Genomic DNA, 115,343 nt, shown 5'->3' with positions numbered 1-115,343 from the left:
ACGCCGCCCACCCGCTGGCCCGCGGGCCACACCAGCTCCCCCGACCAGGTCTGCGTCGACGTCCCCTCCCCACGCTGGGAAACGGAGACCGCCTTCTGGCACGACGTCACAGGCTGGCCCCTGCTCCCCTCCCCCACCCACAGGGAGTTCCACCGCCTGGACCGCCCCCGGGGCCTCCCCCTGGCCTTCCTCCTCCAACGCCTGGACTCCCCCGAAGGCAAGGTCCGCGCCCACCTCGACTTCGCCACCACCGACCGCCCCGCCGAGACCACCCGCCACCAATCCGAGGGCTCCCGCCTCCTCCGCACCACCCCCAACTGGACCGTCCTGGAAGCCGCCGGCCTCACCTACTGCATCACCGACCGCCAACCCACCCCCTAAACCCCAGACCACCCGCGCCCTTCGAGTTATCCACAGCCCCCCGAGCGGATTCCCGCAGAACATGCGACGGTACCGCCATGGACGTCGACCTGATGCTCCTCGTCATCTACACCGCCCGTCTGGAGGAGTGCCGTGCCTTCTATTCCGAGCTCGGGTTCACCCTGGCCCCCGAGCAGCACGGTTCCGGTCCCCTCCACTACTCCACCCGGTTCTCCCGCACCACCCTGTGCGAGTTCTATCCCGCCTCCGACCGCTCCCCCGCGACCGGCCCCGGCCTCCGTCTGTCCCTCACCCTCCGCCCGCACCCCGCGTCCCCGAGCCCCCTGCCCCCGGGCGACCACACGCTCACCGATCCCGACGGCCGAAGGCTTCTCCTCTCTCTACCGGCTTCCGGCTGACCGCTCCGAGGCGGCGCCCGGAACGGAAGAGGCCGCCCGCTGGGGACGGCCTCTCCGGCTCCTTCGGCACGAACGTTCTCCCGGGTTAGCCGGGAGAACGTCGCGCCGCCGCTAACGCGGCATGTACTTGTCGTACCAGGCGGCGGCGTCGAGGACGGCCTGCTCGACGTCACCGGGATGGTAGGCGAGCTCCTGCTGGGCCTTGCTCCAGTCGGACGCCTGCGGTACCGAGACGTACCTGGCCATACCGGGATCCATCTCGGGCGGGCGGCCGGTGAACCGCGCGGCGAACTCGGCGAGCGCGCCGTAGCCGCGGAGCACGGCGGGCGGCACGCGGACGGGGCGTCTCCGGGCGCCGACGAGCTCACCCATACGGGTGAACATCTCGTAGTAGCTCCGGTTGTAGCCGGTGAGGTTGTAGCCCTCCCCGGTGCGTCCCTTCACGGCCGCCGCGACCATGCCGTCCGCGACCGCGCGGACGTCACAGAAGGAGGCGGTGCCCGGCGGGGCGAAGGTCGGCTTGCCCATCTGCAGGTCACGGATGATCCTGCCGAGCTGGAGGGTGTGGTCGTACGGGCCGACCATGAACCCCGGGTAGACCACAACGACGTCGAGGCCCTGGTCCATCCGGCGCAGTACCGCCTTCTCGCCCTCGGCCTTCGTGTCGGCGTAGTCGTAGCCGATGTCGAACAGGCTCCGCTCGCCGAGGCGTTCGGGCAGCGGGGATCCGTCCCGGTTGTAGCCGTGCACGTCCACGGTGCTGGTGTGGACGAACCGCCGCACCCCCGCCGCGAGCGCGGCGTCGGCGAGCAGTTCCGCGGCCTCGACGTTGACCTTGCGGCGCCGCTCGGCCAGCCTGTTCCAGGTCGAGGTGTCACCCGCGACGTGGAACACCCAGTCGCACCCGTCCACCAGGGCGGGGAGCCGCCTGGCGTCCAGGAGGTCGGCGAGCCTCGTCTCCAGCGGCAGTTCGTCGAGGTACCGCGTGGTGGAGCCGGGCGCGCCGGTGGCGACGACCTCGTGGCCCGCGGCGAGCAGGCTCCGCACGAGGTTGCTCCCGACGAAGCCGGTGGCTCCGGTGACCAGGCAGCGCATCAACGCACTCCTTCGGGTTCCGCCGGACGGGACGGGATGCCCGTGGTCGCGTGCCTGGCCGCTCGCGCGGGCGGGCGGACGTCGTCGTAGTAGGTGTGGTCGGGGTCGGGCCAGCCGAACCTGTCCCGCAGTTCGGCCAGGTACCTCTGGTAGGTGTGGGCCTCGACGTAGTTGGCGTGCCGGGGGCTGTCGATGTAGGCGATGCCACCGCGCAGGTCGGGGAAGTCCTCCGCCTTGCGCTCACGCAACTCGGCCCGGTGCTCACCGGTCTCGCGCGCCCGGATGTCCATCACGATCAACTGCGCCATCTCGTCGAACCGCTTGTAGGCGGCGTCCGCGAACTCGATGAACCCCAGCACGTACAGGCTGTCGTGGGAGCGGTTGAAGACGTTCAGGTACAGCTGCGGGTGCCCCGCCTTCCAGGAGAACAACCCGGGGTCAAGGAACGGGACCTTGTACTCGTAACCCGTGCACAACAGCACCAGGTCCAGCTCCTCATACGAGCCGTCCGTGAACACCACACCATCGGTCGTGAAGTGATCGATGTCGGACTTCGCGACCAGATCACCATGCGCCAGGTGGTGCAGCACCTGCGTGTTCATGATCGGATGGCTGGCCAGCGCGTCGTGGTCGGGCGCGGGCAGACCCAACCGGGTCAGGTCGCCGACGAGAGCGTCGATGAGCTCGTTGACGTCCGAGGAGAGCGCGAGTCCCTTGGGCGGCTCAAGGATCCCGTTGATGACGGCGTCGGTGGGGACGCCGCCGAGGTGCTTGGGCAGGTAGCGGTATCCGCGACGGACGGAGAAGAACGCCTGGTCCGCGTGGCGCGCCGCGTCACACGCGATGTCCACGCCCGAGTTCCCGGCGCCCACGATGAGAACCCGCTTGTCCAGGAACTCCCGGCCGCTGCGGAACGTCACCGAATGCCGGATCTCCCCACGGAAGGACTCCATACCGGCGAACCGTGGGGCGTTCGGGTGCCACGTGACGCCGGGGACGGCGATGAGCCCGTCGTACTCCAGCACCCTGCCGTCCGACAGCCGCACCCGCCACCGGTCGCCCGGCAGCGGCTCCGCGTGCTCGACCTCGGTGTTGAACGTGACCCTGTCGTACAGGCCCCAGTCGCGGCCGAACTTGCGGATGTAGTCCCGGATCTGCTTCCACGACGGATAGTCGGGGAAGTCCGCGGGCATCGGGTGTCCGTAGAAGCCGCTGGTGTACTTCGAGCTGATGAAGTGGGCGGACTCGTACATCGGGCTGCCCGGGTTGTCCATGTCCCAGATACCGCCGAAGTCGCTGTGCCGCTCGAACCAGTCGAAGGGCACACCCTCCTTCATCAGCGCCCGCGCCGTAATCATCCCGGAGGGGCCGCCACCCACGATCACGTACTTGCGGGTGTACTCCACCTTCGGCCGCACCACCACGTCGGCGCCGCGCTTACGCAGCTCGCTCACCGCGAACGCCGCGTACACCGCTGGCCGGTTCTTGCGCGTGTGGAGGGCCACCGCGACGCCGATGCCCGCCACCACGAGGAGCAGCACGGGGACGAGGTTGACGATCGTGTTGTCGCTGCCGGTGAGCAGCGAGTAGTTGGCCGTCGCCAGGCCGACGCCGACGCTGAGGCCGACGAGGCCGAGCACGGGCGCGACAAGCCCGGAGAACCAGTGCCGGTCGTTCCTGCGCCAGAAGAACACGAGGACGGCGAGCGCGGTCACCGCCTGGACGGAGACGACGCCGAGCGTGCCGAGGCCGATGAGCGCGGCACCGATCACCAGGTAGGGGTCGGCGCCCGCGAACCCGAAGGCGCAGAGCACCAGGACGGTGAGGACGCTGACGGCGAGGCTGGCGACGTGCGGGGACAGGTGGCGCGGGTGGTACTGGCCGAGCACGCGCGGCAGGAACGCCTCACGGCCGATCGCGAAGATGTAGCGCGACGCCGCGTTGTGCAGCGCCAGGTAGGAGGCGAGGAGGCTGGTGCACAGCAGCACGGCGAGCGCGTCGTACATGGTCTGGCCGCCGTACTGGACGGCCAGGCTGAACACGAGTTCGCCGACCGCCTCACGCGCCGTGTCGGGGGCCTGCTCGCCGCCCGCGCCGCCGATGAGGATGAGGGAGGAGACCACGTAGAAGACGGCGATGAGGATGACCGCGCTGAACGCCGCCCGGGGGATGCTGCGTTCCGGGTTCTCGGTCTCCTCGCCGTAGAGCGCGGCGGACTCGAACCCGACGAAGCTCGTGAAGGCGAACATGAGCCCGATGCCGATCGACCCTGCGAAGACCTCGGTGGGCGAGAAGGACTGCATCGGGAAGGCCGCGGCGCCCCGGTCCCCGACGATGAGGACGTCGAGGACGATGATGATGGCGAACTCGAGGATCATGAGCAGGCCGAGGATGCGCGCGGAGAGTTCCACGTTCCGGTACCCGAGCACCGCTACCACGACGACCGCGAAGGCGGTGCACGCCCACCAGGGCGCGTCGATCGCCATCGCCTGGAGCACCAGGGAGGTGAAGTAGCCGAAGGACGCGGGAAGGCCGATGGACAGGCCGAGATAGCCGATGGTCGCGACATAGGCCGTCGCCGCGCCGAGTGGTTTGCCGAGGGCCCGTGCCGCGAGGAGGTAGAAGGCCCCCTCGTTGCTGACCCGTCGCGTCATCGCCGCGTAGGCGCTGCAGAAGCACAGCAGCGCGAGTCCGGCGAGGGCGTAGGCGGCCGGGAGGGAGATGCCGTCGCCGCGGATCAGCGCGAGCGGGACGATGCCGATGAGCGCCGCCATCGGCGCGGCGGCGGCGATGACCAGGAACGCCACGCGGCTCGTGGTCAGGCGTCTGCGGGTGGGGCCCGCCTCGGCTGAGGCCGCGGGCGCGGCGTCGGATTGCCGGGTTGACATGGGGGAACCTCCTTAGGAGTGTCGCGGGGAGAGGGGGCGAGCCCCGGCGGCGTCGGCGGGGCTCGCCGGTCGGGTCAGCTGACGGTGAAGGTGCGGCTGGTGCCGGTGAAGGGGGTCTTCACTCCGGCGCTGGACTTGGACACACCGTGGTAGGTGATGCGGTACTCACCGGTGGTGAAGGTGGCGGGGATGTCCCAGGTGACGGTGAAGCTGGACGTCCACAGGCCGGTGTCGGCCCAGGCGAACTTGGTGGACCAGTCGCCGTCGTCCTGGACGCGGACCCAGTTCTGGCCGTCGCGCCGCTCGACGGTCAGGTAGGTCGCGTTGCGCTTCACGTCGTTGTTGGGGTTGGCGCCGACGAAGCGGACCTTGGCCTGCTGGCCGCGGGTGTAGGTGAGGTTCGGTTGCAGGAGCACGTCGCCGAAGTTCCGGCCGAGCGGCTTGTTGTCGAACCACGACGGCTGGTTGGCGTACGTCAGTGACGCCGTCAGGTCCGGCGGGGTGACGGTGATCGGGGTGGGCTCGTTGTCGGCCATGTTCTGGGCGAGGGCGGCCGTGTGCTGCTGGAAGGCGCCGAGCGTCCACCGGCCGAACAGGGTGTGTCCCGCCTCGTAGTCGCCCTGGTCGTACTCCTCGGGCGTGGTCACGTAGCCGGCGTATCCGTTGGAGTAGCCCGCGACGAGCACGTGGTCCAGGGGGGCGTCGACGATCTCGGCGATGGTGCGGCGGAGGCGGAGGCCGGCGACGATCGTGAACTCCGTCGGGACCCCGACGAGGTAGAGCTGGCCGATCCGGACGAGCTGCACGGGGAGGATGTTGGAGGTGAGCCCGAGGTCGCCGCTGCGCAGAAGAATGTCCTTGGGCGCCTGGCATGCTTTCAGCGCGGGGGACGCGGCGTAGAGCAGGTTGCTGAACAGGTTGAAGACCGGGTTGTTGCCTTCGCCCTCGTTCAGGAACGGGATGCCCGGGCCGTCCTCCTTGGAGCCCGCGGCGAACCCGACGCCGAAGGCGCCGCCGCAGGTGGAGTGGTTGGTGCCGTCGCCGGTGTAGGCGGCGTCGACGTTGGTGGCGCCCATGTCCACGTAGGTGAAGCGGTAGTCGATCGGGCCGTCGATCGGCGCGGGCGCGTTGTTCGCGAGCTGGTCCGCGACCTCGTACTGGCGGGTTCCGATGATGCGGGTGTTCTCGAACTGGTCCTCGGTGGGTCCGCTGCCGGGCTGCAGGTTGAGGTTGGGCGTCATGTCGCCCGCGTTGGTCTGCGCGAACGCCGCGACGAACGACGGGTTCTCCGCCGCGAGGTAGTCGACGTGCTCGACGTCGCGTTCCCAGTGGTAGGACGCGTAGCCCTTGTGGTCGCCGCTGACGTGGGTGCTGTGGCGGGTCATCGACGTGCCGTGGCTGGCGAACCAGTTGACGGCGCCGACCGGTGCGCCGTTCTTGCGGAACTGGAGCAGGGTGGTCTGCGGGTCGATGGCGTCGGGGAAGGCCGCCTTGTCCGCCGCCGGGTTGCGGTTGAACGCGCCGATCGCCCGGTTCTTGCTCGCGTTGTTGAGCTGGCCGATGCCGAGGTCGAGGTCGGCCGCGGAGAGGTCGTTGTGCGCCTTGACGATCGACTCGTGGACGCCCGCGACGAGGGCCTCGTAGTTCTCGGGGTCGAAGCCCCCGTTGCCGCTGTTGTAGAAGTTGTCGTGCATGTAGCCGCCGGGGCCGGAGTGCGTGTGGGTGGCGGTGATCATGACGTTCTCGCCGTGGTAGAGACCGCCGAGCTGCGCCTGGACCCGGGTCAGGACCTCCTTGCGGAGGGAGTCGTCCACGTGGTTGACGTCGACGACGACGAGGGCGATCCGCTTCTGCGTCTGCTGGTCGACGATGATGAACGCCCGGGACCTGAGGCGCTGGTGGATGCCGTGGGTCTTGACGATCGGGGAGAAGTACCCGGTCTTGTCGGCTCCCTCGGATTTGCCGGTGACGTCGGCGATCGACCGTCCGACCAGGTAGCGGGACCCCGGCTCCGCGCTGACGTCGGCCGCCGGCAGCGACAGTGACGTCAGCGCGAGCGCCAGAAGCACGAGTGCGGTGAACGGGCGACGGGCTCTGCCGCGTCTGGGGATGTGTGACCCTGATCTCATGTGATCCACCTCGCAGTTTGCTGTGCGGTGGGACGCTAGCACGTGTCTGTTCGTTCGAACGAACGGAAATCAGGATTTAACAACGGACGAACGTGACGCGCGGGACGGCCGGGGCGACCCGGCGGCACGGCCCGGCCCAGCCGGGTACGGTTCGGAGCGGAGCTCCACGCACCCGCCGAGGCCCGGCGCCCCTCCCCCGCAGCGGCGCGAGACCCGGGCCCTAGCACACACGACGATCAGGCGCAAGCCGGAGGCACGATGGGAACCGACGTCCGCAGACGGATACTGGCCGCCACCCTTGATCTCATCGGCGAGCACGGCATAAGCGGACTCAGCAACCGGCTCGTGGCGAAGAACGCGCGCGTCTCCCTGGGCGCGGTCACCTACCACTTCAGTTCGCAGGACGAGCTTCTCAGCGAGGCGCTCAGCATTTTTGTGAACGACGAGATCGAGCGGCTCTCGGGCATCATTTCCGCGCTCGAAGGCACCACGCTGACCCTTGACGAGGCGCTGGCACTCACCCGTTCCGCCATTGAGGAACGTCCAGGCCGCCGCGCCCAGATCGCCCAACTCGACCTGTACGTCCACGCCACCCGGAACAGCGATCTCCGCGAAGCCGCCGCCCGCTGTTACGCCGCCTACGACGAGGCGGGCACCGCGATGCTGAAGTCCCTGGGCGTACCCGAACCCGAACGCATGGCCCCCGTCCTAGGCGCCCTCATCGACGGCCTGGAACTCCGCCGCCTCTCCGTGGACGGCCTCTCCGTAAACCTCCCCGAAGCCCTCGCCGCCCTCATCGCCGGCCTAAGAGCAAACTCCCCCACCTAACCCCGTGACCAACCCGAGATAAGCCACGAAAAACAATCCCCAACCCAAAAACTCCACACACAAGTAAATGCCCGACCCAGCCAATTCCAGCCGAACCAGAGGGCACACCAGCCAAGGAAATCCCTGCCCCAGCCGGCTCCAACCCGACACGAAGGTTCACACCGACAAGGAATTACCCGACTCAGGCGGCCCACTCCAGAGCGGAAGGCGAAACACCATCAGGGAAATACCTGACTCAGGCGGCCGACCCGTCAAATGGGCCGGGGGCGTGGGGGGCGGCGATAGCCCCCCACATCGGGGGCCTGGGGGTCGCCCCCCAGACAAGCCATAGCGCAACCAAACGGGAAAAGGCCGCCAAGCGAAGCGCCGGCGGCCTTGAACACACTCACCCGGTGGAGCTATGGGGATTCGAACCCCAGACCTCCTCCATGCCATGGAGGCGCGCTACCAACTGCGCTATAGCCCCGCCGCCGGGAGTTTTCCCCCGGCAACGAGGTGAAAGGTTACACGGGTGGCGGGTGGTACGCGAATCGTGGGGGTGGGGTGGGTGGTCAGCGGGTGAGTTCGGTGAGGATCTCGTCGAGCTTCTCGTAGCCTTCGACGACGCCGCTTTCCATGCCACTGGCGATCATGGCGTCGCGGTCTTCGAAGGTGTCGGTGACGCTGACGGTGGTGGTGCGGGTGCGGCCGTCGCCGAGGTCCTCGAGGGTGAGGGTTTCGAGGCAGACGCCGTCGGGGGCGCCTTCCCAGGTGAAGGTCTGGACGAGGCGCTCGTTCTCGCGGACGTCGTGGAACGAGCCGTAGAAGGAGGCGATCTCTTCGCCGTCGCGGTAGGAGGCGTAGCTCCAGCTGCCGCCGCGCCGCAGGTCCCAGGTCCGGATGCGGTTCTCGATGGTGCGGGGGCCGAGCCAGCGGGCGACGAGTTCGGGGTCGGTCCAGGCCCGGTAGACGAGGGCGGGTGGTGCGTCGAAGTCGCGGGTGACGCGGATGGTGGGGACTTTCGGGTCCGCTTCGATGGTGGTCTTGTGGGTGCTGGTCGCGGTCATGATGCCGCCCCTTCCCTGGTGTCGTCCTGCCCTTGCTGGAGTTCGGCGAGCAGCGTGTCGAGGCGTTGGAAGCGTTCTTCGGCCTGTCTGCGGTAGCGCTCGATCCAGCCGGTCATGAGGTCGAGGACGTCGGCTTCGAGGTGGCAGGGCCGCCGTTGGGCGTCTCTGCTGCGGCTGACGAGGCCCGCTTCTTCGAGCACTTTGACGTGCTTGGAGATGGCCTGGACCGACACGTCGTAGGGCGCGGCGAGTTCGCCCACCGTCGCGTCCCCGGTGGCGAGCCGGGCGACGATGCCGCGCCTCGTCGGGTCGGCCAGCGCCGCGAAGACCGCGGACAGCCGTTCCTCATTCATACTTTCACCTGCGTCTTCAACCCCTCGGTTGATAACGAATCTAGCGCACGGCGGCACCTTATTCAACCAAGAGGTTGAGAAAGATGGGCGACGGCCCCGCCCGCACCGGACGGGGCCCCGGACTCACCCGCGCCGCGCGCGGCTCAGGATCTCCCCCTCGTTCAGCGGGCTGGGCGGGTGGTGGCTGAGGCACAGCGGTATCAGCGCCAGCGACTCGGGCACGCCCTCGCTCGTCACGTAGAACTGGCCGCGCTCCAGCCGCCCGATCCGGGAGCCGGTGCCGCCGCGCGCCCGCGCCAGCTCCTTGGCGGCCGCCAGCTGCGCGGGCGCGTTGAGCCTGCCGAAGAACTGGGTGGTGGCGTTGCCCGACACCTGGTTGTGCAGCGCCCTGGGCGCCTGCGTGGCGAAGACCAGGCCGAGCCCGTACTTGCGCGCCTGCGACGCCAGCGTGACGGTGCTGGCGAGCGACGGCGTCCTGGGGCTTGCCGGGGCGACGGTCTGCGCCTCGTCCATGACCAGCAGCGCGCCGAGCGGACGGTCCCGCGCGGGGTTGCGCTTGATCCAGGAGAAGAGCGCCATCTGGAGTCCCCGGACGAAGTCGGGCCGCCGGTCCTCGGCCAGGCCGACGAAGCTGATCACCGAGATCCTGGCCCGCCGCCCCGTCGACGGGGTCAGCAGGAGCCGGGGATCGACGGGTTCGCCCGCGCCGCCGAACAGCGGATCGTTGATCATGTCGGCGGCGAGCGTCTGGGCGAGCCTCGCGGCGATCTCGTCGGCGCCGTTGATGGTGCTGGCTTCGACGGGCAGATCGGACAGCAGGGCGAGCAAGGACGTGAGGTCGCCTCCGTCGCGCCGTCGTGCGAAGTAGGTGAGGGCCTCGCGCAGCACCGCCTTGCCGACGGCTGCCTTACCGGTGGTTCCTTCCGTCTTCGCCCTGGGGGCGAGTTCCGCGACGGCCATGTCCAGGGCGGACGAGAACTCGTCGGGGTCGTCGCGGACGGCGGCGAAGTCGGGCAGCGGCTGGAAGGACAGGGGCCTGCCTCCGGAGCGTCCCGGCGTCCATACGACGACCTCGGTGGCCTCGTGGTAGGCGCGTGCCCTTTCGACGTCTCCGGGAGCCCAGCCCTCGGGCGGCGAAGGCCAGGGGTCGCCCAGCCGGGCGAGGTCGTTGTTGGGGTCGAGCACGATGGACGAGACCCCGCGCAGCGCGCACTCCTCGATGAGCCGCCTGATCAGCACGGTCTTGCCCGACCCGGCGCCCGCGAACACGGCGGTGTGCCGGGTCAGCAGGGCGGGGTCCAGGGTCACGGCCTGGTCGCCGCCCGCGCGTGTCCCGATCCTGATCGGCTCGTGCGGGGCGGGTGGCGCGAACGGCGTCGGTACGGACGTCGCCTTGTCCGCGCGTACGGGAGCGGGTTCCGTGCGCGACGCCTCGGACGGTGTCGCTTCGGGGCGCGGGATCGGGGTGGGGAAGGTGAAGGGGGCCGTGGGGGCGGGGGTGTCGGCCAGCCGGGGTTCCGGGCCGGACGCCGGGTCGCGGTCCGGGCGCAGGGGGATCGGGGGTGTGGACGGCGGGGTCGAAGCCTGTCCCGGAGGCGGGAAGGGGACGACGAGGGGCGCGCCGTAGGGCGGGGTCGTCTCCGTGCCCGACGGGCTTCCGGTGAGGCGGGGGCCTGGGGAGGCGGAGTCCACAGGGGTCGGCCGCCAGGGTGCCGGGTTCGGGGGCGGCGCGGGCGGGAGACCGGTGCTCGGAGCGGGCGGCCTTACGGGCGGGGTGGGGAAGGGGACCACAACGCCGTCCAGGGCGTCCGGAGGCGGAGCGCCGGGGGACGGCGAGGGGGTGGCCGACGTAGGGCGGGTGGGCCGGACGTCGGGGAGGACGATGCGTAGGAGGTCGGTGCTGGAGGCGGGACGGCGGGAGGTGAGCCAGTCGTCGAGGTCGGGGTGGCGTTCATCCAGGAGGGTGTCGAGGGCGGCGAACGTACGGAGGTCGTCAGCGGTGACGGCGAGGGAGCGGCCTCCGGAGTCGGCGAGGAGTTCGAGTTGCTCGCGGGTCGCGACGCCGTCCGACCAGCGCACGTTGCGGAGCACGACAAGGGTGCGGTCGGTGGTGGCCGGGCCCCGGCCAGCCGCCGCCCGCGCGTCCCTGAGCCGTTTGAGCGCGGCCCGCGCGTCGGGCGCGCCGATCATGCGGAACGTCCAGTGCCGCTGCCGCTCGGTGTCCTGGTCGAGGATGTGGCGGAGCCTGGCGTGCAGCTCGGGGCGGCGTCCCGGCAACGGATCGACGGAGAAGGCGCGGCCCTCGGGCCCGGCTTCCCGGATCCAGGCGGTGAGCCCCGCCGCGAGCAGGCCCGGCACCGTCTCGTCCTCGGTCTGCGGATCGAACGCCCCGTCCACCGAGGCGGCCCCGCGCAACTCGGCGAACCGCCGGTCCAGCGCGTCGAGGGCTTTCGCGGGCGCGGGCTCGATGCCCCCGCCTTGATGAACGGGTTCGGCCTCTTCGTCGAACGAGGTCAGCGCCTGTACGCGGCCGTCTCGCAGGCACGTTTGAAGATGCGCGTCGATGCGCTGCATCAGCGCGCGAGGGGTCAGATCAGCTGCCGACCCGTACGCCTCGTTGGAGACGGGCCACCCGAGCCACGGCGGGATGAACCCGGTGCCTTGCAGTGCCGCCGCGAACCGCCGCTCGACGAGTCGCCTGGCGATCCGGTCGTCGGGGATGGTCCCCAGGACGAGGGAGCTGCGGAAACGGTCCTGCACCGTCGCGATGACCCGCTGTTCCAGGAGACGCCATGAGGAGGGCAGGCATGCGACGACGCACAGGGTCCGCTGGGTGACATGCCGCAAGGCCATCAGCCCGGCAGCGACCTCCTCCAGGAGGCCGACTTGCTGCTCGGCCTCTCCTTCCGCCGTCTTCCCTGACTGTTCCAGCAGCGCGTCGATCTGGTCCACGGCGATGACGGTGGGCCCGGTGAGCGCGAGGATCAGGGAGAGCTGCACCACGACGTCCTGGTGGCCGGGGACCCGGCGGCTCAGCCCCCATGCCTGGCGCGTGCCCTCCTCGGCCTCCTCCGTGGACGTGAGGTGGTCGTGGCCGGTCTCGATGGCGGCCAGGTCCGGCGAGCAGTAGAGGGCGATGGCCCGGATCGTGTCGGCACAGCGCAGGATGCGCGCCTTGTCCAGACCGAGCAGCCCCTTGATCAGGGCGTCGAGGTCGTCGCGGGCGCAGGGACGGTCCCCGGCGACCGCGCCGGACACGCTCTCGTCGACGTTCGCCAGCCGCGCGAGACGGCGCATGAGCACGGCCGCCTGGGTGGCGCCGCCGTCGGTCGCCGCTCTGCCGAGGTCCTCGACCATGGCCCGCGCGGTCAACGACCAGAAGTCGCCGCCCGCGCCGAAGCTGAAGTCGATGAGGAAGAAGTAGCCGGCGCGCTCCTCCGTCGACCGGCGCACCCAGCCCAGGAGGTGTGTCTTGCCGACGCCTCCCTCGCCCCGGATCGCGACCCCCAACGGGCTCGCGTCCTGCGACCGGGCGGCCTCGGCTATGCCGTCGAGGATGAGTTCCTCGGCCTTGGGGTGCAGCCCGTCCACGTGGAACGGGGCGGCCCGCCACGCGTGCGCTGCCGTCGCGGCCCAGTCGAGACCCGCTTTGAGATCCTTCAGCGCGCGGTGCTCGACCTCGTTCATCGCGCCTCGATCGCCAGGAGGTGCTTGCTCTTTCCACCGATGCGGACGGCGGCGTCCCAGTCCGCCCGCGTCAGGGTCTTCTGGTCCGCCTCGGGCACGATGTGCACGTCGTCCCCACGGGCCATGAGCCGCAGCGTCTCGTCCACCAGGTCGCGGGGGGCGTCGGCAAGCAGGGGGCGGACCTCGGTGAGCAGCACCCACGAGCCGGGGCGCTCGGCCACCTTCCGGTAGGCGGCGCGGACCAGCTCCTCGACCCGTTCCGGCGCGGCTGAGTCGGCCGCTCCGGCCTCCGCCGTTCCGGCCTGGCCGTCCGGGCTCCCGGACGCGGCGGTGCCCGCGTCGTCCGGTTCAGGTGCGGGGGCGGGGGTGGTGCGGCCGGTGGCGACGTCGGAGAACTCGCCGAGGCTGAGGTCGGTGCGGTCGAGGTAGGCGCGCAGCAGGGGCAGCACGAGGTAGAGGGCGCGGCCCAGGGAGCCGGTGCGGGGCGGGGCGGTGGCGGCGAGCTCCTCCGTGCACCAGGCCCAGCCCTCGTCGGTGAGGGTGTTGTGGAAGGAACGGCCCTGTTTGACGCTTTTGACGAGCTTGTGGGCTTCGAGCCGTCTGCGGTGTTCACCGGTGACGGCGACGCCGAGGGCGGCGGTCAGCTCGGGGTTGGCGGCGGAGCCGCCGAGGGCCAGCAGGCCCAGCAGCAGCGCCCGCTCCGGGGCGCCGAGGTCGAGGTGTGCCACTTGTCCGGTCTCCTCAGTGGGTGCGGGGCGGGGGCGCCCCGGGCAGGGGTTGGAAGTCACCGGGGCCGGTGACGAGTTCGGGACGGCCGCCCGCCGTCACCAGGAGGCCGCGCGCGACGACGGGGACGGCGTCGCGGTGCGCGGCGATCGCCAGCCCGTAGGCGGCGGCGTCGTGCAGCCGCACCCACAGGGCGCGGCGGGAGGTTCCGCCTTCCGGCTCTGTCATCTCGCCGTGCACGTGGACGCGGAAGCGGTCCTGGCCGCCGTTGTCCACGAGGGAGATGACGCGGCCCGTCACGGAAGCCTGACCGGTGAAGCGGAGGCGGCGCAGCCGGAAGGCCCCGTGGCGGAGCAGCCTGCCTGCGCCCGGCCCGAAGACGGCGGCTTCCGTGGACGGAGGGGGCGTGAGCGTACGGGCCCACCGGAAGCCCGTCGTGAACGCGGCGCCGGGGTCGGGTCCGGCGAAGCGGGCGAGGGCCCGGCACAGGTCGGCCGAGACGCCCGCGCCGACGAGCCCGTCGAAAGCGGCGGCCTCGCCCCCGGCGACGGCGTCGGCGAGCCGGGGCAGGGCGTCGCGCAGCAGCAGCGCGACGCGCCGCCCGAGGGGGTCGTCACCCGGGTCGAGCGGGATGCGGAGGGTGAGCCGCCCCGCGTCCTGGGCGACCCGGACGCGGCCGAGCAGCTCCCGGACGGCCCTGGGCGCGGGCCCCTCGAACGCGGTGCGCGGCCCGCCGAGGACGGCCCGTGCCGCCGCCGCGAGGACGCCCTGTGCCCCTTCGAGGGTGGCGAGCGCTGAGCCGAGCCCGAGCTGCCCGTCGGCGCCCGGGTCGAAGCCGGTCCGGTACCACTGGACGTCCGCCGCAGGCGTCCCCACGTCGGCCGCCACGGACCCGCTGGGACGTCCTTCGAGCGTCCCGAGGACGGCGAGCGCCTCACGGACGCGCCGCGCCCCGTCCTTGGCGTCGGCCACGGGCACAAGGATCTCGTGTCCCCCCTCCCGCCCCCAGGCCACGCCGCCCCTGAACTCCCGCAGGGGACGCCACCCGGCCGCGGCGAGATACCCGGCCAGGTCAACAGCGGAAGGCGGCTCACCCATGACCGTCGTAAGCCCCCTCAGCACCCCCGACGAGCCCCAGCAACGTCCGAGGCGTCAGCAGGTTCCCCACCGGTATCCGCACCCGCCGCTGCCGCCGCCGATCGGGCCGCGCCACCGCCCGCTCCCCCCGCAGATCGGTGAAGTAGGCAAGCTGCCGAAGTTTCATTCCATCAGTCTCAAACCGCGTGTACTCCTCCCTTTCGGAAGGCACCACCACCAGAAACAGATAACGCGGCACCGAGAACGGCCCGTCCACAAGCTTGTTGTACTGCACCTCATCCAACCCGTCATAAACAAACGCCCCACCCTCCACCCGAGGCCGAGACCACGACTTCACCTGCACCTCGATCGCGGGCGAAGCCACCATCCCCACCCGCCCCGAATACCGAAACCCAAGATCAATCCCATCCACATCAAGGTCATACTTGTAAACCAACAACCCAGCCGCCGAAGCCACCACCCGAACATAATCCTCCGCAAACTTCCCCTGCACACTCCCCGCCCCCACCACAAGCCCACCCCCTCCCCCCCAAGTAAACCGCCCCACACCCCCCAACCCCCGACCTTTCCCCCACCCACCCAGGACACAATCCGAAAACACCCCACCCCACCCCCACCAAACCCCCCACCCCCCAACAAACCACCCAAACCCCCACCCCAACCGGTTCAGCCAGCCCAACCGGTTCAGCCAGTGCAGCCAGTCCAACCGGTTCAGCCGGTGCAGCCGGTTCAGCCAGTGCAGCCGGTTCAGCCCAGCGCAGGAAATGCCTGACTCAGGGGAACCCACTCCAGAGCGGACGGCGAAACACCGTCAGGGAAGAACCTGACTCAGATGGTTCCCCAGCCAAATGGGCCGGGGGCGTGGGGGGCGGCGATAGCCCCCCACATCGGGGGCCTGGGGGTCGCCCCCCAGACAAGCCATAGCGCAACCAAACGGGAAAAAGCCGCCCCGCGAAGCGTGGGCGGCTTTGAACACACTCTGCCGGTGGAGCTATGGGGATTCGAACCCCAGACCTCCTCCATGCCATGGAGGCGCGCTACCAACTGCGCTATAGCCCCGCAACCGGTGGGCTTTCACCCCTCGGCGCCCGTTCAGTGTATCGGACGCCGGGGGGCGGTTCGAACGGTTTGCGCGGGGGCTGGTCAGGGCTGGTCGGTGACGGCCGCCTTGTCGTCGCTGAGGACGGGTTCGGGGAGGGTGCCGGCGTTGTGGTCGACGAGGCGCCAGCCGGAGCGGCCTTCGGCGAGGACGGACCAGCAGCAGTTGGAGAGGCCGCCGAAGCGGTCCCAGGTGGCTTCGGGCATGCCCATGAGTTGGAGCATGCCGAGGCGGAGGGCGGCGCCGTGGGAGGCGACGACGAGGAGGCCGTCGTCGGGCACGGTGGCGACCGCGCGTTCGAGGGCGGCGGAGACGCGTTTGGCGACCTGGGCGCCGGTTTCGCCGCCGGGTGGTTCCCAGACGGCGTGTTCGGCGGGGTAGCGGGCGCGGATCTCGACGCCGGTGAGTCCTTCCCAGTCGCCGCCGTCGCGTTCGACGAGGTCGGCGTCGTGGGTGACGGGCAGCCCGACGAGGTCGGCGAGGGCCTGGCCGGTGTGGGCGGCGCGTTGGAGGGGGGAGGAGACGATGGCGGTGGGGCCGAGTGCGGCGAGGAGCCGGGCGGCCCGGTGGGCTTGGGCGATGCCGACCTCGTCCAGCGGGATGTCGGTTTTGCCCTGGAAGCGGTTTTCCACGTTCCACGTGGTGCGGCCGTGCCGCCACAGCACGATCTTGCGTTTCACGCGGTGCCCCGGGCGCGCTGGGCCATGTGCGCGTTGATGTCCTCGGGCAGGTCGATGGGAGGGCAGTCCTTCCAGAGCCGTTCGAGGGCGTAGAAGGCGCGTTCTTCCTCGTGTTGGACGTGGACGATCACGTCGATGTAGTCGAGGAGGATCCAGCGGCCCTCGCGCTGGCCTTCGCGCCGGACGGGTTTGGCTCCGGCTTCTTCGCGCAGCCTGTCCTCGACCTCCTCGACGATGGCCTGGACCTTGCGGTCGTTGCTTCCGGAGCAGAGCAGGAACGCGTCGGTGATGACGAGCTGCTCGCTCACGTCGTAGGCGATGATGTCGTCGGCCAGCTTGTCCGCGGCCGCCTGAGCGGCGAGCGTGATCAACTGGACGGCCCTTTCGGATGCGGTCACGAAGCCGTGATCCCTCTCGTAGCCGGTGCTGCCGCTTCCAGCGTATCTGTCCCCTCGCGGATCACAGAACGACTTAACGGGCGCGGGCCGGGGTAGGTGCCCTCACATGCTTGCACTCCCCGCGGAGATCAGGGGCTTTCTGTTCGACCTGGACGGCGTTGTGACGGACACGGCGGCGGTTCACGCGGCCGCCTGGAAGCACATGTTCGACGGGTTCCTCGCGGCCCGTGCCCTGCCGCCCTTCGACCTTCCGGAGGATTACACGCGTTATGTCGACGGCAAGAAGCGGGAGGACGGCACACGGTCTTTCCTGGCCTCCAGGGGGATCACCCTTGAGGAGGGTGATCCCGATGATCCACCTGAGGCCGAGACGGTCTATGGCCTGGGGGCCCGTAAGAACGCCCTCGTCCTTCAGTTGATCGCGAGCGGCGGCGTCAGGGTGTTCCCGGACGCCGTGGAGCTGCTGCGCCAGGTCAGGGCCACAGGCGCGCGGACGGCTCTCGTGTCGTCGAGCGCCAACGCGGAGGCCGTCCTGGCGGCAGCGGGTCTCGAAGACATGTTCGATGTCAGGATCGACGGCGTCGTCGCCCGCGAGCGTCACCTCCCGGGCAAGCCCGCCCCCGACATGTTCCTGGCGGGCGCCGCCGCGCTGGGCCTGCCCGCGCGGGACTGCGCCGCCTTCGAGGACGCCCTCGCGGGGGTGGCGGCGGGCCGCGCCGGGGATTTCGCCCTGGTCGTCGGGGTGGACCGTATCCGGGACGGCGCGCACGGCCCCGCCCTGCTCGGCAACGGCGCGGACGTCGTGGTCGAGGACCTCACCGAGTTGTTGGAGCGCCGATGAACCCGCCTTATGAGGTCGATCCCTGGCATATCAGGGAGACGGAGCTGGATCTGGGCCGGCTGGCGCAGACGGAGTCGGTGTTCGCCCTGTCCAACGGGCACATCGGGGTGCGCGGCAACCTGGACGAGGGTGAGCCCAGTGGGCTGCCGGGTTCCTATCTGAACTCGCTGTACGAGCAGCGGCCGCTGCCTTACGCCGAGGCCGGGTACGGGTATCCGGAGTCGGGCGAGACGGTGATCAACGTCACCAACGGCAAGATCATCCGCCTGTTGGTGGACGACGAGCCGCTGGACGTCAGGTTCGGCGACCTGGAGTCGCACGAGCGGGTGCTGGACATGCGGGCGGGCACGCTGGAGCGGACGATGCGGTGGCGGTCGCCCGCAGGGGCGCGGATCCGCCTGTGTTCGACCCGGATCGTCTCGCTCACCCAGCGCGCGATCATGGCGATCAAGTACGAGGTCGAGCCTCTGGACGAGGAGGTGCAGTTCGTCGTCCAGTCGGAGCTGGTCGCCAATGAGCCGCTGCCGGGGCCGCGCAGGCCGGATCCGCGGGTGGCGGCGGTGCTGGACGCGCCGCTGGCGAGCGAGGAGCACTTCGCGAACGACGACAGGGTGTTGCTCGTCCACCAGACGCGGGTGAGCGGGCTGCGGATGGCGGCGGCGATGAGCCACGAGATCGAGTCGCCGAACAAGCGGCTGGTGGACAGTGAGGCGCAGGAGGACGTGGGCCGCGTCACCGTGGCGACGCGACTGAAGCCGGGCGAGAAGCTCAGCATCGTCAAGTACGTGGCTTATGGCTGGTCGAGCCACCGGTCGCGGTCGGCGCTGCACGACCAGGTGGCGGCGGCGCTCGCGGGCGCGGAGCTGACGGGCTGGGACGGCTTCGTCGAGGAGCAGGCCGCCTATCTGAGGGACTTCTGGGAGGGCGTGGACGTTGAGGTGGACGGTGATCCGGAGGTCCAGCAGGCCGTCCGGTTCGCCCTGTTCCACATCCTCCAGGCAGGCGCCCGCGCGGAGCGCAGGATGATCCCGGCGAAGGGCCTTACGGGCCCCGGCTATGACGGCCACACCTTCTGGGACACCGAGACGTTCGTCCTTCCGGTGCTCACCTATTCGGTGCCGGACGCGGCGGCGGACGCGCTCCGCTGGCGGCATTCGACGATCCCGCAGGCCCTGGACCGCGCCGCGCAGCTCAACCTTCCGGGCACCTGCTTCCCGTGGCGCACGATCAGCGGTAGGGAGTGCTCGGGCTACTGGCCTGCCGGAACGGCGGCGTTCCACATCAACGCCGACATCGCCGAGGCGGTCGGCAGGTACATCGACGCGACGCAGGACGAGGAGTTCGCGCGGGAGATAGGCGTCGAGCTCCTCGTGCACACCGCGCGGCTGTGGCGGGGCATCGGCCACCACGACCTGAACGGAGCGTTCCGGATCCACGGGGTGACGGGCCCGGACGAGTACAGCGCCGTCGCGGACAACAACGTGTACACGAACCTCATGGCCCAGGCGAACCTCCGGGAGGCGGCCGACGTGGCGCTGGCGATGCCCGAGGAGGCGTCCAGGCTGGGCGTGACGGCCGAGGAGGCGGCCTCGTGGCGGGACGCGGCCGACAAGATGCTCGTCCCCTACGACGAGCGCCTGGGGGTGCATCCGCAGAGCGCGGGGTTCACCGACCACGCCCCGTGGGACTTCCTGAACACCCCGCCCCGGAACTATCCGCTTCTGCTGCACTACCCGTACTTCGACCTGTACCGCAAGCAGGTGATCAAGCAGGCGGATCTTGTCCTGGCGATGCAGCTGTGCGGGAACGCGTTCACCGCCGAGCAGAAGGAGCGGAACTTCTCCTACTACGAGGCGTTGACGGTCCGGGATTCGTCGCTGTCGGCGCAGACGCAGGCGGTGATGGCGGCGGAGGTCGGTTATCTGGAGTTGGCGCACGACTACCTGGCCGAGACGGCTCTGATGGACTTGCGTGACCTCGCCCACGACACCGCGAACGGGCTGCACCTGGCGTCGCTCGCGGGGGCGTGGAACGCGCTGGTGTCGGGCTTCGGGGGGCTGCGCCGCGACCACGGGGCGCTGTGCTTCGCGCCGCGTCTGCCCGAGACGCTCGGCCGGCTCAGCTTCCGGCTGCGCTACCGGGGTTCGCTGCTGTGCGTCACCGTCCATCCGAGGCAGGCGACGTACTCGCTGCGCGGCGGCCCGCCCCTGAGGATCATCCACCACGGCGAGGAGCACCTGCTGGAGAAAGCCGACATCACATTGCCGATCCCCCGCGCCCAGCCGACGCTGCCGCCCCCGCACCAGCCTCCAGGCCGCGCCCCGCGCCGCCACCACGAGCCCGAGCAGGATCAAGCGAGGTAGAGCCCTGTCTTGTTGATGTACTGGACGATCCCGTCGGGCACGAGGTACCAGACGGGTTCGCCCGCGCGCACACGGTCGCGCACCTCGGTCGAGGAGATCGCCAGCGCGGGCACCTCGACGAGGTCGACGCTGCCCTCGGGCAGTCCCGGGTCGGCGAGCACGTGCCCGGGACGGGTGCAGCCGACGAACCGGGCGAGCTGGAACATCCGGTCGGCGTTGCGCCAGGTGAGCATCTGGGCGAGGGCGTCCGCGCCGGTGATGAAGTACAGCTCGCTGTCGGCGCCGAGTTCGGCGCGCATGTCCAGGAGCGTGTCGTAGGTGTAGGTGGGGCCGCCCCGGTCGATGTCGGCGCGGCTCACCCGGAACCTCGGGTTGGACGCCGTCGCGATCACCGCCATGAGGTAGCGGTCCTCGGCGGCGGTGACCTTCTTGTCGGCCTTCTGCCAGGGCTGCCCTGTCGGCACGAACACGACCTCGTCCAGGCCGAACAGGTGCGCGACCTCGCTGGCGGCGACGAGGTGCCCGTGGTGGATCGGGTCGAAGGTCCCGCCCATGATCCCCACCCGCCGCTGTTTCATGCTGACCAACACTAGACTCCCCCGGTCAGCCGCCCTGTCACCGGGTTAGGGTGCGGATATGACGCAGACTCCGGATCGTTCCCGCCGCAGGTTCCCCGGCATCTCCTCCCGCGCCTACGAGCACCCGCTCGACCGGTCGGCGCTGGTGGCGCTGCGGTCGCTCACCGGGTTCGACCTCGTGCTGCGCAAGCTCGCCGGGCTGATCAACGAGCGGCAGCTCAGGCTGATGTTCCTGGGCGGTTCGGTCCGCGCGAGCGAGGAGCAGTTCCGGCACCTGCACGACATCCTGCGCGACGCCTGCTACATCCTCGACCTGCCGAAGGTGCCCGAGCTGTACGTCACCCAGCATCCGGTGCCGAACGCGATGGCGATCGGCACGGACAACCCGTTCATCGTGGTGCACACCGCGCTGCTGGACCTCATGGACGAGGAGGAGCTGAGGTTCGTCGTCGCGCACGAGGCGGGGCACGTCCTGTCCGGGCACGCGGTGTACCGGCAGATGGCGCTGATCCTCACCAGCCTGGGTTCGCGGCTGGCGTGGCTGCCGCTGGGCAACGTGGCGATCGGCGCGATCCTCATGGGCCTTGAGGAGTGGCAGCGCAAGTCGGAGCTGTCGGCGGACAGGGCGGGGCTGCTGGCCGGGCAGGATCCGGAGGCGGCGAAGCGGGCGCTGATGAAGATGGCGGGCGGCTCGCGGCTGCACGAGATGTCCACCGAGGCGTTCCTCGCGCAGGCCCGTGAGTACGAGGAGTCCGGCGATCTGCGCGACGGCGTCCTCAAGTTCCTGAACCTGCTGAAGCAGAGCCACCCGTTCGCCGTCATCAGGTTCGCCGAGCTGGAGCGGTGGCGGCACGGCCCGGAGTACGCGGCGGTGATGGCCGGGGAGTACCCGCGCCGGGCCGACGACGGCGCGGCGTCCTTCACCGACGAGGTGAAGAACGCGGCGCGCGCCTACCGGGAGTCGTGGGAGCAGTCGGCCGACCCGCTGTTCGGCAAGGTCAAGGACGTCGCGGGCGGCGCCGCCGACCTGGCCGGGGCGGTGTTCGACCGCCTCGGCCGACGCGGCTAGAACGGGGCCGGGACGAGCAGTTCGACGTTCCGGTCCGCGGGCGTGCCGGGCCCTTCCAGCTTCTCCTGCCAGTCGTTGCCCGACAGTTCCCGGGAGAGCGAGGCGAGGCCCCGGACGCCGAGGTCGCCGCCGTGCCCGGCGGGCGCCTGCGCGTCCAGGATCGTGCCGAACACCGAGAGGGTGCCGTCGCGGTTGTCGGCGATCTCGATGATCCGGCTCTGCTGCGGCCAGTCGATGTGCGCGGCGGTGCTCACCTCCCAGAAGCCGCCCTTGACGCCCTTCTCCCGGCGGTGCGGGGTCACCTCGTTGACGTGCGTGTGCCCGTTCACCCAGAGCACCACGTTCGGGAACCGCAGAAGCAGCTTCGCCACCTCCGGTCCGAGAACGCGGATGAGGCCGATCGGGTTGGTGAGGGTGTCGATGGTGTGGTGGCTGAACAGGACAAAGAGGCGGTCGGTCGCCTTCTGGGTGACGACGTTGCCCTTGTCGTCCAGGTAGCGGCTCGACCCCTTCAGAAGTTCGGACTTCAGCCACGCGAACTGCACGAGGTCCAGCGACCCCTCGGAGTACCCGTAGGGGTTGACGGTGTCCAGCACGAGGCCGCGCACGACTCCGGCGTCGAACCCGTAGTAGGCGGTGCCGTTCCTGCGGTTGGCGTCGGTGAAGCCGTGGCCCTCGCCGTGCTCGGCGACGATCTCGGCGCGGGTGAGCAGCCGCCGCGCCGGGTCGGGGGCGACCTTGCGGAACAGGCCGGACCTGCTGTGGTCGGCCATCACCTTGAGCGCGGCGGCGCTGCCGTGGTTCAGCGCGTCGGCGAGTTCGCGGCGCTCCTTCTCGGACGCGGGTGCGGTGATCTTCACGTCGCCGACGGCGATGCCCTTGAGCAGGGACGTCGGAAGGTTGCCCTGCACGAGGCCGTCGTGGTTGCCGAAGACGGCGAGCCACGGGGTGTCCAGGCCGGTCGCGGTGAACGGGCGGCGGGCGGCGTCGAGCAGGCCCGGCACCTTGGGGAAGCCGTACTTCTGGGTCGGCCGGTCGGTGCCGCCCTCGGGGTGCCAGTAGCGCTCGTCGGGCCAGGCCGCGACGCCCTCGAACTTGCCGGTGTCGCCGGAGTCGGGCCGGACGCGGCCGCCGTCCAGGAGGTCGATCATCCAGCGGACCTCGTTGAACTGGGCGTTGTCGGCGGCGTCGCCGGTGTTGATGGTGAACGCCAGTTTTGCGCCGAGCGCGGGCCCGCGGCCGAGCCGGTTGACGGCCCTGACCATCGCCTCGGCGACCTGTGTGGTCAGGAGTTCCTGCGGCCGGTAGCCGCCCGCGATGGGGTTGGCGCCGAGGAGGTCGCCGGGGTCGCTCAGCCGGTCGAGGTACTCGATCCGGGCGGGCGACTGGGCGTCGATGACGTGCACGTCGGTGAAGTGCGCGAAGGTGAGGAGGTCGCGGCGGCGGGCGATCCGGGCGGCGCTGGTGCTGCCGCCGAGGTCGTCGCGGAACACGTGCGGCTCGCCGGGCCCGGACACCACACGGCGGTAGCCGCCCGCGCCCGCCGGGCCGAGCCGGAGCGTCGCGTCGAGCGTGGTGCCCGCGACGGGCCCGGCCAGCGCGGGCGCGGCCAGCGCCGCGCGCGAGGGGTAGGCGACGAGCCCGGACGTGACCGCGCCGAGCGCGACGCCCTTGAGCAGGGACCGGCGCGACGGCGCCGCGGGGTGGGGGGTGCGCGAAGGGCGCATGGCATGCGTCACAACGCCCTATGAGAGCACACCCCCCGGTGTGACATCAAGGGTCTGGATGTCACTCACGTCCCCGTCGGACACACCCGGATCAGGCGCCGCGTAGGTGTCCGTCGCCGGTGAAGACGTACTTCGTCGAGGTCAGCTCGGCCAGGCCCATCGGACCGCGCGCGTGCAGCTTCTGGGTGGAGATGCCGATCTCGGCGCCGAACCCGAACTCCTCGCCGTCGGTGAACCGGGTCGAGGCGTTCACCGCGACGGCGGCGGAGTCCACCAGCGCGGTGAACCTGCGCGCGGCGGCCTGCGACGTCGTCACGATCGCCTCGGTGTGGCCCGAGCCGTACGCGCGGATGTGCGCGACCGCCTCGTCCAGGGAGTCCACCACAGCGGCGGCGATGTCCAGGGACAGGTACTCGGTCTTGTAGTCCTCGACCGTCGCGGGCACGACGTCCGGCGAGTAGGCGGCGATCCGCTCGTCGCCGTGCACAGTCACACCCTTGTCCTTGAGCGCCTCAAGCGCGCGCGGCACGAACACGTCAGCGACGTCGGCGTGCACGAGGAACGTCTCGGCCGCGTTGCACACCGACGGGCGCTGCGTCTTGGCGTTGACGAGGATGCGCAGCGCCGTCTCGACGTCGGCGGACGCGTCCACGTAGACGGCGCAGTTGCCGACCCCCGTCTCGATGACGGGCACCGTGGACTCCTCGACGACGGAGTTGATGAGCGACGCGCCGCCGCGCGGGATGAGCACGTCCACGAGGCCGCGCGCCCGCATCAGGTGCTTGACGGACTCGCGGTCGCGGCCCGGCACGAGCTGGATCGCGTCGGCGGGCACACCGGTGCCCTCCAGCGCGTCCCGCATGACGTTCACGAGCGCCGTGTTGGAGTCGTAGGCGGAAGCCGAGCCGCGCAGCAGCACCGCGTTCCCGCTCTTCAGGGTGAGCGCGGCGGCGTCCACCGTGACGTTCGGGCGGCCTTCGTAGATGATGCCGACGACGCCCAGCGGCACCCGTAGCTGCCGCAGTTCGAGCCCGTTGGGCAGGGTGTAGCCGCGCACGACCTCGCCGACCGGGTCGGGCAGCCCCGCGATGTTGCGCACCGCCTCGGCGATCGCCTCCAGCCGTCCGGTGTTGAGGCTGAGCCGGTCCAGCATGTACTCGGCGGTGCCGCCCTCGCGGGCCCGCTCGACGTCGATCTTGTTCGCGGCGAGGATCTCCGCCGCGCGGGCGGTCAGCGCGTCGGCGACGGCGAGCAGCGCCGCGTCCTTGACGCCGCGCGGCAGCGGCGCGAGGTCCGCCGCCGCGGCGCGACCGCGCGCCGCCACCTCCAGAACCCGATCGCGCGTGCCTTCGCTCATCGCCCTTCTCCTGTTCTTCCCGGCTCCTGTGCCGTCTGGGTGTGCTCGTCCCGCCGCACCGGCGGGTCGAGGATCACGAGGTCGTCCCGGTGGATGATCTCGCGTTCGTACTCGGGGCCGAGCTCGCGGGCGAGCCAGCGGGTGGACCTGCCCATCAGCTCGGGGATCTCGGCCGCGTCGTAGTGGACGAGGCCGCGCGCGACGGTCCTGCCGTCGGCGTCGCAGAGGTCCACCGGGTCGCCAGCGGCGAAGTCGCCCCGGACGCCGGTGACGCCCGCCGGGAGCAGCGACTTGCGCCGGTGCACGACGGCCTGCACCGCGCCGTCGTCGAGGATGATCTTGCCGTGTCCGGTGGTGGCATGCGCGAGCCACAGCATCCGGGTGGAGGGCCGCTGCCCGTTCGGGTGGAAGTACGTGCCGACCGGGTCGCCCGCGAGCGCCCGTTCCGCCGACGCCGCGCTGGTCAGCACGGTGTGGACGCCCGCGCCTGTCGCGATCCGGGCCGCCTCCACCTTGGTGACCATGCCGCCGGTGCCGACCTTCGACCCGGCCGAGCCCGTCTCGACGCCCTCCAGGTCGGCCGGGGAGCGGACGTCGGTGATGCGCAGCGAGCCGGGCAGCTTCGGGTCACCCGTGTAGAGCGCGTCCACGTCCGACAGCAGCACCAGCGCGTCCGCCTGCACGAGGTGCGCGACGAGCGCGGCGAGCCTGTCGTTGTCGCCGAAGCGGATCTCGTCGGTGGCCACCGTGTCGTTCTCGTTGACGATCGGCACCATGCCGAGCCGCAGCAGCGCCCGCAGCGTGCGCTGCGCGTTGCCGTGGTGCGCGCGCCGCATCATGTCGTCGGCGGTGAGCAGCACCTGGCCGACGCCCAGGCCGTGCCGGTGGAACGAGGCGGCGTAGCGGGCGATCAGCTGGCCCTGCCCGACGCTCGCCGCCGCCTGCTGGGTGGCCAGGTCGCGCGGCCGTCGGCTGAGCCCGAGCGGCCCGAGGCCCGCCGCGATCGCGCCGGACGAGACGAACACGACCTCGCTCCCCGCCTTGCGGCGGGCGGCGAGCACGTCGACGAGCGCGTCGATGCGCCCGGCGTCGATGGTGCCCTCGGGGGTGGTGAGCGACGACGAGCCGGCCTTCACCACGATCCGGCGCGCGTCCGCCACGGCCGGCCTGAGCGTCTCCATACCGCTGCCCTGCTCCCGCTTCGTTGCCGCTTGAGGGTGGGGGTCGCCCCCCGGGGTCACCAGTCCGCGAGCCGCTGGTCGGTGCCGCGCGGGCCCATGTGGATCTCGCCGGACGAGGAGATCTCAGGATGCCAGTCGAACACCACGGAGTCGTCGGGGGTCCCGATCATGACGGTCGCGCCCTCGCGGGCGCCCGCCGCGCGCAGCCCCTCCTCGATGCCGAGGCGGTTCAGCCGGTCGGCGAGGTAGCCGACGGCCTCCTCGTTCTGGAAGTCGGTCTGCCGCACCCAGCGGACCGGCTTCACGCCCGTCACCAGGTACTCGTTGTCGCCGAGCCGCTTCACCTCGAACTCCGGGCCCGCGACCGGCGCCGGGTGCAGCACGATCCGCGTCGGCTCCTGGACGGGCTGGGCGGCGCGGTGCGCGGCGACCATCTCGGCCATCGCGAACGACAGCTCGCGCAGCCCGATGTGCGCGGCCGCCGACACCTCGAACACGCGCAGGCCGCGCGCCTCGAACTCGGGCCTGACGATCTCCGCGAGGTCCTTGCCGTCCGGCACGTCCACCTTGTTCAGGACGACGATCCGGGGCCGGTCGCCCAGCGCCACCGTGTCGTCCCCGGCGAACAGCTCGTCGTAGGCGGCGAGTTCGCGCTCGATGATGTCGAAGTCGGTGATCGGGTCGCGGCCCGGCTCCAACGTCGCGCAGTCCAGCACGTGCGCGAGGGTCGAGGAGCGCTCGATGTGCCGCAGGAACTCCAGGCCGAGGCCCCTGCCCTGGCTGGCGCCCTCGATGAGGCCCGGCACGTCCGCGACGGTGAAGACCGTCTCGCCCGCGCTGACCACGCCCAGGTTCGGCACCAGCGTGGTGAACGGGTAGTCCGCGATCTTCGGCTTGGCCGCGGAGAGCGCCGCGATGAGCGAGGACTTGCCCGCGCTGGGGAACCCGACGAGCGCGACGTCCGCGACGGTCTTCAGCTCCAGCACCACGTCCAGCGCGTCGCCGGGCTCGCCGAGCAGCGCGAAGCCGGGCGCCTTGCGCTTGGCCGAGGCCAGCGCCGCGTTCCCCAGGCCGCCGTGGCCGCCCTGCGCCGCGACGTACCGGGTGCCCTCGCCGACGAGGTCCGCGAGCACCCCGCCGTCCGGGGACTTCACCACCGTGCCGTTCGGCACCGTGAGCACGATGTCCTCGCCGTTCGCGCCGTTGCGCAGCCCGCCAGCGCCGGGCTTGCCGTTGCCCGCCTTGCGGTGCGGCCGCCGGTGGTACTCCAGCAGGCTGGAGGTGTTCGCGTCCACCTCCAGGATCACGTCGCCGCCCCTGCCGCCGTTGGCGCCGTCGGGGCCGCCCAGTGGCCTGAACTTCTCCCGGTGCACCGAGGCGCACCCGTGCCCGCCGTTGCCCGCCGCGATGTGCAGGACGACCCGGTCCACGAAGTCGGCCATGAGGGTCCCTTTCGATTGGGGCGCCGGGGCTTCCCCGGCAAAAGACAAGGGCGGACCCACTCAGGTCCGCCCTTGGTACAACGCTGTGCCCGTGCGGATCTACTCCGCGGCCGGGACGATGCTCACGGCACGGCGGCCGCGGTAGCGACCGAACTCGACGGTGCCCGCGACGAGCGCGAACAGCGTGTCGTCACGGCCGATGCCGACGTTCAGGCCCGGGTGGTGGTGGGTGCCGCGCTGACGGATGATGATCTCGCCCGCGCTCACCTTCTGGCCGCCGTAGCGCTTGACGCCAAGGCGCTTGGCGTTGGAGTCGCGGCCGTTACGGCTGGACGACGCGCCCTTCTTGTGTGCCATTTCTCCGGACTCCTTACTTGGCCGAGATGCCGGTGATCTTGACCTGGGTGTACGGCTGGCGGTGACCCTGACGCCGCTTGTACCCGGTCTTGTTCCGGTAGTGCATGATGTTGATCTTGGGGCCCTTGACCGCGCCGAGAACCTCGGCGGTGACCTCGTACCTGGCCAGCTCGGCGGCGGTGGAGACGACGTTGTCGCCGTCCACGACCAGCACGACGGGGAACGTCACGGTGGCGCCGACCTCGGCGGTCAGCTTGTCCACGTCCAGGATGTCGCCGTTGACGACCTTCTCCTGACGCGCGCCCGTGCGGACGATCGCGTACACAGCGGTACCTTTCGCTTGTTTCTTCCAGAGCCCCTGCGTGAGGGCCTGTCACCACTGACGCGATGACGGCACACCGGATCCGGGATCCCACCCGCTCCGGCGCTCTCTGCTCGCCTCGGGATGAGGCACCGCGCCGCAACAGATGCGGGCGCGTGGGGACGCGCTGGAACACGTCCGTCGACAAGACTAACCGAACCCCGCACCGCAACGCGAATCGTGCGGTGCGGGGACGGCGCTCGCCTACTCGGTGTCCGACGTCTTCGCGGCTTCGATCTTCTCCGCGCGGGTCGGCCTGCGGGTCCTGCGCCGCTTGGGCGCGGACTCCTCACCCGTCCCGTCCTGCTCCGCGTCCGGATCGGCGCCGCGCACCACCGCCTCGACCTTGACGGTCTCGCCGCTGTCCAGCGTCACCGCGACGGTGCCGATGTCGTCGTCCTCCGGCGGCGGGCCCGCCGGACGCGTCTTGCGCGTCCTGGTGCGCGCCTTGGCCTTCGGCTCCGGCTCGGCCGCGGGCGGCTCCGGCGCGGGCTCGGGCTCCGCCTGCCTGCCGGAGTCGGTGTCCTGCCTGGCGATCTTCGCCTCGACGACCCGCTCGATCTCGCCCTTGCGCTTGCGCTTGCGGCCGCCGCCGTTCTCGCCGCCGCCCCTGCTGTCGTCCACCGGGGTCAGCTGGACGTGGATGCCGCGCCCGTTGCAGCACTCACAGACCTCGGAGAACGCCTCCAGCAGGCCGCTGCCGACCCGCTTGCGCGTCATCTGGACCAGGCCCAGGCTGGTCACCTCCGCGACCTGGTGCTTCGTCCTGTCCCTGGCCAGGCACTCCAGCAGCCGGCGCAGCACCAGATCCCGGTTGGACTCCAGGACCATGTCGATGAAGTCGATGACGATGATGCCACCGAGGTCACGCAGCCGGAGCTGACGGACGATCTCCTCGGCCGCCTCCAGGTTGTTCCGGGTGACGGTCTCCTCCAGGTTGCCGCCCTGGCCGGTGAACTTCCCGGTGTTGACGTCGACGACCGTCATCGCCTCGGTCCGGTCGATCACCAGGGAGCCGCCCGAGGGCAGCCACACCTTGCGCTCCAGCGCCTTGGCGAGCTGCTCGTCGATCCGGTAGTGCGCGAACGCGTCGCCGGAACCCTCCCACCGCTCGGTGCGGTCGGCCAGGTGCGGGGCGACGCCGTCCACGTAGTCCTGGACCTGGTCCCACACACCGTCGCCCGCAACGACGAGCTTCACGAAGTCCTCGTTGAAGATGTCGCGGATGACACGGATCGTCAGGTCCGGCTCGCCGTGCAGCAGCGACGGCGCCGAAGCGGTCTTCACCTGCTTCTGGATCCGCTCCCACTGCTGCGACAGGCGTGTGATGTCGTTGGTGAGCTCCTCCTCCGAGGCGCCCTCGGCCGCCGTCCTGACGATCACCCCGGCGTTCTCCGGCATGATCTTGCGCAGGATCGACTTGAGCCGGGTCCGCTCCTTGTCCGGGAGCTTGCGGCTGATGCCCGTCATGGAGCCGTCCGGGACGTACACGAGGTACCGGCCCGGCAGCGAGATCTGGCTGGTGAGGCGCGCGCCCTTGTGGCCCAGCGGGTCCTTGGTGACCTGCACCAGCACCGCCTGGCCGGACTTCAGCGCCGACTCGATCCGGCGCGGCTGCCCGACGAGGCCCGCGACGTCCCAGTTGACCTCGCCCGCGTACAGGACGGCGTTGCGGCCCTTGCCGATGTCCACGAACGCCGCCTCCATCGACGGAAGCACGTTCTGGACCTTGCCCAGGTACACGTTGCCGACGTAGGACTGGTGGCTCGCCCGGTCCACGTAGTGCTCGACGAGGACACCGTCCTCCAGCACGCCGATCTGGGTGCGCTCGCCCTGCTGGCGCACCACCATGACCCGCTCCACCGACTCGCGGCGGGCCAGGAACTCCGACTCGGTGATGATCGGCGGACGGCGGCGGCCGTGCTCGCGGCCCTCCCGGCGGCGCTGCTTCTTGGCCTCCAGACGGGTCGAGCCGCGCACGGCCTGGACCTCGTCCTCGATCTTGGCGACGCGCGGGGCGCGCACCCGGACCACGGTGTTCGGCGGGTCGTCGGGCTGCGGCTCGTCCTCGTCACCGCCGGAGCGGCGGCGGCGACGGCGGCGCCTGCGGCTGGAGGAGACAGTCTGCTCCTCGTCGCCGTCGGCGTGCTCGCCGTCGTCCTCGTCCTCGTGGTCCTGCTCTTCGGCCTCGGCCCGCGCCTCCTCGGGCGCGTGGTCGGCCTCGTCGCCCTCGGCGCCCTCGTCCTCGGCGGACTCGTCGCGGGCGCGGCCCCGGCCCCTGCCTCCCCGTCGGCGCCGACGCCGGGTGGGGCGCTCGGTGTCCTCGGACTCCTCCGCCTCGTGCTCGGCCTCGACGGCCTCCTCCTCGGCGTGCTCCTCCTCCTGCTCCAGCTCCAGCTCCGCCTCCGGCTCGGGCTCCGGCGCGCCCTGCGCCTCGGCGCGGCGCTCGACGACGCTCGGCGGCTGGAACACCACCATGGGCGGCTGGAACACAACGTCCGGCGGCGTCGCGGCCTCCGGCTCGGCGGGCCGCACGGGCGGCGTGAACGGCGTGGCGAACGGCCGCGTCACCGAGAACGGGTCGGCCACCAGCGGCACCGCCGGCTCCTCCGCCCCCCGCTGCCGCCGCCGAGTCCGCTTCCGCGGCTCCTCCCCCTCATCCCCGGCCCCACCAGCCACACCGGCCGCAGTAGACACACCGACACCACGGGCTCCTGTGGACGCCCCGGTCTCGTCGATCCCAGCGGCCCCATCAGCCGCGCCCGCTCCGGCGGACGCACCCGCCTCGCCGGACTCGGCGGCAGCACCGGCGGGAGCTCCGGCCTTGCCGCGCTCGGCGGCAGCCCCGGTGGGCGCACCGGTCCTGCCGGACTCAGCGGGCGCACCGGCCTCGCCAGCGGCACGGGTCCCGGCGGGCACACCGGCCCTGCCGGGCTCGGCGGGCGCTCCGGCGGCAAGGGTCTCGGCGGGCGCACCGGCCTCGGCCTCTTCCGGTTCGGCGGAGGCGGCGGGTTCGGCGGTGCGGCGCCTCGTGCGGGTGCGCTTGGCCGGGGTCTTGGGTTCCGGCGTGGTCACGGCGGACTCCAGGACGGCGGCGGCCTCGCCCGAGACCTCGGGCAGGTCCTCGGTGGGTTCGGCGAGCTCGGTGTCGGGGCCGATCTCGGCGGCCTCCTCGGCGTCGATGTCGGCGGGCTCCGGCGGCGGCCCGGCGGGCCGGGCGGCCCGGCGCGTCCCCCGCGCCGTCGACACCCGCGGCGCCCGGGGCGCCTCCTCCTCGGCCTCCGCCACCGGCGCCTCGGCGACGGGCGCCTGTACGACGGGCTCCGGCACCGTGATCACCGCGGGCTCCTCCGCTGCCTCCGGCGGCGGCCCCGCAGGCCGAGCGGCACGGCGCTCACGCACCGCCCGCCGAGCCTTGGGCGCCTCCTCCTCGGCGGGAGCCTCCACCGGCCGCTCAGCGGCCACGTCCTTGGCCGCCACGGTCACCACCGTGGGCGCGGGCTCCTCCTCGACCTCCGGCGGCGGCCCGGCGGGCCGAGCGGCCCGAGCCACCCGCCCCTTCCCCTTCACAGCCCCGCCAGCACTCTCCGTAGTATCCACAACCCCCACCCCAGAAGTCTCCTCACCCGGGACAACCTCACCAGACCCACCGGCCCCGGCCGTCCCCCCCTCATCCGCCGCCCCCCCGGCACCCTCAGCCGACACGGCGACCTCAGCCACCGCCCCAACCTCAGAATCTCCGACACCCTCAGCCGCAGCAGCCAGCGCGCCAGCGTCAGCAGCCGCTTCGACCTCAGACTCCTCAGCAGCCTCAGACACTCCGACGAGCTCGGACGGCGCGCCGTCCTCAGCGAACGGCACAGCCTCAGGCACCCCGGCAGACTCGGGCAGCACAGCAGCGTCAGCCGCCGCCTCGACCTCAGACTCCTCGGCGACCTCAGCCGACGCGACAACGCCAGCGGACGGCGCAGCCTCAGACGCCCCGGCAGACTCGGACGGTGCGGCAGCCTCAGCGGACGGCGCAGCCTCAGGCACTCCGGCAGACTCGGGCGTCACAGCAGCGTCAGCGGACCGCACAGCCTCAGGCGCTCCGGCAGGTTCGGACGGCGCGGCGGCGTCAGCAGCCGCTTCGACCTCGGGCTCCTCGGCGGACTCAGCCGACGCGACAACGTCAGCGGACGGCGCGGCCTCAGGCGCCCCGGCAGACTCGGGCGTCACAGCCGTGTCAGCCGCCGCCTCGACCTCGGACTCCTCGGCGGGCTCGGGCGGCGCAGCGGCGTCAGCCGCCGTCCCGACCTCGGGCTCTTCGGCGGACTCAGCCGTAGTGGCGGCCGCAGCGGACGGCGCGGCGTCGGGCGCTTCGGCGGCCTCGGCCAGCGCGGCGGCGTCATCGGCCGTCACAGCCTCAGGCGCTTCGGCGGGCACAGGCGCCACCTCAGCGTCACCGGCCGGTTCGACCTCCGGTTCTTCGGCGGCCTCGGCCGACGCGTCGGCGGCCGTGGGCGCGGCCTTGGGTGCTCCGGCGGGCCGGGGCGTCACGGCGGCGTCAGCGGGCGTTTCAGCCTCGGCGGCTTCGGCGGGTTCGGGCTTGGTGGTGGTGGTGTCCTCGGGTTGTGGGGTGGGGGTGGTGGGGGCGGGTGCGGTGAGGGCGGCCTGGGCCGGGGCTGCGGTGACCGCGGGCCGGGTGGCGGCGGTGATCGCGGCGGGGCCCTCGTCCTCGGGCGGCGGGCCCGCGGGGCGCGCCGCCCTCCGGCGGACCGCCGCGGCGTTCTCCGCTTCCGTCACATCGGCGATCGGTTCGTTGTCGTTGTCGAGCATTCGGGCAGTCTCCCGTCAGGCTCCCGGGCAGCACCGAGGGCGCCGGCGGCGGGGCCGCAGGCGAGGCTCAGGGTGCGCCGCACAGGAGCTCTCCGTTCTGTCGGCGTCGCGGCGCGGCCGCGACGAAGTCTGTTCAGCGAGCCTGGTCGACTCGCGGGGTGCGCCCGACCCTGCCCTGGAGGCCGCCGCCCGGGGGCGGGGCCGCGAGGTCAGGCGCGGACGGCGTCCGGCTCGGCCGCCGCAGCCACCACCGCGTCGCGGTCGGCGGCGAGCGGGTCGCCGATGCCTCCGTCCTCCGTGAGGGGCCCCTGCGCCAGCCTGGTCACCAGGGGCGGTGACGGCGGCGCCAGGTCGGCCACCTCGCGGAGCGCGGTGAGGACGTCGTCGGGGCGTACGGCGGGTGTCTGGTGCCGTACGACCATGCGGAGCACCGCGGGGCCGGCATCCGACGGCTCGACCGCCAGCGCGGCTACCGCGCCGCGCGCGTCGAACCGGCGCCGTCCCTTCTTGGTGAGACGTTCCACCTCGATCACTTCGGCGCCGAGGAACGCCGAGACGGCCGATGCCGCGGCCCCGACGGAGATCCCGTCGAGCCGCACCAGCCACTCGGAGCCCTCCAGGCGGTCGGCCAGGGCCGTTCCCGCCCGCGCCGGCACGACGTCCACGACGTCGAGTCCGCCGGGCAGCGCAGCGTCGAGGTCGGCTCTGATCCGCGCAGGGTCGCGGTTCTCGGTGAGCCCGATCTCAAGATACTCCGCCTCGCTGGCCGTTCCCGTCGCCGCCGCTCCCGCGTAAGAGATCTTCGGGTGCGGAGTGAATCCGGCACTGAACGCGACAGGGATCCCGGCGCGCCTCACTGCGCGTTCCACGGCCCGGGAGATGTCGCGGTGGCTGGTGAACCTGAGGCGGCCACGCTTGGCATAGCGGACCCGCAGCTTCTGGATCACCGGGGCCGGTGCTGGACCGTCCGGCATGGGGGCCAGTGCTCTGTCCTTCCTACTAGCACGGTCTTCGGCGGCCGGGTGCCTCGACGTTCTCCGCTGCTGGGAGCCCTCGATGCGACCACCGTCATACACGAGTGTCTGAACCCTAGGGTACGGTGCGCGCGGCACGCCTTCGGCCAGTGCTTGCCCCGAACGGGGTTCACCCGTGCTGTTCCCCCGTGACGGGGATCTCAACCGTTTCCCACAGGGATCTCAGGTCTTCCCCGCCGCCCCGGCGACCCCGGGATCACCGGAGGCCCCACGGGACAAGGGTTCTGCGCCGGTCAGCCCTTGACGACGCTGAGCGGCAGCAGGGTCCGGCCGGTCGGGCCGATCTGGATCTCGGTGCCCATGGACGGGCAGACGCCGCAGTCGTAGCACGGCGTCCAGCGGCAGTCCTCGACCTCGGCGCCGTCGTCGAGGGCGTCGCGCCAGTCCTGCCAGAGCCATTCGCGGTCGAGTCCGGCGTCCAGGTGGTCCCAGGGCAGGACCTCGACCTCTTCGCGTTCGCGGGTGGTGTACCAGTCGAGGTCGACGGGCTGGCCGTCGAAGACCTCGGCGGCCTTGCTGATCCACCGGTCGTAGGAGAAGTGCTCGGACCAGCCGTCGAACCGGCCGCCGTCCTCCCAGACCGCGCGGATCACCGCGCCGACGCGCCTGTCGCCGCGCGACAGCAGCCCTTCGACGATCGAGGGCTTGCCGTCGTGGTAGCGCAGGCCGATGGCGCGGCCGTACTGCTTGTCCTGGCGGAGCGTGTCGCGCAGGGCGCGCAGCCGCCGGTCGACGGTCTCGTGGTCGGCCTGGGCGGCCCACTGGAACGGGGTGTGCGGTTTGGGCACGAACCCGCCGATGGAGACGGTGCAGCGGATGTCGCGGCTGCCCGCGGCGTCCCGCCCGGCCTGGATGACGCGGCGCGCCATGTCGGCGATCGCGAGGACGTCCTCGTCCTCCTCGGTGGGCAGGCCGCACATGAAGTAGAGCTTGACCTGGCGCCAGCCGTTCTCGTACGCGGTGGTGACGGTGCGGATGAGGTCTTCCTCCGACACCATCTTGTTGATGACCTTGCGCATCCGCTCGGAGCCGCCCTCGGGCGCGAAGGTGAGGCCGGAGCGGCGTCCGTTGCGGGAGAACTCGTTGGCGAGGGTGATGTTGAAGGCGTCGACGCGGGTGGACGGCAGGGACAGTGACGTCTGGCTGCCCTCGTACCTGTCGGCGAGTCCCTTGGCGACCTCGCCGATCTCGCTGTGGTCGGCCGACGAGAGGGACAGCAGGCCGACCTCGTTGAAGCCGGACGCCTTGAGGCCCTGCTGGACCATGTCGCCGATGGTGGTGATCGAGCGCTCCCGCACCGGACGGGTGATCATCCCGGCCTGGCAGAAGCGGCAGCCGCGGGTGCAGCCGCGGAAGATCTCGACGGAGAACCGCTCGTGTACGGTCTCGGCGAGCGGCACAAGGGGGTTCTTCGGGTAGGGCCAGGCGTCGAGGTCCATCACCGTGTGCTTGACGATCTGCCACGGCACCCCGTGCCGGTTGGGCGCGACCCGCTGGATCTTCCCGTCGGGCAGGTAGCTGACGTCGTAGAACTTGGGCACGTAGACGCCGCCGGAGACCGCGAGCCGGTGCAGTAGCCCGTCACGTCCCTCGGGACGGCCTTCGCGCTTCCACTCCCGGATCACCTCGGTGATCTTCAGGGCGATCTCCTCGCCGTCGCCGAGGACGGCGGCGTCGAGGAAGTCGGCGATGGGTTCGGGGTTGAAGGCCGCGTGTCCGCCTGCGAGCACGATGGGGTCGTGCTCGCGGCGGTCGACCGCCAGCAGGGGCATCCCGGCGAGGTCGAGCGCCGTCAGGAGGTTGGTGTAGCCGAGTTCGGTGGAGAAGGAGACGCCCAGGATGTCGAAGGCGCCGACGGGCCGGTGGCCGTCCACGGTGAACTGCGGGATCTTGTGCTCCCGCATCACCTCCTCCATGTCGGACCACACCGAGTAGGTGCGCTCGGCGAGGACGCCCTCGCGCTCGTTCAGCACCTCGTAGAGGATCTGGACGCCCTGGTTGGGCAGGCCGACCTCGTAGGCGTCGGGGTACATCAGCGCCCAGCGGACCTCGGCGGAGTCCCAGTCCTTGACCGTGGAGTTCAGTTCGCCGCCGACGTACTGGATCGGCTTCTGCACCGACGGCAGCAGCGGTTCGAGCCGCTCGAACACCGACTCAACAGGCATGGCGGACCTTCCAGTCGTCTCAGGTTCAGGCATCGGCGCCGGAATCAGCGGACGCCCCGGCGCCGCGCGGGCGCCCCGGTCAAACCCCCAGGCTACCGGGGTTCAGGCGCCCCTGCCGCGCATGTGGACGCCCTGAAGCAGGCCGAGCGCGATCATCGTGGCGAACGTCGCCGATCCCCCATAGGACACAAAGGGCAGCGGAAGCCCGGTGATCGGCATGATCCCGATGCACATGCCGATGTTCTCGAAGGTCTGGAAGCCGAGCCAGCACACGACGCCGGAGGCGACGAGGGTGCCGAACGGGTCGTGCGCGTGCACGGCGATCCGCAGGCCGCGGAACAGGATGATCCCGATGAGGCCGAGGATCACCAGCGCCCCGACGTAGCCGAGTTCCTCCCCCGCGACGGTGAAGATGAAGTCGGTCTGCTGCTCGGGCACGAACTGCCCGGTGGTCTGCTCGCCGTTGAAGAGCCCCTTGCCGAACATCCCGCCGGACCCGACGGCGATCTTGGCCTGGGCCGCGTTGTACCCGGCGCCGCGCGGGTCGGCGGTCGGGTCGACGAAGGCGGTGAACCGGGCGATCTGGTACTCCTTCAGCACCCCGGCGACGACCGCTCCGACGGCGAGCGCCACGCCCGCCGCGACGAGGCCGACCGTCCAGATCTTGGACGCGCCGGACAGCGCGAGCATCCCGATCACCACGACGCACAGCACCATCGTGGTGCCGAGGTCGGGTTGGAGCATGATCAGCGCGGCGGGCGCCCCGGCCAGGGCGAGGCTGATGAGGATGTCCCGGGTGCCGGGCCCTACCTCGCCGTCGCGCGGTTCCCCGAGGATCATCGCGAGCAGCACGACGAGGCCGACCTTGGCGAACTCCGAGGGCTGCACCTGGAAGCCGCCGCCGATGACGATCCACGAGTGCGAGCCGTTGACGGTGTCGCCCAGCGGTGTCAGGACGGCGACGAGGCCGATGATCGACAGCCCGTACAGGACGGGCGCGTAGGCGCGCAACAGCCGGTAGTCGAAGGAGGCGACGAGCGCGTAAAGCCCCGCGCCGATGACGAGGTTGAGGACGTGCTTCTTGAGGAACGCCTCGGGGTCGGCCCTGTGCCCGGCCCGGGTGGCCGAATAGACGAGCAGCGCGCTGATCACGCCGAGGGCCAGCACCGGGAGGATGAGGCCCCAGTCGAGGCGGCGCGCGAACGTGCCGGGTTCGGCCCAGCGCTGCGGCCGCGGCGGACGGGCCTCGATCATGGCGTCACCTTCGGCAGGGTCGTGGGCAGTTTGCCGTCCGGCAGCGCCGCCTTGGCGGTGTCGCCGAACCCGTAGATGGCCTCGTAGATCTGCCGGACGGCCGGGGCGGAGTAGGTGCCGCCGGTGCCCGCGTCGGTGATCATCACGACGACCGCGTAGTCGGCCTTCTTGGCGGGCGCGAACGACGCGAACCACGCGGTGTCCTTGTACCCGTAGACCTCGGCGGTGCCGGTCTTGCCCGCGACGTGCACCTTGTCCAGCGGGAACCCGCCGAACGCCCCGGCGGCGGTGCCGCTCTTGGTGACGTCGGCGAGCGCGTCGCGGATGTAGGTGATGGTCTTCGGCGCGACGGGGATCTTGCCCGCGGGCTTCGGTTCGATCCGCCGCACCACGGTGCCGTCGGGCCGGACGACGGCCGCCCCGACGTGCGGGGTCACCAGGGTGCCGCCGTTGGCGATGGCCGCGTAGGCGCGGGCGAGTTGCAGCGGGGTGACGAGCACGTCGCCCTGCCCGACGGAGAAGTTCGCCGCGTCGCCCGCCCGCCAGACGAACCCCTCGACGCAGTTCTCCTTGGCGATCGCGGTCAGGTAGGACGCGCGGGTGGGGCTGGTGACCTCGGGGTATCCGGTCTTGGCCCGCTTGCAGTTCTCGGTCTTGGTCGCCTCCCAGAAGTTCTTCTTCCAGGTGCGGTCCGGGATGCGTCCGGGAGCCTCGCCGGGCAGGTCGATGCCGGTCTTGGCGCCGAACCCGAAGTCGCGGGCCATGCCGATCATCGGGTCCCTGGGGTTCTTGACGGGTTTGGTGGAGCCGTCCCGGAGCCAGGCGTCGTAAGCGAACTTGTAGAAGATGGTGTCGCAGGAGACGACGAGGGCTGTGTGCAGGCTCATCGGCCCGTGTCCCTGGCCCTCGAAGTTGCGGAAGGCGCGGTCGCCGACCATGAACGAGCCGGGGCAGTTGTAGGTGCCCTTGAGCGGCGAGCCGTTGCGGACGGCGGCGGCCACCGAGGAGATCTTGAAGGTCGAGGCGGGCGGGAACTGGCCGGCGATGGCGCGGGAGATGAGCGGTTCGCCGCGTTTTTTGCCGAGCAGCGCGTCGTACTCGTCCTGGGAGATCCCGCCCGTCCAGATCGCCGGGTCGTAGGTGGGGTAGCTGGCGAGCGCGACGATCCGCCCGGTCCTGACGTCCATGACGACGCCCGCCGCCGAGGGCTTGCCGCCCGCCTTGCGCACGTTGGCGACCTGGACGCCGATCGCCTTCTCCACCGCGGCCTGCACCCCGGCGTCGATGCTGGTGACCAGGTGCGATCCGGGCACCGGCGCCTGCTCGCCCGCGATCCCGGTGACGCGGCCGCGCGCGTCCACGTTCACCTTGCGGATGCCGGGCTCGCCGCGCAGGTCGGTGTCGTAGGACGCCTCAAGGCCGTCGCGGCCGATGAGGTCGACGCCGCTGAACCCGGTGACGCGCAGTCCCTGCCGCCGGTCCATCTCCTCCTGGGTGATGGGCTGGAGGTAGCCGAGCGCCTGCGCGGCGCTGGCGCCCTCCGGCTCGGGGTGCTCGCGGACGGCCTGGACCTGGGCGATGACGCCGGGGAACTCCTCCTGCCGCTCCAGGATCTGCAGTCCCTGCTTGGCGCTCACCCTGTCGTCCACGGGGATGGGCTGGTAGGGCGAGCCGGGCCAGCAGGGCCGCGGGACGGTCGGCGAGCACAGCCGGGTGCGCAGCGCGAGGTCCTCGGGTGTGGTGCCGAGCACCTTGGCGAGTTCGGCGATGACCTGCTTGCCCTTGTCGGGCAGGCGGCCGAGCACGGTGAGGTCCACCGAGACGACGAGCGCGGTGCGGTTGCGGACGAGGGGGCGGCCGTCCACGTCGAGGATGGAGCCGCGCACCGCGGGCACCACGATGTCGCGGGTGCGGTTCTCGGCGGCGACGACGCTGTAGTGCTCGCCGTTGACGACCATGAGCACCCACATGCGTCCGGCGAGCACGAGCAGCAGCGCCGCGACGAGCACGTGCAGCACGACCAGCCGGGATCGGGTCCGTCCGTTCACCGCTGCTGCCTGCCGAGCTTGGCGTATCCGGGCACGGACAGGCCGCCGCGCGGCTCCAGCCGTTCGCTGCGCCGCGACAGCCGCAGCACCGCCCAGACGACGAACGGGCTGGCCAGCACGTCGTACAGGACGGCGAGCGGCACCATCCGGGACACCGCGGCCCAGGAGGTGCGCGGGTCGCCGAGCATCATGCCGACGAGCGCGTAGGCGAGGTTGCCGAGCAGCGCGCCGACGCCGACCATGACGAACGGCAGCAGGGGCGAGCGCTGCACGTCCGCGCGCAGGAGCCCGCAGCCGTAGCCGATGAGGCAGTAGACGAGGGCGTAGCGGCCGATGGTGTGGTCGGCGGGCGGCGCGATGTCCACCGCGAGCCCGGCGCAGAAACCGGCGACCATGCCGACGCGCTCGCCGCTGAACAGGGCGAGCGCGACGACGGTGAGCAGCACCAGGTCGGGGGTGACGCCGCCGGGCAGCGGCAGCCGGTTGGCCGCGGTGACCTGGACGACGATCGCCACGACGATGATGACGAAGGCCCGGAGTTTGACCCCCTGGGCCTCCTCTGCTGGTGTGCGCAAGGAACTAGCTCCCGGACGGGTTCGCGGGCGGCTGTGGCGGCCGGGGCGGCAGCACCGCGTCGTGCGGGTCCCGCTGCGGCGGGGCGACCACCACGCCGACCACGTCAAGCCCGGAGAAGTGGACGAAGGGACGGATGAGTGCCGTCCTGGTGAGGGCGCCGGGGGTCTTTTCCACCTTCTCCACGACTCCGATGGGGACGCCGGGCACGTACGGCCTGTCGTCCTGGGAGCCGAGGGTGACCACCCGCTGCCCGGGTGAGAGTTGGACGTCGGGCGCGAGCAGTTCCAGCCGGAGTGTGGCCGCGCCGACGCCGAAGCCGCGTCGGCCGGTGCCGGTGACGACGCCGATCTCCTTGGACGTCTCCATGCGCGCGCCGACGGTGGAGGCGGAGTCGGTGGCGAGCAGGACGGTCGCGGAGGCGGGTCCGGCGCGGACGACCCGGCCGACGAGGCCGTCGCCCGTCATGACGGTCATGTCGGGCTTGACGCCGCTGAGGGTGCCGGCGTCGATGGTGACGGTGTCCTCAAAACCCTGGCCCGCCGAGATGACGTTGGCCGCGACGATCTTGTAACCACCCAGGCCCGCGCTGCCCAGCAGCTTCTCCAACTGCGCGGCGCGGCCCTTGTCGATGGTGTTGGAGCGGAGCTGCTCGCGCAGCTCCTGGTTCTCCTTCAGCAGGTTCTCGGCGCGGTTGCGCTGGCCGGGCGCGTCGCGGATCGCGTCGAAGGTGTTGCCGATCGGCCGCACCACGCTCGCCGCGACCCGCTCCATCGGGCCGAACACCGTCGCGCCGAGCCCCCGCAGTCCGTTGAGCGGCGAGTTCGCCCCGCCCCGGTAGTCAACGGTGATCAGGACCAGCGACGTGGCGAGCAGAACGCCCAGCACGAGGCGGGTCTTGCCGGTGTCGTGCATCAGCGGCGCGGCTCGGGCACCAGGACCTGGCGCAGCGACTCGAAGTCCTCGATGCACTTGCCGGTGCCGAGGACGACGGAGTCGAGCGGGTTGTCAACAAGATGGATGGGCATGCCCGTTTCCTCCCGGACGCGTTCGTCCAGGTGCTTGAGCAGCGCGCCGCCGCCGGTGAGGGCGATCCCGCGGTCCATGATGTCGCCGGACAGCTCCGGCGGGCACTTGTCGAGCGTGGTCTTGACCGCGTCCACTATGGCGTTGACGGGCTCCTCGATCGCGCGCCTGACCTCTTCCGCCGAGATGACGACGGTCTTGGGCAGGCCGGACACGAGGTCGCGGCCGCGGATCTCGTAGTTGGGCTCGTCGGCCCCGCCGGTCGGGAAGGCGCTGCCGATGGCGATCTTGATCTCCTCGGCGCTGCGCTCCCCGAGCATCAGCGAGTACTCCTTCTTGGCGAAGGTGATGACGGCCTGGTCGAGCTCGTCGCCGCCGACGCGCACGGACTGGCTGGTGACGATGCCGCCGAGGGAGATGATGGCCACCTCCGTCGTGCCGCCGCCGATGTCCACGACCATGTTGCCGGTCGGCTCGTAGACGGGCAGCCCCGCGCCGATCGCCGCGGCCATCGGCTCCTCGATGATGTACACGCGGCGCGCCCCGGCCTGGTACCCGGCCTCCTTCACCGCGCGCTGCTCGACGCCGGTGATGCCGGACGGCACCGCGACGACGATGCGCGGCTTGGCGAAGTGCCGCCGCTTGTGCACCTTCTGGATGAAGTAGCGGAGCATCCGTTCGGTGACGTCGAAGTCGGCGATGACGCCGTCCTTCAGCGGCCGGACCGCGACGATGTTCCCCGGGGTGCGGCCGATCATCCGTTTGGCCTCGATCCCGACGGCGACGATCTTGCCCGTGTGGGTGTTGATCGCGACGACGGACGGCTCGTTGAGGACGATCCCGCGCCCACGCAGGTAGACGAGCGTGTTGGCGGTGCCGAGATCGACCGCCATATCACGGCCAAGGAACGACAACTTGTTACCCATGGAGAAAAGGGGGCCCTTCCTACTGGCAGTGTCCTACTCGCAGAGGCACCAGAGATGACGGCGGAGCGGCGAGTTCATCGTAACGCGAGTCTCACCCTCCCGGCAGTCACCGGGCCGCGGACGTCATCCGAAATTCCGTGCGCGATTCGGCTATTGCGCGACGAATCGGCAGCCGGTCCGCGAAACACGACCGCACCGCGCGCCGATCATACGGCGGACGGTGCGGTCGTGGGGGCACTGCGGCCCGATCCGTGCGGCCGCGCCGCCCGGGAAGGGCGCGGCGGGGTCAGCCCAGCTCGGGGAAGAACAGCTTGACCTCGCGCGCGGCGGACTCGGGCGAGTCGGAGCCGTGCACGATGTTCTCGCCGATCTCCAGCGCGAAGTCGCCGCGCAGCGTGCCGGGGGCCGCCTTCACCGGGTCGGTGGCGCCGGCCAGCGCGCGGAACGCCTCGATGGCGCGGGGGCCCTCGGCGACGAGCGCGACGAGCGGGCCGCCGGTGATGAACTCGACGAGCTCGCCGAAGAAGGGGCGCTCGCTGTGCTCGGCGTAGTGGTCCTCGGCCACGTCGCGGGTGAGGGTGCGCAGTTCGAGCGCGACCAGCTTCAGGCCCTTGCGCTCGATGCGCGAGACGACCTCGCCGACCAGGCCCTTGCGGACGCCGTCGGGCTTGACCAGGATCAGGGTGCGCTCGGACACGGCTGTTACTCCCGTGGTTCTTCGTTGAGTGACTTCAGGTGACTGCGCGGGAAAGCCTATCGCCGCCGCGCGTGTCCCGGCGCCGCGCGCCCAGGGCGGCCAGCACGAGGGCGGTGGCGGCGACGCCGAGCGCGCAGGCGGTGGCCGTCCAGACGCGTTGGGCGGCGGCGAGCGCGTCGAGCGGGCCCTCGCCCTGCGCGGTCGCGCCGACCCGCGCGAGTTGCAGCGACCCGGCGATGAGGCTGCCGCTGAGCAGCGCGGGGAAGCACAGCGCGAGCGCGAAGCCGCCCGCGCCCTGCGGCGCGTCACGCAGCGAGGCGGCGAGCGCGAGCCCGGCGCCGCCGCCGAGCGCGACGAGCGCGGGGCCGAGCAGCGGGCCGCCGCCGAGCGGGTCGTAGCCGAGGAGCAGCGCGCAGCCCGCGACCATCAGCGCGCAGCCGGCGCCGACGGCGGTGCGCGCGGCGCGCGTGTCGAACGCGACGGTGGCCAGCGCGGCGGCGAGCGCGGCGCCCGCGCCCGCGGCGAACGGCCACAGTTCGGCGGCGCCGACGCCGCGCGCGGTGGCGGTGAGTCCCGCGAGCGGCGCCGTCACCGGCAGCACCAGGAGTCCCGTGAGCAGCAGGACGGGTCCGGGCGCGAGCGGCCCGGCGGTGTCGGCGTCACCGGCGGCGGCGAGCGCCATGCCGGTGAGCGCGGCGACGCCGAGGCCCGCGACGATGAGGTTGACGCCGGGCGCCCAGGCGCGTTCGACGGCGAGCACGGCGAGGAAGGCGAGCCCGGCGGCGGGCACGAGCGGCAGCAGCAGTTGCGCGCGTTCGGTCGGGCGGGGCGCGCCGCCCGCGCGGCGCGGCCGGAGGAACAGCGCGGGCAGCACGGCGACGAGCGCGGCGACGGCCGCCCACGGGTGCGCGGTGAGCGGTTCGCGCCAGTCCTGCGGACGGTCGGGGACGGCGCGCAGCACGAGCGGCATCGCGGCGAGGAGCCCGGCGGTGAGCGTCCCGGCGTACAGGGCGCGCGGGAGCGGGGCGCGGTGCCGCAGCGCGAGGGTCGCGGCGGCGGCGAGGACGAGCCCGGCGCCCGCCCCGGCGAGGGCGCGGGCGGCGCCGAGCGCCCACGTGGACGCGGCCTGTCCGACGAGCAGGCCGCCGAGGAGGACGGCGAGCAGCCCGGCGGCGAGGACGAGCGCGGGCGGCCGGATCCGGGCGAGCACCACGGCGGCCGGGACGGTGAGGACGAGCGCGGGCAGCGCCGCGCCGGTCGCCTGGACGAGCCCGACGGGTCCGCCGCCGAGTTCGGCGAGGGCCGGGTCGGCGACGAACGCGGCGGCGTTGGGCACGGTGAGCGCCGCCGCCGGGACCGCGAAGGCGATCGCGGCGGCGCTGGCGTACCCGGCAGCGGGACGGGCGTGGGCGGAACGGGCCGGGACGGAAGAGGGCACGGTGGCTCCTGTCGAGATCGCGGCCGGCGGCGTCTCCAGGAGGAATCAGACTGATCTGTGATATCCGTCAGGACGGTTATTACGGAATGATCCGATTTTGCGGGTTCCACGGCGCGGGCGCCGCCGGAAAACGCAATTTAGCCGACCGGCCGTCCCTCGAACCTGTTTCCCAGCCAAATCGCATAACCCCACAGCGCGGAGAACAGCACACCGAGAATGAACATCGTCGGCACCACAAATCCGAGCGCGAGGACCACCGCCTGGAAGACCGTCGCGGCGGGCACGCCCCAGCGCCGTCGAAGCGTCCCGGCGAGCACCAGGGACAGCACGACGAGCACGCCGCCGACGATCCCCGCCGTCGCGCCGTCCACGTCCGCGACCGAGATCGCCACCGGGATCGACAGGCCCAGAATGATCGCCTCACAGGCGAGGACCGTGGCCAGCAACCGTCGCATCTACTTCACCCTCAACAGCACTCGTGCGTCGCCGGCCGTCACGACCGACCCCGTGATGATCACTCCCGCGCCGCCGAACTCGCCCTCTTCGTCGGCGAGAGCGACGGCGGTGTCTATCGCGTCGTCCAAGCGCGCGGCGGGGCGCACCCGCTCCGCGCCGAACACCCCTGCGGCCAGCTCGGCCAGCTCGGCCACCGGCATCGACCTGGCCGAGGAGTTGGCCGTGACGACGACCTCGGAGACGACGGGCTCCAGCTCCTCCAGGATGCCCGCGACGTCCTTGTCGGCGGCCACCGCGACCACCGCGACCAGCCGGTTGAACCCGAACGAGTCGGCCAGCGCCGCCACCGTCGCGGCCATGCCGGACGGGTTGTGCGCGGCGTCCAGCAGCACCGTGGGGCTGGTGCGCACCACTTCCAGCCGGCCCGGCGAGCTGACGGCGGCGAACCCGGCCCGGACCAGCTCGGGGTCGAGCGCGCCCTCCCCGGAGCCCCCGGCGTACTCGGTGAGGCGACCTCGGGTGATCTCGTCGGGGTCGAGTACGGCGTTGGTCGGCGCGCCGCTCGCGAAGACCTCCACGGCGGCGAGCGCGACGGCCGCGTTGGCGGCCTGGTGCTCGCCGAACAGCGGCAGGAAGACCTCGTCGTAGCCCGCGTAGATGCCGCGCAGGTCCAGGAGCTGGCCGCCGAAGGCCAGCTCGCGGCGCAGCACGCCGAACTCGATGCCCTCGCGCACCACCCGCGCGCCCGTCTCGGCGACCTGGCGCAGCAGCACCTCGGCCGCCTCCACCGGCTGCTGCGCGAGCACCGCGACCGCGCCCGGCTTGATGATCCCGGCCTTCTCCAGGGCGATGTCCTGGAGGTTGTCGCCCAGGTAGTCGGTGTGGTCCAGGCCGATCGGCGTGACGACGGCGACGGCGGGATCCACCACGTTGGTGGCGTCCCAGGTGCCGCCCATGCCCACCTCGACCACGGCGACGTCCACGGGCGCGTCGGCGAACGCGGAGTAGGCCATCGCCGTCAGCGTCTCGAAGAACGACAGCCGGACGGGGTGCTTGCCGTCCACGATCTGGAGGTAGGGCTCGATGTCGGCGTAGACCTCGGCGAAACGCTCGGGGCTCAGCGGCGCCCCGTCGATGGCGACGCGCTCGCGCAGCTCGCTCAGGTGCGGGCTGGTGAACCTGCCGACGCGCAGGCCGCGCTCGGTGAGCAGCGCGTCGACCATGCGGGCGACGCTCGACTTGCCGTTGGTGCCCGCCACCAGGATCACCGGGCAGGACCGCTGCGGCTCGCCCAGCAGGTCCAGCAGATCGGTGATCCGGTCGAGGGTGGGGTCGAACTCCCACTCGACCCCGCGCGCCATGACCGCCGCGACGGCGGCCTGATAATCCATCACCCTCGAAGGCTATCCCGCCCCCACGACCACGCCGTTCAGGGTCAGCCACGCCGAACGCGGGCACGCCGAAGGCCCAGCCCCCCAGAGGAGGCCGGGCCCTTAAATGCGTGGGCTCAGCCGTTCGGCAGGGCCGCGAGCTGGGCCTCCAGGCGGGTGATGTCGGCGGTGGCCGCCTCCAGCCGTGCCCGGTTCTTGTTGATCACGGCCTCGGGGGCCTTGGCGACGAAGTCGGCGTTCGCGAGCTTCCCGGACGTCTGCGCGACCTCCTTGCGGGCGGCCGCGAGGTCCTTCGTCAGCCGGGCCCGCTCGGCCGCGACGTCGATCGCGCCGACGGTGTCCAGCTTCACCACAACGCCCTCGACGGGCAGGGACGCCGTCGCGGTGAACGCGCCCTCCGGCACGGTGAGGCGCAGCAGCGAGCGGATCTGCTCCTCGTAGGCGGCCAGCGGGCTGCCGTCCAGCTCCAGCGCGGCCGAGACCCGCTGCCCGGACTTCAGGCCCTGGTCGGAGCGGAACCGGCGCACCTCGGTGACGAGCCGCTGGAGCGACGCCACAACGCCCTCGGCGGCCGGGTCGGCCAGCGCCGGGTCGGCCACCGGCCAGGGGGCGCGCACGACCGTCTCGCCGCCGGTCAGCGCCGTCCACAGCTCCTCGGTGACGAACGGGGCGATCGGGTGCAGCAGGCGCAGCAGGCGGTCGAAGACCTCGCCGAGCACCCGGCGGGTGCCCTCGGCGGCGGCCCCGCCCTCGGCCAGCGGCACCTTGGACAGCTCCAGGTACCAGTCGCAGACCTCGTCCCAGGCGAAGTGGTACACGGCCTCGCACGCCTTGGCGAAGTCGAAGCCCTCGATGTACCTGTCGACGTCGGTGACGACCGTCTGGAGGCGGGACAGGATCCACGCGTCCGTCGTGGACAGCTCCTCCGGCAGCGGCCCGGTGGCGTGCGCGCCGTTCATCAGCGCGAACCGGGTGGCGTTCCACAGCTTGGTCACGAAGTTGCGGGAGCCCTGCGCCCACTCCTCCGCGACGGGCACGTCACCGCCGGGGTTGGCGCCGCGCAGCAGGGTGAACCGGGTGGCGTCGGCGCCGTAGCGGTCGATCCAGTCCAGCGGGTCCACCACGTTGCCGAACGACTTCGACATCTTCTTGCCGTGCTGGTCGCGGACCATGCCGTGCAGCGCGATGACCTTGAACGGCTCCACGCCGTCCATGGCGTACAGGCCGAACATCATCATCCGGGCGACCCAGAAGAAGAGGATGTCGTAGCCCGTCACCAGGACCGACGTCGGGTAGAAACGGCGCAGGTCGGGCGTGTCGTCGGGCCAGCCGAGCGTGGAGAACGGCCACAGCGCGGAGGAGAACCAGGTGTCCAGGACGTCGCCGTCCTGGGTCCAGCCCTCGGGGATCTCCTCGTCCGGGCCGAAGCAGCGCTCCTCGCCCTCGGGGCCGTACCAGACCGGGATGCGGTGGCCCCACCACAGCTGGCGGGAGATGCACCAGTCGTGCATGTTGTCCACCCACGCGAAGTACCGGGCGGACAGCTCCGGCGGCTGGATCTGCACCCGGCCGTCGCGGACGGCGTCGCCGGCGGCCTTGGCCAGCGGCGCGACCTTCACGAACCACTGGAGCGAGACGCGCGGCTCGACCACCGTCTGGCAGCGCTGGCAGTGGCCGACGGAGTGCTCGTAGGGGCGGACCTCCTTGACGATCCGGCCCTGCGCGCGCAGCGCCTCCACCACGGCGGCGCGCGCCTCGTAGCGGTCGAGGCCGTGGAAGTCGCCGGGGGCGCAGACCTTCGCGTGCTCGTCCAGCACGACGAGGGACGGCAGGCCGTGCCGCTGCCCGATCTCGAAGTCGTTCGGGTCGTGCGCGGGGGTGACCTTCACCGCGCCGGTGCCGAACTCGGGGTCGACGTGCTCGTCGGCGACGACCGGGATCGTCCGGCCGGTCAGCGGCAGCTCGATCTCGGTGCCGACCAGGTGCTTGTACCGCTCGTCCTCGGGGTGGACGGCCACGGCGGTGTCGCCGAGCATCGTCTCGGCCCGGGTGGTGGCCACCACCAGCGTGTCGTCGCCGGAGCCGTAGCGGATGGAGACGAGCTCGCCCTCGCGGTCGGCGTGCTCGACCTCGATGTCGGACAGCGCGGTGAGGCAGCGCGGACACCAGTTGATGATCCGCTCGGCCCGGTAGATGAGGCCGTCGTCGTACAGCCGCTTGAAGATCGTGAGGACGGCGCGGGACAGGCCCTCGTCCATGGTGAAGCGCTCACGCGACCAGTCGACGCTGTCGCCGAGGCGCTTCATCTGGCCCAGGATGCGCCCGCCGGACTCGGCCTTCCACTTCCAGACCTGCTCCTGGAACGCCTCGCGGCCCAGGTCGTGCCTGGTCAGGCCGTCCTTCTTCAGCTCGCGCTCGACCACGTTCTGGGTGGCGATGCCCGCGTGGTCCATGCCCGGCAGCCACAGCGCCTCGTACCCCTGCATGCGCCGCCGCCGTACGAGGGTGTCCTGGATGGAGTGGTCCAGGGCGTGGCCCATGTGCAGCGATCCCGTCACGTTGGGCGGCGGGATGACGATGGTGTACGCCGGGGCGTCGGGGTCGCGGGCGGGATCGGCCGCGAACAGGCCCGCGGAGGTCCAGCGCTCGTAGAGCCTGCCCTCGACGTCGGCGGGGGTGTATTGGGTGGGCAACTGGGACTCGGTCACGAACCCCGATTCTACGGGTTGTCAAGCCTTGCCCAGGGCCGAAGCTCCAGCACGGGGACATCCGAACCTCGATGCGACAGAATGCGTCTACGGAATCATCCGCAGATATCCCCTGGAGATCCCCATGAGTGGTTGGAACCCCCCGCCTCCGGGCCCGGGCTACGGCGGGCCCCAGCCGCAGCAGCCTTATGGCCAACCCCAGCCCTACGGCCAGCCCACGCCGCCGCCCGGCCCGTACGGGCAGCCGGGCCAGCCGGGCCAGCCGTACGGCACCCCGCCGCCCTTCGGCGCCCCCGGCGCCCCCTACGGCGGGCCCGGCACCCCGCCGCCGTTCGGCGGGCCCCCGCACCGGCCGAAGAAGATCAGCAAGGTCGTGTTCGTGGCCGTCGGCGGCGTCGTCGCCCTGGTGCTCGTGCTCGGCATCGCCGCCCTCGCCCTGCGCGGCGGCGGTGGAGGTGGCGGAGGAGGAGGCGGCCTCGGCGGGGGCGGCTACGCGCTGAGCGCCCCGGACTCGGCGGGCGGCTACCCGAAGGTCGACAGCACCGTGGACCTCCCGATCCCGAACCAGTTCGGCCAGGGCGGCTCGGTGGTCACCGCGACGTACGACGCCAACGGCACGCAGGTGATCTTCACCGGGGTCACCGGCCAGGGCCTCAGCAAGGACAACTTCGTCACCGGTCTCACCGCCGGGGGCGGCGGCGCGTCCATCAGGATCCACGACACCGACCCGGGCGGCGACGGCGAGGCGGGCTGCGCGGAGATCACCTCGGGCACGTTCACCATGCCGTACTGCTTCTGGTCGACCGGCACCACCATGGGCACCCTCACCGCGATGCCGAACCTCACGTCGCTGTCGGGCGGCGGCGGGATGACCTGGAAGGAGCTCGCCGACGTCATGCGGCAGATGCGGCCCGACCTGGAGAAGCCCGCCTGATCCGGGACACCCGTCCCTGTCCCCGCCGCCCACCGTTCCGGCAGAGTTCCCTCATGCTCGGCCTCATCGCGCTCGGCGCGTTCCTCCTGGGGCTCGTGGCCGGAGTCCTCGCGACCCGGCTGCGCGCCCGCGCCGGTGACGACCGCGCCGGGGCGCTGCAGCGCTCCCGCGCGCGGATCCTCGCCGACGCGCAGGAGGAGCGGCGGCGCCTGCGCAAGAGCCTGCACGACGATCTCGGCCCCACCCTCGCCAGCCTCGCCATGGCCCTGGACACCGCCCGCCTCACCCTGAACCACCGGCCCGAACAGGTCGGCCCGCAGCTGGCCGACCTGCGCGGACGGCTGGCCGGGGCGGTCGGGACGATCCGGGAACTGGTCGCCGACCTGCGCCCGCCCGCGCTCGACGACCTGGGCCTGGCGGGCGCCGTGCACGGCCTCGCCGACGGCGCCGAGGGCATCCTGGTCAGGGTCAGGATCACCGACGACCTCGCCGACCTTCCCGCCGCCGTCGAGGTCGCCGCCTATCTGATCGTCCAGGAGGCCCTGGCCAACGTGCGCCGCCACGCACAGGCGCCCTCCGCCACCGTCAGGCTGCGGCGCGGCCCGGACGCCGTCCATCTCGTCGTCTCCGACCACGGCAGGGGCCTGCGGCCCGGCCGGGCCGAGGGCGCCGGGATCGCGGCGATGCGGGAGCGCGCCGCCGAGGTCGGGGGCGTGTGTACCGTCGGGCCACGGCCCGGCGGCGGCACCGCCGTGATCGCCCGACTCCCCCTCACCCAGCTCCCGGAGGAACACCCCCGTGTCCGATGACATCCGCGTGATCATCGCCGACGACCATCCGATGTTCCGGCAGGGCCTGCGCGCCCTGCTGGAGGCCCTGGAGATCGGCGTCGTCGGCGAGGCCGAGAGCGGCCCCGCCGCCGTCCAGCTCGCCCACGACGTGCAGCCCGACGTCGTCGTCATGGACCTGCACATGCCGGGCGGCAACGGCATCGAGGCGACGAGGACGATCACCCGCACCAGCCCGCACATCGGCGTCCTCGTGCTCACCATGTTCCGCGACGACGACTCGGTGTTCGCCGCGATGCGGGCGGGCGCGCGCGGCTACCTGCTGAAGGAGTCGGGCGCGGAGGAGATCGCGCGGGCCGTCCGCGCGGTCGCGGCGGGCGAGGCGATCTACGGTCCGGAGATCGCCAGGCGCGTCCTCACCTATTTCACCGACATGCCCGACCCGCGCAAGTCGGCGTTCCCGGAGCTGACCGACCGCGAGCGCGAGGTCCTCGAGCTGATCGCGCAGGGCCGCAACAACGGGGAGATCGCGGGCATCCTGTTCCTTTCGCCCAAGACCATCCGCAACCACGTCTCCAACATCTTCATGAAGCTGCACGTCGCCGACCGCGCCCAGGCGATCGTGCTGGCGCGCGAGGCCGGCCTTGGCACGTAGGACGCTCCTGTGGGCCGGGGCGGTCGCCGGACCGCTGTGCGTGCTCGCGGCCTACAGGTTCAGGTACGGGACGCCCGAGGCGCTGCGGACCAGCCAGGCGTGGCGGCCCGAGGTCATCATGGGCGTGCTGTACCCGGCGGTCGGCGCGTTCCTGCTGAGCCGTAGGCAAGGGCTTGTCATCGGACGGCTGCTGTGGGCGATCGGGCTGCTGGCCGCCGCCTTCTGGCTGCTCGTGCCGCTGTCCAGGTTCGCGCTCATCGAGGGCTGGCCGGGCGCGGTGCTCCTGCGGTGGGCGGCGAGCTGGATCTGGCTCGTGGAGTTCCTGCCGCTGCTCATGTTCGTCTCCCTGCTGTTCCCCGACGGCAGGCCGCCTTCCCGGCGCTGGTACCCGGTGCTCTGGGTGGCCGCCGGGCTCATCGCCTACAACGTCGTCTACACGTGGCTGCGCCCGGTGGACTACGCGGTCGGGCCGCACTCGGCGGTGAACCCGTTCGGCCTGGAGGTCGTCGGCGGGCTCGAAGGGTTCCACGCGCGGGTGATGGAACCGATCACCGTCGCCGTGGCGTTCCTGTGCATCGGGTCGCTGGCGGTCAGGTTCAAGGCGGGCGACGCCGTCGCGCGGCGGCAGATCGGGCTGATGGCCTACCCGCTGCTGGGCACCGCCGTGTCCGGGTTCGCCGACATGCTGTGGCCCGGCCTCCCGTTCTGGGCGTTCGCGACGCTCACCTGCACCGCCGTCACGCTGGTGCCGATCGCGCTGTCCATCGGCATCCTGCGGTACCGGCTGTACGACCTCGACGTGATCGTCAACCGGACGCTGGTGTACGCGGCGCTCACGGTGATCCTCGGCGCCGTGTACTTCGGGCTCATCTTTGTGGTGAGCACGCTCGTCGCCACCCCGGCGGCGGGCCTGGTCGGCGCGCTCATCGTCGGCGCGCTGTTCCAGCCGGTGCGCAGCAGGGTCCAGCTGTCGGTGGACCTCATGCTCGGCATCGAACGCGACCCGTACCGGCTCGCGGACCGGCTGAGCAGGTCCGTCCAACGGGCGGAGGACCCGTCGGCGGCGCTCGCCGCGGCGGTCCGCTCGGTGCGGCGCGGCCTCGGCGTCTCCGGCGTCGCCGTCGAGATCGACGGGAGCGTCGCGCACACCGACGGCCTCCTCACCGACCGGCCGCGCACGGTGCCGCTCGTGTGGCACGGCGAACCCATCGGACGGCTCCTGCTGTACGGGCGGGCCAAGGCCGACCAGCGGCTCGCCGGGGTGCTCACCAGGCACGTCGCCGACCTCGCGCACACCGTCCGGCTGCTGCGCGTCTCCCGCGAGACGGTCATCAACACGCGGGAGGACGAGCGGCGAAGGCTGAGCCGCGACCTACACGACGGCCTCGGCCCGACGCTCGCCGCGCTCGCCCTCTCGGTGGACACCGCGCGGATCCGGCTCACGACCGACCCGGAGGCCGTCGAACCGGCGCTCACCGCGCTGCGCGACCGGATGTCGGCGGCGATCGCCGACATCCGCGAGCTGGTGCACGGGCTGCGCCCGCCCGCGCTGGACCGGCTCGGCCTGCTCGGCGCGGTCCGGGCGCTGGCCGCCGACCTGCCCGAACCCCGCGTGGACGTCGTCGCCGATGAGCTGGGCGAGCTCACGCCCGTCCACGAGATGGCCGTCTACCGGATCGTGCAGGAGGCCCTGACGAACGTGCGCAAGCACGCGCACGCCACGTCGGCGGAGATCCGGCTGACCAGGACCGACGAGCACCTGGAGCTGGTCGTCACCGACGACGGCAGGGGCCTGCCCCGGCAGGCGGGGCAGGGCCTCGGGCTGACGTCGATGCGGGAGCGGGCGACGGAGCTGGGCGGCACGTTCACGATCGCGTCGCGCCCCACGACGGGCACGACGCTCACGACGCGCCTTCCGCTCAGGGGTCGGTGAGCATCGAGCCGAGCTGGTCGCGGGTGCCCTCGATGAGGCCGTCGAGCGACGTCCGCACCTCGGGATCGACGGTGCCCGCGGCCCGCTCTTCCAGCTCGGCCAGGATCGCCTTCATCTGTGCCGGGCCGGTGGCGTCGGGAGCGCCCGGGTCGTCGGACTCGTCAAGGCAGTACTCGACCCAGGCGGCGGCCCGGCGGCAGGCCGTCTCGGGTTCGATCGCGCCCACCCGCGTCCACAGGGCGGCGGCCCTGCGGTAGGCGGCGAGCGCCTCGGTGGCCCGCCCGCAGTGCTCCAGCTCCTCGCCCGCGAGCCAGGCCAGTTCGGCCTCCATCGGTACCGCGTCGTCCAGCCCTGCGGCGCGCGCGGCGGCGGCGAGGTACTGCTCGGCGGCGCCGCGGTGGTCGCCGGTGCCGCGCAGCGCGTCGCCGTACTGGCGGTGCGTCATCGCCACGGCGGGCGGGTCGTAGGGCGTCTCGACCCTGTCGATGACCTGCTCGAACAGCGCGGCGGCCTCGCCGTGCGCGTGCCGTCCCAGGTAGGCGCGGGCGGCGGTGAACACCATGTGCAGGTGGTCGGGTTCGTGCACGTCCGCCCACAGCCGCGCCGCCTCCAGCGCGGTGTCCACAACGTCGAGTTCCCGGCCCCGCTGGTCGGCGAGGATCTCGACGAGGAACGAGGCGAGCGGGGCGAGGTCGGCGCGGCCGAGCACGGGCGGGCCGAGCCGCAGCGCCTCGCGCACCAGCCGTTCGGCCTCGGCGTGGTCGCCCGCCTCAAGCGCGCGCACGGCGAGCAGGTGCGCGGGCCCCGGAAGCAGCCAGTGCTGGCCCGTCTCCAGGAACCGCGCGTGCGCGTCGGCGATCAGGCGGGTGCCCTCCTCGGCGTCGCCCAGCGTCATCCGGAACCGTCCGGCGAGTTCGGCGTACTGCCCGATCCTTGCCGGTACGTCGAGTGAGGCGGCGAGCGCGGCTTCCGCCTCGAACAGGGCGATCGCGTCCTGGATCGCCGCTTCGTCCTCTTCGCCCTGCAGGACGACGAACCGCAGGAAGGGCACGGCGCGGCGGGCCGACAGGTAGGCGACGGCGTCCAGGCCGTCCGCCTCCCACAGCTCGTCCGAGGTCTCGGCGGCCTCGACGGCGAGGGCCGCGCCCTCGTCCGTCGCGCCTGTCCGCAGCCGCAGGATGGCCAGGGACGCGAGCGCCTCCACCCGCAGCGCCGGATGCCCGACGAGGTCCGGGAACAGCTGAGTCAGCGCCTCAGCGGCCTTCTCCGGGTCCTCCCCGTCCGCGCCGCGCGCGGCGTACAGCCGGGCCTCCAGGGCGGCCTCAGGCGTCGGCGCGGGCAGCTCGACGGCCCTGGCCCACAACACGTCGGCACGCGGGTCGCGCAGCGCCGACGCGTGCCGGGCCCGCGCCCACAGCGCCGCCGCGCCGTCCGCGCCGGGCTCGCCGACCGGCTCCGGGACGGCCCCGGCGACGGGCTCGGGCAGCGCGCCGCCCGCGCCCAGCGGCAGCGCCGCCAGCAGCGGCCGCCGCGCCAGCCGCACCGCGAGCGACGCCGACCACCGGTCCGTCCCGTTGCGCGCGTCGTACCGGGCGGCCAGCGCCGCGAGCTGCGGCTCGATCGCGGCGCGCAGCGACGCGACGGTGCCCGTCCCGGCCGCGCCCACCGCCACCTCGTCCATGCCCAGCTCCGACAGGCGGCGCAGCAGCACCGCGACCCCGACGAGGAAGCCGTACCGCTCGTGCGCGTCCTCTCCGGTGTCGGTCAGCCAGGCGACGTGCTCGGCGACGATCTCAAGCCCGCGCGCCTCGTTGCCGGTGAGCGCGCAGAACTCGACGTGCTGGCCGACCTCGGCGCGCAGCGGCTCGTTGCCCCGGACCAGCGGATAGCCCTTGAGGTGCGCCGACCGCGCCTCGGCGGCCGCGCCGGTGCGCAGCAGCGGCAGCAGCGCGTCCGCGAGCGTCACGTGCGGCTCGTGCGCGCAGGTCTCCCGCCCGTCCAGGACCGGCTCCCACAGCAGCAGCGCGCCCACGTCGTCGCCCGCCAGCACCCGCCGGTGGCCGTTGGAGTTGGCCTCGCAGGCGGCGCAGTCGGCGAGCTCGTCGCGCTCGGCCGCGAGCGTCGCCTCGGTGTGCGCGGCGCCCGCCACCAGGTCGCCGATCTCGAACGCCAGCGACGCGCGCAGCGAGTGCACCGGCCGTGGGCTGTTGCCGCGCTCCCGGTAGCGCCGCTCCATCTCGTCCATCCACCGCTCGATCGTGGTAAGCGGCACCGCCGGGTTCTTGATCATCGACGAGGTCATCCACTTCAGCGACCAGTGGATCTGGTGCGACCAGCCGCCGACCTCGGCCGGGTGCTCGTCGAGCAGCCGGAGCAGCCTCCCGATGACGACGGGCAGCCGCGCCCGCTCCGCCGAGTACTCGTGCGCCGTCACCAGCGCCGACAGGACCTCGACCTCCAGCACCCGGTCCGGGCAGGCGCGCGCGTGCTCGGCGAGCCGTTCCATCCGCTCCAGCCGCTGCCTGCCGTCGAGCCCGCGCGCCTCGTACAGCGCCCGCCTGATCTCCTCGACCGTCATGCGCCCTCTCCGTCCGATCCGCCGGTGCGCGCGGCCCAGCCGAGCAGCGCGTCGAACGCCCGGTTCACCAGCGCCAGGTCCGCCGGGCGCAGCGGGCGGCCCGCCATCAGCAGCGCCTGCGCGTACAGCGCCTCGACGGCCGCCGTCAGCAGCGCCCGGTCGGTGAGCGCGGCGAGCCGCCGCACGGCGGGGCTGCGGTGGTTGAGCACGAGCGTGGTGCGCGGCTCACTGGACTTCAGCGCGCCCAGGATCTCCGCCCACAGGTCGTCGGACTCGGCCTCCAGGTCGGCCCGCGCCCGCTCGCCGCGCGCGTCCCGCGAGTCCAGGTGCAGCGCCGAGACGGACGCGGGCTCGAACGCGCGCAACACGACGTCGCAGGCCAGCGGGTCGAGCGCGGCGCGGGCGGCGGCCAGGAACGGCGCGAGCGCCAGCTCCTCCGCCGCCGGGACCGCGTCCAGCGCGGCGGTGACGACGTCGGCGGCCAGCTCCGCCACCTGGACGCCCGGCAGCACGTCGGGCAGCCGCGCGACGAGCTCCTGGTCGTAGGTGTAGCCGCCGTTCACCACGCCGATGCCCTGCGCGGCGGCGATCGCGGCGACCTGCCGGAACTCCTCGACCGAGGGCGCGACGTGCACGACGGGGTGGCGGCGGGCGAACTCGGCGAGCGTCACCGGCCCGTCGGTCGTCTCAAAACGCAGGAACGGCAGCATGATCGCCAACAGCTCGGTGTCGTGCCTGGCGAGCGCCTTCACACCGAGGCTGTGCACGGCGAGGAACCTGCCGAGCCGCGCCGGGTCCTGGGCGGCCAGGCCGGTCAGCCAGTCGCGCAGGCGGGCGCCCAGCGCCTCCCGGACGGCCGCCAGGGTCTCGTCCTCGTACAGGCCCTCGCGGGACGCGGTGGGCCGCAGCGTGTCCGTGTCGATGACGCAGCGGACGAAGAACGCCCACTCCGGCAGCAGGCCCCGCACGGCGTCACCGAGCAGCATGCCCTTCAGGTAGATCCGGTGCCGTCCGGTGTCGGAGGGGTTCGCGGCGGTCGGCAGCACGAACGCGGCGCCGCGCACGCCCGCCAGCGGCACGTCCAGTTCGACGACGTCGAGCGGGGTGAACCCGAGGGTGCGGGCGCCGTAGGCGAGCAGGGCCGCCCGGCGCTCGGCCGGGGACGCGTACGCGCGGTCCCACACCGCGCCGCCGTCGGTGATCGGCACCGTGCGGCCGTCGGCCTCGACCGTCACCGGGAAGGGCAGCAGCGAGCCGAAGTCCCGGGCCAGCTCCACCACGCGGCGGGTGGTGAACCACTCCTCCGCGCCCGGACGCGGCGTCAGATGGACGGTTGTGCCCGGTTCGTCCCGGTGCGCGGGCCGTACCGCGTAGGTGCCGTCGGACGCCGCGCGCCACTCGACCGCGGGCGCCGCCGGATCGAGCGCCGACCGGGTGACGACCCTGATCTCCTCCGCCACCGTAAAACACGCGAGCAGGCCGATGCCGAACTGGCCGAGGAACTCGCGCCGCGCGCCCTCGATCTCGTCCCGCTTGGACGACCTGCCGATCGTCGCGAGGAACCGGTGCACGTCGGCCTCGGTCAACCCGACGCCCGGATCGTCAACGCGCAGGCCGGAACCGTCCAGCGTCAGGGTGATCGCGGCGGGCGCGTCCGGCTCCGTCGCGCGGCGTGCCGTGACGGCGTCCACCGCGTTCTGCAGCAGCTCCCGCAGGTACACCCTGGGACTTGAGTACAGATGGTGCGACAGCAGGTCCACCAGACCCCGCAGGTCGACCTGGAAGGTGTGCCCACCCGGCTGATCAACGGACATAGCGGGAAACTTTAGCGGTGATCGCCGCACCGAGACTCTCGTTTTCCGGCCGAATCGCAGACCCCGGACAGCGGAGAAGCCCGGCCGAACCGGCCGGGCTTCCGCACACCGATGCGCCTCGCGGCGTCAGGCGCTCTTCTCGCGCGGCTCGCGCTTGCCGCGATCGCGCGGGATCAGCGTCGGGTTGACGTGCTCCAACACCGACTCGCGGGTGATGACGACCTGGGCGACGTCCTGCCGGGACGGCACCTCGTACATCACCGACAGGAGGACCTCCTCCAGGATCGCGCGCAGGCCCCGGGCCCCGGTGCCGCGCAGGATCGCCTGGTCGGCGACGGCCTCAAGCGCGTCGTCGGTGAACTCCAGCTCCACCCCGTCCAGCTCGAACAGCCGCCGGTACTGCTTGATCAGCGCGTTCTTCGGCTCGGTCAGGATGTTGATGAGCGCGTCCCGGTCGAGGTTGTGCGCGCTGGTGATGATCGGCAGCCGGCCCACGAACTCGGGGATCATCCCGAACTTCAGCAGGTCCTCCGGCATGACCTCGGCGAACACGTCGGTGTTCTTGGTGAAGTCCACCTTCGAGCGGATGACCGCGCCGAAGCCCATGCCCTGCTTGCCCACCCGGGCCTCGATGATCTTCTCGAGGCCGGAGAACGCGCCGCCGCAGATGAACAGCACGTTCGTCGTGTCGATCTGGATGAACTCCTGATGCGGGTGCTTGCGCCCGCCCTGCGGCGGCACCGAGGCGGTGGTGCCCTCCAGGATCTTCAGCAGGGCCTGCTGCACGCCCTCACCCGACACGTCGCGGGTGATCGACGGGTTCTCGCTCTTGCGGGCGATCTTGTCGACCTCGTCGATGTAGATAATGCCGGTCTCGGCCTTCTTGACGTCGTAATCCGCGGCCTGGATGAGCTTCAGCAGGATGTTCTCGACGTCTTCGCCGACATAGCCGGCCTCGGTCAGGGCCGTGGCGTCCGCGATCGCGAACGGCACGTTCAGCAGCTTCGCGAGCGTCTGCGCGAGGAGGGTCTTGCCGGATCCGGTCGGGCCGAGCAACAGGATGTTCGACTTGGCCAGCTCGACCCCGTCGTCCCGGGACTCCCCGGACTGGATCCGCTTGTAGTGGTTGTAGACCGCGACGCTCAGCGCCTTCTTGGCCTTCTCCTGCCCGATGACGTAGCCGTCGAGGAACTCGTAGATCTCGCGCGGCTTGGGCAGGGAGTCCCACTTGAGGTCCGAGCTCTCCGAGAGCTCCTCCTCGATGATCTCGTTGCAGAGATCGATGCACTCGTCGCAGATGTATACACCCGGGCCCGCGATGAGCTTCTTGACCTGCTTCTGGGACTTACCGCAGAAGGAACACTTCAGCAGGTCACCACCGTCACCGATGCGTGCCACCCGGTTGTCTCCTTTTCATGGGGCCGCCTGGGACCCGGTGGACCGCGGGAGTCTCCCTCGCGGGCCATCGAGCAGAGGCTGCTTCGACGGTACCGTCTCCGGGGCGCCGGGTCACATCCCCCGCCTCCGGGGCCGTGGCCACGAAGCCGGGGGGTGCCCGAACTTAGCGCCGTCTTACGAAGACACTACCTCCACTCGGCGCTTCTTGCTGACGAAGACGTCGTCGATCAGACCGTAGACCTTGGCCTCGTCCGCGGTGAGGATCTTGTCGCGCTCGATGTCCTGACGGACGTCTTCGACGGCCTTACCGCTGTGCCGGGCGAGGATCGTCTCCAACTGCTCGCGGATCCGCATGATCTCGCGCGCCTGGATCTCGATGTCCGAACCCTGGCCGTAGGTGCCCTCGGTGGCGGGCTGGTGGATCAGGATGCGGGCGTGCGGCAGCGCGGCGCGCTTGCCCGGCGTCCCGGCCGACAGCAGCACGGCGGCCGCGGAGGCGGCCTGGCCGATGCAGACGGTCTGGATGTCCGGCTTGACGAACTGCATCGTGTCGTAGATGGCCGTCATGGCCGTGAACGAGCCACCGGGAGAGTTGATGTAGATGCTGATGTCCCGGTCCGGGTCGATGGACTCCAGGGTCAGCAGCTGCGCCATGACGTCGTTGGCGGACGCGTCGTCGATCTGCACCCCGAGGAAGATGATGCGCTCCTCGAAGAGCTTGTTGTACGGGTTCATCTCCTTGACGCCGTACGCCGTGCGCTCGACGAAGGACGGGATGATGTAGCGGCTGTCGACCGGCTGCACGCCGCCCGCGCGGATGTCCATGTGGCGGTTCCTCTCCCTCATCAAGAGACCGGGCCCTCGGAGGGGACCTCGGTGGCGCTGGTGATCACGTGGTCCACCAGGCCGTAGGCCCGCGCCTCGTCAGCGGTGAACCAGCGGTCGCGGTCGGAGTCGGTGGTGATCTGCTCGACGGTCTGACCGGTGTGGAAGGCGATGCGCTCGGCCAGCGTGCTCTTGACGTAGAGCATCTGCTCGGCCTGGATCTTGATGTCCGAGGCGGTGCCGCCGATGCCGCCGGACGGCTGGTGCATCATGATCCGCGCGTGCGGGAGGGCGTAGCGCTTGCCCGGCGTGCCCGCGCACAGCAGGAACTGACCCATCGACGCCGCCAGGCCCATGCCCACGGTCACGATGTCGTTGGGCACGTACTCCATGATGTCGTAGATCGCCATGCCGGCCGTGACGGAGCCGCCCGGGGAGTTGATGTAGAACGTGATGTCGCGCTTGCCGTCCTCGGCCGAAAGCAGCAGCAGCTCGGCGCACAGGCGGTTGGCGATGTCGTCGTCCACCTGCTGGCCGAGCACCACGATCCGCTTGCGCAGGAGCTGCTGGTGCAGTGCCTCCTGGGCCATGATCGCGGGCATGCTCCCCTCGCGGGCGACGACCGGCTCGTGGAAGGTCGGAGGCTTGCTCACCCTGTTCCTCCGTAGGTGTCTGGCGTTCAGGACCTGAACATTCGGATGCTTGGACACTAACGCGCCGCGCCGCGGGGTCACGCCATACGGGGGTCCTTTTCGCTGGGGGCGTACCCTCCGGACTTTTGCCATCCTTGGGTTTGGCCGGGAGCGAACAGGGCGGGAATAGACACGCCCCGCGCGCCATTACCTGACTCGCGGGGCGTATCGGACTTTTCGGACTTATTACTACTCGGCGGCGGACTCTTCCTTCTTCTCCGCGGCCTCGTCGTCAGCGCCCTCGGCGTCCTCGGCCTGCTCGCTCTCGCCGTCGATCTGGCGGCGGAGCCGCTCGACGTCGAGCTCGTTGCCCGCCGAGTCCGTGATCTTGACATGCTCGACCACGAGGTTCAGCGCCTTGGACCGCAGCACCTCGGCGACCAGCGCCGGGATCTGGTTGTTCTCGGTCAGGAACTGCGCGAGCTGCTGCGGCGGCAGACCCATCTGCATGGCCTGGCTCACCACGTACTCGCTGAGCTCCTCGTTCTCGACGCCCAGCTCCTCGTCGAGGGCCAACTGGTCGAGGATGAAGCCACCCTTGACGGCCTTGCCGGCGGCGTCGGCGAGCTCGGCCTCGAACTCCTCGGCCGTCTTGCCCTCCTCCGCCAGGTAGGACTCGCGGGTCAGGCCCGAGTAGGTGAGCTGCTGGTCGAGCTGCTCGTTACGGCGCTTCAGCTCCGTCTCCACCACGCTGTCCGGCAGCGGGATCTCGACCTTCTCCAACAGCGCCTCCAGCGCGTTGTCACGCGCCTGGGAGAGCTGGTTCAGCTTCTTCTGCCGGTCCAGGCGCTTGCGCACGTCCTCGCGCAGCTCCTCGACCGTGTCGAACTCCGAGGCGAGCTGGGCGAACTCGTCGTCGGCCTCGGGCAGCTCCTTGACCTTCACCGCCTGGACGGTGACCGTCACATCCGCCTCTTCACCGGCGCGCTCACCGGCCGGGAGGGTGGACTTGAAGGTCTTGGACTCGCCCACCGACAGGCCCGTCACCGCGTCGTTCAGGCCCTCGACGGCGCCCTCGGAGCCCACCTCGTAGGTGAAGCCCTTGGTGGCCGCGTCCTCGACGTCCGTGCCGTCGATCTGGACCGCGAGGTCGATCGTGACGGTGTCCTTCTCGGCGGCCGCGCGCTCGACGACGGTCAGGGTCGCGAACCGGTCGCGGAGGTTGTCGAGGGTCTGCGCGATCTCCTCGTCGGTCACCACGGCCTCGTCGACCGTCACCGGCAGGCCGTCGTACTCGGGCACCTCGAAGGACGGGCGGATGTCCACCTCGGCGGTGAACTCCAGCTCCTTGCCGTCGTCCAGCCGGGTCACCTCGACCTCGGGCTGCGACAGGACGAAGAGTTCCTGCTCCTCGATGGCCGCGCCGTACAGGCCGGGCAGCGCGTCGTTGACGGCCTCCTGCAGCACCGCGCCACGGCCGACGTACTGGTCGATGAGGGCGGCGGGGGCCTTGCCCGGGCGGAAGCCCTTGAGCCGCACCTGCTTGGCGAGCTCCTTGTAAGCCTTGTCGAGGCTCGGCTTGAGCTCTTCGAACGGAACTTCGATGGTGAGCTTCACCCGGGTCGGGGTCAGCTCCTCGACAGCGGTCTTCACTGGGGCAGGTCTCCTTGATCCGGCGGTACACACGGCTCGGCACGCCGCAGGACCTCGCCCCGCGCGGCGCGAGCGGCCGCCGGTCTCTCACTCGATCGATTCGGGCGGCAACACATGCCTGTGCGGCGTCAAGTCTAGGGGGTCGGGGCCACCGGACGTGACGCCCAGGGCGGGGGCGTCGGACATCCCGCCCGTCCGCCCCCGCACACCGTGTCGGGCTGGCCGGATTTGAACCGGCGACCTGAGCACCCCAAATGCCCCGCGCTGCCAAACTGCGCTACAGCCCGCTGTGTGAAGCAGAAGGAAGCATAGCCCGCCTGGGGCGTAATCTCCCTCCGGTTTGTCTCCGGCTTTGTCTTCGGACAGGGGAAGGCCCCCGGGGTGCGGCGTTCCCGGGGGCCTCGTCCGTGCCGCGCGCGTCGCCCCGCGCCGCCGGACGTCACACGCCGGCGTCCGCGAGGCTCACGTTGCCGGGTCCGGTCTTGCGCAGGTAGGACGCCCAGGTGAGCACCACGCAGACCGCGTAGAAGCCGGCCAGGATGACCAGGGCGGCGGCGATGCTCTTGGTCTCCTCCAGCGAGATCCGGAAGGTCTGCTGGATGAGCACCCCGCCGAAGGCGCCGACGGCGGAGGAGATGCCGATCGCGGCGGCGGCGGCGCGGCGGGCCGGGCCGAGCGCGGTGGTGACGGCGTCGGCGTCGGAGGTGTCCACGCCCTCAAGCGCCTTGTGCTTGAAGATCGCCGGGATCATCTTGTAGGTCGAGCCGTTGCCCAGGCCGGTGGTGACGAAGACCAGGAGGAACGCGCCCAGGAACATCGCCCAGCTTCCGGCGTCCACCGCGAACCAGACGACGACGATGCCGATGCCCATCGCCAGGAAGTTCCAGAACGTCACCTTCGCGCCGCCGAGCCTGTCGGCGAGCAGTCCGCCGAGCGGACGCGCCACCGAGCCGACCAGCGCGCCCAGCCAGATGTAGTGCGCCGCGTTGATCTCCGGGAACTGGTTCTTGATGAGCACACCGAAGGAGAACGAGTAGCCGATGAACGAGCCGAAGGTGCCGATGTACAGGACCGACATGATGATCGTGTGCGGCCTGCGCGAGATCTCCGCCATCTCCCGGATCGTGTAGGCCGTGGCGGCGTGGCGCAGGTTGTCCATGAAGAAGTAGGCGCCCGCGGCCGCCAGCAGCACCAGCGGCATCCACACCCAGCCGACCGCGACCAGGCCGAACGCGACGATCAGCGGCGGCATCGTCAACTGGGTGACACTCACGCCGATGTTGCCGCCCGCGGCGTTCAGGCCGAGCGGGAGGCCCTGCTTGCTCGTCGGGTAGAAGTGGGTGATGTTGGACATCGAGGAGGCGAAGTTGCCGCCGCCCAGACCCGTCGTCGCCGCGATGAGCAGCAGGAACCAGAACGGGATGTCCGGGTTGTTGATCGCGTAGACGAACAGCGCGCACGGGATCAGCAGCAGCAGCGCGCTGATGATCGTGAAGTTCCGGCCGCCGAACCGGGCGGGGCCGAACGTGTAGGGGATGCGCAGCGCCGCGCCCACCAGGTTCGGCAGTGTCGTCAGCCACAGTTTCTGGCCGACGTCGAGCACGATGCCGACCTTGTCGAGGTTGATGACGGCGATGCTCCACAGGAGCCACACACAGAAGCCGAGGTGCTCGGCCACGATCGACCAGGCGAGGTTACGGCGTGCGACCCGCCTACCCGTCGCGTTCCAGAAGTCCTCGTCGTCGGGCGCCCAGTGGTCGATCCAGCGCCCGCGAGCTGTCGCCTCGGGCTTCGGCGCGGTCAGAGCGGACATGCTCCGCCTCCCTGCTGTCTAGATGGGGGGTGTCGGGGGGATCGAGCGATCCGGTGACAGCTCAGGACGGTAGGGAAGCCACACGAGCGGGCTGTTGCCACGACGTCAAACCCCGATTACCGGTCCCGCACACACGGTGACCGGGCGATGTCAACTCCCCCGGCCGGTGGCGACGGAAGAACGTGAGGAAGCCTTAACCTGCGCGTTACGCGGATGTGAACGTCCCGGGGTGAGGTTCCGGCAGGGTGGTTGCGGACGCTCCGTAATACCCCGGGAGGACGGCACGGTCGAGGCGGGGGCGGCTTTGTCCCGCGCCTGATCTTGCGCCAATCTACCCTTCGTAGGTTGTCGGAATCCCGAGGAAAGACCCGCATTCGAGGAGGGGCGCCAGTGGACGTCGAGCAGACGGCGCTGCCCGGTATAGGGCTGCGTCACGATTTCACCACCCGGGCCGGACGCAGGATCGGCATCGTGTCGTACCGGACCGGGCGACGGGACCTCGTCGTCTACGACCCGGAGGACCCCGACCGCGTCAGCGAGACGGTCAAGCTCAACGACGAGGAGGCCGACGCGCTCGTCGAACTGCTCGGCGCGCCCCGGATCGTCGCCCGGCTCAACGCCCTGCACCGCGAGGTCGAGGGCCTCGTCAGCATCAAGGCGCCGGTCTCCCCGCACTGGGACGGCCGCCCCATGGGCGAGGCCCAGATCCGCACCCTGACGGGCGCGTCCATCGTCGCCGTCATCCGCAGCTCACAGGTGCACACCAGCCCGCCGCCGGACTTCGTCCTCGCGGGACAGGACATCGTCGTCGTCGTCGGCAGCCCCGAGACCACCGAGGCCGCGGCCGAGATCCTGGCCGGCGGATAGGGAACGGCGTGCACGAGATCGGCATCATCTTCCTGGAGCTCGGCGGGATCATCCTCGGGCTCGGCGTCATCGGCTCGTTCGCCATGCGGGCGGGCATCTCCCCCATCCCCCTGTACCTCATGGCCGGGCTCGCCTTCGGCCACGGAGGCATCGTCCCGCTCTCCACCAGCGAGGAGTTCATCCACACGGCGTCGGAGATCGGCGTCATCCTCCTGCTGCTCACACTCGGCCTCGAATACAACGCGGACGAGCTCGTCACGAGCCTCAAAGGCAACGCCCGAGGCGGCATCGTCGACCTGGTGCTCAACGCGGCGCCCGGCGCGATCGTCGCCCTGCTGCTCGGCTGGGGGCCCGTCGCGGCCGTCGCCATGGCGGGCGTCACCTACGCGACGTCCTCGGGCATCACCGCCAAGGTGCTCTCCGACCTCGGCTGGGTCGGCAACCGGGAGACACCCGTCGTGCTCTCGCTGCTGGTCTTCGAGGACCTCACCATGGCCCTCTACCTCCCGATCCTCACCGCGATCCTCGCCGGTGTGTCGTTCGCGGCCGGCGCCGTCACCGTGGCGATCGCGCTCGCGACCGTCTCGGTCGTCCTGCTCGTCTCGTTGAAGTTCGGCAGGGTCATCGAGGCGTTCGTCCGCAGCCCCAACCCCGAGGTGCTGCTGCTCAAGGTGTTCGGCCTCACCCTGCTCGTCGCGGGCATCGCCCAGGAACTCCAGGTGTCGGCGGCGGTCGGCGCGTTCCTCGTCGGGATCGCGCTGTCCGGCGAGATCGCGCACGAGGCGATGGCGCTGCTCGCCCCGCTGCGCGACCTGTTCGCCGCGATGTTCTTCGTCTTCTTCGGCCTGAACACCGACCCCGCGACGATCCTGCCCATGGCCGGCGTCGCCGTCGCGCTCGCCGTCATCAGCATCATCACCAAACTGGTGACCGGCCACTACGCCGCCAAGCGCGCCGGCATCGGCAAGGCCGGACGCGCCAGGGCCGGCATCGCGATCGTCCCGCGCGGCGAGTTCAACATCGTCATCGCGGGCCTCGCCGTCGCGGCCGGGGCGCACCCCGACCTCGGCCCGCTCGCCGCCGGCTACGTGCTGATCCTCGCCGCGTTCGGGCCGCTCGCCGCGCGCCTCCTCCAGTCGGCCATCTCGGCGCTGGCCGACCACCCGGAGGAGAAGCTCATCGCTGCCTTGAAACTGCGGCGGAACTCAGCCCCGGAGCGCTGACGTCGTTGCCGCGCGGCCACGGCGACGGCGCCGGGGCCGCGGCACGGCTCCCCTCGTGGCGCGGCAGCAGCAGCACCGCGTACAGCGCGAGGAACATGCCGCCGACGAGCAGCGCCAGCCACACCGGGTCGGCGGGCCACGGCTCGCCGAACAGCAGGGCCGCCGTCGCGATCAGGTGGACCTTGCCGACGACGTTCATCACCGCGACCACGATGATCAGCCTTCGTTCCTGCAGGCCGATGTGCAGGAGGCCGAGACCGAGCGCGCCGGCCAGCAGGAACAGGTACGGGTAGGGCGTCCTCATGAGGCCCGCCAGGTCGTTCGGGATGTGCGGGATCATCCCGATACCCATGACCTCGGCCGTCCCCAACAGCACACCCGACCCGATGCCGTAGGCGACGCCGGTGATACGCCGCGCGTGCCTGCCCTCGACCTTCCGGTCGCGCATGCAGAACAGCCACAGCGGCAGCAGGATCGACAGCAGCACCGCCACCGCGAAGCTCCACGCCGCCGGGCTCGGCGGCGCCGACGAGCCCCGCGACGCCACCGGGTCGAACCCGACGGCCACCGGCACCGCCACGACCGCCAGCGACCCGAACAGCAGCGCCAGCACCCGCCCCTCCCGCGCCGTCACCCGCTCGCCGAACCCGGCGACCCCGACGATGATCACCAACGTCAGCCCGCACAGGTAGGTAGGCAGCAACACCGCGACGGGCGCCGTGTTCACCGCGAACGCGGCCACCACCGTCCCGCTCAACACCGTCGTCAACCCAACCAGCCAGGGCAGGCTCCGCAGCAGCATCCCCGCCGCCTGGAACGGCCGCCGAGCCGTCAACGCAGGCAACTCACCGCCCGTAGCCTTGAAGATCGAAAACCCGATCAGATAGATGACATGCGCCCCGCACGCCAACACAACGCCTTGCATCCGTTCCTCCGGGGGTGGTTCAGGAGGGGCCCAGAAAGTAGCCACATCGTGACACGCACCCCCCTCAAAAACGCACGCACAAACCCCAAGCCCCCACCCCCTTTTTTAGAACAAACCCACAAATCCCTCCCCCACCCGCAACTCTCACCCCTCAATCCCCCACCACCCCAGCCCCAGCCCTAGCCCCCTGTCCGCCTGTCCCCAACCAAGTACCACCCACCCACCCAAACCCTGTACCCTATCCCTCGGCCCCAAAGGCCCACGCGGATGTAGCTCAATGGTAGAGCCCTAGTCTTCCAAACTAGCTACGCGGGTTCGATTCCCGTCATCCGCTCCAAACCCCAGCCCAGAGCCATGATCCCACACGGACATGGCTCTAGATCATTTACCACCGATCCACCACCGAAACCCACCACCACAGCCCAACCCCGCCACAACCAGACAAACGCAGATCAACACCGCAATACACCCAAACCTCTCCGCCGCCACCACAGATGCAAGGCCAGGGCAACCGCAGAGACAGCCTGGATAGCACAAGTCGGAGCATCCCCGCGGCTACGGGGTCGAGCCGTACGTTGAGGTCCCCGCGAGGGACATGTTGGGAGCATCCCCGCAGGTGCGGGGGCTAGGCTTGGGCGGCCGCCATTCCGGCCTCGCCGCCCGGAACATCCCCGCGGGTGCGGGGGCTAGGTTCTGGACCCGAACCGGCCGGACGTCGCGGGCGGAGCATCCCCGCGGGTGCGGGGGCTAGGCCGTCATCGCCCTGCCCGCGCTCACTCGGATCGGAGCATCCCCGCGGGTGCGGGGGCTAGGAGGCCCAGCAGGCGACGGGTCCGGTCGTTGAGGGAGCATCCCCGCGGGTGCGGGGGCTAGCGCACCGCCGTCTGGACGCGAGCGACCACCCAGGGAGCATCCCCGCGGGTGCGGGGGCTAGGCCTACGACGCGGCTACGACCGTAGATGCAAAGGGAGCATCCCCGCGGGTGCGGGGGCTAGGGCGGGCCCTTCTTGCCCCACATGCCGGTCGCCGGAGCATCCCCGCGGGTGCGGGGGCTAGCAACGATGCGGTCTGTCTCGATCACTCGTCTCCGGAGCATCCCCGCAGGTGCGGGGGCTAGGTCGTCGGCTGGGCTCGGCCGGGGCACCAGGACGGAGCATCCCCGCGGGTGCGGGGGCTAGCGGTGGCGCATCGGGGTTAGGAGGTGGCGATGGGGAGCATCCCCGCGGGTGCGGGGGCTAGGCCTGGGCAGTGTCGCCCATGACGCCCTGGGCGGGGGCATCCCCGCGGGTGCGGGGGCTAGAGCACGTACGCCAAGTTCGTAGACGTGGTGGTCGGAGCATCCCCGCGGGTGCGGGGGCTAGAGCCAGTACGCGGCGTCCTGCCCGGTGTCCCGGGGAGCATCCCCGCGGGTGCGGGGGCTAGCCGTAGGACGTTCCAGGCGGCCTGCCCGGCCTGGGAGCATCCCCGCGGGTGCGGGGGCTAGGCTTGTTGACGTGGGGTTTCTTTGGGGTGGTGGGGGGATTTTATTCGGTGGGCGGGGGTTTGTGGGTGGGGGGTTCTAGGTTGGGGGTGGCGGGGTGTCTAGTGAGGGAGAGGTTGTGCGGCGGTACTTGGGGGTGTTGTTCGGGAAGTCGGCGGGTAGGGCGGGGGGACGGGTCAATCTGCTGCTGTGTCATCTGTTGGATACGGCGGCGGTGGCGGAGGTCATGTGGGACCGGTACCTCGCGGCCTCGACACGGGAACGGCTTGACGTTATCGCCGGTGGGCCGGGGAAGGGGCGGAGATTCTTCGCCTGGCTGTGCGGGGTGCATGACTGCGGGAAGGCGACTCCCGCGTTTCAACGAATCGATGACTCGGCCGCGCAGGCGGTGCGTGACGCGGGGCTCGGCTGGCGGGAGTTTCGGCACGAGCGGTACCGGCATGACGTGGCGGGGGCTCACCTGCTGCGTCAGATCCTTCCCGAGGCCGGATGGGATCGGGAACACGTCGCATGGGTCTGGCCCATCGTGGCGGGCCATCACGGGCTCTTTCCGTCGTCGACGACGTTGAAGGAGCGTCCCCGGACGCGGGGTCACCTGTTCGGTCAGGGTGACGAGTGGCGCGTCGCACAGCGTGCCCTTCTTGAGGCGTTCACCCGGGAACTGGGCTACCGAAGCCTGGCGGAGGTACAGCCGATCTCCACTCCGAACAGGGCAGAGCAGATGCAACTGAGCGGGCTCATGGTGATGGCCGACTGGATCGCGAGCGACGAAAGGCACTTCGTCGGGATCGACGACCTCGACGCGGTGGGCATCATGACGTCCCGGAAAAGGGCGCACGACGGGTGGGAGGCACTTGGGCTTCGCGGAGGCTGGGGAACTCTGGGGACACCTGGCGTTGACGCCTTCCGAGAACGATTCGGAAACCGCCCGCGCGCGTCTCAGCGGATGGTCGTCAACGCGGCGACGCGGATGGGACGGCCCGGCCTGCTCATCTTCGAGGGCCCCATGGGCGAGGGGAAGACCAAGGGCGCGTTGGCCGCCGCGGAGGTGCTCGCCGCGAGGTTCGGCGCCGACGGTCTCTTTGTGGGAATGCCGACGCAGGCGACATGCGATCCGATCTTCTCCCAGGTGCGCGAGTGGGCGGCGAAGGTTCGCCCCGGCTCCGAGACGCAGGTGGCGCTCCTGCATGGAAAGCGCCGGTTCAACAAGGAGTGGAAGAAGCTCCTGGACTCGGCCGGGGAGTCCCCGGACGACCCCTACGGACTTGTTGACGAGGATGACTGTTACGGCGTCCCGCACGGCCACGGCGTTCCGGAGCGCAAGGCGCCCGCCGAATGGTTCTTCGGTGCCAAGCGCGGGTTGCTCGCGTCGATCGTCGTCGGCACCATCGACCAGTTGCTCATCGCCGCGACAAGATCGAAGCACGTGATGCTCCGACTGGCCGGACTGATGGGCAAGGTCGTGGTGCTCGACGAGGTGCACGCCGCCGACGTCTACATGTCCCAGTTCCTGCTCGAGTGCCTGCGTTGGCTCGGGCAGGCGAACGTGCCGGTCGTGCTCCTGTCGGCCACGCTCGCCCCGGCCCAGCGCGCCGCCCTCACGGAGGCGTACCTCGCCGGGGCGGTGTCCCGCGAGATCCCGCCGCCCTTCGACCTTCCCGTTCCGGCGGGCTATCCCCGGGTCACCGCCGTGTGGGCCGACGACGGTGTCGCACGGATGTTCACGGACGCCTGCCCGTCGTGGCGGCCGGATCTCGACGTCCGCGTGGAGCTTCTGCCCGAGTCGCGCACCGACGAGCCGGATTCGTTCGCCGATCTCGTCGAGCTCCTGTCCGAGCGGCTCGCCGCGGGAGGCTGCGCCCTCGTGATCCGCAACACCGTCGACCGGGCGCAGGACACGTACCTGGCCTTGCGCGAGCGTTTCGGCGAGGCCGAGGTCGGGCTGCTCCACGGCCGACTCCATGACGCCCATCGGGCCGACCGCGCAGCGGAGTACCTGAACCGGCTGGGGCCGTCTCCCGCACCGCGCCCGCGGCTCATCCTCGTCGCCACCCAGATCGCGGAGCAGTCGTTCGACGTGGACGCCGACCTTCTGGTGACGGACCTGGCCCCCGTTGACCTCCTCCTCCAGCGCGTCGGGAGGCTGCACCGGCACGCGGACGTCCACCGGCCGGAGCCGGTCAGCCGACCCGTCGTCGTGGTCACCGGGTGCGGCGAACTCACCGATCAGCCACCGTGGATGCATCCGGGGAGCAAGGCCGTTTACGGGCGCTATCCGCTCCTGCGCGCGGCCGCACTCATCCAGAAGGCGCTCCACACGGGCCTTCGAGTTCCCGGCGACGTCCCCGACCTGGTGTCTGCCGCCTACGGAGACGGCGACATAGTTCCGCCAGGATGGAAGTCCGAAGAGGATGCCGCCCGCGCGGACTGGCTCGGTGAGCAGGAGAGCAGGACCAAGGAGGCGGAGGTCTATCTCCTGGTCCGCCCGCACGAGCACGAGCGCCCCACTCTGGAGGGGCTGCACTGGGGCTCGCGTCCTGGTTCCGCGGACGCGGTGCAGGCCGTCGTCCGTGACGGCGAGAAGGGTGTTGAGGCCGTCATCGTGCACGTCGACGACCGCGGCTACCGCGCCTGGAACGGCCGACATATCAGCGCTACCGGCGAGGTCCCGCACGACCTTCTGGACGACGTCCTCGGCGGAACGATCCGGCTACCGGCCCGACTCGCCAAGGCCGCAGAAACCCACCTGAAGCCGTTGACCGCCTGGCTCGACCACCCATGGCTCCGCCACTCCCCCGCCCTCGAACTCCGGAACGGCACCGCCCAGATCGGCGACCACACCGTCCACTACGACAACCTCCTCGGCCTCCGCCAGGAGCGGCACAGATCGTCTCCCTGAACCGAGCGAGCACAACTCTGGGTCGCCCATCGCTTTAAGGAGCATCCCCGCAGAGTGCGGAACCAACCGGCCTGTAACAAGTACCCCGTTCGGAGAATTATGAAGATCGCCATCAGCGACTTCGCGATGCGTAATGCGGTTCTTCGACTCGGACCGCCGTAAGCCTTGACGCATCGACTGGGCATACCGATGTGCGAGGTATGCCCAGTCGCCTGTTCGCCTGCAGAATGTCGGTGCCTCCTACTACGATCGCGGCACCAGGGTGACTTGAGCGGCAGAGGTGGTTCGTTGAGGGGGTTCGACCTGACGTCGGAGGGGTGGATTCCCCTACTGACGGTGGACGGGGGCCTTGTTGAGGTCGGGGTGGCCCAGGCATTGGTGCGGGCGGAGACCTTTACGGAGATCGTGACGGAGTTGCCTACGCAGGTTCCGGCGTTGTTGCGGCAGGTCCTGCTTCCGATCGTCGCCGATGCCCTCGGCCTGCCGGAGAGCCGCGCCGAGTGGGAGCGGCGGTTCACGGCGGGCCGCTTCACCGGCGAGGAGAAAGACCGGCTTCTCGCCTATCTGGAAGAACATTGTGAGCGGTTCGACCTTCTCGGAGACCAGCCTTTTGGGCAGGTGGCCGACCTTGAGGCGTCGAGCGGGGACACCAAGGGCGCAGGGCTGATGGTCGCCGTGGAGTTCACCGGGAACAATGTCCCGCTCTACGGTGTGCGCACCGAGGCCGATCCGCCCGCGTTGACGCTGGCGGAGGCCGTCCGCTGGCTTCTCCATCTCCATTGCTGGGACACCGCCGCCATCAAGACGGGCGCCAGAGGGGACGCCAAGGCGAAGGCCGGGAAGACGACGGGGAATCCGACCGGGCCGCTCGGACAGCTCGGCGTCGTCGTCCCTGTGGGCCGCACCCTCTACGAGACGCTCCTCCTCAACCTGCCGATCAAGCACAACGGGTTCCGGGGCGAACCCCAGTGGCGACGCCCGCAGAGCGGTCCGCAGTGGGAGATCCGGCCAGAGAGAGGGCTGCTCGATCTTTGGACATGGCAGTCGCGCCGGGTCCATTTGTTCCCCGAGGAGACGCCGGACGGTCTGCGAGTGCGCCGAGTGGTCGTCGCTGCGGGAGACCGGCTGCAACGGCTGCCCGAGTGGGAGCCGCACACGGCATGGAAATATGACAAACCACCCGGAAAGGCCAAGCTGTCCGACCGCAAACCGCTCCGTCATCAACCGGGCAAGGCGATCTGGCGTGGCATGGACGCGCTTCTGGCGCTTGAACTGGCCGCTTCGGATTCCCGGACGGTCGAGACCAGTGAACTCCTGAAGCAGGCGGCGGAACTGCGTGAGGAAGGCTGTCTTCCCGAGGACTATCCCCTCCGGGTGGAGGCGTTCGGTATCACTTACGGGAACCAGTCCGCCGTCATCGAGAACGTCTACCACGACTCGATTCCGCTGCCCCTCGCCGCGCTCCAGGCAGATGCGGCGCTTTTTGCGGAACTCCAGTTGATGGCCTCCCAAGCCGAACAGCTCGCACGCGCGGTCAACTACCTTTCGGCCGACCTGCGCCGCGCTTCCGGCCTCGATCCGATTCCCTGGGACAAGGGACAACGGCCGGGCGAGAGGGTTCTCCATCTCCTCGATCCCGTGGTCCGGCTCGTCCTGCGCAACCTGCGGTCGCATGACGTGGACCGCCTCGACAAGATCGTCCTCGCCTGGGAGAGCCGCGCCTATCAGGTGGCAAGGAAAGTCGCCGACATGGAGTTCGCGACGCTGCCTGAAAGCGTTTTCGCAGGTAGGTCCGAGGGGGATAAGGGCCGGGCCTTCGGAATCGGCAACGCGGAAGCGCAGTTCAGGCGTCGGCTCGGCGCGATCCTTCCCACGTATCGGGACAACCGTCCGCCGGATGACGGGACAGGCGACGAGGAGTACACGTGACGCTCTACTACTGGAACCGCATCGACGCCGAAGGCGAGTGGTCGAAAACGGGCTTGTTCTCCGGGCCTCCTCCCGGGGAGGACCTGGCGGCCATGCGTGCCGGGCTGGGTCGGGGCTTCGGGGAGGTTCCGCGGCTCTGGCCGCTCTACCGGTCGCCCGTCGACGACGAGCAGGCGAAGCACGGCTGGGTGTCGGTGGACCAGCAGGCCGAGCACGCGGCGCTCTCCCTCTACGGGCTCCACCAGCAGTCGAAGCAGCGCTCGATGCACCGGCCTGGCGTCCGGCCGGGGATCGCGTTGCTCCGACTCCGGCAGCACGGCAAGTTCAGCGAGGACGCGGTCGACCGCAAGGTCAACGCCGCAGCGACGACGACGAGCCCGGAGGCGCTGCTGATCAGCCTGCGCGGCCTGGTCGATCTCCTCCGCACCATCGATCAGCCCATGGACTACGACGCGCTGCGCCGCCTCGTCCGCGACTGGCACCACGAGGACTCCCGTCGTCGGGCACGACGGCAGTTGGCCGTGGACTACCAGGCGTGGACGAAGCAGCCCGACGGCGACGCGGCCACAACATCCTGACCCTTCACCCCCTGACACCGGAGACGACGATGTCACAACGTCAGTACATCGACTTCCACATCCTGCAGACGGTTCCCCCCGCGAATCTCAACCGGGATGACAACGGCAACCCGAAGGAAGCACGGTTCGGCGGCGTTCGCCGCTCTCGCGTCTCCTCGCAGGCGTGGAAGCGCGCGACCCGAAAAGCCTTTGACGAGCGGCTACCTGAACCAGACCAGACCACCAGGACCAAGAGGATCGCGGGTAAACTCGCCGACCGCATCGAAAAGAAGACAAAGATCGGTGAGGAGCAGTCGCTGCGGATCGCCAACGCCCTGCTCGAACCGCTCGGCATCAAGCCGGGCAAGAAGCCGGGTGATACCGCGTACCTGCTCTTCTTCGGCAACCGGCAGCTCGACGGCATCACCGATCTCGTCGCCGACCAGGCCAAGACCCTCGCCGAACTCGACGACTCGGGCCTCAAGGAAACCGTCAAGGGCTTGGCGGTCGCCGACGAGCTCAAGACGGGTCACACTTTCGGGACGGCGCTGTTCGGCCGAATGGTCGCCGACATTCCGGCACTCAATGTCGACGCGGCCGTCCAGGTCGCGCACGCGCTCTCCACCCACGCCGTGGACCTGGAGTCCGACTACTACACCGCGGTGGACGACGAGAACGAGGCCGACGAGACCGGCGCCGGGATGATCGGAAACGTCGGCTTCAACTCCGCCACCCTTTACCGGTACGCGAGCGTCGGCATACACCAGCTCGTCACGAACCTCGGCGACGTCGACGCCGCGATCGAAGCGGTAGACCTGTTCGCGCAGGCGTTCGCGTTGTCGATGCCGACCGGGCATATCAACTCCTTCGCGCACCGGACCAGGCCGAGCCTCGTCGCGGTCGTCGTCCGCGACGACCAGCCGGTGAACCTCGTCTCGGCCTTCGAGAACCCGATACGCAACGGCCAGGGCATCGCCGTCGCGTCCGCCAGGGCTCTCGCGACGGAGTACGCCGTCGCCGTGAAGCAGTGGGGCGACGTGCCCGACTTCCGCGCGGTTTCCCACTCGTTCATCGAGCCGACCCTCGATGAGGCGTTCGGAGACAATCGGACCTTCGCCGAACTGCGGGCCGCCCTGACGGAGCGACTGGGCGCCGCATGGAAACAGCAGTGACGACAGAGAGGTCGGCCTCCCAAGAGTCGGTGCTCCTCCTCAGGCTGGCGGGCCCGCTCCAGTCCTGGGGGGACGGCAGCCGGTTCAACCGGCGTGAGACCCGCCCGGAACCCACGAAGTCCGGGGTCGTCGGACTCCTCGCCGCAGCCGCCGGACGTCGGAGAGACGAGCCCCTCGGTGACCTGCTCGGGCTCCGCGTCGGTGTGCGCGTCGACCAGGAGGGCACGCTTCTCCGCGACTACCACACGGTGAGCGACTACCGGGGACGGCCTCTCCCCCAGTCCGGGGTGTCGGCCAAGGGCGTCCAAAAGCCGACGTCTCCCGCCAAGTACACCCACATCACCGAGCGCTTCTACCTTCAGGACGCCGTGTTCCTGGTCGGAGTCGCCGGCCCGTCCCCGGTGCTGGCCGCTCTCGCTGACGCCATCGTCCGGCCGGCCTTCCCCTTGTTCCTCGGGCGTCGTTCGTGCGCCCCCACCCAGCCGATCCTCCTGGGCCTTCGGAGCGGCACGCTCGTCGACGTGCTGGCGCATGAGGTCTGGCAGGCGGGAGAAGCCGTGAAGAGGGAGTTCGAGCGCCGCCACCAGCGCCTACCGCACGTCGACCGGCCGATCACCGTGGAGACCGCCGACGGCGACGACGTCCGCGCGGACGATCCACTGTCGTTCGACCCCATGTCCCGTCGATACGGCACCCGCCGGGTGACGCATCTGTGGCGGACCATCCCGACGGGCTTCCACGACCCAGTCGAGCCCTCGGACAGCGAGGGGCACGACCCGTTCGCCCTGCTGGGCTGGTGACGACCATGACCTACCTCTCCCGTATCCGGATCAACCCCCTGCGCGCCGAAAGCCGGAAGATGCTCGCCAGCCCGCGCGTCATGCACGCGGCGGTCTGCGCCGGAATCCCCGCGACCCCCGACACCGAACGCATCCTGTGGCGCCTCGACGCCGACAATCCGCACCGGCCCGTCCTGTTCGTGCTGACCCGCTCCCGGCCGGACTGGAAGCATCTCGTCGAAAGCGCCGGGTGGCCGGACGCCGAAGGCGAGCACGCCGCGATCCGCGACTACCTGCCGTTGCTCGACCGCGTGGCCGTCGGCAGGGAGTTCGCTTTCCGGCTTACCGCGAGCCCGGTGCAGAACACCAAGCGTCCGCAGAAGGCGACCCCCAGCCAGGAGGAACGGCTGAAAGGCGAACTCGCCCGGGGTTTTCGGATTCCGCACCGCACCGCACAAGCCCAACTCGGTTGGCTCCTTGCCAGGACGGGCCGGTGCGGGTTCGACATACCACCCGCCCGCACCGATCCGCCTATTCCAGACATCGCCGAGCCTGATTCCACTCCGGCACCAGAAGTCAGGCTGATCGGGCGTGACCACAGGTCCTTCACCAAACCCGGTCTGCGGCAGCCGATCGTCATCCGAACCGCGACCTTCGAGGGCCGTCTCCGCGTCACTGACACCGCACGGTTCACCCAATCCCTGCTCGACGGCATCGGCCCGGCCAAGGCATATGGCTGCGGCCTCCTCACACTCGCTCCCCTTCCCGGAAGCCGGTGACGTCTCGTGGCCGACATCTGGTGGAAGGCGCATCCACACGATCTGCACCGCGTCACCGACCGCGTCTCCAGCGTCTACGTCGAACGCAGCCACATCGACCGCGACGAGAACGCCGTCGTCGTCATCAACAAACGCGAAACCGTCCGTATCCCGGCCGCGCTGATCGCGGTGATGCTCGTCGGCCCCGGCACACGGGTGACGCACGGCGCGATCAACCTCCTCGCCGACTCCGGCACCGCGGTGTGCCGGGTAGGAGAACAGGGCGTCCGCATGTACGCCTCCGGTCTTGGCCCGTCGCGAGGCGCGGGTTTGCTGCATCGTCAGGCATGGCTCGTCACCCGCCCCAAGGAACGGCTCGCCGTGGCCAGGGCCATGTACGGGATGCGTTTTCCCGGAGAGGACGTTTCGACGGCCACGATGCAGCAGCTCCGCGGCCGTGAGGGAGCCCGTATCCGCAAGCTCTACCGGGAGCACGCCAAGCGCACCTCCGTCCCATGGAACGGACGCGAGTACCGTGCCGGGGATGCGTTCGCCGCGGGGGACGACCTCAACCGGCTCCTGTCCGCCGCCAACGCGGCGCTGTACGGGATATGTCACGCCGTTGTCGTCGGCATCGGGGCCAGCCCGGGACTCGGCTTCGTCCACACCGGCTCGGCGATCTCGTTCGTCCTCGACATCGCCGACCTGTACAAGGCCGAGTTCACCATTCCGCTGGCTTTCGATCTCGCCGCGCAGGGCCTGACCGAGGAGAGGGACGCCCGCGTCGGCCTGCGCGACCGCATCGCCGAAACCCGCCTCCTCGACCGCATCGTCACCGACATCAAGACACTTCTTGAGCCGGAAGGCGTCGAGTACTCCGAGGCTGATGGCAACGAGTTGTGGGACGAGCGTCTCGGCACGGTCGCCGGCGGCGTCAACTGGGCGGACGAAACCGATATAGCGATCAGCCTCGGTGCGGACCTTGTTCCCCCGGGCCTGGGCGAAAACCGTGTCTCCATCATCGGTCCAGAGTTCGACGCCCAATGACCGTCATTGTCCTCATCGCCGCACCCGACGGGCTCCGCGGCCATCTCACACGCTGGATGGTCGAGGTCAACGCCGGCGTCTTCGTCGGTGACCCGAGCCGCCGTGTCCGAGACCGCCTGTGGGAACTCCTCGCGACGCGGATAGGCGACGGCCAGGCCATCCTCGTCGAACCCGCCGCGAACGAGCAGGGCTGGTCCGTCCGCACCGCAGGGAAAGACCGCTGGCATCCCGTCGACTACGACGGCCTCATCCTCTCAGCCCGCCGCCGAACCCCGGACCGCCCATTCTGACAACCACGAACGTCGCGACCGCCGCCCCGAAAGACAGCACAACACCAACTCCAAGATCCCGCCACCGACACCACCCAGAACATCCCCGAGCACAGCACCGTTCCCTCACCCTCACCGTCACCCCGCGAACCCAAAACACATCCCCGCATACGCGAGGCCGAGCCCTCTGAACAAGCTGGTCAAAGGTGGTCCCAGGAGCATCCCCACGCATACGGGGCCGAGCCGGTGCCGACACCAAGGCCCATGCACAAACCGGAAGCATCCCCGCGCGCGCAGGGTCGAGCGGCGGCGATGTCGGAGATCAGGGTCATGGGGGGAGCATCCCTGCGGGTGCGGGGTCGAGTATGTTCCCGGTCTGCGTGGTCCTGTAGCCGGGTTCGCTACATACCGACTACAGGAGGTAACGCAAGCACTCAGTATCTTTACGGTCTTGAGCTTTGCGGAGATAGGTATGACGTGTTGCCGGAACTGGGCACAATCTGATTGCGGCTCAGCCCGCCGTGAGCGGGGCTACTCCTTCCGGTGCGCGGCGACCAGCTCCTTTAGCAGCGCCTGCATCGTGTCGAGCTGCCTCCTCATGCTGGCGAGTTCGGCCGCGACAGGTTCGGGGACCTGTCCGGAGCGGAGCAGGCCCATGGCGACCAGCTCGCGGGTGATGCGGGTGGCGTTGTCGGTGCCGATGCCGTGCACGGAGGTCAGGTCCGTGCCGTGCCCGACGGCTAGGTCCGCGACGGCGCCGAGCGTGGTGAGGCCATGGCGGATGAGCGCTGAGGCCAAGCTCGCCCCGACCGCGGGGACGAGGCAGACCGTGTCGCAGTCGCGGGTGTGGTGACGGGTGGTCACGTGGCGTGTCCTTTGTCGATGTGGCCGTGGCGGTCACTGATCCGCCAGGTGGCGCGGTGCTCACCGGTGGGGGACACGGTGACCCCGAACGCGGTGTGGTCGGGCCGGTCTGTCTGGGTCCACCACTCCCAGGCGGTCTCTACCTGGTCCCACAGGCAGTCAGGGCCTCCCCAGGAGACAACCTCCCCTTCTGGAAGAGGAGCGCGGGCCCACGCTCCGGCGGTGGTCTGGAGCTGGAGGTGGGGTACGCCGTCGTCGCCCATCCAGTAGGCGAGTTCCAGGTCCGGGTGGAGCAGGGCGAGGAGGAGCCGGAACGGGTAGTAGCGGCGGACGTCCCCGCCGCTGACCTTGGTGTGCCGCTCACCGTTCTGCGGGGCCCAGGAGACGCGGGGGGCCGCGGGATAGCTGTCCGCAGAGGCGCGGGCGGGCATGAACCGGCCGGTCGCGGCGGTGAACCAGCCGTCGGCGCCGCCGTCGGCCCTGATCGTCCAGGCGATGAGGCCGCCTTCGAGGCCGGTGGCGAGGTCGGCGAGGATCACGCCGCCCTGCCGGACCTGGCGTCTCCACTGGTCGGGCAGACGCGAGATCGAGCACGTGGCGATGAGCCGGTCGAATGCACGTTCGGTCGGCCAGCCGAGACGGCCGTCGCCGACTGCGAGGTCCGGGTACATGCCGAGCGTCGCGAGCGCGGCGCGGGCGGCGGTGACGGTTTCGGGGTCGATGTCAATCGAGGTGACCTTGTCGTGGCCGAGCCGTGCGCAGAGCAGGGCGGTGGTGTAGCCGGTGCCGGTGCCGATCTCCAGGACGCGGTGGCCGTCCTGGACGTCGAGTGCTTCCAACATCTTCGCCATGATGGATGGTTGGGTGGAGGAGGAGGTCGCCACGCCGGTCCAGCCGCCGTCCGCGGTCAGGTCGGCGGTTGCCGGGTCGAGGCGGGTCACGAGGGTCTGGTCGCTGTAGACCAGATTGATCCACTCGGTGGTGGAGCAGGGCCGCCACACCGCGATCCCTTGGCGGTCGGTGTCCTGCCGGTAGCAGTGGCGCACGAACACCTCGCGTGGCACCGCGGCGAACGCGTCCTCCCACGGGGCGGTCCGCAGGGCGCCGCTGTCGCGGAGTTGCGCGACGAGGGAGTCGCGGAAGGTCTGGGTCATCGGGTGGCTCCCTGGAGTTCGTCGGCGATGGCGTCGGCGATGGGCTGGCCGGTGGCTGCGGCGATCCAGTCCCACTGGCCGCACGGGTTGCACTCGAGAAACCACCACCGGTCGTGCAGGTCGACGATGAAGTCGAACGCGCCGTAGGTGAGCTCCATCGTGTCCATGTAGCGGCGCACGCCCTGGGCGACGGGGTCGGGCACGGTCGCCGTCGTGTAGGACAGGGACGGGTAGTCCGATCGCCAGTCGATGTAGGCGGCGTCGCTGTGGGCGTGGATCTCGGCGGCGAACAGCCGCCGTCCCACGACCGTCAGCCTCACCTCGTGCCGCTTGAGGACCCACTGCTGGAACAGGTGGACGGTGCTGTCGATCCCGGTGAGGTCGGCCAGGTCGGAGGGTTGGATGAGCTTGGTGTAGGTGACCTTGAGGTCGTCGCCCTCCCACAGCATCGGGGACGCGACCGGTTTGGCCACGACGGGCCCGTGCTCGCGGGCGAACTGCCGGACCTCGTCCGGCCGGGTGGTCAGCAGGGTCGGCGGGACGCGCAGGCCCGACCGGGCGGCGACCGTGAGCTGGCGCGGCTTGTACTCGGCGGCCGACATCGCCGCGGGGTGCGACACCCAGTGGCAGTCCAGGGAGGTGATGAGGCCGCCCAGCCCGTACCGGGCCTGCGCCGCGGCGAACCGCCGCTCCGGCTCGGTCATGGCCTCCGGCCACACGAACGCGCGGGGCGTGCGGTAGTAGACGGCGGTCACGTCCTCCCACTGGAGGGACCGGTGGCCGTTCGTGAGCGTCCCGGTCCAGGTGGGGGCCTGGTCGAGGCGGGCCCCGACGGTCAGCGCGGTGGGGAACTCTGCGGTGTCGAGGCGGAACACCTCGACACCGCGGTCGGTGAGGGTCTTCACGACCCGGTCGGTCGGCCAGTCGCCCTGGTCGGCGATGACGAGCACAGCCATCAGTCTTTGGCTCCTTCGTCGAGCGGGGGCGGGTTGTTGGGGTCGCCATCCTGCACGGTGGCCTTGTTGGTCTGCATGTACGGCAGCAGGCCCGGGTCGAGCAGGCCGACCGAGATCTGCTGGATGGGGTCGTAGACCGCGGGCGGCAGCGGCGCGGCCGCAGACCCGTCGCAGGTCCGCGCGAACCGCAGCAGCCACGGACGGGCGGGCGACTGGGCCGGGGCGGGGTCGGAAGGCGGCCTTTCCGACGGCCTCAGAGGGAAAGGTTCGGTGGTGGTGAACAACGGTCGGTCCTCCGGGTGTTAGGGCGCCAACGCAAGGGCGGTCAAGAGATACGCTGCGGTTTCGCCGGGTGACAGGCGTTCGGGGTCTGTGCCGTCGGCCCGCGCCAACGCCGCAGTGAGGCGTTGCCGGGCGGCTTGGTAGGCGTCGTAGGCGTCGGCTGTGCCGGGCGGCCAGTCGGCACGGTCGTACGCCAGGACCTCGCTCATGTCGGTGCCTGCCGCAGCCGCGGTGCCACGAAGTACCACGAGTGCTTTCCGAGCCTCGGCGACATCGCCGTCGACGGCCTCACGCCAGTGCCGGTCTCTCATGGTGTCCTCGCCGCCGTGGGCCGACCGTCGGCCGCGTGGCAGCACGGCGGGCCCCCGGCCAGGTAGGACTGCGCGGCCTGGACTGTGCAGCAGGTGTCTGTGGCGCGGTGTCGGGTGGAGACGGCGTCCGCTTCCAGAGCGGTCTCCAACTCCCCCCACGTCGCGCAGGAGACAACGTGGGTGGGCTGGTCCCGCTGTGTGGCGGTCCATGCTCCTGCCGGGTTCCGCGCTGTCCGCCACCGCGGGTAGCGCAGCTGGAGCTGGGCGAGCTGCACTCCGTCCTGGAACGTGCCCGTACGTCGTGTTCCACCTTCCGGGTAGGTCAAAGGGGACGGCGGCGCATGCAGGTAGACCGCCAGGCTGACGGTGGTGCCGTAGCGGCAGGAGACGGTGACCTCGTCGGCCAGCCGCCGTACCGACGTGAGCCCGAAGCCCTCCTGCCACGGCTCGGTCCCGTGGTCGTGGACCGAGGTGCGGAGCGTGCGCGGCTCGACCCTGACGGTCGCGGTGACCGGTGGCGTGCCGTGCCGGAGGGCGTTGACCGCGATCTCCTCCGTCGCCGTCACCAGCCGCATCGTCGCTTCGGGCGAGAGCTGGTGGGCCCTCGCTGCCTGGTGGACCGCGGTCCTCAACGCGCGTGTGGAGTCGAGGGTGCGTAGCGGCAGCACGGTGGGGCGCGTGGCCAGGGCGCCGCCGTAGGGGCTCAGCCGCATCGGCGTGCCCTCCTTCGGCGGCGCGTGTTCATGCGCAGGCGACGGGCACGCCGAGGCGGGCGGACCGCCGCTTCGGCGAGCGTGCACAGGCCCCGCTCGAATCCGGTGGCGACCGTGCGCGACAAGCCGGGCGGCAGCTTGTGCTGTCGCAGGACCCTCCGGGCTGCTGCGAGCGCCAGTATCTGAGCGGTCTCCGGGCGTAGCACCGTGCGGCCCTGCGCACCGGCCAGACCTTCCAGCGTCAGTTCCAGCCGACTTGCCAGATTGTCGATGGTGCCGGGCAGCATCGCCGCGCTCTCCAACGCGCCCCGCATCGCGGCCGCGGCGAGGCCGGCGGCCTGGGAGACGGCGAGCATCGCCGGAGGCCGGGTCATGCTGCGGTCCCGGGCGTCCGGCCAGGGCGCGCGCGGCGGCGGGCGATGATGCGGGCGGTGGTGTCCGTGAGCCAGTCGGGGTCGCCCGTGGTGGAGAGACGCTGGCCGTCCATAAGCAGGATGACCTGCTGGCCGTCGACCTCTGCGGTGATCTTGATCGAGGCGCCGACGACGAGCTCCCCTCCAGACCAGTCGGACTGGATGCCGTGACGGGACATCAGGTAGGTCGCGAGCTCGATGAGTACCTGGTGCGCGCGTGCCTCATCGATGAGCGCCTGGCCGCGCAGTGCCTCGTGGAGTTCTTCCTCGGTCGTGCCGAAGACCGTCATGGCGAGCCCGGCGTACATCTGCTCGTCCGTGAGGTCGCTGTGCCGGGTGGCCATCCAGGTGCCCCTGTCGGACTGCCAGATGCGCCAGCCAGGCCAGTCTTCACGTTGTACTGCTGAGGTGGTCATCGCCGCCTGCCAAGAGGTGTGCGAGGCCCTCGATGGTGGGAGCGCGGTGTTCCGGTTCGCTGCTACTCCAGCGGCGGGCGAACCAGTCGCCGTGGCGGTTCCCGGTCAGCTCGCGCCAGATCTCCCATTTCTCACCGTGCTCAGCAGTTAGCGCCTCCGCCATGCTGGGTAGCCGACTGATCGCGCTTGGCTGCGTCATCTCGAACCCCTGTGTTGTTGGGTTGTCCGTGACGGTACGCAGAGCGATCGGGAGGTAACAGCCACGAGGCGCAGTAGTTTGCCGCTCGCTTGCGGCAAACTACTGCGTAACGAAGTAGTGCTTAGCCCTCGACGTCCATGAAGTCCGCGAGCTCCCGCTGCGGGCCGGACAGGGTCCGCGCGCGCGAGGCAAGCAGCTTGCGCACAACGTCCCGGCCAGCCTGCTGCTGGCGCAGCCACTCCGGATGCTTCGCCTTGAGCGTCATCAGGATGTCGGTCGCTCGGTCCGGATCACCCACCTGGATCTGGGCGTCCGCGATCGTGAGCCGGTGCCTACTCGCTGTGTTGGGGTCGGTGGAGCCAACCCCTCGCGGCCGGGTCTTCGCCAGCCCAAGGGCTCGCGCGGGCTCGTGCGCGGTCATCTCGACCTCAACCGCCGAGTACATGGTGTCGATGGGACCGAAGGTGCTGTAGCTCAACACGTTCTGCCGCTGCGCGCCGACCCGGGCGCCTGCGGTGTGGGCGATCTGCGCGTACTCGCGGGCAGCATCGGGACGGTTGTTACGTGCAGCGGCGGCCGCCGCGCGGATGAGGAGCCACCCCCAGGCACTCAGGTCTACGACGCTCGCCCCGGAGACCTTCGGCTCGATCTGTTCGGCGGTGGTGACGCACAAGGTCTCGACTTCAGTGAGCCGCCCCTGTCGCATCATCGCCCACGCCTGAGATGCCACCGCAGACGCGGCAAGCGGCATGTCGCCGACCGCCACGGCGTCCTCTAGGGAGGCGCGCAGGGCGGCGAGCGCCAGGTCGTGCTCTCTCACCTGGATCAGGTACCGGCCGCCGATTGAGAGGATGTCCGCACGGATCCGGCGCGCTTCGGCCTCCTCGTCGCCGTCGAAGTGCTCGACGTGGTGGTGGGCGCTGCGGACGAGCGCGGGGATGATGCTGGCAAGGTCGTCATACCGGTCGTGGTGGTAGGCGAGAGCGGCCCGGTCAGTCGCTGTGCGCAGCCGACGGAGGTCTGCGGTGTCAGCATCGACGGTGTCGTACCCCAGCCGCATAGGCCGACCGGTGATGTCGACCGGCGGGATGATCGCCGAACGAATGTCCGCGAGCAGGAGCTCATCATGCGCAGCCTCGGCGGGCGCGGGTGTGGCCGGGTTCGCGAACCACACGGTCCGGACACCGAGCACCCGGGCAAGCGCGTGGTAAGTCTCCATCCGCGCGGTGCCGCCCTGCTCGATCTTGCGGACGACCGCCACGCTGACTTTCGCAGCGTCAGCGAGGGCCTCTTGACTCAGGGCGTGACGACGGCGCAGTTCCTTCACACGACCACCGATGCTGGTATTAGAATCGGGCATGGGTCCCGTCCTCTCGTGAAGTCTCGACAACTTCCACGTTAGATGCGGGACCTTCGTCATGACAGGCGTTCGGCGCGATGAATGCCGAGGAGACGTTCCTGAGAGACCTGCGCTAACTGCTCCTGGCGGAGGAGCATCCCCGCGGGTGCGGGGTCGAGGACTCCTCGGACAGGTCGGGCGTTCCGGTCACCGGAGCATCCCCGCGGGTGCGGGGTCGAGTGGGTCTGGGTGCGGTGGGCGGGCTCGTAGCGGGGAGCATCCCCGCGGGTGCGGGGTCGAGGCGATCGGGGACTCGGTGAGGAGCTGCCCGACGGGAGCATCCCCGCGGGTGCGGGGTCGAGCGCTTCCCGCGCTGTCCGGGCTCCAGGTCGATCGGAGCATCCCCGCGGGTGCGGGGTCGAGTCCTCGCCCCACCCGTCGTAGGAGCCGCTGGACGGAGCATCCCCGCGGGTGCGGGGTCGAGGCCCGTTCTGGCAGGTCGAGCGCGCGTTCGCGAGGAGCATCCCCGCGGGTGCGGGGTCGAGGTGAACGTGGCGAGGATCGACCGGCCCATCCCGGGAGCATCCCCGCGGGTGCGGGGTCGAGGCTTGTTGGCCTGGGGTTTCTTTGGGGCGTTGGGGGGATTTTATTCGGTTGGGGCTCGGGGTGGTGGGGGCAGGGTTGATCGCTTTGGTTCTGTTCTGGGTCGCGATGGCGATGGGGAAGGGGAAGTGATCAGCATCATCGGCTGGCGGCGTGGGCTCACGTCAGCCTCGCAACGGCCTCACCGCTGACCTGACGATCGCCTTCGAGAGACGGCCGCGCCTTCCACGATTTCGACAGCTGAGGACGTACTGTCCGGAGCATCCTGCGGGTGCGGGGGCGAGCTCGTGGCCATCGTGACGGTCTCGTCGTAGTCGGGAGCATCCCCGCGGGTACGGGAGCGAGTCCGGCGTCGCGTTCGCGGCCGCGAACGCGGCGGGAGCATTCCCGCGGGTGCGGGTGCGGGAGCAAGGCGGTCGCGATCGTCATCGCCCTGCCCAAAATCGGAGCATCCCCGCGGGTGCGGGTGCGGGTGCGAGGAGCCGACGCCGCGCTCGCCGCAGCGCTGCCCCGGAGCATCCCCGCGGGTGCGGGGGCGAGCACGAGGCCGGTGCGCAGGAGCTGCCCGTCTTCGGAGCATCCCCGCGGGTGCGGGGGCGAGTCCGGATCACGGAGTCGATCATGGTCAGTCTCCGGAGCATCCCCGCGGGTGCGGGGGCGAGCCGGACGGGTCGTCCGGGGCAGACCGTAGCCGGGGAGCATCCCCGCGGGTGCGGGGGCGAGGGTCCTCGGGCACGTCCTCCCTGATCATCGTGGGAGCATCCCCGCGGGTGCGGGGGCGAGCGGTGGCCGCGGCGGGCCTGGTGGGGACGTGGAGGAGCATCCCCGCGGGTGCGGGGGCGAGGCCCGACCTCTCGGCAGGGGTGGCCTTCCGCCGGAGCATCCCCCGCGGGTGCGGGGGCGAGCACGGGTGGCAGGAGCCGGAGAACGTCCAGCTCGGAGCATCCCCGCGGGTGCGGGGGCGAGATCCTGGGATCGGACAAGGCCACCGCTGACGCCGGAGCATCCCCGCGGGTGCGGGGGCGAGTGGCCGCTGGACGCCCTGCCGACGGACGAGGTCGGAGCATCCCCGCGGGTGCGGGGGCGAGAGGTGCAGCGCGTTCACACCGGCCAGGTTCTTGGGAGCATCCCCGCGGGTGCGGGGGCGAGGCGGCGTCCGCCCGGCGCCGGCTGTCCTCGCGGGGAGCATCCCCGCGGGTGCGGGGGCGAGGCTTGTTGGCCTGGGGTTTCTTTGGGGCGTTGGGGGGATCTTATTCGGTTGGGCTCGGGTGGTGGGGGTGGTTGGCTACGGGTGGGCATCTGCCAGAGGGGCTTTGAGCCTTTCGCCGTCTGAACCTTTGTACTGCCGCTGGCAGTTGGGAGCGTCGGGCAGCAGGCATGTGGGTGCGAGGTCGGAAAGCGACCGGACAGGGAGCGTCGTGTGCCTGTTCGTGCTTGTTGGCGGGGGACAGCGGGGAAGGCGAAAAGGTGGGGTGGGGTTGGGCGGACGGGGTGGCTTTTTCTAGTTGGGGGTGGGGTGGTTCTCTGTGGCGGGTCTGTTGTTGGCTGGTCGGCGGGGCGGGGCGGGGGCGGTGGGGCTGGGGGGAAATTGGGGGGACGGCCTTCTGCGGGGGAAGAGAAGGCCGTCCGGGGGGTGGGAGGAGGGTGGGAGGGGTTAGGGGGTGGGGTGGAGGGTGAAGTTCTTGCCGGGGGCGTTTCGGGTGTTGATGTCGTTGAGGATGTTGTGGATGGGGGTGTGGTGGAAGGCGCCGAAGGAGTTGCCTACGAGGGTGGTGCCGTGGACGGCGGGGGAGCCGGAGTCGCCGCCGTTGGTGAGGATGGTGGTGACGAACCAGATGGAGTGGGTGCCGGTCTTGAAGCCGCAGGTGAGGCCGGTGCGGTGGCCCTGCTTGCAGAGGCGGGCGCCGTTGCCGGGAGGGTTGCCTAGGGAGTTGATGGTTAGGGTGCCGGAGGGGCTCGTTACGGTGTTGGTGAGCTTGACCTTCGTCGGGTCTAGCTTGATGACGGCGTAGTCCATGCCGTGCGGGCCGCCGCCGAACAGGTGGTTCGAGTCGCTGACGTACGTCACCTCGCCGATCGGGCCCGCCGCGACCGCAGCCTCAAGCTCCGGCATACCGGGCTCGGGAGCGGGTGCGAAGAACGTGCCGGCGGGCGTCGGGTCGTAGTAGACCTTGTCGCCGACGAGCTTTGTGCCGTCGTCCTCGGTGTAACAGTGGGCGTTGGTCAGCGCCACCAGGTTGCCGAAGTCGTCGGTGCCGACGGCGGTGACGGTACAGATCCCGATCCGGTAGCCGCGCTCGTCGGCGATGACCTTGACGTAGATGCCGCTGCCGCCGCCGAGGGTGACGCGGTCGTCGGCCTGGGCGGGTTGGGCGGGAGACGCCAGGGCCACCGCCGTGAGAACGGCGAGGCCGAGGGTGCGGAACATGCTGCGCTTCATGAGGCTCCTCGTCTGTGAAGATCGCAGCCCGGACCCTAGCCCAGATAGACGTAACCGTCTTTATGGCAACACCATGACCAAGATCACTTATCCGCCTGACGTGGGGAGAAACCGACGAGGCCGCCACCGGCCACCGAAGGAGAGGTGAAACCGGGACGTAGGGGGCGTGAAAGCGAACGGGTCAACACTCTTCCCAAGGCGTCAGGAAGGGCCTGACGACCGAGAAGGAGGCCAGAACGTGGCTGAAAGGGCCGTGTGGGCCGAAGGGCTCGTGAAGGAGTTCGACGGGGTCAGGGCCGTCGACGGGGTGGATCTTGAGGTGCGGCGGGGCGAGATCTTCGGGGTGCTGGGCCCGAACGGCGCGGGGAAGACGACGACGCTCAAGATGCTCGCCACCCTCCTGCCCATCGACGGCGGAAGGGCGGAGATCTTCGGGGTCGATGTGCGACGGGAGCCGCATCGGATCCGGCAGCTCGTCGGCGTGACGGGCCAGTACGCGTCCGTCGACGAGGATCTGACGGCAAGAGAGAACCTCTGGCTGTTCGCGCGGCTCCAGGGTCTGGCGAGCCGCAGGGCGAAGGGCACAGCCGAGGACCTCCTGGAAAGGTTCGGCCTACAGGAGGCGGCGGACCGTCCCCTTTCCCAGTTCTCCGGCGGCATGCGGAGGCGCCTGGACCTGGCGTCCAGCCTCATCACCCGCCCGCCCCTGATCTTCCTGGACGAGCCCACGACCGGCCTCGACCCGAGGACGAGGGGCCAGATGTGGGACACGATCCGCGAACTCGTCACGGACGGCTCCACCATCCTCCTCACCACCCAATACCTGGACGAAGCCGACCAACTGGCAGATCGCGTCGCCGTCATCGACAAAGGCCGCAAGGTAGCCGAAGACACCCCCGACGCCCTCAAAACCCAGGTCGGCGACTCCACCCTCCAGTTCCAGCTCACGGACGGATCAGACAACGCCCTCGCGATAGCCATAGTCCGTCGCCTCCTAGGCGAGGAGCCGGTACTGACCCCGGAATCAGGACGCGTCAACGTCCCGCTCCCCGACCCCGACCGGGCGGCCGACGTCCTGATCGGCCTGCGTGAGGCGGGCCTCGGCATCTCCTCGGTGAGCGTCGCCAAGCCGACGCTGGACGAGGTCTTCCTGGCGCTGACCGGCCACGGCGCCGACGACGAGGCAGTGAAGGAGGCGGCCCGATGAGCACCACCATGATCAAGACCCCTTACGTGGCCGACGGCCCGGCTATCACGACCACCAGGTCCCGCGTCTCCCTCCAGGAGACCTGGGTGCAGATCCTTGCGATGGCGTGGCGGGCGCTGAAGAAGATGCGCCGTAAGCCCGAGCAGTTCTTCGACGTCCTGATCCAGCCGCTGCTGTTCACCGCGATGTTCGCGTTCATCTTCGGCGGCGCGATCTCCGGCAGCGTCGCGGACTACCTGCCCGTGCTCATTCCCGGCATTCTCGCCCAGACGGCGCTGACGGTCTGTATGGCGACGGGCGTGCAGCTGCGTGAGGACATGGACAAGGGCGTCTTCGACCGCTTCAAGTCGCTGCCTATCGCCCGCATCGCGCCGCTCGCAGGGCCGATGATGGCGGACCTGATCCGCTACGGCATCGCCTCGGTGCTGACGCTCGCGACCGGCCTGCTCATCGGCTACCGGCCGGGCGGCGGGGTGCTCGGCTGCGTCGCGGGCGTCGCGCTCACCATCGCCGCGGGCTGGTCGCTGGCGTGGATCTTCACGTGGCTGGGCACGATGGCGCGGTCGGCGCAGAGCGTCCAGGGCATCTCGATGATGATCATGTTCCCGCTGACGTTCCTGTCCAACGCGTTCGTCCCGGCCGAGACGCTGCCGGGCTGGCTCCAGGCGTTCGTGAAGGTCAACCCGGTGTCGCACGTCGTCTCGGCGGTGCGCGACCTGTTCAACGACGGCGCGGTGACGGCGGAGGTCGGCTGGGCGGTTCTCGGCTGCGCCGTGGTGGTGGCGGTGTTCGCTCCGCTCGCGGTCCGGTCGTACTCGCGCAAGATGTAGGTCAGAACACCCGTTGCAGCACGGCGCGCGCCTCGGCCAACAGGTCGGGGCCGCGCCGTTCCCCGTACTCGGCCTGGACGCGCGCGATGACGCCGGGAGCGACGCGTTCCGCGTGCCCCGTAAGCACGGACCACTTCATCGTCGGGCTGAAGCGGTTGTAAGCGAACCTGTCGGCCAGCACGAGGAGCCTTACCGCGTCCTCGACGGGCAGCGTGCCCTTGAGCAGGCCCCAGAGCCCGAATCCGGCGAAGACGGTTCCGGCGACCGGGTAGTCGCGGAACGCCTGGTCCGGGTCGATCATGGCCGGGAGTTTGGCGCGCAGCGAGGCGAACAGGTCGGCGCCGTCGTCGCCCTCGCCGTACTGCGCGAACGCGGCGAGCGCGATGCCCTCGCCGACGACCGCCCACGGGGTGAGGCCGTCGGGCGCGCCGGGCAGGCGCAGCCTGCCGAGCGCCTCGGCGGCCGCGCGGTGCAGCCGGAGCCCCTCGGCGACGTCGCCGTCGGCGAGCGCGAGCTGGGCGCGGCTCGCGGCGACCGGCAGCACGTCGTCATGGCTGCCCCTGGACGCGAGCGCCTCCAGCTCGTCGATCATCCGCGCCGCCTCGTCGCGACGGCCCTCGGCGAGCGCCGCGGTGGCGAGCACGGAGCGGATCTGGAGGGCGTCGTCGATCGCGCCGAGCCGCTCCAGGACCGGCAGCGCCTCGGCCGCGTACCCGGCGGCCGCCACGGAGTCGCCCAGGTGCGCGTGGAGGCCGGCGAGCTGGGTGTGCAGGACGGCCCTGCGCCAGGGCCCGCCCTCGTCGTCGGCGAGGTCGAGGGCCTGCCGCGCGGCGGCGATCGCCGCCTCGGGGTCGCCTGCGTTCTCGCGGTCGTGGCTGAGCCAGTGCAGGGCGATGCCGCGGACGCGGGGGTCGGGGTCGGCGGCGAGCTTCTGCAGCCCGTGTTCGGGGTCGGCGACGGAGGTGAGCAGCGCGGTGACCATCGCCCGGATCGCCGGATCGGGCGAGTCCGCGCCCAGATCGGAGAGCAGCCGTGCCAGCGTCCCCGCCTCCTCCGACGAGAGGATGACCGTGTTGATCAACGCGATGGCCAGCGCCACCCGGGCCCGGTCGAGGTACCGGGGCGGAGGGGTCCAGTCGGAGAGCGCGACGGCGATGGCGGGGGTGAGGAGGATGCTGCGCTGGTGGTCGCCGCAGATCGTCCAGTAGCCGCCCAGCGCGGAGAACAGGACGGCGACGGCTTCGGGCCCGGGGATGGGCGCTCCCGGCTGGGCGTCGGCGAGGGCGTCGCGGAGGAGGTCGGCGAGGTTGGTCTCCTCGGCGCGGAGCCGGTCCATCGCGTCGATCTGGTCGGGTGAGTAGAGGCGGCCGCCCTGCCGTCCGGCGTAGGCGACGGCCCACGCGCGCACCGCGGCCCGCGCCTCGGCCGTCTCCCCCGCGGTCTCCAGCCGCATCCTGCCGAACTCGCGGACGGTCTCCAGCATCCGGTACCGGACGCCGTCCGCCGTCTCCACCACGCTGAGCAGGGATTGGGCGACGAGTTCGGCGACGTCGTCCAGGACGTCACGGCCGAGCACCTCTTCGGCGGCGTCCAGGGTGAAGCCGTCGGGGAAGGCGGAGAGGCGGCGTAGGGCGCGGCGTTGTCTTTCGCCGAGCAGGCTCCACGACCAGTCGATGACCGCGAGGAGCGTCTGGTGCCGGGACGGGGCGCTGCGGTCGCCGCCGCGCAGCAGCGCGAACCTGTCGTCGAGGCGGCGGGCGATCTCCGCCGGTGACATCACTCTCACCTTGGCTGCGGCGAGTTCTATCGCGAGGGGAAGGCCGTCGAGGCGGTCGACGACGGCGCGCACGTCCGCGTCGGGGAGGCTGAGGCCGGGCCGGGCGGCCGTCGCGCGGTCCCGGAACAGCGCGACGGCGTCGCCGGTGCCCAGCTGCGGCAGCGGGTAGACGCGTTCGGCGGCGATCGCGAGCGGCGCGCGGGTCGTGGTGAGGACGCGCAGCTCGCGCGTCGTGGCAGCGAGGTAGGCGACGAGCTCGGCGACGGCGGCCACCAGGTGCTCGCAGTTGTCCAGGACGAGCAGGGCAGGCGCGGTGTCGAGCTGCTGGGCGATCCGGGCGCGGACGTCGGCGCGCTGCCGGGGGGTGAGGGTGCGGCGGCCGGTGACCGAGTCGCGGACGCCGAGCGCCGAGCCGACCTCGCCGACGAGGTCCTCGGGCGCCGTCACACCGACCAGCTCCACAAAGTGGACCACGGGCTGTCTGGCCTCGCGGGCGACGGCGTGCGCGAGCCGGGTCTTGCCGAGCCCGCCCGGCCCGAGGAGTGAGACGACGCGAGCCGTCGCGAGCAGCGCGGTGACCCGGCGGAGGTCGTCGTCGCGGCCGAGCAGCGGTGTCGCGTCGAACCGGACGCCGGCCCGGACGGGGCTGTCGAGGGCGAGCAGCTCCCGGTGGACGCGCCGCAGCTCGGGGCCGACGTCGGCGCCGATCCGGTCGCGCAGGCCGGATCGGTGCCGTTCGAAGCGGTCCAGGGCGGCGCCGGTGCCGCGCACCGCCGCCTCGCTGTGCAGGAGGTCGGCGAGCAGGCCCTCGTCGTCGGGGTGGACGCGGGCGGCCTCCTCGAGTTCGGGCAGCGCCGGGCCGTGGTCGCCGCCGCGGCTGCGGGCGCGGGCGAGCACCACCCGCGCGGACGCGATGTCGCGTTCCGCCCGTGCGCGCAGTGCGGCGAGCGGGCCGCCGCCCTCGGCGGGCAGGGCCGCGGCGCCCAGCGCGAGCGCCTCCTGAGCCGTCGTGACGGCGGCCGCCGGATCCTCCGTAAGCAACGTCCGCGCCCTGTCGGCGAGGCCGTGCAGGAGCCCGGCATCGATCCGCTCGGGCGGCACCTCAAGCCGGTAGCCGCCCCCGTCGGTCGTCAGCGCCGCCGCGCCCACGACCGCCCTGGTCCTGGACACGAGGACCTGCAGCGCCTTGGCCGGGTTGGCGGGCTCGTCCTCCCCCCACACCTCGGCGACGAGCCGGTCCGCGCTCACCGTGCGGCGCGCCAGCGCCAGGGCCGCGAGCAGCGCCTGCGCCCGCTCCCCCACGACCGCCTGTCCCCGCCACCGCACACCGTCGAGCAGGCTCAGGTCGATGGGCATGGGCCCAAGTCTAGGCTCCGGGCGGACGCAGGTTGAGGGCGTTGGTCCAGAGGCGGGTGAGGGTGGCGGCCAGGTGGTCGAACGGGACGGGGGGTTGGAGGACAAAAGCCGTGTAGGCCATGCGGCTGACCATGCCGGACAGGGCCTGGGCCGTCAGGAAGGGATCGAGGGACGGGTCGGCCAGGCCCCGCGCCTGGAGGTCGGCGATGAGGGCGGCGTTGCGCTGGGCGAACGCCTGGGCGCGTTCGGCGCGGTGCGCCCTGAACGTCTCGTCTATCTGGGCGACCTGCTCGAACAGTGCCATCAGCCGTGCGTTCTTCGCGTAGGAGAGCAGGTACTCGCGGTTGGCCAGGTCGATCAGCGCGACGGGGTCGGTGAGGCCGGTGCGGGCGCGCAGGCGCGGATGGAGCATCTCCTCCTTCACCTCGTCGGCGACCGCCTGGAAGACCTCCTCCTTGCCGTCGAAGTAGGTGTAGACGGAGCCCGCCGCCACACCCGCCTCCTTGGCGATGTCACTCATCCGGGCGTCGAGGTAGCCGTCGCGCTCGAAGACCACGCGGGCGGCCGCCACCAGGGCGCTCCTGGTACGGACGCCCCGGGCCGACCTCGGGGTGACGCGCCGGGACGGGACGGCTTCGGACATCCGGCCCCCTCAGCCGAGCCCGGCGAGGAAGCTGAGGAGGGCCCCGTTCACCTCGGCCGGACGCTCCTGCTGGACCCAGTGGCCCGCGCCCTCAAGGACGACGTGGGCGCGCAGGTCGGTCAGGACGGCCCTGAGCTTCTCGGTCTTCATGAAGCCCGCGACGAGGTCCTCGGAGCCCGTCAGGAACAGGGACGGGCAGTCGACGGTCCGGCCGACGTGGTGCTCGGTGCGCGCCCAGTTCCGGTCCATGTTCCGGTAGTAGTTGAGGCCGCCGGTGAAGCCCGTCTCGGTGAAGGCTTCGGCGAACACCGCGAACTCCTCCTCGCTGAGGAAGGGCCGCGGGGCCGGGGGCTCGTCGGAGCGCTTGGTCCACTGGGCGGCGTTGGCGTCGTCCGACAGGAGGGTGCGCCGGACGTCGGCGTTGAGGACGGCGTCGGCGACGCCCGGCTCCTGGAACCAGACCATGTAGAAGTCGTCGCCCAGCCGCCTGCGCAGGATGTCTATCGGCGGCGCGGGCGGGCGCGGTGTGAGGGGCACGCTGAGGCCCGCTACCGCGCGCACACGGTCGGGGTGCTCCAGCGCGGTGTTCCAGACGACGGAAGCACCCCAGTCGTGGCCGACGAACACGGCGTCGTCGGCTCCGAGGGCGTCCAGGAGCCCGACCATGTCCCCGGCGAGGGTGAGCACGTCGTACGCGTCCACTTCTTCAGGCCGAGAACTCCCCCCGTATCCGCGCAGATCCGGCGTCACCGTGCGATACCCGGCCTCCGCCAGCGCGAACACCTGATGCCGCCACGAGAACCCCAGCTCGGGAAACCCATGGCACAACACCACAAGCGGCCCCTCCCCGTGCTCCACGACCTTCAGCTCGACCCCGTTGGCCGCCACCCGCCGCGAGGCCAGCCCCGCCCACTCCCCGACCAGTCCACTCTGTCCGCTCATGCCCCGATGCTAAGTCGAACTTGACGTCAACCTCAACCAACCGGCCATGACCGCCGCATGAACACGAGGACGCCCGACATCTCACGACACGCACAGGCCGGGTCGTGGCAGTTCGGGCGGAACCTGGGGGTGGGTGGAGGCGTCGTAGGGGGCGGAAAGGTGGCGGGTAGGCAGTGGGAGGGAAGCGGATGGGGCAGGTGCAGGCGGGCAAGGGGTTGTGGTGGCTCGGCGGGGTTCTGGGGGCTTGTTTGTTGTTGATCGTGATGTGTTCGGGGGGTGGGGACGAGGATCCGTATATTCCGGCGCCGTTCTATCGGGATGTGGTGATCGGGCAGTTCGGCGGGGTGGGGACGGAGGCGGGGGCGGCGGTGGAGTTGGCCGTCGAGCGGCACAACGCGGCGGGGCCGCGGGTGCGGGTGGAGTTGCGGTCGTATGCGACGACGAGCGCGGCGGGGCTGCGGGCGCTGGCGGAGCGGGCGGTGGCCGACGGGGTGTACGGGATCGTGGGGCCCGCCGGGGTGCTGGACGTCGCGCCGGTCGTCCAGGTGTTCGAGGACGCGGGGGTGCCGATGGTGGCCTACGACACGACGGACGCGAAGCTGCGGGACCGTGGGTGGCGGTACTGGCACCGGATCGTCGCCGACGACGAGCTGACCTGGACGGAAGCGGCCCGCCACGTCACGGGCGAGCTGAGGGCGCGCAAGGTGGCCGTCCTGCACGACCAGTCGCCTGTGCCGCTGCGCCGGGCCGAGTGGGCGCGGCGCGGCCTGGCGCGGGCCGGCGCGGCGGACGTGCGGACGTGGAGCTACCCACGGGGCTTCACCACCGAGTTCAGTGCGATCGCCGAGGACGTCAAGGGGTTCAAGGCGGACGCCGTGGTCGTCGCCGGGCGGGCGGAGGACGCGGGTCCGCTGGTGCGGGCGCTGCGCGCGGCCGGGGTGAAAGCGCCCGTCGTCGGGGACGACGGGCTGCTGTGGCCGGGGTTCACGGGCGACGCGAGGGTGTGGGCCGTCTGCGCGTGCCTGGTGGACCCGGAGGGCGCGACCTCCCCGGCCACGCAGAGGTTCGTCGAATCCTTCCGCGCGACGTACCGGGAGGCTCCGCGACAGCCGTACGCGGTGGAAGCCTACGACGCGGTCACGCTGTTCCTGGAGGCGACGGCGGAGGACCGGACGACGCCCGGTGTGATCAACGACTGGATCGGGGCGGCGCGGACGTCCGGCCTCACCGGGACGTTCAGGTTCGACGGGGAGGGTGAGCGCCTCGGGCCCGGCGTCCACCTGTACCAGGTCGGGGAGGCCGGGTTCCGGCACGTCGCGCGGCTCACCGAGGCGCTGCCCTGACCGGGGTTTGGCCGACCGCTGGCGCGACACCGTGGAGAATCACCCGATTCCGGACCTCGCGCTGACCCCCGTGAGCCCCACGGCTTCCTAGACTGAAGGTATCCGAAGGCGGATCGGAGCGAAGGACGTCACCGCAAGGAGGCGAACAGAAACCGGAACGCCAAGGATCCGCCACAGCGGAAGACGAGAAGGGCAGTGAAACGCCCCTATCGGAAGTGCCGCTGAGGGCGAGTGAAGAGGGGAAACACCGCCGGAGACGAGCAATGTGGCCCGCCTCCGGCGTTTCCCTGTCCGCCCGGGGCGGCGGGAGCGGTCCAGCCGCCCGCTGAGCGGCTATTCGGCGAGTTCCGGGGAGCGGTGGTAGGCGGTGATGCCCGCGGCGTCCCAGCGGGCCGTGTGGGCGCGCAGGCGGCGCGCGTGCGCGGGCCAGTCGCGCGGCGCGGCCGACCAGGCGACGTCGGCGAGGCCGGGCAGCCTCGGGAGGAGCATGTGGTCGAGGTCGTCGGGGGTGCGCAGGGTCTCGCTCCACAGCGGCGCCTCGACGCCGACGACCTCCGCGCCGGGCACGAGCGCCTCGGGGTCCCACTCGTAGGACTGCCGGACGCCTACCGTCCCGGCCCAGACGAGCCCGAGCGGCGCGTCCTCGCTGTACTTCTGGTCCAGGTAGGCGCGGTCGGCCGGGGACATGATGAGCTTGGCGCCCTCCCCGACCGCCTTGTGCAGCGCCTCGGGCACCTCCTCTGTCGTCGGCCTCCAGTACTGCAGGTGGACGCCGGGGGGCAGCTCGGGCGCGGAGGCGGCCTCCTGCCACGCGACGACGGTCTTGCCGTGCTTCCCGACGAGCGGAAGGGTCCGTGACATGAACGTGGCGTAGTCCTCGGCCGTGGTGGACAGCGCCTCGTCCCCGCCCAGGTGGAGGTAGGCGCCCGGCGTCAGGGCGGCGACCTGCCCGAAGACCTCGTCAAGGAACGCGTAGGTGGCGTCCCGGTGGATGGCCAGTTCGCTGAACCCGACTTCGACGCCCTCGTACAGCTCGGGCGCCTCCTGCGTCGACAGGTGCGGGTAGCTGGCCATCGCGGCCTGGGTGTGTCCGGGGACGTCGATCTCCGGGACGACCGTCAGGTACCGCGCGGCGGCGTACTCGACGATCTCCTTGAAGTCCTCCTGCGTGAAGAACCCTCCGGGCGGTCCGCCGACGGCGGTGGCGGCCCCGTGGGAGGTGAGCCGTGGGTAGCCGTCGATGGCCAGCCGCCAGCCCTGGTCGTCGCTCAGGTGCAGGTGCAGCACGTTGAACTTGTAGGGGACCACCCTGTCGATGAACCTCTTGACCGCCGAGACGTCGAAGAAGTGCCGGGCGACGTCGAGCATCACGCCGCGCCAGGCGTACCGGGGCGCGTCCTCGACGGTGCCGTGCGGCAGCGTCCAGGCGGCTTCGACGGGCGCCGGGGACTCGATCTCCGGGGGCAGCAGTTGCCGGAGCGTCTGCGCGCCCCGGAAGAGCCCCTCGTCCGTGTGGCCCGTAAGGACGACGCCGGATTCGGTGACGTCGAGGAGGTACCCCTCCCGGCCGAGCGAGGCGGGCCCGTCCAGGCGCAGCTCCACCACCGTGGTGGAGGCGGGTGTCGCGGGGGCGAGGGGGAAGCCGGTGGCGCGCCGGAGCAGGGCGCGCAGGAAGGCGGCGGCGTGCCCGTCGGGGGCGGTCAGCGCGGTGTCCCGGCCGAGCGTGAGCACGCCGGGGCGGGGCACGACCGCGCGCGGGACGGGGATGAGGTTCGGTTCCACACACGCATATTAAACAGGTTTCTTTCCTATTTAAATCGCCCGCACCGGATTCCCCGCCCCCGCACCCCTCATCCGGACGCCGGCGGCTGCCGGTACTCGGTCGGCACGACCACCTCCGCACCCGTCCCGGCGCGCTGCGGCGCGGCCGCCGACAGCGCCGCGACCAGGCCCACCGAGAGCACCGCGATCAACGCCATGACCCCGGCGACGAGCACCGGCCGCCCACCGCGCGCCCCGGCGTCCGGCTCGGCGGCCCGCTCGGCCTCGGTCCTGCCGACGAGCCGCATCATCAGCTCCGGAGCCGTCGGCCTGTCTTCCGGCTTCTTGCTGAGGGCGGCCCGCACGAGGTCCTTCAGCGTGCCGTCAGCCAGGCCGTGCAGGTCGGGCTCGTCCTGGACGACCCGGCGCGCGACGTCCAGCGCCTGGCCCTCGCCGAAGGCGGCCCGCCCGGTGCCCGCGAACGCCATGAGCAGCCCCCACGCGAAGACGTCGGCGGCCGGGGTGGCCGTCCCGCCCACGAGGACCTCGGGGGCCATCCAGCCGGGCGTGCCGAGCACGGTGCCGGTGGTGGTCCAGCTCGTGGAGGCGTCCAGCGCGCGCGCTATGCCGAAGTCGATGACGCGCGGCCCCGAGAGCGTCAGCACCACGTTCGACGGCTTGAGGTCGCGGTGCACGAGGCCCGCCTCGTGGATGGCGGCCAGCGCCGTCGCCACGCCCGCCGCGACCCCGTGCAGGTCGGACGCCGGAAGCGGGCCACTCTCGTGCACCCGCCTGGCGAGCGGCACTCCCCCGATGTACTCGCTGACCATGTAGGGCAGCCCCGTCGGATGGAGGTCGAAGTCCTCGCCGTGGCCGACGATCGCCGCCGTGCAGAACGAGGCGACCCGTCCGGCCAGCGCCACCTCGTCGGCGAAGCGCGCCCGGAACACCTTGTCCTCGGCGAGCTTGGGATGGATGGTCTTGACGGCGACCCGCGCGCCGTCGCCCCCCTCCGCGAGAAAGACGGTACCCATGCCGCCGGAACCGATCCGGCCGAGAAGGGTGAAGCCGCCCACGGACTTGGGGTCTTCCAGCGCCAGCGGCTTGATCCCGCCGGGCAACGTGTCCTGCACCTGCGTCCGTTCCTGTCGCGCCGAAACTCGTGGGTCCAAGAGTGCCCGATCTTGGCGCCCGGTCAGCGCACCGCTGCCGAATCGTCATCTCGCCGTTCCCCGGGCGCCGTACGGCATGGTGAGAGCGGACAGGAGATCTCCGTTGGCACGAAACAAACACGTCACCGGGACGTAGCCTTCCGTGCGATCTGGCGTCCTAAGCTGAAGTCAGCTCCGAGAGATCGGGGCCGCGCAGGACCGGAAGCGATGACCGTCGTCGGCTCCTCCTCGACGGACGACGGTGGCGCATCCGGACCGCGCGGCGGACCGGTGCCCCGCGTGCAAGAACCCCAGGGGTGGGAGGTACTGGCACGCGGGCACCGGCAATCACGAAGGCTCAGATCATCGGGGATCTGGGCCTTCGTGGTGTGTGCGGAGGACGCCGCTAGAGCACCCGCACCTGCATGCCGATGGGCACCAGGTTGAAGATCTTCATGTCAGTGCCGAACGGGAGCCGGGCGCAGCCGTGCGAGTCGGGGTACAGGGGCACGTTCGGAGAGCCGTGCAGCGCGTAGCCCCGGTAGAAGTAGATCGGGTTGTACAGGGTGCCGAGCGGCGCGTGCCGGACCCCCTTGATCTTGCGCTCGACCCTGAAGTAGCCGCGCGGCGTGCGTGACACGGCGCCGTCCTCGAAGCGGCCGCTACCGGTCGAGGTGTGGCTGATGAGCGCGATCTTGTTGTTCCTGTAGACGACGACGAGCTGCCGCTTGATCGAGATCTCGACCCGGTCGGCCTTGCGCTTCTTCTTGGCGGTGATGACGACCGGGAGCTTGGGCCGCTCCAGCGCCCGCCAGGTCTTCAGTCCGACGTTGCCGGCGGACGCGGTCGGGAGTCCGTTCACCTTCTGGAACGCCCAGACCGCGGCGCGGGTGGTGCCGCCGAAGCGGCCGTCGGCCGTGCCCGGGTCGTATTTGAGCTGCTTGAGCCGCTGCTGGAGCTGCTTCACGGCGGCCCCCTGGCTGCCGAGCTTGAGGTTCGGGGTCGCCGTCGGGGCGGCCCCCGCTCCCCCGGCGAGCGGGCCCCCGACGAGGGCTGCCGCAAGCGCGACGAGCGCAACTTTTCTCACATCTACCCCACATCATGATCTACCTGATCCTGGAGACCCGACCACATGCTGGGGAAATGTGTCAACAGCCGGTATCACCCCGGGGATATGGCTACTTACGGTTACCAAGCGGTTAGATTGCTTTTGACCGTAATTAAGCGACCATAGAGGGGTGTTCGGTAACAACATCTACCAGAAGGAGAATCCAGCCCTTGTCGGCGGATCTCCTCAGCAGGTGTACGAACAGCTCTGGAGCGCTGATTCCGGAAAACGTAAGCGGAAACGGGTGCGCGGCTCCGTCGTGGCGTTCGGCGCGGGGTACGTCTTCGGCCTCTTCGTCGGCGGCCTCGCCGTCTACTGGGCGATCGTCTTCGTCATCGGCTTCCTCGCCTACGACGCCGCCCAGTACGCCAAGGCGCGCCTGGAGTCACGGATCTGGCGCACCGGCGACGACGGCGCCTCGCACACCGCCAAGGCGCTGCGCGGCCTCGAACTCGCCGGACGCGGCGAGTTCACCGTGCTGCACCGGCGGTTCGTGCCGGGCCACGGCGTGCTGCCGCACCTCGTCGCCGCGCGCGGCCAGGTCTGGATCGTCGAGAACCAGGTGCACGCGCCCGACATCGTGCTCGCCTCGGTGAAGGGCAGGCTGTTCTTCGGCAAGGACGTCCAGTCGCACGTCGTCGCGAAGCTGGAGGCCCTGGCCAGCACCGTCTCCGAGGCCCTGTCGCAGGAGATGGGCGGGCCCGTCAAGGCGTCGGTGGTGGTCGCGGTGCACGGCGGCCGGGCCAAGGCCGACCGGATGACGGCGGGCGGCGTCGTGCTCATGCGCACGTGGCGCGTCCCGCTGTGGATCAGGGCGGCGCACGCCGAGCACGGCGACGCCGACGCGCCCTCCGCCCAGGACATCTCCCAGACGGCGCAGCGCCTGTTCGGCCCCGGCGGGCGCTGAGCGGCCCGCGGACGGCCTGGCACGGTCCCGGCGGGGATCAGTCGGGGCCCGGCTCCGGGAGGCCGTCCAGGAGCAGGTCGAGGCCCGTCTCGAACTCGGCGTCCGGATCATAGGCGAAGCCCTCGGCGAGCAGCGCCGTCAGATGCGGGAAGCGCTCGGGATCGACGCTCTCCGGCCCGTGCAGGAACGGATCGGAGCCCGGCGCGTCGCGGTCGAACCGCGCCTCCCGCAGCAGCGCCCCGATGACGTACGACACGAACGCCGACGCGATCCTGGCGGCCCGGCTCCCGGAGAACCCGGCCGCGCGCGCGATCTCCAGCGCGTGTTCGAACAGCCGGAGCGTCGCGGGCGTCTCGAACGTCCTGGTGAGCACGAGGTTGACGGTCCTGGGCCGCTCCCGGGCGGCGGCGCGGAAGGCGCGCATCATGCCACGGGCCCGCTCGCGCGGATCGGCCTCGGGATCGTCGGCGAAGTCGAGATCGACGACGAGCCGCTCGATCACGGCGTCGACGAGCGCCGCCTTGTTGGGCACGTGGTGGTAGAGCGACATGGCGGCGACCCCGAGCCGGGCGGCGACCTTGCGCATGGACAGCGCCTCGACGCCGTCGCGCTCGATCAGCTCGCCAGCGGCCGCCACGATGGCGTCGCGCGACAGGGAGGCACGGGGGGCGTCCATCCCACTCCCCCTTCGCCTCTCAGTCCGGTTTCTCCTGGTTCGATCGGTGCCACTTTATACCTGGGTGACAAGAGAAGGGCCGTCCGGAGCGCCCCGGACGGCCCTTCTCCGCGCTTCGCCTAGGAGGCGGCCGCGTCCCTGGCCCGCGCGCGCAGCGCCCGCGCGACGCCGTCACGGCCCTCCGACAGCATCCGCACCAGCGCCGAGGGCGGGTTCTCCGCCTTGATGTAGGCGTCCGTCCGGTCGATGGTGGACTGGCTGATGTTGAGGAAGGGGTAGGCGGTCTCGGCGAACGTCTGGGACATGTCGCTGCTCCACTCCTGCCACACCCGGCCGACCTCGGCGAAGTACCTCTCGGTGTAGGGCACGAGCAGCGCGGCCTGGTCGGGCTCGACGAACCCGCCCAGCGTCGCCCGGAACACCGCGTTGGGCAGCTTGCCGGAGATGATCCGCTGCCAGGCGGCCTCCTTGGCCTCCGGCGTCGGGATCGCGGCGCGCAGCGCGGCGGCGTGCCGCTCGCCCGCGGCGGTGGCGTCCCGCCCGTGCTCGGCGGCGATCTCGGCCTCGCCCGCGCGGCCCCGCACCACGAGCCGCCGCAGCAGCCCCCAGCGCAGGTCGGTGTCCACGTTGAGGCCCTCCAGCACCACCGAGCCGTCCAGCAGGCCCGCGAGGTAGTCGAGGTGCTCCGGCGACGTCGCGGCGGAGGAGAACGCCTGGAGGTAGGCGAGCTGGAAGTCCGAGCCGGGCGCGGCCGCGAGGGCGAGGCCGTGCAGCGCCTCGGCCATCTGGGCGAGGCCCCGCTCACGCCAGGCCGGGTCGGCGTACTGGGCGACGGCGGTGCGGGCCTGGCGCAGCAGCGTCTGCGCCACCGAGATGTCGGTGACGCCGCCGATGCCGGACAGGAGCAGCTTGACGTAGTCGCGGGTGGCCAGCTCGGCGTCCCGCGTCATGTCCCAGGCCGCCGACCACGCGAGCGCGCGCGGCAGGCTCTCCCTGATGTCGCCGATCGAGGAGACCAGCGTGGCCAGCGAGTGCTCGTCCAGCCGGATCTTGGCGTAGGTGAGGTCGTCGTCGTTGACCAGCACGAGGTCGGGACGGCGCTCGCCGACCAGCTCGGGCACCGCCGTCTTGGCGCCGACGACGTCCAGCTCGACCCGCCTGCGCCGGACGAGGCCCTCGTCGGTGCGGTCGTACAGGCCGATCGCGACCCGGTGCGAGCGCAGCGTCGGGTACTCCGGGACGGCCTCCTGGAGCACCGCGAACTCGGTGAAGACGCCCCCGGAGTCCACCTCGTAGGACGGCCGCAGCGTGTTGACCCAGGACGTCTCCAGCCACTCCTTCGACCAGGAGGTGAGCTCGCGCCCCGACGTCTCCTCCAGCGCGTCCAGGAGGTCGGTGAGGACGGTGTTGCCCCACGCGTGCCGCTGGAAGTACCGGCGGACGCCCTCCAGGAAGTTCTCCAGGCCGACGTAGGCGACGAGCTGCTTGAGGACCGACGCGCCCTTGGCGTAGGTGATGCCGTCGAAGTTCACCTCGACCGCCCGGATGTCCGGGATGTCGGCGGCGATCGGGTGCGTCGAGGGAAGCTGGTCCTGCCGGTACGCCCACGCCTTCTCCGCGTTCGCGAACGTCGTCCACGCGTTCTTCCAGCGGGTCGCCTCGGCCTGGCACAGCACCGACATGTAGGTGGCGAACGACTCGTTCAGCCACAGGTCGTCCCACCAGCGCATCGTGACGAGGTCGCCGAACCACATGTGGGCCATCTCGTGCAGGATGGTCTCCGCGCGGCGCTCGTAAGCGGCGTCGGTGACACGCGACCGGAAGACGTAGTCCTCCAGGAACGTGACGGCCCCCGCGTTCTCCATCGCCCCCGCGTTGAACTCCGGCACGAACAGCTGGTCGTACTTGCCGAACGGGTAGGGGAAGGCGAAGACGCGCTCGAAGTAGGCGAAGCCCTGCTTGGTGACGTCGAGGATCGCGTCCGCGTCCAGGAACTCCGCGAGCGAGGCGCGGCAGTAGACGCCGAGCGGGATGCGCCCGTCGTCGTAGGAGTCCCGCACGACGTGGTAGGGCCCCGCCACCAGCGCCGTGATGTAGGTGGACATCCGCTCCGTCTCCGGGAAGCGCCACACGGCGCCGTCCTGGACGGGCGCGGTGTTCGAGACGACCTGCCAGCCCTCGGGCGCCGTCACGGTGAACGTGTACGTCGCCTTCAGGTCCGGCTGGTCGAAGCAGGCGAACATGCGGTGCGCGTCGGCCGTCTCGAACTGGGTGTACAGGTACACCTGGCTGTCCACCGGGTCCACCATGCGGTGCAGGCCCTCGCCGGTGCGCGAGTAGAGGATGTCCGCCTTGACCGTGAGCTCGTTCGACGCCCGCAGGTCCGGCAGGGGCAGCCTGCCCTTCGCCGCGTCGTAGGCGGACACGTCGAGGGGCGTCCCGTTGAGCACCGCCTCGGTGACGACCGCGTCGTGCAGGTCGATGAACGTGGAACCGCCCGGCTCGGCCGCGTCGAACCTGACGGTGGTGACCGAGGCGAAGCGCTCCGCGCCGGTCGAGACGGCTCCGGGGCCGTTGCCGGCGGTGACGTCGAGCGCCACCTCGTAGCCCCCGACGGCCAGCGTCCGGGCCCGTTCCCGCGCCTCGTCGCGCGTGAGGTTGCCTGCCACGTGCCCTCCCGTGTGTGTACTCGTGTGCTCTCCGGATCTTTTCATGTCTACCCTGAGCCGGGGAATTGACGGAGCGGATGGCCGGTTTGTGTTCGGTGGACGTCTGCGCGCGAAGACTTCGCGTGATCAGAGGTCCGGTCCCGAAAGATGTCCGCCCTCACCGGAGGTGCCCCTTGCCGGAGAACGAGAAGCTCCGCGTCGATTTCTGGTTCGACCCCCTGTGCCCGTGGGCGTGGATCACGTCACGCTGGATCCACGAGGTGGCGGCGCAGCGGCCCTTGGACGTCCACTGGCACGTGATGTCGCTGTCCGTTCTCAACGAGGACAAGGACGTGCCCGAGCAGTACCGCGAGATGATCCGACGCGGCTGGGGCCCGGTACGCGTGGCGATCGCGGCGGAGCGGAAGTACGGGAACGAGGTGCTCGGCCCGCTTTACACCGAGCTGGGCACCCGGATCCACAACGAGGGCCGTGGCGTCACCGACGAGGTCGTCGCCGAGGCCGTCGCGGCGGCCGGCCTGGACGCCTCGCTGCTCGCCGCCTTGGCCGGCGAGGAGTTCGACGAGGACGTGCGCGCCTCGCACAAGGTCGGCATCGACAAGGTCGGCCAGGAGGTCGGCACCCCGGTCGTGGAGATCGACGGGAACGCCTTCTTCGGGCCGGTCATCACGCCGATCCCGCGCGGCGAGGACGCGCTGCGGCTGTTCGAGGGCGTGCGGCTGGCCGCGTCCGTGCCCGGCTTCTACGAGCTGAAGCGGACCCGCACCGCGAACCCCAGCTTCGACTGAGCGGACCGCGAGACGCGAAGAGCCGCCGGACGCCTTACGACGCGTCCGGCGGCTCTCGTGTCGTCCGGTCAGGGAAGCGGCGGAAGCTGCCTGGTGTTCTCGTAGCTGGTGAGCATGTCGATCCGGCGGGTGTGCCGCTCCTCCCCCGAGTACGGGGTGTTGAGGAACAGCTCGACGAACCGGGTGGCCTCCTCCAGCGTGTGCTGGCGCGCCCCGATGCTGATGACGTTCGCGTTGTTGTGCTCTCGGGCCAGCACCGCGGTGTCCTCGCTCCACACGAGGGCGGCGCGGATCCCCTTGACCTTGTTCGCGGCGATCGCCTCGCCGTTGCCCGAGCCGCCCAGCACGACGCCCAGCGAGTCGGGCTCGACGGCGGTGGCCTCGGCGGCGCGCAGCACGAACGGCGGGTAGTCGTCGACCGCGTCGTAGACCTTCGGGCCGATGTCGACGGGCTCGTGCCCGTTGTCCTTCAGCCAGGCGACCAGGTGCTCCTTGAGCTCATAGCCCGCGTGGTCCGATCCCAGGAAAACTCGCATGGGGCCAGTCTCCCAGGTCAGGCCGGGAAGGCGAACTCCGGGTCCACCTGCGCCTCGAGGTCCTCGCCGGTGGCGCGGTTGGCCCAGCTGCGGGCGTTCCTGACGTGGAACTCCACGGCCTGCCGGAGGTAGGTGTCCCAGTCCTTGACCTGTTCGTCGACGGTCTTGCGGAGCACGTCGAGGGAGGCCACCCCGGCGTCCTCCAGGTGGGCGCCTTCCCGGCCCTGCTCGATCGCCCGGACGGCCGGGGAGTGGCCGAACCACGTCAGCAGGTCCTCACCCACGTGCTCGCGCAGGTAGTCCACGTCCTGCTCGTCGTGGACCTTGTTGCCGACGACCTTGATCGTCACGTCGAAGTCGCGCGCGTGGTCGGTGTACTGGCGGTACACGCTGACGCCCTTGCGGGTGGGTTCGGCCACGAGGAACATGACGTCGAACCGGGTGAACAGGCCGGAGGCGAAGGTGTCGGCTCCCGCTGTCATGTCCACCACGACGTACTCGCCCGGGCCGTCCACGAGGTGGTTCAGGTACAGCTCCACCGCGCCCGTCTTGGAGTGGTAGCAGGCGACGCCGAGGTCGTCGTCGGTGAACGGGCCTGTGGCGAGCAGCTTGAGGCCGTCGGCCATGTCCAGCGCGAGGTCGGTGTGGAAGGGGTCGCGCCCGAAGTGGTGCAGGAGGCGGGAGCCGTGCCCCGGCGGCGTCGTCTTGACCATCGAGGCGGCCGACGTGACACGCGGGTTGTCTCCGCGCAGGTACTCCTTGAGCGCGGGCAGGTGGTCGCCGAGCGCGGGCGCCTGGACGCCCTCGGGCAGCCCGAGCGCGGCGCCGAGGTGCTGGTTGATGTCGGCGTCCACGGCGACGACGGGCAGCCCGATGCCGTGCAGGTGGCGGATGAACAGGGACGACAGCGTCGTCTTCCCGCTGCCGCCCTTGCCGACGAAAGCGACCTTCACGATGCCCCCCGATGAGAGTGAAATGAAAACGGTTGTCACTTCAGAGTCTCACGGATCACCGGGCGCGGCGCAACGGAAACGCGGTTTCCCCATGACGGACAGGGCGTTCCGAGGCCGTCACGGAGCGTCAGGCGCCGGACAGCGCCTGGGGGATGAAGCCGAAGGGCAGTTCGAGCCGGTGCGCGGCCATCAGCTCCGCGTCCGCCAGCAGTTCCAGGGTCGGCCCGTCGGCGGCGATCACCCCGCCGGACAGGATGAGCGAGCGCGGGCACAGCTGCGCGGCGTAAGGCAGGTCGTGCGTGACCATGAGGATGGTGACGTCGAGCGAGAGCAGGATCTCGGCCAACTCACGACGCGAGGCCGGGTCGAGGTTGGAGGACGGCTCGTCCAGGACGAGGATCTCCGGCTCCATCGCCAGGACCGTCGCGACGGCCACCCGGCGGCGCTGGCCGAAGCTGAGGTGCTGCGGCGCCCGGTCGGCGAACTCCGCCATGCCGACCCGCTCCAGCGCCTCTTCCACCCGGCGCTCCAGGGCCGCGCCGCGTAGGCCCAGGTTGGCCGGGCCGAAGGCGACGTCCTCCCTTGCCGTGGGCATGAAGAGCTGGTCGTCGGGGTCCTGGAAGACGACGCCGACCCTCCGGCGGATCTCCTTGAGCGCCTTCTTGTCGGACGGGTCCACCGGCATCCCGCCTACCCGGACGGTTCCCGCGCCGCCGTGCAGGATGCCGTTGAGGTGCAGCACGAGCGTCGTCTTGCCCGCCCCGTTCGGGCCGAGCAGGGCGACCCGCTCGCCGCGCCTGACGGAGGTCGTCACGCCGAACAGCGCCTGCGTGCCGTCCGGGTAGGCGTAAGCGAGGCCCGAGACTTCTAGCGAAGCGTCCACACGGCCATCCAAGCAGCAGCGGCGACCAGCCCCGCCGCCGCGGGCAGCGCCGCCGACAGCGCCCACTGCCGCCGGGACGCGCCGACCTCGGCCAGGACGGGCATCGCGCCGTCGTAGCCGCGGCTGAGCATGGCCAAGTGGACCCGCTCGCCGCGCTCGAAGCAGCGCAGGAACAGCGCGCCGAGCGAACGGGCGAGCACCTTGGCGTCGCGCAGGTCGCGGGCCTCGAAGCCGCGCGCCGCGCGGGCGATCCGCATCCGGCGCAGCTCGTCGGCGACGACGTCCAGGTAGCGGAACATGAACGTGGCGATCTGGGTGAGCAGCGGCGGCAGGCCGAGCCGTTCGACGCCCAGGAGCAGCGTGCGCGGCTCCGTGGTGGCCGCCAGCAGGATCGACGCGACGACCCCGAGGGTGCCCTTGGCCAGGATGCCGAACGCGCCCCACAGGCCGTCCACGCTCAGCGCGAGGCCCAGCACCTCGACCCGCTCGCCCCGCGCGACGAACGGGAGGAAGAACGCGAAGGCGACGAACGGGATCTCGATCACCATCCGCCGCAGGACCGTCCCGAACGGGATCCGCGCGACGACCGTCACCCCCGCGAGCAGCAGCGCGTAGGCGGCGAACGCCCACACCTCGTGCCGGGGGGTGATCGCGACGGCCAGCACAAAACCGACGGTCGCCACGATCTTGCAGTGCGGCGGGAGGCGGTGCACCACCGAGTCCCGCCGCACGTAGAGGGCGTGCGCGTGGCCCGCCCCCATCAGTCCCGGCTCTCGGCCCTGCGGCCGCGCACGACCCAGAACAGGCCGCCCCCGAGGGCGAGGGTGACGGCGACGCCGATCACCCCGGACAGGCCGCCTGACAGCCGCTCGTCGCCCACCCCGGAGACGCCGTAGTCCGCGAGCGGCCATTCGGCGCCCGCGTGGTCCTTGGCGCCCGCGTCGAAGCCCTGGTCGGTGGCGACCTTCTCCAGGCCGTCGGGGCTGCCCGACGCGTAGTAGCTGACGAGCCCCGCGAGGACGAGCGCGACGAGCAGTCCCGCCGCCAGGAACGCCTTGGTGGTGATGGTCTTCACGCCGTGGCCTCCTCGGCCGTCCCGTTGATCAGCAGAGGCTTGACGAGGCCGCGCGCCCCGTACACCAGGTCGGGCCGGACGGCCACGGCGCTGGACACGGTGACCGCCGTGATGAGCGCCTCACCGACGCCGATGAGCAGGTGCACCCCGGTCATCGCCAGGAGCATCTCGCCCAACGGGATGTCCGTGGTGCCGCCGATGGCGTAGATCGCGGTGAAGGAGATCGCCGAGGCCGGAACCGACAGGAACGCCCCGGCGAAGGCGGCGACGGGCACGCTCGACCGCTTCTTCGGCAGGATCGCGAGGCCCGCCTTGAACACCCCGTAGCCGATGATCGCCGTGACGATCGCCATGATCGTGATGTTGGTGCCGAGCGCCGTCAGACCGCCGTCAGCGAACAGCAGCGCCTGCACGGCGAGCACGACCGACACCACGAGGACCCCGGTGTAGGGGCCGACGAGGATCGCGGCGAGCGCGCCGCCCAGCAGGTGGCCGCTGGTCCCGGCGGCGACGGGGAAGTTGAGCATCTGGGCGCCGAAGACGAAGGCGGCGGTCACACCCGCGAGCGGCGCCGTGGCGTCGTCGAGTTCCCTGCGGGCGCCCCGCAGCGCGACGGCGACGCCGGTTGCGGCCACCACACCCGTGGCGACCGAGACCGGCGCGTTGATGAAGCCGTCAGGGACATGCACGGCGAATCCTCCCTGGTTGGAGCTGTTGATCCCACTTTGGAACGAGCAAATCTTAGTTGCAAGGCTTTCGCAATAACGAATACGCGGCGCTGTCGCGAGGGTGAGGGTCGGGTGGATTGACGCCACAGGGCGGTTTGGCTCGGTACAGTGGCGGCGACATGCTGCAACGCCTGGTCCACCTCATGCCGCCGAAGGCGCGCGCCCAACTGCGGCGGGTGCCCGTCCTCGTGGCGCTCTACCGCTGGCTGCGGCGGGGCCGGATCCGCGAGCGTTATGTCCTGTTCTTCCTGGCCGCCGTCGCCTTCGGCATGTGCGCGGGCACGTACTGGATAGGCCAGCAGTGGTTCCCGCCGAGCGCCCTCGTGCTCGTCGTCCTCGCGGGCGGCCTGCTCCTGCGCGTCAAGGCGCTCAGCGCGCTGCTCGTCACCGTCGCCGTCGTCGTGGTGATCGACACCACCATCATCGAGCGCGGCTTCTCCCCCGGCATGATCGTCACCGTCGGGCTCACCACCGTGCTGGCGCTCGCGCTGTCCCGCAACCGGCAGCAGCTCGGCGTCCAGGGGCTGCGCGGCGAGACCATGCTGCTGGAGCTGCGCGACAGGCTGAACCGGCAGGGCCAGATCCCCACGCTGCCCAGCGGCTGGGAGGCCAACGTGGAGCTCGCCCAGGCGGGCGGCTCCTCCTTCGGCGGCGACTTCGTCGTCTCCTGCCGCCACCGCTCCCCCGACGGCGAACGCGACCTCCTGGAGGTCGCGCTGGTCGACGTCTCCGGGAAGGGCGTGGCCGCCGGCACCAGGGCGCTCATGCTCTCGGGCGCCTTCGGCGGCCTTCTTGGATCGGTCCCTCCGGAGCAGTACCTGTCGGTCTGCAACACCTACCTGCACCGCCAGTACTGGGACGAGGGGTTCGTCACAGCCGTGCACGTGGTCCTCGACCTCGGCACCGGCGACTACGTCGTGGAGTCCGCCGGGCACCCGCCCGCCGTCAAGTTCGACGCGACGAGCGGCACCTGGCACGTCGGCACCGCCAAGGGCGTCGTGCTCGGTGTGGTGCCCGACCTCAAGTGCGAGCCGGAGTCCGGCAGGCTCGGCCCCGGCGACGCGCTCATGCTCTACACCGACGGCCTCGTCGAACAGCCCGGCCGCGACCTCGACCAGGGCATCGACGAGCTGCTCGCCTCCGGTGAGCGCCTCGTCGCGCAGGGATTCCGCCGGGGCGCGCGGGAGATCGTCCAGTCGATGTCGGCGGCCCACGACGACGACTGCGCGCTGGTCCTGCTCTGGCGGCACTGACGCGGCACGGGCGGCGCACCCGCCCACCGAACCGGGAGAGGGGACGGGGTGTCCTTGGCGGTGTTGGAGGAGCTGGCGCGGCGCTGCGCCTTCGGTGACCTCGCCGCGCTGGCCAGGGCCGGGCACGCGCCCCGCACGATCGAGGGCACCGCCGAGTTCGGCCACCAACTCCTCCAGCTCGACGCCGAGGACTTCGGCGTCGCCCACCCTTCGGTGCCGCGCGCGCTGGTCGACCGGGCCCGCGCCGTCAGGGTGCCGCAGGAGCCGGGCGAACGGCACCGGGGCGCGCTCGGCTCGATGCGCGCCGGGTTCCGCCTCCTGCTCGAAGTGATCGCCGTGCACTGGGCGCGGCGCGAGCTCGGCGGGGTCGTCGCGGCGGCGCACATCGCCGCCGAGTACCTGACCGTGCTCGCCTGGGAGCCGGTGCTCGGCCACGCCGCCGACCCGGCCCGGCTGCCCGACCACATGAAGGTCGCGCACAGCAGGTTCGGGGTCGTCGCCGAGAACGCCTCCTGCGCGCACACGCGGGGGCTCGTCTCGGCCTGTGAGCGGTCGCTGCGGGTCGCGGGCGACCCGCCCGAGGGCTGGCGCAACTACCTCGACCGGCAGCACACCACCGTGATCAAGGCGCTGAGCGTGTGCGCGTTCGAGTGCAAATCACCCTGCGCCGTCACCCTCCAGGTGCCCGAGGCGCCGCGCGGCCTCCTGTCGGCCAGGTCCCGGCTGGCCCGCGAGTACAGCGACGGCGCCTTCGTCCGGCTCCGGCACGCCGCCCCCGTCGGCCACGGCTTCGGCGTCCCCTCCGAGGAGGAGGTGCTCGACGCCTGGTCCCGCTCGCTGCGCTCGCTCAACAAGCACGCGCTCTTCCGCGACCAGCCCGAAGGCCCCGACTTCCCCATCCCCCACCTCCCGCGCCTCTTCTCCGCCGTCGCAGGCGTCCCCCTCACCCCCGACACCCTCCTCGCCGACACCTCCACCCACCTCATCCACCTCCTCCACCCCTGACCCCCGGCGACTACCAGCAGGGCGCACGACCAACGCGCCCATGAGCACGACCGACCCAACCGCACGCTCTGCACGACGGCGACCAGAGCGGCACGCGGACACGCCGCTTCCGCCGTCCCACCCGCGACCCCAAGTCACCGTGAGCACGGACAACGCGACAGCGTCCTGATCACCCGCGCACGCATGACCAGCGGCACGCCTCTGCACGGCGGTGACCAGCAGGGCGGGCGGGCACGCCGCTTCCGCCGTCCTGCCCGCGACCCGGAGTCATCGTGAGTACGGACGACGCGGCGGCGTCCGGGCGGCCGCGCGGGTGATCAGTGGCACGCCTCTTCGGGGTGGTCACCAGAGGGGTGGGCGGGGTGGTGGGGGTGTGGCGGATTCGAGGTGGGCGGCCAGGGAGAGCAGCAGGGCGTCCTGGGCGGAGCGGGCGGTGAGGAGGACGCCGACGGGGAGGCCGTCGGGGGTCCAGTGCAGGGGGAGGGTGATCGAGGGGCTGCCGGTGATGTTGGCGAGGGCGGCGTAGGGGGTGTGCGCGATCTGGCGGGCGAAATCCACTTCGGGGGGCTGGGCGGCGAAGTGGCCGACCGGGACGGGCGGCTCGGCGACCGTCGGGGTGAGGACGGCGTCGTAGGCGTCGGTGATCGCCAGGATTCGCGCGGCCTCGGCCTCCAGGGTGGCGCGCAGGCGGGCGGCCTCCGCCGGGGTGGTGCGGCGGCCACGGTCGCGCAGCCAGCGGGTGAGGGGCTGGAGCAACTCCTCGCGGGCGGGCGGGACGGGCTCGGCGGCGGCGAGCACCGCCCACAGCGCCTCGAACGTCCTGGCCAGACGCGGGGTCCGGAGGGGCGGCGCCTCAACGATCTCGTGGCCGAGTCCGGCCAGCAGCGCGCTCGCCTTCTCATAAGCCGCGAGACACGACGGATCCAGCGATACCGGATCGGCGGCTGCCGTCGTCCGGGCGATCCGCAGCCGTCCCGGCGGACGCCGCGCCGCCTCCACGAACCCGCCCGAACCACCCGTACGGCCCGCCAGGACGTCAAGGAGAAGCGCCGCGTCCCCGACGTCGCGGGCGATCGCGCCGCTGGTCGCCAGGCCGAACGGATCTCCCGCGACGGCCACGACACCGCGGCTCGGCTTCATCCCGACCAGGCCGCAGGCGCTCGCCGGGATCCGCACCGACCCGCCGCCGTCGCTGCCCTGCGCGAGCGGCGCCAGCCCCGCCGCGACGGCCGCCGCCGCGCCCCCGCTGGAGCCGCCCGCCAGCCGCGTGACGTCCCACGGGGTCCGCGCGCAGGGCGTCGCGCCGCCCTCGGTGTAGCAGGTCAGGCCGAACTCGGGGGTGCTGGTCTTGCCCGTGACCACCGCGCCCGCCGCCCGCAGCAGCGCCGCCACCGGCCCGTCGTGCGCGCCCGGCGGATCCCGCCGCGCGGCGCTGCCGTGGCCCGTCGGCAGGCCCGCGACGGTGTAGAGGTCCTTCACCGGGACGGGCACGCCCAGCAGCACAGGGGGCGCGACCGCTTCCAGCGCCTGACGCTCGGCCTTGCGCGCCTGGTCGAGGGCGAGGTCGGGACACACCGCGGCGAAAGCGCCGACGTGGTGATCCACCCGGGCGATCCTGCCGAGATAATGCTCGGTGAGCTCCACCGGCGAGAGCTCCCCGGCACGGATGGCCGCGGCCTGCTCCCGCGCGGTCAGATCGTGGATCGCCGTCACGGCCGCACCCTAGCCGAGGCGCGACGCGGGGAGGACGCCCGCGTTACCTTCCGGTAAGCGTTTCCCCCGACCGGAGGGGGCAAGTAAACCGATGACGCGCACCGAGGCGAGAAGGAAGTGAGGGGTCGAGCAATGGCCATCATCGACCGCGGCGAGGCCGGCGGCGCCCGCGGGCAGCCTCCGGAGGAGAAGCGGCCCACCCCCACCCTCCGCGATCTGGCGAGGCATCCGAAGGCCCGGCTGTGGGCGATCCGCGCGGGCGTGGTGCTCGTCGTCGGGCTGCTGTTCGCGATCGTCTTCAACCCCCGGGTCGGCCTGACGATCGCGGTGGCGGTGCTCATCGCCGACACCGTGCGGACGGCGCGGGCGGGCGGCGGCAGCGAGGGCTCCTATCCGGTGTCCCCGGCCGAACGCAAGACCGAGCGGCAGCTCCGCGGCCTGGAGAAGGCGGGCTGGCGCGCCCTGCACGCGCGCGCCGTCCCCCGCGACGGCGACGGCGTCAGCGACGGCAAGATCGACCACCTGGTGATCGGTCCGACGGGCGTCTACGCCATCGACTCCGAGTCGTGGGACAGACGCCTTCCGGTCCGGGCGCTCTCGCACACCCGCCTGTTCCACGGCCCCTTCGAGATGAAGGACCGGCTGGACGAGGCGCGGTGGGAGGCCAACCAGGCGAGCCGGCTGCTGAGCAAGGCGATGGGGACGGAGATCCCCGTGCAGCCGTCGGTGGCGATCTACGGCCCGCCGATCCCGTGGCGGTGGATGTCGGTCCGCAACGTGGACGTCTACTCCGGCGCGAAGGCCAAGACGTACCTCCGCAAACGACCACGGGTGCTGACGCCCGAGGACGTCGAACGGATCGCGGCGGCTGCGGAGCGGGTCTTCCCGTCCAAGTTCGACTTAGTCCGACCGAGTTCCACCGAGTTCGACCGAGGCCGACGAGCATCGCGGCACCCCGCCGGCGCAGCCGGGGTGCCCGGCGACTGGAGTAGGCTGGCAGGCACCGAGTCCCATGCCGCCCCCTACCCGGGGCCACCCACCTTTTGATCCACGGTTGGGAGAGTCCCCAATGCCTCCGCTCCGGTCACGCACCGTCACTCATGGCCGCAACATGGCGGGCGCCCGCGCGCTCCTGCGCGCCACCGGCGTCGCCCGCGAGGACTTCGGTAAGCCGATCATCGCGATCGCCAACAGCTTCACCCAGTTCGTGCCGGGCCACGTGCACCTGCGCGAGGTCGCCCAGGTCGTCGCCGAGGCGGTGCGCGAGGCGGGCGGCATCCCGCGCGAGTTCAACACGATCGCCGTGGACGACGGCATCGCCATGGGCCACGACGGCATGCTCTACTCGCTGCCGTCCCGCGAGCTGATCGCCGACGCCGTCGAGTACATGGTCGAGGCGCACCGGGCCGACGCGATCGTCGCGCTGTCCAACTGCGACAAGATCACCCCCGGCATGCTGCTCGCCGCGCTGCGGCTGAACATCCCCACGGTCTTCGTCTCCGGCGGGCCGATGGAGGCGGGCAAGGTCACCGTCGTGGACGGCGCCGCCCGCACCGTCCGCAAGCTCGACCTCATCGACCCGATGATCGCCGCGGCCGACGAGTCCGTCTCCCAGGAGGACCTGGACGAGATGGAGGAGAACGCCTGCCCGACCTGCGGGTCGTGCTCGGGCATGTTCACCGCCAACTCGATGAACTGCCTCACCGAGGCGATCGGCCTGTCGCTGCCGGGCAACGGCACCACGCTGGCCACCCACTTCGCCCGCAAGGAGCTGTTCCAGCGGGCCGGGCGGACCGTCGTGGAGATCACCCGGCGCTACTACGAGCAGGACGACGAGAGCGTGCTGCCGCTGAGCATCGCCACCCGCGACGCGTTCGAGAACGCGATGGCGCTGGACGTGGCCATGGGCGGCTCCACCAACACGATCCTGCACCTGCTGGCGGCGGCCCGTGAGGCGGGCGTCGACTTCGGGCTGAAGGAGATCGACGAGCTGTCCCGGCGCGTCCCGTGCGTCTGCAAGGTCGCCCCGGCCACCTCGCAGTACCACGTCGAGGACGTGCACCGGGCGGGCGGCATCCCCCGCCTGCTGGGCGAGCTGGACCGGGCGGGCCTGCTGCACCGGGACGTCCACACGATCCACGGCGGCTCGCTCGGCGAGTTCCTCGACGCCTGGGACGTGAAGTCCCCGAACGTCAAGCCGGAGGCGGTGGAGCTGTTCCACGCGGCGCCCGGCGGGGTCCGCACCACCGAGGGCTACAGCCAGCACACCCGCTGGGAGTCGCTGGACCTGGACGAGGCGGAGGGCTGCATCCGCTCGGCCGAGCACGCCTACACCAAGGACGGCGGCCTGGCGGTCCTGTACGGCAACATCGCCCCCGACGGCGCGATCGTGAAGACCGCGGGCGTCGAGGAGGAGCTGTGGACGTTCTCCGGCCCGGCGGTCGTGTTCGAGTCGCAGGAGGACGCCGTCGAGGGCATCCTCGGCAAGAAGGTCAAGGCGGGCGACGTCGTCGTCATCCGCTATGAGGGCCCGCGCGGCGGCCCCGGCATGCAGGAGATGCTGTACCCGACGTCGTTCCTGAAGGGCCGCGGCCTCGGCAAGGCGTGCGCGCTGATCACCGACGGCCGTTTCTCCGGCGGCACCAGCGGCCTGTCGATCGGCCACGCCTCCCCCGAGGCGGCCGCGGGCGGCATGATCGCCCTGGTCCAGGACGGCGACCGCGTCGTCATCGACATCCCGCGCCGCGTGCTGGAACTCGACGTCTCCTACGAGGAGCTCGCCGAGCGCCGCGAGGCCCTGCTGAA

At 71.2% G+C, this 115,343-nt stretch carries 93 protein-coding genes, 4 tRNA genes, 1 pseudogene and 2 CRISPR repeat arrays (2 of these 100 running past the window's edge); of the genes and pseudogenes, 31 read left to right on the top strand and 67 right to left on the bottom strand.

Going from position 1 to position 115,343, the window contains the following annotated elements:
* Positions 1-381 carry the 3' portion of a VOC family protein gene (locus tag LO762_RS27485; protein WP_230618965.1) on the top strand. It extends 375 nt beyond the left edge of the window, so only the last 381 of its 756 coding nucleotides appear in the window; the start codon falls outside the window, past its left edge; the stop codon is at positions 379-381.
* A 77-nt stretch (positions 382-458) separates the two neighbouring features.
* Positions 459-779, top strand: a complete 321-nt coding sequence (locus tag LO762_RS27480; protein WP_230618986.1) for a glyoxalase/bleomycin resistance/dioxygenase family protein — start codon at positions 459-461, stop codon at positions 777-779.
* 111 nt (positions 780-890) lie between these two features.
* On the opposite strand, the gene LO762_RS27475 is transcribed toward LO762_RS27480, so the two are convergent.
* The 3 genes from LO762_RS27475 to LO762_RS27465 form a co-directional block, all read right to left on the bottom strand.
* Positions 891-1,874: an NAD-dependent epimerase/dehydratase family protein gene (locus LO762_RS27475; RefSeq protein ID WP_230618963.1), complete on the bottom strand. Its 984-nt coding sequence runs from the start codon at positions 1,872-1,874 to the stop codon at positions 891-893.
* A complete protein-coding gene (locus LO762_RS27470; protein ID WP_230618961.1) occupies positions 1,874-4,762 on the bottom strand; it encodes an amino acid permease in 2,889 nt (962 codons plus the stop codon). The genes LO762_RS27475 and LO762_RS27470 overlap by 1 nt, the downstream gene beginning before the upstream one ends.
* Positions 4,763-4,836: 74 nt before the next feature.
* Positions 4,837-6,891 (bottom strand): neutral/alkaline ceramidase, encoded by a 2,055-nt coding sequence (locus LO762_RS27465; RefSeq protein ID WP_230618958.1) that lies wholly within the window; start codon positions 6,889-6,891, stop codon positions 4,837-4,839.
* Positions 6,892-7,149: 258 nt separating this feature from the next.
* Between LO762_RS27465 and LO762_RS27460 the strand changes: the two genes are divergently transcribed.
* Positions 7,150-7,719: a TetR/AcrR family transcriptional regulator gene (locus tag LO762_RS27460; protein ID WP_230618956.1), complete on the top strand. Its 570-nt coding sequence runs from the start codon at positions 7,150-7,152 to the stop codon at positions 7,717-7,719.
* A gap of 393 nt (positions 7,720-8,112) precedes the next feature.
* Here the strand turns inward: LO762_RS27460 and LO762_RS27455 are convergent.
* From LO762_RS27455 to rsfS, 10 genes are all read right to left on the bottom strand, one after another.
* Positions 8,113-8,185 (bottom strand) — tRNA-Ala (locus LO762_RS27455).
* 85 nt (positions 8,186-8,270) lie between these two features.
* Positions 8,271-8,765, bottom strand: a complete 495-nt coding sequence (locus LO762_RS27450) for an SRPBCC family protein (protein ID WP_230618953.1) — start codon at positions 8,763-8,765, stop codon at positions 8,271-8,273.
* Positions 8,762-9,118: a helix-turn-helix transcriptional regulator gene (locus LO762_RS27445; RefSeq protein WP_230618952.1), complete on the bottom strand. Its 357-nt coding sequence runs from the start codon at positions 9,116-9,118 to the stop codon at positions 8,762-8,764. Before LO762_RS27445 ends, LO762_RS27450 begins: the two co-directional genes overlap by 4 nt.
* A 123-nt stretch (positions 9,119-9,241) precedes the next feature.
* Positions 9,242-12,805 (bottom strand): ATP-binding protein, encoded by a 3,564-nt coding sequence (locus tag LO762_RS27440; protein ID WP_230618949.1) that lies wholly within the window; start codon positions 12,803-12,805, stop codon positions 9,242-9,244.
* Entirely contained in the window at positions 12,802-13,533 is a 732-nt protein-coding gene (locus LO762_RS27435; protein WP_230618946.1) for a hypothetical protein, read from the bottom strand. The genes LO762_RS27440 and LO762_RS27435 overlap by 4 nt, the downstream gene beginning before the upstream one ends.
* 13 nt (positions 13,534-13,546) lie before the next feature.
* Positions 13,547-14,629 (bottom strand): hypothetical protein, encoded by a 1,083-nt coding sequence (locus tag LO762_RS27430; protein ID WP_230618944.1) that lies wholly within the window; start codon positions 14,627-14,629, stop codon positions 13,547-13,549.
* The gene (locus LO762_RS27425) at positions 14,622-15,122 is read right to left on the bottom strand and encodes a DUF4365 domain-containing protein (RefSeq protein ID WP_308104649.1); all 501 of its coding nucleotides are present in this window, start codon (positions 15,120-15,122) and stop codon (positions 14,622-14,624) included. The genes LO762_RS27430 and LO762_RS27425 overlap by 8 nt, the downstream gene beginning before the upstream one ends.
* A gap of 493 nt (positions 15,123-15,615) precedes the next feature.
* Positions 15,616-15,688 (bottom strand) — tRNA-Ala (locus tag LO762_RS27420).
* A gap of 84 nt (positions 15,689-15,772) precedes the next feature.
* Positions 15,773-16,408: a histidine phosphatase family protein gene (locus tag LO762_RS27415; RefSeq protein WP_230618941.1), complete on the bottom strand. Its 636-nt coding sequence runs from the start codon at positions 16,406-16,408 to the stop codon at positions 15,773-15,775.
* Positions 16,405-16,806, bottom strand: a complete 402-nt coding sequence (gene rsfS, locus LO762_RS27410; RefSeq protein ID WP_230618939.1) for a ribosome silencing factor — start codon at positions 16,804-16,806, stop codon at positions 16,405-16,407. The genes LO762_RS27415 and rsfS overlap by 4 nt, the downstream gene beginning before the upstream one ends.
* Positions 16,807-16,912: 106 nt before the next feature.
* On the opposite strand from rsfS, the gene LO762_RS27405 reads away from it, so the two are divergent.
* Both LO762_RS27405 and LO762_RS27400 read left to right on the top strand, forming a co-directional pair.
* Positions 16,913-17,647 (top strand): beta-phosphoglucomutase family hydrolase, encoded by a 735-nt coding sequence (locus tag LO762_RS27405; protein ID WP_230618937.1) that lies wholly within the window; start codon positions 16,913-16,915, stop codon positions 17,645-17,647.
* The gene (locus LO762_RS27400) at positions 17,644-20,010 is read left to right on the top strand and encodes a glycoside hydrolase family 65 protein (protein ID WP_230618935.1); all 2,367 of its coding nucleotides are present in this window, start codon (positions 17,644-17,646) and stop codon (positions 20,008-20,010) included. The genes LO762_RS27405 and LO762_RS27400 overlap by 4 nt, the downstream gene beginning before the upstream one ends.
* Here LO762_RS27400 and nadD read toward each other — a convergent pair.
* Positions 19,998-20,588, bottom strand: a complete 591-nt coding sequence (gene nadD, locus LO762_RS27395) for a nicotinate-nucleotide adenylyltransferase (RefSeq protein WP_230618934.1) — start codon at positions 20,586-20,588, stop codon at positions 19,998-20,000. The two genes, LO762_RS27400 and nadD, sit on opposite strands and share 13 nt — an antisense overlap.
* Before the next feature lie 58 nt (positions 20,589-20,646).
* Between nadD and LO762_RS27390 the strand changes: the two genes are divergently transcribed.
* Positions 20,647-21,657, top strand: a complete 1,011-nt coding sequence (locus LO762_RS27390; RefSeq protein WP_230618932.1) for a M48 family metallopeptidase — start codon at positions 20,647-20,649, stop codon at positions 21,655-21,657.
* On the opposite strand, the gene LO762_RS27385 is transcribed toward LO762_RS27390, so the two are convergent.
* From LO762_RS27385 to LO762_RS27295, 19 genes are all read right to left on the bottom strand, one after another.
* Positions 21,654-23,384 (bottom strand): TIGR03767 family metallophosphoesterase, encoded by a 1,731-nt coding sequence (locus LO762_RS27385; protein ID WP_230618931.1) that lies wholly within the window; start codon positions 23,382-23,384, stop codon positions 21,654-21,656. The two genes, LO762_RS27390 and LO762_RS27385, sit on opposite strands and share 4 nt — an antisense overlap.
* A gap of 91 nt (positions 23,385-23,475) precedes the next feature.
* Positions 23,476-24,741: a glutamate-5-semialdehyde dehydrogenase gene (locus LO762_RS27380; RefSeq protein WP_230618929.1), complete on the bottom strand. Its 1,266-nt coding sequence runs from the start codon at positions 24,739-24,741 to the stop codon at positions 23,476-23,478.
* A complete protein-coding gene (gene proB, locus LO762_RS27375; RefSeq protein ID WP_230618927.1) occupies positions 24,738-25,922 on the bottom strand; it encodes a glutamate 5-kinase in 1,185 nt (394 codons plus the stop codon). Before proB ends, LO762_RS27380 begins: the two co-directional genes overlap by 4 nt.
* Before the next feature lie 56 nt (positions 25,923-25,978).
* The gene (gene obgE, locus LO762_RS27370) at positions 25,979-27,364 is read right to left on the bottom strand and encodes a GTPase ObgE (protein WP_230618923.1); all 1,386 of its coding nucleotides are present in this window, start codon (positions 27,362-27,364) and stop codon (positions 25,979-25,981) included.
* Between the two features lie 99 nt (positions 27,365-27,463).
* A complete protein-coding gene (rpmA, locus tag LO762_RS27365; protein ID WP_230618922.1) occupies positions 27,464-27,721 on the bottom strand; it encodes a 50S ribosomal protein L27 in 258 nt (85 codons plus the stop codon).
* 13 nt (positions 27,722-27,734) lie between these two features.
* Entirely contained in the window at positions 27,735-28,046 is a 312-nt protein-coding gene (gene rplU / locus LO762_RS27360) for a 50S ribosomal protein L21 (protein WP_230618921.1), read from the bottom strand.
* 240 nt (positions 28,047-28,286) lie between these two features.
* Positions 28,287-32,900, bottom strand: a complete 4,614-nt coding sequence (locus LO762_RS27355) for a ribonuclease E/G (RefSeq protein ID WP_374201600.1) — start codon at positions 32,898-32,900, stop codon at positions 28,287-28,289.
* A 209-nt stretch (positions 32,901-33,109) separates the two neighbouring features.
* Positions 33,110-33,874, bottom strand: coding sequence for a TIGR03936 family radical SAM-associated protein (locus LO762_RS27350; protein WP_230618920.1), 765 nt, complete (start codon positions 33,872-33,874; stop codon positions 33,110-33,112).
* A 293-nt stretch (positions 33,875-34,167) separates the two neighbouring features.
* On the bottom strand, positions 34,168-36,099 hold the full coding sequence (locus LO762_RS27345) for a TIGR03960 family B12-binding radical SAM protein (RefSeq protein ID WP_230618918.1): 1,932 nt from the start codon (positions 36,097-36,099) through the stop codon (positions 34,168-34,170).
* Positions 36,100-36,201: 102 nt separating this feature from the next.
* On the bottom strand, positions 36,202-37,353 hold the full coding sequence (gene rodA / locus LO762_RS27340; RefSeq protein WP_230618916.1) for a rod shape-determining protein RodA: 1,152 nt from the start codon (positions 37,351-37,353) through the stop codon (positions 36,202-36,204).
* Entirely contained in the window at positions 37,350-39,401 is a 2,052-nt protein-coding gene (gene mrdA, locus LO762_RS27335) for a penicillin-binding protein 2 (RefSeq protein WP_230618914.1), read from the bottom strand. The genes rodA and mrdA overlap by 4 nt, the downstream gene beginning before the upstream one ends.
* On the bottom strand, positions 39,398-39,976 hold the full coding sequence (gene mreD / locus LO762_RS27330; RefSeq protein ID WP_230618912.1) for a rod shape-determining protein MreD: 579 nt from the start codon (positions 39,974-39,976) through the stop codon (positions 39,398-39,400). Before mreD ends, mrdA begins: the two co-directional genes overlap by 4 nt.
* 4 nt (positions 39,977-39,980) lie before the next feature.
* Positions 39,981-40,889 carry a rod shape-determining protein MreC gene (gene mreC, locus LO762_RS27325; RefSeq protein ID WP_230618910.1) on the bottom strand — a complete coding sequence of 303 codons (909 nt, stop codon included), beginning with the start codon at positions 40,887-40,889 and terminating at the stop codon, positions 39,981-39,983.
* Positions 40,889-41,926 (bottom strand): rod shape-determining protein, encoded by a 1,038-nt coding sequence (locus LO762_RS27320; RefSeq protein ID WP_230618909.1) that lies wholly within the window; start codon positions 41,924-41,926, stop codon positions 40,889-40,891. Before LO762_RS27320 ends, mreC begins: the two co-directional genes overlap by 1 nt.
* A gap of 286 nt (positions 41,927-42,212) precedes the next feature.
* Positions 42,213-42,623 (bottom strand): nucleoside-diphosphate kinase, encoded by a 411-nt coding sequence (gene ndk, locus LO762_RS27315; RefSeq protein WP_230618906.1) that lies wholly within the window; start codon positions 42,621-42,623, stop codon positions 42,213-42,215.
* Positions 42,624-42,657: 34 nt separating this feature from the next.
* Complete coding sequence (locus tag LO762_RS27310; RefSeq protein WP_230618904.1) at positions 42,658-44,061, bottom strand: hypothetical protein; 1,404 nt, start codon at positions 44,059-44,061, stop codon at positions 42,658-42,660.
* Between the two features lie 137 nt (positions 44,062-44,198).
* Positions 44,199-44,516 (bottom strand): DUF4233 domain-containing protein, encoded by a 318-nt coding sequence (locus LO762_RS27305; protein WP_230618903.1) that lies wholly within the window; start codon positions 44,514-44,516, stop codon positions 44,199-44,201.
* Entirely contained in the window at positions 44,517-45,908 is a 1,392-nt protein-coding gene (locus LO762_RS27300; protein WP_230618982.1) for a folylpolyglutamate synthase/dihydrofolate synthase family protein, read from the bottom strand. It lies immediately after the preceding gene.
* Between the two features lie 116 nt (positions 45,909-46,024).
* Entirely contained in the window at positions 46,025-48,616 is a 2,592-nt protein-coding gene (locus LO762_RS27295) for a valine--tRNA ligase (RefSeq protein ID WP_230618899.1), read from the bottom strand.
* 124 nt (positions 48,617-48,740) lie between these two features.
* On the opposite strand from LO762_RS27295, the gene LO762_RS27290 reads away from it, so the two are divergent.
* The 4 genes from LO762_RS27290 to LO762_RS27275 are packed head-to-tail and all read left to right on the top strand — an operon-like array spanning position 48,741 to position 52,926.
* Positions 48,741-49,550, top strand: coding sequence for a hypothetical protein (locus tag LO762_RS27290; protein WP_230618897.1), 810 nt, complete (start codon positions 48,741-48,743; stop codon positions 49,548-49,550).
* A gap of 53 nt (positions 49,551-49,603) precedes the next feature.
* Positions 49,604-50,359, top strand: coding sequence for a sensor histidine kinase (locus LO762_RS27285; RefSeq protein WP_230618895.1), 756 nt, complete (start codon positions 49,604-49,606; stop codon positions 50,357-50,359).
* The gene (locus LO762_RS27280; RefSeq protein WP_308104643.1) at positions 50,349-50,993 is read left to right on the top strand and encodes a response regulator transcription factor; all 645 of its coding nucleotides are present in this window, start codon (positions 50,349-50,351) and stop codon (positions 50,991-50,993) included. Before LO762_RS27285 ends, LO762_RS27280 begins: the two co-directional genes overlap by 11 nt.
* Positions 50,983-52,926 (top strand): sensor histidine kinase, encoded by a 1,944-nt coding sequence (locus LO762_RS27275; RefSeq protein WP_230618893.1) that lies wholly within the window; start codon positions 50,983-50,985, stop codon positions 52,924-52,926. The genes LO762_RS27280 and LO762_RS27275 overlap by 11 nt, the downstream gene beginning before the upstream one ends.
* On the opposite strand, the gene LO762_RS27270 is transcribed toward LO762_RS27275, so the two are convergent.
* The 8 genes from LO762_RS27270 to LO762_RS27235 all read right to left on the bottom strand — a co-directional run bounded on the left by LO762_RS27270 (position 52,913) and on the right by LO762_RS27235 (position 63,639).
* On the bottom strand, positions 52,913-55,504 hold the full coding sequence (locus LO762_RS27270; protein WP_230618891.1) for a hypothetical protein: 2,592 nt from the start codon (positions 55,502-55,504) through the stop codon (positions 52,913-52,915). The two genes, LO762_RS27275 and LO762_RS27270, sit on opposite strands and share 14 nt — an antisense overlap.
* Positions 55,501-57,318, bottom strand: a complete 1,818-nt coding sequence (locus LO762_RS27265) for an HSP90 family protein (RefSeq protein ID WP_230618889.1) — start codon at positions 57,316-57,318, stop codon at positions 55,501-55,503. Before LO762_RS27265 ends, LO762_RS27270 begins: the two co-directional genes overlap by 4 nt.
* Before the next feature lie 126 nt (positions 57,319-57,444).
* Positions 57,445-58,716 carry an ATP-dependent Clp protease ATP-binding subunit ClpX gene (gene clpX, locus LO762_RS27260; RefSeq protein ID WP_230618888.1) on the bottom strand — a complete coding sequence of 424 codons (1,272 nt, stop codon included), beginning with the start codon at positions 58,714-58,716 and terminating at the stop codon, positions 57,445-57,447.
* 174 nt (positions 58,717-58,890) lie between these two features.
* The gene (locus LO762_RS27255; RefSeq protein WP_374201599.1) at positions 58,891-59,562 is read right to left on the bottom strand and encodes an ATP-dependent Clp protease proteolytic subunit; all 672 of its coding nucleotides are present in this window, start codon (positions 59,560-59,562) and stop codon (positions 58,891-58,893) included.
* Entirely contained in the window at positions 59,562-60,143 is a 582-nt protein-coding gene (locus tag LO762_RS27250; protein WP_230618978.1) for an ATP-dependent Clp protease proteolytic subunit, read from the bottom strand. Before LO762_RS27250 ends, LO762_RS27255 begins: the two co-directional genes overlap by 1 nt.
* A gap of 279 nt (positions 60,144-60,422) precedes the next feature.
* The gene (tig, locus tag LO762_RS27245; RefSeq protein ID WP_230618886.1) at positions 60,423-61,826 is read right to left on the bottom strand and encodes a trigger factor; all 1,404 of its coding nucleotides are present in this window, start codon (positions 61,824-61,826) and stop codon (positions 60,423-60,425) included.
* Between the two features lie 213 nt (positions 61,827-62,039).
* Positions 62,040-62,113 (bottom strand) — tRNA-Pro (locus LO762_RS27240).
* A 152-nt stretch (positions 62,114-62,265) separates the two neighbouring features.
* A complete protein-coding gene (locus tag LO762_RS27235) occupies positions 62,266-63,639 on the bottom strand; it encodes an MFS transporter (RefSeq protein ID WP_230618885.1) in 1,374 nt (457 codons plus the stop codon).
* A 390-nt stretch (positions 63,640-64,029) separates the two neighbouring features.
* Here LO762_RS27235 and LO762_RS27230 point away from each other — a divergent pair, with 390 nt between their 5' ends.
* Complete coding sequence (locus LO762_RS27230) at positions 64,030-64,506, top strand: TrkA C-terminal domain-containing protein (protein WP_230618884.1); 477 nt, start codon at positions 64,030-64,032, stop codon at positions 64,504-64,506.
* Positions 64,507-64,514: 8 nt separating this feature from the next.
* Entirely contained in the window at positions 64,515-65,729 is a 1,215-nt protein-coding gene (locus tag LO762_RS27225; RefSeq protein WP_230618883.1) for a cation:proton antiporter, read from the top strand.
* Here LO762_RS27225 and LO762_RS27220 read toward each other — a convergent pair.
* Complete coding sequence (locus LO762_RS27220) at positions 65,683-66,564, bottom strand: hypothetical protein (RefSeq protein ID WP_230618882.1); 882 nt, start codon at positions 66,562-66,564, stop codon at positions 65,683-65,685. The genes LO762_RS27225 and LO762_RS27220 overlap by 47 nt on opposite strands.
* A 353-nt stretch (positions 66,565-66,917) precedes the next feature.
* On the opposite strand from LO762_RS27220, the gene LO762_RS27215 reads away from it, so the two are divergent.
* The 10 genes and pseudogenes from LO762_RS27215 (at position 66,918) to cas2e (ending at position 77,565) form a co-directional block, all read left to right on the top strand.
* Positions 66,918-66,991: transfer RNA gene (locus tag LO762_RS27215), tRNA-Gly, on the top strand.
* 1,240 nt (positions 66,992-68,231) lie between these two features.
* Positions 68,232-68,903 (top strand): annotated as a pseudogene (locus LO762_RS33990) (CRISPR-associated endonuclease Cas3''); the annotation flags it as partial.
* A gap of 177 nt (positions 68,904-69,080) precedes the next feature.
* Positions 69,081-71,033, top strand: a complete 1,953-nt coding sequence (cas3, locus tag LO762_RS27210; protein WP_230618881.1) for a CRISPR-associated helicase Cas3' — start codon at positions 69,081-69,083, stop codon at positions 71,031-71,033.
* Between the two features lie 288 nt (positions 71,034-71,321).
* Positions 71,322-72,962 carry a type I-E CRISPR-associated protein Cse1/CasA gene (gene casA, locus LO762_RS27205; protein WP_230618880.1) on the top strand — a complete coding sequence of 547 codons (1,641 nt, stop codon included), beginning with the start codon at positions 71,322-71,324 and terminating at the stop codon, positions 72,960-72,962.
* On the top strand, positions 72,959-73,540 hold the full coding sequence (gene casB / locus LO762_RS27200; protein WP_230618879.1) for a type I-E CRISPR-associated protein Cse2/CasB: 582 nt from the start codon (positions 72,959-72,961) through the stop codon (positions 73,538-73,540). The genes casA and casB overlap by 4 nt, the downstream gene beginning before the upstream one ends.
* 29 nt (positions 73,541-73,569) lie before the next feature.
* Positions 73,570-74,691 carry a type I-E CRISPR-associated protein Cas7/Cse4/CasC gene (cas7e, locus tag LO762_RS27195; protein WP_230618878.1) on the top strand — a complete coding sequence of 374 codons (1,122 nt, stop codon included), beginning with the start codon at positions 73,570-73,572 and terminating at the stop codon, positions 74,689-74,691.
* Entirely contained in the window at positions 74,688-75,491 is an 804-nt protein-coding gene (cas5e, locus tag LO762_RS27190) for a type I-E CRISPR-associated protein Cas5/CasD (protein WP_230618877.1), read from the top strand. The genes cas7e and cas5e overlap by 4 nt, the downstream gene beginning before the upstream one ends.
* 5 nt (positions 75,492-75,496) lie before the next feature.
* A complete protein-coding gene (gene cas6e / locus LO762_RS27185) occupies positions 75,497-76,249 on the top strand; it encodes a type I-E CRISPR-associated protein Cas6/Cse3/CasE (RefSeq protein WP_230618876.1) in 753 nt (250 codons plus the stop codon).
* A gap of 6 nt (positions 76,250-76,255) precedes the next feature.
* Positions 76,256-77,275 carry a type I-E CRISPR-associated endonuclease Cas1e gene (gene cas1e, locus LO762_RS27180; protein ID WP_230618875.1) on the top strand — a complete coding sequence of 340 codons (1,020 nt, stop codon included), beginning with the start codon at positions 76,256-76,258 and terminating at the stop codon, positions 77,273-77,275.
* Positions 77,272-77,565, top strand: a complete 294-nt coding sequence (gene cas2e, locus LO762_RS27175) for a type I-E CRISPR-associated endoribonuclease Cas2e (RefSeq protein WP_230618874.1) — start codon at positions 77,272-77,274, stop codon at positions 77,563-77,565. The genes cas1e and cas2e overlap by 4 nt, the downstream gene beginning before the upstream one ends.
* A 510-nt stretch (positions 77,566-78,075) precedes the next feature.
* On the opposite strand, the gene LO762_RS27170 is transcribed toward cas2e, so the two are convergent.
* The 10 genes from LO762_RS27170 to LO762_RS27125 all read right to left on the bottom strand — a co-directional run bounded on the left by LO762_RS27170 (position 78,076) and on the right by LO762_RS27125 (position 87,234).
* Positions 78,076-78,408 carry a helix-hairpin-helix domain-containing protein gene (locus tag LO762_RS27170; RefSeq protein ID WP_230618873.1) on the bottom strand — a complete coding sequence of 111 codons (333 nt, stop codon included), beginning with the start codon at positions 78,406-78,408 and terminating at the stop codon, positions 78,076-78,078.
* Positions 78,405-79,562, bottom strand: a complete 1,158-nt coding sequence (locus LO762_RS27165; RefSeq protein ID WP_230618872.1) for a methyltransferase domain-containing protein — start codon at positions 79,560-79,562, stop codon at positions 78,405-78,407. Before LO762_RS27165 ends, LO762_RS27170 begins: the two co-directional genes overlap by 4 nt.
* Positions 79,559-80,518 (bottom strand): ATP-grasp ribosomal peptide maturase, encoded by a 960-nt coding sequence (gene tgmB / locus LO762_RS27160; RefSeq protein WP_230618871.1) that lies wholly within the window; start codon positions 80,516-80,518, stop codon positions 79,559-79,561. The genes LO762_RS27165 and tgmB overlap by 4 nt, the downstream gene beginning before the upstream one ends.
* Positions 80,518-80,802 (bottom strand): putative ATP-grasp-modified RiPP, encoded by a 285-nt coding sequence (tgmA, locus tag LO762_RS27155; protein ID WP_230618870.1) that lies wholly within the window; start codon positions 80,800-80,802, stop codon positions 80,518-80,520. Before tgmA ends, tgmB begins: the two co-directional genes overlap by 1 nt.
* 18 nt (positions 80,803-80,820) lie before the next feature.
* Positions 80,821-81,111: a hypothetical protein gene (locus LO762_RS27150; protein WP_230618869.1), complete on the bottom strand. Its 291-nt coding sequence runs from the start codon at positions 81,109-81,111 to the stop codon at positions 80,821-80,823.
* Positions 81,108-81,824: an ATP-binding protein gene (locus LO762_RS27145; protein WP_230618868.1), complete on the bottom strand. Its 717-nt coding sequence runs from the start codon at positions 81,822-81,824 to the stop codon at positions 81,108-81,110. The genes LO762_RS27150 and LO762_RS27145 overlap by 4 nt, the downstream gene beginning before the upstream one ends.
* Positions 81,815-82,198, bottom strand: a complete 384-nt coding sequence (locus LO762_RS27140) for a hypothetical protein (protein WP_230618867.1) — start codon at positions 82,196-82,198, stop codon at positions 81,815-81,817. Before LO762_RS27140 ends, LO762_RS27145 begins: the two co-directional genes overlap by 10 nt.
* On the bottom strand, positions 82,195-82,581 hold the full coding sequence (locus LO762_RS27135; protein ID WP_230618866.1) for a hypothetical protein: 387 nt from the start codon (positions 82,579-82,581) through the stop codon (positions 82,195-82,197). The genes LO762_RS27140 and LO762_RS27135 overlap by 4 nt, the downstream gene beginning before the upstream one ends.
* Positions 82,582-82,973: 392 nt before the next feature.
* The gene (locus LO762_RS27130; RefSeq protein WP_230618865.1) at positions 82,974-84,212 is read right to left on the bottom strand and encodes a helix-turn-helix domain-containing protein; all 1,239 of its coding nucleotides are present in this window, start codon (positions 84,210-84,212) and stop codon (positions 82,974-82,976) included.
* 130 nt (positions 84,213-84,342) lie between these two features.
* A CRISPR array of direct repeats spans positions 84,343-84,797; the repeat unit is 28 nt; unit sequence GGAGCATCCCCGCGGGTGCGGGGTCGAG.
* A gap of 253 nt (positions 84,798-85,050) precedes the next feature.
* Positions 85,051-86,004: a CRISPR direct-repeat array (repeat unit 28 nt; unit sequence GGAGCATCCCCGCGGGTGCGGGGGCGAG).
* Between the two features lie 444 nt (positions 86,005-86,448).
* On the bottom strand, positions 86,449-87,234 hold the full coding sequence (locus LO762_RS27125; RefSeq protein WP_230618864.1) for a trypsin-like peptidase domain-containing protein: 786 nt from the start codon (positions 87,232-87,234) through the stop codon (positions 86,449-86,451).
* Between the two features lie 238 nt (positions 87,235-87,472).
* Here LO762_RS27125 and LO762_RS27120 point away from each other — a divergent pair, with 238 nt between their 5' ends.
* Both LO762_RS27120 and LO762_RS27115 read left to right on the top strand, forming a co-directional pair.
* On the top strand, positions 87,473-88,441 hold the full coding sequence (locus LO762_RS27120; RefSeq protein WP_230618863.1) for an ATP-binding cassette domain-containing protein: 969 nt from the start codon (positions 87,473-87,475) through the stop codon (positions 88,439-88,441).
* Positions 88,438-89,271: an ABC transporter permease gene (locus LO762_RS27115; RefSeq protein ID WP_230618862.1), complete on the top strand. Its 834-nt coding sequence runs from the start codon at positions 88,438-88,440 to the stop codon at positions 89,269-89,271. Before LO762_RS27120 ends, LO762_RS27115 begins: the two co-directional genes overlap by 4 nt.
* A gap of 1 nt (position 89,272) precedes the next feature.
* Here LO762_RS27115 and LO762_RS27110 read toward each other — a convergent pair whose 3' ends face one another.
* Genes LO762_RS27110 through LO762_RS27100 form a run of 3 tightly spaced genes read right to left on the bottom strand, consistent with a single transcriptional unit; the run spans position 89,273 to position 93,989 of the window.
* Complete coding sequence (locus LO762_RS27110; protein ID WP_230618861.1) at positions 89,273-92,404, bottom strand: BTAD domain-containing putative transcriptional regulator; 3,132 nt, start codon at positions 92,402-92,404, stop codon at positions 89,273-89,275.
* 10 nt (positions 92,405-92,414) lie between these two features.
* A complete protein-coding gene (locus LO762_RS27105; protein WP_230618860.1) occupies positions 92,415-93,047 on the bottom strand; it encodes a TetR/AcrR family transcriptional regulator in 633 nt (210 codons plus the stop codon).
* 9 nt (positions 93,048-93,056) lie between these two features.
* Positions 93,057-93,989, bottom strand: coding sequence for an alpha/beta fold hydrolase (locus tag LO762_RS27100; protein ID WP_230618859.1), 933 nt, complete (start codon positions 93,987-93,989; stop codon positions 93,057-93,059).
* A gap of 320 nt (positions 93,990-94,309) precedes the next feature.
* Between LO762_RS27100 and LO762_RS27095 the strand changes: the two genes are divergently transcribed.
* Positions 94,310-95,332, top strand: coding sequence for a branched-chain amino acid ABC transporter substrate-binding protein (locus LO762_RS27095; protein ID WP_230618858.1), 1,023 nt, complete (start codon positions 94,310-94,312; stop codon positions 95,330-95,332).
* Between the two features lie 333 nt (positions 95,333-95,665).
* Here the strand turns inward: LO762_RS27095 and LO762_RS27090 are convergent, their stop codons facing one another.
* The 3 genes from LO762_RS27090 to LO762_RS33730 all read right to left on the bottom strand — a co-directional run bounded on the left by LO762_RS27090 (position 95,666) and on the right by LO762_RS33730 (position 99,331).
* Positions 95,666-97,114, bottom strand: coding sequence for a beta-N-acetylhexosaminidase (locus LO762_RS27090; protein ID WP_230618857.1), 1,449 nt, complete (start codon positions 97,112-97,114; stop codon positions 95,666-95,668).
* A gap of 68 nt (positions 97,115-97,182) precedes the next feature.
* Positions 97,183-98,226 carry a serine/threonine-protein kinase gene (locus LO762_RS27085; protein WP_230618856.1) on the bottom strand — a complete coding sequence of 348 codons (1,044 nt, stop codon included), beginning with the start codon at positions 98,224-98,226 and terminating at the stop codon, positions 97,183-97,185.
* 424 nt (positions 98,227-98,650) lie between these two features.
* Positions 98,651-99,331, bottom strand: coding sequence for a L,D-transpeptidase family protein (locus tag LO762_RS33730; protein ID WP_230618855.1), 681 nt, complete (start codon positions 99,329-99,331; stop codon positions 98,651-98,653).
* A gap of 151 nt (positions 99,332-99,482) precedes the next feature.
* Here LO762_RS33730 and LO762_RS27075 point away from each other — a divergent pair, with 151 nt between their 5' ends.
* A complete protein-coding gene (locus tag LO762_RS27075; protein ID WP_230618854.1) occupies positions 99,483-100,259 on the top strand; it encodes a hypothetical protein in 777 nt (258 codons plus the stop codon).
* A gap of 37 nt (positions 100,260-100,296) precedes the next feature.
* Here LO762_RS27075 and LO762_RS27070 read toward each other — a convergent pair whose 3' ends face one another.
* Positions 100,297-100,935, bottom strand: a complete 639-nt coding sequence (locus tag LO762_RS27070; RefSeq protein WP_230618853.1) for a TetR/AcrR family transcriptional regulator — start codon at positions 100,933-100,935, stop codon at positions 100,297-100,299.
* A 119-nt stretch (positions 100,936-101,054) separates the two neighbouring features.
* Entirely contained in the window at positions 101,055-103,604 is a 2,550-nt protein-coding gene (gene pepN, locus LO762_RS27065; protein WP_230618852.1) for an aminopeptidase N, read from the bottom strand.
* Positions 103,605-103,777: 173 nt separating this feature from the next.
* Between pepN and LO762_RS27060 the strand changes: the two genes are divergently transcribed.
* Positions 103,778-104,392 carry a disulfide bond formation protein DsbA gene (locus LO762_RS27060; protein ID WP_230618851.1) on the top strand — a complete coding sequence of 205 codons (615 nt, stop codon included), beginning with the start codon at positions 103,778-103,780 and terminating at the stop codon, positions 104,390-104,392.
* A 68-nt stretch (positions 104,393-104,460) separates the two neighbouring features.
* On the opposite strand, the gene LO762_RS27055 is transcribed toward LO762_RS27060, so the two are convergent.
* The 6 genes from LO762_RS27055 to LO762_RS27030 all read right to left on the bottom strand — a co-directional run bounded on the left by LO762_RS27055 (position 104,461) and on the right by LO762_RS27030 (position 108,528).
* Positions 104,461-104,928, bottom strand: a complete 468-nt coding sequence (locus LO762_RS27055) for a ribose-5-phosphate isomerase (RefSeq protein WP_230618850.1) — start codon at positions 104,926-104,928, stop codon at positions 104,461-104,463.
* Positions 104,929-104,945: 17 nt separating this feature from the next.
* Positions 104,946-105,881: an ATP-binding protein gene (locus LO762_RS27050; RefSeq protein ID WP_230618849.1), complete on the bottom strand. Its 936-nt coding sequence runs from the start codon at positions 105,879-105,881 to the stop codon at positions 104,946-104,948.
* Between the two features lie 127 nt (positions 105,882-106,008).
* Positions 106,009-106,764, bottom strand: a complete 756-nt coding sequence (locus LO762_RS27045; protein ID WP_230618848.1) for an energy-coupling factor ABC transporter ATP-binding protein — start codon at positions 106,762-106,764, stop codon at positions 106,009-106,011.
* Complete coding sequence (cbiQ, locus tag LO762_RS27040; protein WP_230618847.1) at positions 106,749-107,525, bottom strand: cobalt ECF transporter T component CbiQ; 777 nt, start codon at positions 107,523-107,525, stop codon at positions 106,749-106,751. Before cbiQ ends, LO762_RS27045 begins: the two co-directional genes overlap by 16 nt.
* Entirely contained in the window at positions 107,525-107,839 is a 315-nt protein-coding gene (locus tag LO762_RS27035; RefSeq protein ID WP_230618846.1) for a PDGLE domain-containing protein, read from the bottom strand. The genes cbiQ and LO762_RS27035 overlap by 1 nt, the downstream gene beginning before the upstream one ends.
* Positions 107,836-108,528: an energy-coupling factor ABC transporter permease gene (locus LO762_RS27030; RefSeq protein WP_230618845.1), complete on the bottom strand. Its 693-nt coding sequence runs from the start codon at positions 108,526-108,528 to the stop codon at positions 107,836-107,838. Before LO762_RS27030 ends, LO762_RS27035 begins: the two co-directional genes overlap by 4 nt.
* Positions 108,529-108,686: 158 nt before the next feature.
* On the opposite strand from LO762_RS27030, the gene LO762_RS27025 reads away from it, so the two are divergent.
* Both LO762_RS27025 and LO762_RS27020 read left to right on the top strand, forming a co-directional pair.
* The gene (locus LO762_RS27025; RefSeq protein ID WP_230618844.1) at positions 108,687-109,820 is read left to right on the top strand and encodes a PP2C family protein-serine/threonine phosphatase; all 1,134 of its coding nucleotides are present in this window, start codon (positions 108,687-108,689) and stop codon (positions 109,818-109,820) included.
* 48 nt (positions 109,821-109,868) lie between these two features.
* Positions 109,869-110,825, top strand: coding sequence for a hypothetical protein (locus tag LO762_RS27020; RefSeq protein ID WP_230618843.1), 957 nt, complete (start codon positions 109,869-109,871; stop codon positions 110,823-110,825).
* Between the two features lie 342 nt (positions 110,826-111,167).
* On the opposite strand, the gene LO762_RS27015 is transcribed toward LO762_RS27020, so the two are convergent.
* Positions 111,168-112,538 carry an amidase gene (locus LO762_RS27015; RefSeq protein ID WP_230618842.1) on the bottom strand — a complete coding sequence of 457 codons (1,371 nt, stop codon included), beginning with the start codon at positions 112,536-112,538 and terminating at the stop codon, positions 111,168-111,170.
* A gap of 132 nt (positions 112,539-112,670) precedes the next feature.
* On the opposite strand from LO762_RS27015, the gene LO762_RS27010 reads away from it, so the two are divergent.
* Together LO762_RS27010 and ilvD are read left to right on the top strand one after the other, a co-directional pair.
* Positions 112,671-113,585: a nuclease-related domain-containing protein gene (locus LO762_RS27010; protein ID WP_230618841.1), complete on the top strand. Its 915-nt coding sequence runs from the start codon at positions 112,671-112,673 to the stop codon at positions 113,583-113,585.
* Positions 113,586-113,607: 22 nt separating this feature from the next.
* Positions 113,608-115,343, top strand: partial view of a dihydroxy-acid dehydratase gene (ilvD, locus tag LO762_RS27005; RefSeq protein ID WP_230618840.1) — the 5' portion only. The gene runs 127 nt beyond the window's last position; only the first 1,736 of its 1,863 coding nucleotides appear in the window; it begins with the start codon at positions 113,608-113,610; the stop codon falls past the right edge of the window.

Origin of the sequence: Actinocorallia sp. API 0066, from assembly GCF_020991275.1 — a bacterium.
Taxonomy (GTDB): Bacteria; Actinomycetota; Actinomycetes; order Streptosporangiales; family Streptosporangiaceae; genus Actinocorallia.
Note: the sequence above shows the minus strand (reverse complement) of the source record. Positions and strands in the feature narration are given on the sequence as shown.

Excerpts from the sequence above, each read along its gene's own strand:
- LO762_RS27235 (WP_230618885.1), bottom strand. The coding sequence starts at position 63,639 with ATGTCCGCTCTGACCGCGCCGAAGCCCGAGGCGACAGCTCGCGGGCGC.
- mreC (WP_230618910.1), bottom strand. The coding sequence starts at position 40,889 with ATGCACGACACCGGCAAGACCCGCCTCGTGCTGGGCGTTCTGCTCGCC.
- LO762_RS27110 (WP_230618861.1), bottom strand. The coding sequence starts at position 92,404 with ATGCCCATCGACCTGAGCCTGCTCGACGGTGTGCGGTGGCGGGGACAG.
- LO762_RS27010 (WP_230618841.1), top strand. The coding sequence starts at position 112,671 with ATGGCCATCATCGACCGCGGCGAGGCCGGCGGCGCCCGCGGGCAGCCT.
- LO762_RS27290 (WP_230618897.1), top strand. The coding sequence starts at position 48,741 with ATGAGTGGTTGGAACCCCCCGCCTCCGGGCCCGGGCTACGGCGGGCCC.
- LO762_RS27470 (WP_230618961.1), bottom strand. The coding sequence starts at position 4,762 with ATGTCAACCCGGCAATCCGACGCCGCGCCCGCGGCCTCAGCCGAGGCG.
- LO762_RS27145 (WP_230618868.1), bottom strand. The coding sequence starts at position 81,824 with ATGCGGCTGAGCCCCTACGGCGGCGCCCTGGCCACGCGCCCCACCGTG.
- LO762_RS27070 (WP_230618853.1), bottom strand. The coding sequence starts at position 100,935 with ATGGACGCCCCCCGTGCCTCCCTGTCGCGCGACGCCATCGTGGCGGCC.
- tgmB (WP_230618871.1), bottom strand. The coding sequence starts at position 80,518 with ATGGCTGTGCTCGTCATCGCCGACCAGGGCGACTGGCCGACCGACCGG.
- LO762_RS27300 (WP_230618982.1), bottom strand. The coding sequence starts at position 45,908 with ATGGATTATCAGGCCGCCGTCGCGGCGGTCATGGCGCGCGGGGTCGAG.
- LO762_RS27465 (WP_230618958.1), bottom strand. The coding sequence starts at position 6,891 with ATGAGATCAGGGTCACACATCCCCAGACGCGGCAGAGCCCGTCGCCCG.
- cas3 (WP_230618881.1), top strand. The coding sequence starts at position 69,081 with ATGGTCGTCAACGCGGCGACGCGGATGGGACGGCCCGGCCTGCTCATC.
- proB (WP_230618927.1), bottom strand. The coding sequence starts at position 25,922 with ATGGAGACGCTCAGGCCGGCCGTGGCGGACGCGCGCCGGATCGTGGTG.
- rodA (WP_230618916.1), bottom strand. The coding sequence starts at position 37,353 with ATGATCGAGGCCCGTCCGCCGCGGCCGCAGCGCTGGGCCGAACCCGGC.
- LO762_RS27255 (WP_374201599.1), bottom strand. The coding sequence starts at position 59,562 with ATGAGGGAGAGGAACCGCCACATGGACATCCGCGCGGGCGGCGTGCAG.
- LO762_RS27025 (WP_230618844.1), top strand. The coding sequence starts at position 108,687 with ATGCTGCAACGCCTGGTCCACCTCATGCCGCCGAAGGCGCGCGCCCAA.
- LO762_RS27115 (WP_230618862.1), top strand. The coding sequence starts at position 88,438 with ATGAGCACCACCATGATCAAGACCCCTTACGTGGCCGACGGCCCGGCT.
- LO762_RS27355 (WP_374201600.1), bottom strand. The coding sequence starts at position 32,900 with ATGCTCGACAACGACAACGAACCGATCGCCGATGTGACGGAAGCGGAG.
- LO762_RS27320 (WP_230618909.1), bottom strand. The coding sequence starts at position 41,926 with ATGGGTAACAAGTTGTCGTTCCTTGGCCGTGATATGGCGGTCGATCTC.
- LO762_RS27390 (WP_230618932.1), top strand. The coding sequence starts at position 20,647 with ATGACGCAGACTCCGGATCGTTCCCGCCGCAGGTTCCCCGGCATCTCC.
- LO762_RS27445 (WP_230618952.1), bottom strand. The coding sequence starts at position 9,118 with ATGAATGAGGAACGGCTGTCCGCGGTCTTCGCGGCGCTGGCCGACCCG.
- rpmA (WP_230618922.1), bottom strand. The coding sequence starts at position 27,721 with ATGGCACACAAGAAGGGCGCGTCGTCCAGCCGTAACGGCCGCGACTCC.
- LO762_RS27405 (WP_230618937.1), top strand. The coding sequence starts at position 16,913 with ATGCTTGCACTCCCCGCGGAGATCAGGGGCTTTCTGTTCGACCTGGAC.
- LO762_RS27265 (WP_230618889.1), bottom strand. The coding sequence starts at position 57,318 with ATGTCCGTTGATCAGCCGGGTGGGCACACCTTCCAGGTCGACCTGCGG.
- nadD (WP_230618934.1), bottom strand. The coding sequence starts at position 20,588 with ATGAAACAGCGGCGGGTGGGGATCATGGGCGGGACCTTCGACCCGATC.
- LO762_RS27270 (WP_230618891.1), bottom strand. The coding sequence starts at position 55,504 with ATGACGGTCGAGGAGATCAGGCGGGCGCTGTACGAGGCGCGCGGGCTC.
- LO762_RS27385 (WP_230618931.1), bottom strand. The coding sequence starts at position 23,384 with ATGCGCCCTTCGCGCACCCCCCACCCCGCGGCGCCGTCGCGCCGGTCC.
- LO762_RS27430 (WP_230618944.1), bottom strand. The coding sequence starts at position 14,629 with ATGGGTGAGCCGCCTTCCGCTGTTGACCTGGCCGGGTATCTCGCCGCG.
- LO762_RS27345 (WP_230618918.1), bottom strand. The coding sequence starts at position 36,099 with ATGCCTGTTGAGTCGGTGTTCGAGCGGCTCGAACCGCTGCTGCCGTCG.
- LO762_RS27475 (WP_230618963.1), bottom strand. The coding sequence starts at position 1,874 with ATGCGCTGCCTGGTCACCGGAGCCACCGGCTTCGTCGGGAGCAACCTC.
- LO762_RS27100 (WP_230618859.1), bottom strand. The coding sequence starts at position 93,989 with ATGAGCGGACAGAGTGGACTGGTCGGGGAGTGGGCGGGGCTGGCCTCG.
- LO762_RS27150 (WP_230618869.1), bottom strand. The coding sequence starts at position 81,111 with ATGAGAGACCGGCACTGGCGTGAGGCCGTCGACGGCGATGTCGCCGAG.
- cas6e (WP_230618876.1), top strand. The coding sequence starts at position 75,497 with ATGACCTACCTCTCCCGTATCCGGATCAACCCCCTGCGCGCCGAAAGC.
- LO762_RS27460 (WP_230618956.1), top strand. The coding sequence starts at position 7,150 with ATGGGAACCGACGTCCGCAGACGGATACTGGCCGCCACCCTTGATCTC.
- LO762_RS27450 (WP_230618953.1), bottom strand. The coding sequence starts at position 8,765 with ATGACCGCGACCAGCACCCACAAGACCACCATCGAAGCGGACCCGAAA.
- LO762_RS27250 (WP_230618978.1), bottom strand. The coding sequence starts at position 60,143 with ATGCCCGCGATCATGGCCCAGGAGGCACTGCACCAGCAGCTCCTGCGC.
- obgE (WP_230618923.1), bottom strand. The coding sequence starts at position 27,364 with ATGGCCGACTTCGTGGACCGGGTCGTCCTGCACATCGCGGCGGGCAAC.
- LO762_RS27285 (WP_230618895.1), top strand. The coding sequence starts at position 49,604 with ATGCTCGGCCTCATCGCGCTCGGCGCGTTCCTCCTGGGGCTCGTGGCC.
- LO762_RS27140 (WP_230618867.1), bottom strand. The coding sequence starts at position 82,198 with ATGACCCGGCCTCCGGCGATGCTCGCCGTCTCCCAGGCCGCCGGCCTC.
- LO762_RS27105 (WP_230618860.1), bottom strand. The coding sequence starts at position 93,047 with ATGTCCGAAGCCGTCCCGTCCCGGCGCGTCACCCCGAGGTCGGCCCGG.
- LO762_RS27480 (WP_230618986.1), top strand. The coding sequence starts at position 459 with ATGGACGTCGACCTGATGCTCCTCGTCATCTACACCGCCCGTCTGGAG.
- cas7e (WP_230618878.1), top strand. The coding sequence starts at position 73,570 with ATGTCACAACGTCAGTACATCGACTTCCACATCCTGCAGACGGTTCCC.
- LO762_RS27125 (WP_230618864.1), bottom strand. The coding sequence starts at position 87,234 with ATGAAGCGCAGCATGTTCCGCACCCTCGGCCTCGCCGTTCTCACGGCG.
- LO762_RS27400 (WP_230618935.1), top strand. The coding sequence starts at position 17,644 with ATGAACCCGCCTTATGAGGTCGATCCCTGGCATATCAGGGAGACGGAG.
- cbiQ (WP_230618847.1), bottom strand. The coding sequence starts at position 107,525 with ATGGGGGCGGGCCACGCGCACGCCCTCTACGTGCGGCGGGACTCGGTG.
- LO762_RS27165 (WP_230618872.1), bottom strand. The coding sequence starts at position 79,562 with ATGACCCAGACCTTCCGCGACTCCCTCGTCGCGCAACTCCGCGACAGC.
- LO762_RS27350 (WP_230618920.1), bottom strand. The coding sequence starts at position 33,874 with ATGCCGGACGGTCCAGCACCGGCCCCGGTGATCCAGAAGCTGCGGGTC.
- LO762_RS27305 (WP_230618903.1), bottom strand. The coding sequence starts at position 44,516 with ATGCGACGGTTGCTGGCCACGGTCCTCGCCTGTGAGGCGATCATTCTG.
- cas2e (WP_230618874.1), top strand. The coding sequence starts at position 77,272 with ATGACCGTCATTGTCCTCATCGCCGCACCCGACGGGCTCCGCGGCCAT.
- LO762_RS27440 (WP_230618949.1), bottom strand. The coding sequence starts at position 12,805 with ATGAACGAGGTCGAGCACCGCGCGCTGAAGGATCTCAAAGCGGGTCTC.
- LO762_RS27055 (WP_230618850.1), bottom strand. The coding sequence starts at position 104,928 with ATGCGAGTTTTCCTGGGATCGGACCACGCGGGCTATGAGCTCAAGGAG.
- LO762_RS27130 (WP_230618865.1), bottom strand. The coding sequence starts at position 84,212 with ATGCCCGATTCTAATACCAGCATCGGTGGTCGTGTGAAGGAACTGCGC.
- LO762_RS27380 (WP_230618929.1), bottom strand. The coding sequence starts at position 24,741 with ATGAGCGAAGGCACGCGCGATCGGGTTCTGGAGGTGGCGGCGCGCGGT.
- LO762_RS27135 (WP_230618866.1), bottom strand. The coding sequence starts at position 82,581 with ATGGCCACCCGGCACAGCGACCTCACGGACGAGCAGATGTACGCCGGG.